The 115,343-nt window shown below is 58.0% G+C and carries 82 protein-coding genes, 1 tRNA gene and 1 pseudogene (2 of these 84 cut by a window edge); 43 read left to right on the top strand and 41 right to left on the bottom strand.

What is annotated here, in order from left to right; all coding sequences use genetic code 11:
* On the bottom strand, positions 1-2,278 hold the 5' portion of the coding sequence (locus XX99_RS07715) for a carboxypeptidase-like regulatory domain-containing protein (protein ID WP_050058796.1). Its footprint begins 1,148 nt before the window's first position; 2,278 of the gene's 3,426 nt are visible here — the first part of the coding sequence; the start codon lies at positions 2,276-2,278; the stop codon falls past the left edge of the window.
* 402 nt (positions 2,279-2,680) lie between these two features.
* Between XX99_RS07715 and XX99_RS07710 the strand changes: the two genes are divergently transcribed.
* Both XX99_RS07710 and XX99_RS07705 read left to right on the top strand, forming a co-directional pair.
* Positions 2,681-5,104 carry a GH116 family glycosyl hydrolase gene (locus XX99_RS07710; RefSeq protein WP_050058795.1) on the top strand — a complete coding sequence of 808 codons (2,424 nt, stop codon included), beginning with the start codon at positions 2,681-2,683 and terminating at the stop codon, positions 5,102-5,104.
* Between the two features lie 86 nt (positions 5,105-5,190).
* Entirely contained in the window at positions 5,191-5,937 is a 747-nt protein-coding gene (locus XX99_RS07705) for a ThuA domain-containing protein (protein ID WP_231581191.1), read from the top strand.
* Positions 5,938-5,972: 35 nt separating this feature from the next.
* On the opposite strand, the gene XX99_RS07700 is transcribed toward XX99_RS07705, so the two are convergent.
* The 4 genes from XX99_RS07700 to XX99_RS07685 form a co-directional block, all read right to left on the bottom strand.
* The gene (locus tag XX99_RS07700) at positions 5,973-7,985 is read right to left on the bottom strand and encodes a beta-N-acetylhexosaminidase (protein WP_050058793.1); all 2,013 of its coding nucleotides are present in this window, start codon (positions 7,983-7,985) and stop codon (positions 5,973-5,975) included.
* A 138-nt stretch (positions 7,986-8,123) separates the two neighbouring features.
* Entirely contained in the window at positions 8,124-9,260 is a 1,137-nt protein-coding gene (locus tag XX99_RS07695) for a redoxin domain-containing protein (RefSeq protein WP_050058792.1), read from the bottom strand.
* A gap of 34 nt (positions 9,261-9,294) precedes the next feature.
* Positions 9,295-10,095: a sugar phosphate isomerase/epimerase family protein gene (locus XX99_RS07690; protein ID WP_050058791.1), complete on the bottom strand. Its 801-nt coding sequence runs from the start codon at positions 10,093-10,095 to the stop codon at positions 9,295-9,297.
* Between the two features lie 165 nt (positions 10,096-10,260).
* Positions 10,261-11,463 (bottom strand): ROK family transcriptional regulator, encoded by a 1,203-nt coding sequence (locus XX99_RS07685; RefSeq protein WP_050058790.1) that lies wholly within the window; start codon positions 11,461-11,463, stop codon positions 10,261-10,263.
* A gap of 329 nt (positions 11,464-11,792) precedes the next feature.
* On the opposite strand from XX99_RS07685, the gene XX99_RS07680 reads away from it, so the two are divergent.
* The 3 genes from XX99_RS07680 to XX99_RS07670 are packed head-to-tail and all read left to right on the top strand — an operon-like array spanning position 11,793 to position 15,396.
* Positions 11,793-12,896 carry an SIS domain-containing protein gene (locus tag XX99_RS07680; protein WP_050058789.1) on the top strand — a complete coding sequence of 368 codons (1,104 nt, stop codon included), beginning with the start codon at positions 11,793-11,795 and terminating at the stop codon, positions 12,894-12,896.
* Positions 12,897-12,927: 31 nt separating this feature from the next.
* Entirely contained in the window at positions 12,928-14,304 is a 1,377-nt protein-coding gene (locus XX99_RS07675) for a sugar porter family MFS transporter (RefSeq protein ID WP_050059328.1), read from the top strand.
* 24 nt (positions 14,305-14,328) lie between these two features.
* Positions 14,329-15,396, top strand: coding sequence for an ROK family protein (locus XX99_RS07670; protein WP_231581190.1), 1,068 nt, complete (start codon positions 14,329-14,331; stop codon positions 15,394-15,396).
* Between the two features lie 116 nt (positions 15,397-15,512).
* On the opposite strand, the gene XX99_RS07665 is transcribed toward XX99_RS07670, so the two are convergent.
* Genes XX99_RS07665 through XX99_RS07655 form a run of 3 tightly spaced genes read right to left on the bottom strand, consistent with a single transcriptional unit; the run spans position 15,513 to position 19,157 of the window.
* Positions 15,513-16,793: a metal-dependent hydrolase family protein gene (locus tag XX99_RS07665; protein WP_050058788.1), complete on the bottom strand. Its 1,281-nt coding sequence runs from the start codon at positions 16,791-16,793 to the stop codon at positions 15,513-15,515.
* A gap of 33 nt (positions 16,794-16,826) precedes the next feature.
* Positions 16,827-18,260, bottom strand: a complete 1,434-nt coding sequence (locus XX99_RS07660; protein WP_050058787.1) for an APC family permease — start codon at positions 18,258-18,260, stop codon at positions 16,827-16,829.
* A gap of 39 nt (positions 18,261-18,299) precedes the next feature.
* Positions 18,300-19,157: a fumarylacetoacetate hydrolase family protein gene (locus tag XX99_RS07655; RefSeq protein WP_050059326.1), complete on the bottom strand. Its 858-nt coding sequence runs from the start codon at positions 19,155-19,157 to the stop codon at positions 18,300-18,302.
* A 183-nt stretch (positions 19,158-19,340) separates the two neighbouring features.
* On the opposite strand from XX99_RS07655, the gene XX99_RS07650 reads away from it, so the two are divergent.
* On the top strand, positions 19,341-20,408 hold the full coding sequence (locus XX99_RS07650) for a glycosyl hydrolase family 18 protein (RefSeq protein WP_050058786.1): 1,068 nt from the start codon (positions 19,341-19,343) through the stop codon (positions 20,406-20,408).
* Positions 20,409-20,534: 126 nt separating this feature from the next.
* Here XX99_RS07650 and XX99_RS07645 read toward each other — a convergent pair whose 3' ends face one another.
* Positions 20,535-21,119, bottom strand: a complete 585-nt coding sequence (locus tag XX99_RS07645; protein ID WP_050058785.1) for a TetR/AcrR family transcriptional regulator — start codon at positions 21,117-21,119, stop codon at positions 20,535-20,537.
* Positions 21,120-21,261: 142 nt separating this feature from the next.
* Here XX99_RS07645 and XX99_RS07640 point away from each other — a divergent pair, with 142 nt between their 5' ends.
* Positions 21,262-22,239, top strand: a complete 978-nt coding sequence (locus tag XX99_RS07640) for an SDR family NAD(P)-dependent oxidoreductase (RefSeq protein ID WP_050058784.1) — start codon at positions 21,262-21,264, stop codon at positions 22,237-22,239.
* 110 nt (positions 22,240-22,349) lie between these two features.
* Here the strand turns inward: XX99_RS07640 and XX99_RS07635 are convergent, their stop codons facing one another.
* Positions 22,350-25,898, bottom strand: coding sequence for a TonB-dependent receptor (locus XX99_RS07635; RefSeq protein ID WP_184084669.1), 3,549 nt, complete (start codon positions 25,896-25,898; stop codon positions 22,350-22,352).
* A gap of 309 nt (positions 25,899-26,207) precedes the next feature.
* Between XX99_RS07635 and XX99_RS07630 the strand changes: the two genes are divergently transcribed.
* Complete coding sequence (locus XX99_RS07630; RefSeq protein WP_231581189.1) at positions 26,208-27,761, top strand: MGH1-like glycoside hydrolase domain-containing protein; 1,554 nt, start codon at positions 26,208-26,210, stop codon at positions 27,759-27,761.
* 55 nt (positions 27,762-27,816) lie between these two features.
* Here the strand turns inward: XX99_RS07630 and XX99_RS07625 are convergent, their stop codons facing one another.
* The 5 genes from XX99_RS07625 to XX99_RS07605 all read right to left on the bottom strand — a co-directional run bounded on the left by XX99_RS07625 (position 27,817) and on the right by XX99_RS07605 (position 36,710).
* Positions 27,817-29,412, bottom strand: coding sequence for a rhamnogalacturonidase (locus XX99_RS07625; protein ID WP_050058781.1), 1,596 nt, complete (start codon positions 29,410-29,412; stop codon positions 27,817-27,819).
* Between the two features lie 39 nt (positions 29,413-29,451).
* Positions 29,452-30,609: an endo-1,4-beta-xylanase gene (locus XX99_RS07620; protein ID WP_050058780.1), complete on the bottom strand. Its 1,158-nt coding sequence runs from the start codon at positions 30,607-30,609 to the stop codon at positions 29,452-29,454.
* Between the two features lie 91 nt (positions 30,610-30,700).
* Positions 30,701-34,093, bottom strand: a complete 3,393-nt coding sequence (locus XX99_RS07615) for a TonB-dependent receptor (RefSeq protein WP_082125351.1) — start codon at positions 34,091-34,093, stop codon at positions 30,701-30,703.
* 333 nt (positions 34,094-34,426) lie between these two features.
* On the bottom strand, positions 34,427-36,019 hold the full coding sequence (locus XX99_RS07610; RefSeq protein WP_082125350.1) for a glycoside hydrolase family 43 protein: 1,593 nt from the start codon (positions 36,017-36,019) through the stop codon (positions 34,427-34,429).
* A gap of 88 nt (positions 36,020-36,107) precedes the next feature.
* Positions 36,108-36,710, bottom strand: a complete 603-nt coding sequence (locus XX99_RS07605; protein WP_050058778.1) for a hypothetical protein — start codon at positions 36,708-36,710, stop codon at positions 36,108-36,110.
* Between the two features lie 118 nt (positions 36,711-36,828).
* Here XX99_RS07605 and XX99_RS07600 point away from each other — a divergent pair, with 118 nt between their 5' ends.
* From XX99_RS07600 to XX99_RS07530, 15 genes are all read left to right on the top strand, one after another.
* Positions 36,829-37,305 (top strand): SEL1-like repeat protein, encoded by a 477-nt coding sequence (locus XX99_RS07600; RefSeq protein WP_050058777.1) that lies wholly within the window; start codon positions 36,829-36,831, stop codon positions 37,303-37,305.
* Positions 37,302-38,576: a J domain-containing protein gene (locus XX99_RS07595; protein WP_050058776.1), complete on the top strand. Its 1,275-nt coding sequence runs from the start codon at positions 37,302-37,304 to the stop codon at positions 38,574-38,576. Before XX99_RS07600 ends, XX99_RS07595 begins: the two co-directional genes overlap by 4 nt.
* 265 nt (positions 38,577-38,841) lie before the next feature.
* Entirely contained in the window at positions 38,842-40,206 is a 1,365-nt protein-coding gene (gene tssK, locus XX99_RS07590; RefSeq protein WP_156185855.1) for a type VI secretion system baseplate subunit TssK, read from the top strand.
* 2 nt (positions 40,207-40,208) lie between these two features.
* Positions 40,209-41,495: a DotU family type IV/VI secretion system protein gene (locus XX99_RS07585; protein WP_050058774.1), complete on the top strand. Its 1,287-nt coding sequence runs from the start codon at positions 40,209-40,211 to the stop codon at positions 41,493-41,495.
* A 46-nt stretch (positions 41,496-41,541) separates the two neighbouring features.
* A complete protein-coding gene (locus XX99_RS07580; RefSeq protein ID WP_050058773.1) occupies positions 41,542-45,609 on the top strand; it encodes a type VI secretion protein IcmF/TssM N-terminal domain-containing protein in 4,068 nt (1,355 codons plus the stop codon).
* A gap of 2 nt (positions 45,610-45,611) precedes the next feature.
* Entirely contained in the window at positions 45,612-46,778 is a 1,167-nt protein-coding gene (gene tssA / locus XX99_RS07575; RefSeq protein WP_050058772.1) for a type VI secretion system protein TssA, read from the top strand.
* 213 nt (positions 46,779-46,991) lie between these two features.
* Positions 46,992-47,630 carry a type VI secretion system contractile sheath small subunit gene (locus XX99_RS07570; RefSeq protein ID WP_050058771.1) on the top strand — a complete coding sequence of 213 codons (639 nt, stop codon included), beginning with the start codon at positions 46,992-46,994 and terminating at the stop codon, positions 47,628-47,630.
* 126 nt (positions 47,631-47,756) lie between these two features.
* Positions 47,757-49,379, top strand: coding sequence for a type VI secretion system contractile sheath large subunit (tssC, locus tag XX99_RS07565; protein ID WP_231581188.1), 1,623 nt, complete (start codon positions 47,757-47,759; stop codon positions 49,377-49,379).
* A gap of 59 nt (positions 49,380-49,438) precedes the next feature.
* Positions 49,439-49,927, top strand: a complete 489-nt coding sequence (locus XX99_RS07560) for an Hcp family type VI secretion system effector (protein ID WP_050058769.1) — start codon at positions 49,439-49,441, stop codon at positions 49,925-49,927.
* Complete coding sequence (gene tssE / locus XX99_RS07555) at positions 49,897-50,427, top strand: type VI secretion system baseplate subunit TssE (protein ID WP_050058768.1); 531 nt, start codon at positions 49,897-49,899, stop codon at positions 50,425-50,427. The genes XX99_RS07560 and tssE overlap by 31 nt, the downstream gene beginning before the upstream one ends.
* Before the next feature lie 57 nt (positions 50,428-50,484).
* Positions 50,485-52,305: a type VI secretion system baseplate subunit TssF gene (tssF, locus tag XX99_RS07550; protein WP_050058767.1), complete on the top strand. Its 1,821-nt coding sequence runs from the start codon at positions 50,485-50,487 to the stop codon at positions 52,303-52,305.
* 13 nt (positions 52,306-52,318) lie between these two features.
* Positions 52,319-53,458: a type VI secretion system baseplate subunit TssG gene (gene tssG / locus XX99_RS07545; protein WP_050058766.1), complete on the top strand. Its 1,140-nt coding sequence runs from the start codon at positions 52,319-52,321 to the stop codon at positions 53,456-53,458.
* Positions 53,459-53,591: 133 nt separating this feature from the next.
* The gene (locus XX99_RS07540; protein WP_050058765.1) at positions 53,592-55,412 is read left to right on the top strand and encodes a type VI secretion system Vgr family protein; all 1,821 of its coding nucleotides are present in this window, start codon (positions 53,592-53,594) and stop codon (positions 55,410-55,412) included.
* A 99-nt stretch (positions 55,413-55,511) separates the two neighbouring features.
* Positions 55,512-55,898 (top strand): DUF4280 domain-containing protein, encoded by a 387-nt coding sequence (locus tag XX99_RS07535; protein WP_050058764.1) that lies wholly within the window; start codon positions 55,512-55,514, stop codon positions 55,896-55,898.
* Entirely contained in the window at positions 55,895-56,608 is a 714-nt protein-coding gene (locus XX99_RS07530; protein ID WP_050058763.1) for an SPOR domain-containing protein, read from the top strand. The genes XX99_RS07535 and XX99_RS07530 overlap by 4 nt, the downstream gene beginning before the upstream one ends.
* A 67-nt stretch (positions 56,609-56,675) precedes the next feature.
* Here XX99_RS07530 and XX99_RS07525 read toward each other — a convergent pair whose 3' ends face one another.
* On the bottom strand, positions 56,676-57,278 hold the full coding sequence (locus XX99_RS07525) for a hypothetical protein (RefSeq protein WP_050058762.1): 603 nt from the start codon (positions 57,276-57,278) through the stop codon (positions 56,676-56,678).
* Positions 57,279-57,390: 112 nt separating this feature from the next.
* Between XX99_RS07525 and XX99_RS07520 the strand changes: the two genes are divergently transcribed.
* Positions 57,391-58,383, top strand: a complete 993-nt coding sequence (locus tag XX99_RS07520; RefSeq protein WP_082125348.1) for a GNAT family N-acetyltransferase — start codon at positions 57,391-57,393, stop codon at positions 58,381-58,383.
* Between the two features lie 190 nt (positions 58,384-58,573).
* Here the strand turns inward: XX99_RS07520 and XX99_RS27130 are convergent, their stop codons facing one another.
* A complete protein-coding gene (locus XX99_RS27130) occupies positions 58,574-59,038 on the bottom strand; it encodes a hypothetical protein (protein ID WP_156185854.1) in 465 nt (154 codons plus the stop codon).
* On the opposite strand from XX99_RS27130, the gene XX99_RS27125 reads away from it, so the two are divergent.
* Positions 59,037-59,372 carry a hypothetical protein gene (locus XX99_RS27125; RefSeq protein WP_156185853.1) on the top strand — a complete coding sequence of 112 codons (336 nt, stop codon included), beginning with the start codon at positions 59,037-59,039 and terminating at the stop codon, positions 59,370-59,372. The two genes, XX99_RS27130 and XX99_RS27125, sit on opposite strands and share 2 nt — an antisense overlap.
* 88 nt (positions 59,373-59,460) lie before the next feature.
* Entirely contained in the window at positions 59,461-59,988 is a 528-nt protein-coding gene (locus XX99_RS07510) for a hypothetical protein (protein ID WP_156185852.1), read from the top strand.
* 111 nt (positions 59,989-60,099) lie between these two features.
* Here the strand turns inward: XX99_RS07510 and XX99_RS07505 are convergent, their stop codons facing one another.
* Positions 60,100-60,729 carry a YbhB/YbcL family Raf kinase inhibitor-like protein gene (locus tag XX99_RS07505; RefSeq protein WP_184084672.1) on the bottom strand — a complete coding sequence of 210 codons (630 nt, stop codon included), beginning with the start codon at positions 60,727-60,729 and terminating at the stop codon, positions 60,100-60,102.
* Between the two features lie 1,109 nt (positions 60,730-61,838).
* Here XX99_RS07505 and dosP point away from each other — a divergent pair.
* Complete coding sequence (dosP, locus tag XX99_RS07495; RefSeq protein WP_050058756.1) at positions 61,839-64,409, top strand: oxygen-sensing cyclic-di-GMP phosphodiesterase DosP; 2,571 nt, start codon at positions 61,839-61,841, stop codon at positions 64,407-64,409.
* A 273-nt stretch (positions 64,410-64,682) separates the two neighbouring features.
* Positions 64,683-66,116 carry an eCIS core domain-containing protein gene (locus XX99_RS07490; RefSeq protein ID WP_050058755.1) on the top strand — a complete coding sequence of 478 codons (1,434 nt, stop codon included), beginning with the start codon at positions 64,683-64,685 and terminating at the stop codon, positions 66,114-66,116.
* Positions 66,117-66,353: 237 nt separating this feature from the next.
* Here the strand turns inward: XX99_RS07490 and XX99_RS07485 are convergent, their stop codons facing one another.
* The 3 genes from XX99_RS07485 to XX99_RS28580 form a co-directional block, all read right to left on the bottom strand.
* A complete protein-coding gene (locus tag XX99_RS07485) occupies positions 66,354-68,363 on the bottom strand; it encodes a S9 family peptidase (RefSeq protein WP_231581187.1) in 2,010 nt (669 codons plus the stop codon).
* Between the two features lie 58 nt (positions 68,364-68,421).
* Complete coding sequence (locus tag XX99_RS07480; RefSeq protein ID WP_050058754.1) at positions 68,422-71,910, bottom strand: outer membrane beta-barrel protein; 3,489 nt, start codon at positions 71,908-71,910, stop codon at positions 68,422-68,424.
* Positions 71,911-72,442: 532 nt separating this feature from the next.
* Entirely contained in the window at positions 72,443-72,922 is a 480-nt protein-coding gene (locus tag XX99_RS28580; RefSeq protein WP_375782544.1) for a pentapeptide repeat-containing protein, read from the bottom strand.
* Between the two features lie 138 nt (positions 72,923-73,060).
* On the opposite strand from XX99_RS28580, the gene XX99_RS07475 reads away from it, so the two are divergent.
* The 3 genes from XX99_RS07475 (at position 73,061) to XX99_RS07465 (ending at position 77,818) form a co-directional block, all read left to right on the top strand.
* Positions 73,061-75,655: a M14 family metallopeptidase gene (locus XX99_RS07475; RefSeq protein ID WP_231581186.1), complete on the top strand. Its 2,595-nt coding sequence runs from the start codon at positions 73,061-73,063 to the stop codon at positions 75,653-75,655.
* Between the two features lie 87 nt (positions 75,656-75,742).
* Positions 75,743-76,957, top strand: coding sequence for a threonine synthase (locus XX99_RS07470; RefSeq protein WP_050058753.1), 1,215 nt, complete (start codon positions 75,743-75,745; stop codon positions 76,955-76,957).
* Between the two features lie 129 nt (positions 76,958-77,086).
* The gene (locus XX99_RS07465) at positions 77,087-77,818 is read left to right on the top strand and encodes a GntR family transcriptional regulator (protein WP_082125345.1); all 732 of its coding nucleotides are present in this window, start codon (positions 77,087-77,089) and stop codon (positions 77,816-77,818) included.
* A 256-nt stretch (positions 77,819-78,074) separates the two neighbouring features.
* On the opposite strand, the gene XX99_RS07460 is transcribed toward XX99_RS07465, so the two are convergent.
* Together XX99_RS07460 and XX99_RS07455 are read right to left on the bottom strand one after the other, a co-directional pair.
* Positions 78,075-78,704 carry an RNA polymerase sigma factor gene (locus XX99_RS07460; protein WP_050058752.1) on the bottom strand — a complete coding sequence of 210 codons (630 nt, stop codon included), beginning with the start codon at positions 78,702-78,704 and terminating at the stop codon, positions 78,075-78,077.
* A gap of 225 nt (positions 78,705-78,929) precedes the next feature.
* Positions 78,930-79,181 (bottom strand): hypothetical protein, encoded by a 252-nt coding sequence (locus XX99_RS07455; RefSeq protein WP_050058751.1) that lies wholly within the window; start codon positions 79,179-79,181, stop codon positions 78,930-78,932.
* Positions 79,182-80,241: 1,060 nt separating this feature from the next.
* On the opposite strand from XX99_RS07455, the gene XX99_RS07445 reads away from it, so the two are divergent.
* The 3 genes from XX99_RS07445 to XX99_RS07435 all read left to right on the top strand — a co-directional run bounded on the left by XX99_RS07445 (position 80,242) and on the right by XX99_RS07435 (position 82,441).
* On the top strand, positions 80,242-80,799 hold the full coding sequence (locus XX99_RS07445; RefSeq protein ID WP_050058749.1) for a hypothetical protein: 558 nt from the start codon (positions 80,242-80,244) through the stop codon (positions 80,797-80,799).
* Between the two features lie 620 nt (positions 80,800-81,419).
* Positions 81,420-81,626 carry a hypothetical protein gene (locus XX99_RS07440; RefSeq protein WP_050058748.1) on the top strand — a complete coding sequence of 69 codons (207 nt, stop codon included), beginning with the start codon at positions 81,420-81,422 and terminating at the stop codon, positions 81,624-81,626.
* Positions 81,627-81,673: 47 nt separating this feature from the next.
* A complete protein-coding gene (locus XX99_RS07435) occupies positions 81,674-82,441 on the top strand; it encodes a hypothetical protein (protein ID WP_050058747.1) in 768 nt (255 codons plus the stop codon).
* Positions 82,442-82,490: 49 nt separating this feature from the next.
* On the opposite strand, the gene XX99_RS07430 is transcribed toward XX99_RS07435, so the two are convergent.
* Positions 82,491-83,231 (bottom strand): helix-turn-helix domain-containing protein, encoded by a 741-nt coding sequence (locus tag XX99_RS07430; protein ID WP_221302396.1) that lies wholly within the window; start codon positions 83,229-83,231, stop codon positions 82,491-82,493.
* Positions 83,232-83,544: 313 nt separating this feature from the next.
* On the opposite strand from XX99_RS07430, the pseudogene XX99_RS28575 reads away from it, so the two are divergent.
* A pseudogene (locus XX99_RS28575) lies at positions 83,545-83,856 on the top strand (Tex-like N-terminal domain-containing protein); the annotation flags it as partial.
* A gap of 130 nt (positions 83,857-83,986) precedes the next feature.
* On the opposite strand, the gene XX99_RS27115 reads toward XX99_RS28575, so the two are convergent.
* Positions 83,987-84,065, bottom strand: a tRNA-OTHER gene (locus tag XX99_RS27115).
* Between XX99_RS27115 and XX99_RS07425 the strand changes: the two genes are divergently transcribed.
* Complete coding sequence (locus XX99_RS07425; RefSeq protein ID WP_446444260.1) at positions 84,052-85,950, top strand: helix-hairpin-helix domain-containing protein; 1,899 nt, start codon at positions 84,052-84,054, stop codon at positions 85,948-85,950. The genes XX99_RS27115 and XX99_RS07425 overlap by 14 nt on opposite strands.
* 148 nt (positions 85,951-86,098) lie before the next feature.
* On the opposite strand, the gene XX99_RS07420 is transcribed toward XX99_RS07425, so the two are convergent.
* On the bottom strand, positions 86,099-88,156 hold the full coding sequence (locus XX99_RS07420; protein ID WP_050058745.1) for an alkaline phosphatase family protein: 2,058 nt from the start codon (positions 88,154-88,156) through the stop codon (positions 86,099-86,101).
* 162 nt (positions 88,157-88,318) lie between these two features.
* The gene (locus XX99_RS07415; protein ID WP_082125344.1) at positions 88,319-90,157 is read right to left on the bottom strand and encodes a multicopper oxidase family protein; all 1,839 of its coding nucleotides are present in this window, start codon (positions 90,155-90,157) and stop codon (positions 88,319-88,321) included.
* A gap of 257 nt (positions 90,158-90,414) precedes the next feature.
* On the opposite strand from XX99_RS07415, the gene XX99_RS07405 reads away from it, so the two are divergent.
* A complete protein-coding gene (locus XX99_RS07405; RefSeq protein WP_050058743.1) occupies positions 90,415-91,044 on the top strand; it encodes a hypothetical protein in 630 nt (209 codons plus the stop codon).
* Positions 91,045-91,124: 80 nt separating this feature from the next.
* Here the strand turns inward: XX99_RS07405 and XX99_RS07400 are convergent, their stop codons facing one another.
* The 4 genes from XX99_RS07400 to XX99_RS07385 form a co-directional block, all read right to left on the bottom strand.
* On the bottom strand, positions 91,125-91,616 hold the full coding sequence (locus XX99_RS07400; RefSeq protein WP_050058742.1) for an RNA polymerase sigma factor: 492 nt from the start codon (positions 91,614-91,616) through the stop codon (positions 91,125-91,127).
* 115 nt (positions 91,617-91,731) lie between these two features.
* Positions 91,732-94,539, bottom strand: a complete 2,808-nt coding sequence (locus XX99_RS07395; protein WP_050058741.1) for an Ig-like domain repeat protein — start codon at positions 94,537-94,539, stop codon at positions 91,732-91,734.
* Positions 94,527-95,588, bottom strand: coding sequence for a S53 family peptidase (locus XX99_RS07390; RefSeq protein WP_082125343.1), 1,062 nt, complete (start codon positions 95,586-95,588; stop codon positions 94,527-94,529). Before XX99_RS07390 ends, XX99_RS07395 begins: the two co-directional genes overlap by 13 nt.
* A gap of 227 nt (positions 95,589-95,815) precedes the next feature.
* Positions 95,816-96,088, bottom strand: a complete 273-nt coding sequence (locus tag XX99_RS07385; protein ID WP_156185848.1) for a hypothetical protein — start codon at positions 96,086-96,088, stop codon at positions 95,816-95,818.
* Between the two features lie 278 nt (positions 96,089-96,366).
* Between XX99_RS07385 and XX99_RS07380 the strand changes: the two genes are divergently transcribed.
* Both XX99_RS07380 and XX99_RS07375 read left to right on the top strand, forming a co-directional pair.
* Positions 96,367-99,405: a sensor histidine kinase gene (locus XX99_RS07380; protein ID WP_184084675.1), complete on the top strand. Its 3,039-nt coding sequence runs from the start codon at positions 96,367-96,369 to the stop codon at positions 99,403-99,405.
* A gap of 5 nt (positions 99,406-99,410) precedes the next feature.
* Entirely contained in the window at positions 99,411-100,034 is a 624-nt protein-coding gene (locus tag XX99_RS07375) for a response regulator (RefSeq protein WP_050058737.1), read from the top strand.
* 202 nt (positions 100,035-100,236) lie between these two features.
* Here XX99_RS07375 and XX99_RS07370 read toward each other — a convergent pair whose 3' ends face one another.
* Both XX99_RS07370 and gmd read right to left on the bottom strand, forming a co-directional pair.
* Positions 100,237-101,205, bottom strand: a complete 969-nt coding sequence (locus tag XX99_RS07370; RefSeq protein WP_050058736.1) for a GDP-L-fucose synthase family protein — start codon at positions 101,203-101,205, stop codon at positions 100,237-100,239.
* 15 nt (positions 101,206-101,220) lie between these two features.
* The gene (gene gmd / locus XX99_RS07365; protein WP_050058735.1) at positions 101,221-102,306 is read right to left on the bottom strand and encodes a GDP-mannose 4,6-dehydratase; all 1,086 of its coding nucleotides are present in this window, start codon (positions 102,304-102,306) and stop codon (positions 101,221-101,223) included.
* Between the two features lie 463 nt (positions 102,307-102,769).
* Between gmd and XX99_RS07360 the strand changes: the two genes are divergently transcribed.
* On the top strand, positions 102,770-103,579 hold the full coding sequence (locus XX99_RS07360) for a hypothetical protein (protein WP_156185847.1): 810 nt from the start codon (positions 102,770-102,772) through the stop codon (positions 103,577-103,579).
* Entirely contained in the window at positions 103,566-104,225 is a 660-nt protein-coding gene (locus XX99_RS07355; RefSeq protein WP_050058733.1) for a class D sortase, read from the top strand. The genes XX99_RS07360 and XX99_RS07355 overlap by 14 nt, the downstream gene beginning before the upstream one ends.
* 33 nt (positions 104,226-104,258) lie before the next feature.
* Here the strand turns inward: XX99_RS07355 and XX99_RS07350 are convergent, their stop codons facing one another.
* A complete protein-coding gene (locus XX99_RS07350; RefSeq protein ID WP_184084678.1) occupies positions 104,259-105,989 on the bottom strand; it encodes a polysaccharide biosynthesis tyrosine autokinase in 1,731 nt (576 codons plus the stop codon).
* 246 nt (positions 105,990-106,235) lie between these two features.
* On the opposite strand from XX99_RS07350, the gene XX99_RS27655 reads away from it, so the two are divergent.
* On the top strand, positions 106,236-106,520 hold the full coding sequence (locus XX99_RS27655; protein WP_184084681.1) for a hypothetical protein: 285 nt from the start codon (positions 106,236-106,238) through the stop codon (positions 106,518-106,520).
* 162 nt (positions 106,521-106,682) lie between these two features.
* Here the strand turns inward: XX99_RS27655 and XX99_RS26605 are convergent, their stop codons facing one another.
* Positions 106,683-107,054 carry a helix-turn-helix domain-containing protein gene (locus tag XX99_RS26605; protein WP_082125341.1) on the bottom strand — a complete coding sequence of 124 codons (372 nt, stop codon included), beginning with the start codon at positions 107,052-107,054 and terminating at the stop codon, positions 106,683-106,685.
* 654 nt (positions 107,055-107,708) lie between these two features.
* Here XX99_RS26605 and XX99_RS07340 point away from each other — a divergent pair.
* Entirely contained in the window at positions 107,709-109,394 is a 1,686-nt protein-coding gene (locus tag XX99_RS07340; protein WP_050058731.1) for a hypothetical protein, read from the top strand.
* A gap of 74 nt (positions 109,395-109,468) precedes the next feature.
* Here XX99_RS07340 and XX99_RS07335 read toward each other — a convergent pair whose 3' ends face one another.
* The 6 genes from XX99_RS07335 to XX99_RS07310 form a co-directional block, all read right to left on the bottom strand.
* Complete coding sequence (locus tag XX99_RS07335; protein ID WP_050058730.1) at positions 109,469-110,170, bottom strand: hypothetical protein; 702 nt, start codon at positions 110,168-110,170, stop codon at positions 109,469-109,471.
* 196 nt (positions 110,171-110,366) lie between these two features.
* Entirely contained in the window at positions 110,367-111,773 is a 1,407-nt protein-coding gene (locus XX99_RS07330; RefSeq protein WP_050058729.1) for an MraY family glycosyltransferase, read from the bottom strand.
* Between the two features lie 31 nt (positions 111,774-111,804).
* Positions 111,805-113,040 (bottom strand): glycosyltransferase family 4 protein, encoded by a 1,236-nt coding sequence (locus tag XX99_RS07325; RefSeq protein ID WP_050058728.1) that lies wholly within the window; start codon positions 113,038-113,040, stop codon positions 111,805-111,807.
* Positions 113,037-113,633 carry a WcaF family extracellular polysaccharide biosynthesis acetyltransferase gene (locus XX99_RS07320; protein ID WP_082125340.1) on the bottom strand — a complete coding sequence of 199 codons (597 nt, stop codon included), beginning with the start codon at positions 113,631-113,633 and terminating at the stop codon, positions 113,037-113,039. The genes XX99_RS07325 and XX99_RS07320 overlap by 4 nt, the downstream gene beginning before the upstream one ends.
* Positions 113,630-114,871, bottom strand: coding sequence for a glycosyltransferase (locus XX99_RS07315; protein ID WP_050058727.1), 1,242 nt, complete (start codon positions 114,869-114,871; stop codon positions 113,630-113,632). The genes XX99_RS07320 and XX99_RS07315 overlap by 4 nt, the downstream gene beginning before the upstream one ends.
* Positions 114,868-115,343 carry the end of a glycosyltransferase gene (locus tag XX99_RS07310; protein ID WP_050058726.1) on the bottom strand. Its footprint extends 706 nt past the window's final position, so only the last 476 of its 1,182 coding nucleotides appear in the window; its start codon lies beyond the right edge, outside the window; the stop codon is at positions 114,868-114,870. The genes XX99_RS07315 and XX99_RS07310 overlap by 4 nt, the downstream gene beginning before the upstream one ends.

Here is a 115,343-nt window from a genome sequence, read left to right as displayed (position 1 = left end):
TGTATCCGACGCCCTTTGCGTTTCCGTATTGGTCGACGCTCCAGGGAGTGGTATACATGCCCCATCCGCCGCGAACCACGGTGTTGGTATGAAGGGTGTAAGCAAAGCCTATACGTGGCAGAAAGCCGGTATAAACATTGGCTTGCGCCTGGGTGCGATGATTCGCAGGAGCAAACCACATCGCGCCGTTGTTGCCGGAGACAGTGTTGAAGATGGTTGGATCGAAGTCACCGATGCGGTTGTGAACTTCGCTCCAGCCCCTCTGGATTTGATAGCGAAGACCAAGGTTGACTGTAAGGTTCGAACGAAGCTTGATGTCGTCCTGAACAAACATCTGCGGGCTCTTCTGGCGTCCGCCGAAGAGAGGCGAATTGGTCGCGCCCCAGCTCTGTACGTTACCGAGCAGGAAATCGGCCCAGCCAGCACCGCTTCCCGATGCAGCCAAGCTCGCCTGCGTGTATTGACCTGAGAAATTAAAGTCTCCAGCGTCGACGTTACCCCAGTTGGTGGAGTTGTCTTCCAACATGATGAGCTCGCCACCGAAGTGCAGAATATGCTTACCGCGAATGAGAGTCACAACATCCGACGGCTGATAGACATTCTGCACATAGATCGTATTGGTGCCGGCATAGGGCGAATCGCAGCAGATGTTTCCGGTAATACTGATGTTGGGAAAGACATCCGCCTTCGCATATTGCAAGCCGATCGCTGCCGGAATACCTAAGTTCAGCGAAAACGGGATCAGGAAGCTGCCCTGACGATTGAAGCTAAAGCGAGCTTCATTCACAAGCGTGGAGCTATAAGACCAAACATCGGAGGTCTGGCTTGAGTAGTCCGAGGTGTCGTCGTGATAGGACGCAACCGGGGTAGACCACTCCGAGTAGACAGGAGAATTTGCGTCTCTGACGGCAATCGATGAAGTCAGGCGATTCTTGCTGTTGAAGTCGTAGTCGATCCTGCCGAAGATGCGGGTGGAGGGGGAAGGAGTTGGAACCACATAGTAGTAGTCGCCGTTGATGCCCTGGCTGGTGTTCTGGTTGGGCTGCTGAAAGTACGGGAGGAGATTTCTGGCGACAGAGTCGACTCTGTTTCCCGGGATCACATTGTCCGTCGCGAACGGATAGCGGCACATCTGGCCGTTGACTGTGGTCTGGGTTTGAGGATCGAAGATCTCTCCTTGATACACAGCCGTGTTCGTGCAGGGATTGATGACGTTGTTGCCGTTGCCGTCGGTTACTGGAATCCTGTTGCCGTTGCCATCCAACGGCATTAGCTGTGTCAGATCGAATTGGCCGTTCGGCGTGTTGACGCCTTTCAACTGATTCGTCGGCATGGAGGTGAAGCCGCTGTAGGAGCTGTTATCGATGGTTTTGTCGTAGTTGAAGAAGAAGAACATCTTGTTCTTCCAGATCGGACCGCCGATGGAGCCACCAAACTGATTGAACTTCAACTCCGGAATATGCTGGTCGGGTGCGTTGAAATAGCTTCTCGCGTCCAGAGCGTCATTCTGGAAGTGCTCGTAGGCAGAACCATGAAAGCGGTTGGTGCCGCCCTTGGTCACCTGGTTAAAGACCACGCCGCCGATGCCGTACTGTGCGGAGAAGTTCGAGTCATCGATCTCCACTTCGGAAACCGTGTCGAAGGTATCGGTCTCAACGTCGGCGCTATGCGGGTTGGTGACCGAGCCGCCGTCCGACAGGAAGTTGCCGCTGTAAGGCATGCTGCCATTGAGCGAAACTGCTGCTCCCGGATTTGTCACGCCATTTGCGGAAGACGCTCCGGCGCTGCCGGGCAGCAGGATGGTGAAGTTCGCCCAGTCCTGACCGACCTGCGGCAATTGCTCCATGGTCTTCTCATCGAGAGTTGTCGACTGCTCGCCGCTTTCTGTGCGGAGTAGCGCAGCAGTGTCAGCAGTAACCACAACCTGCTGCTGTGTACTGCCCACCTTCATATGGCCGTTCAAAGTAATGATGCCGATGTCCAGCGTGATGGGGCCGAGCACAAGGCCTTCAAATCCGGGCGCGGCAATGGTCACCGTGTATTGTCCGTTTGGTGTTGAAATCGTGTCATAGAGACCGCTTTTGTTGGTCGTGAAGACCTTTTTCTCGCCGGTCTCGATGTTCACAACCGTGACCGTGGCGCCGGGGATAACAGCTCCCGAGGAATCGGTTACCGTTCCGCGGATATCACCTGTGGACGTGCTTTGCGCATTCGCAATCGCACTGGCACACAGCAAAAGACAAAGAGTAAATCCCCAGCCATTTCGCTTTCCGAACATATTCAATAGCCTCTCCCGAATAAAAAGCCCTTCTTCAAATCCTTGTTCGTCTTACCGATCGTCTCTTCCTGTTCCGCTAACGTTTCCGGCGAAAATGCCAACCTGTCAGGAGATGTTCTATGGATGACCCGCTTTTTCCGAAACCGTGCCGAAAGCCTGGGGAATCTGGAGGGAGCGAAAGAAGACGTGACATCCTTCGTAACGATTCATTAGTATGTACCGTGAATGACGAAGCCTTGGCAAGCTTTTTCTTGGGCGGACGCAAAAGAATACTTCCCTCCAGAAAACTTGGCCATGTCATCATTGAGCCGTCGGCACGGCATGAACCGAGTGCACCCGCGGTCACAAACAGGCTTCTGCGCATCCTTATACGTGTCAAATCTTAAGTAGATTGAGAGTCCCGTGAAGCTAAAGTTCATCTCTGTCTTTGCATTCCATGTTGTGGCGTTCGCGCTTGGCCTTTCAACCGTTTCCCCTGCCTGGGGCGCGGACGGCATCCCGAAAGCGGCATGGGAGCGCCCGCTGGGACTTCCCCTCGCGAACCCGGGAGTGACGCTCAAATCCGGAGATATCGATGACGGCTACTGGCAGGGAGTTCCGGTAGGCGGCTTCGGCGCCGGAACATTCTCCCGCAGCTATCGCGGCGACTTTGCACGCTGGCACATGAAGGCAGGTGTCCATAAATATGAGCCGGTGTATGCGAACCAGTTCGCCATGTTCCAGCAGTCCGAGGGAGACGCTCACGGTACGGCGCAGGCGCTGATGAACGGTCATCCGACTGGTGGCCAACTATCGAGCTGGCAATGGGACTATCCTGTGGGCGCGGGCAATTACTATGCGCTTTTTCCAAAAGCGTGGTTCGACTATAAGTGGGATAAATTTCCCGCGCACGTCACGCTGGAACAGTACTCGCCGGTACTTCCAGGAAACTATCGCGAATCAAGTTATCCCGTCGCCGTCTACCGCTGGCACGCCGAGAACCCTACCAATAAGACCGTCGTCGTATCGGTGCTTCTCTCATGGACAAATATGTCGGGTTGGTTCCGCACCTTCACGCGCGATTTCGACGGTGCTCCGAGCCAGGGAAACTACAATAATTACGTAAGCGAAAAAGTCGGCGATGCTGGAACCATGAAAGGCATTGTCTTCGACAGAAGCCGTTCCGGTGCCTCACCCAATGAATGGGATGGCCAGTTTGCCATCGCCGCTCTCGAGTCGCCCGGCGTTGAAGTCACCTACCAGACCACCTATCAGGCATCCGGAGATGGCAAGGCTGTGTGGGCGCCGTTCTCCAAGGACGGCAGGCTGACGAACGACACGAAATCCTGGGTCAGCGACAAGGAAAGGCTGGCCGGCGCGATTGCTCTGCGTTTCACGCTCAAGCCGGGAGAGAAAAAGATTGTGCCCATGGTACTTTCATGGGACTTTCCCGTGGTTCAATTCGGCGAAGGAAGAAAGTGGGATCGTAAATATACCGACTTCTATGGCACGTCAGGAAAGAATGCGTGGAAGATCGCGCGCGACGGTCTGACGCAAGCCTCTGCGTGGAGCGATGCCATCGATAAGTGGCAGGCGCCATACGTCAACGACGAAAGCAAGCCGCTCTGGTATCGCGGCATGCTGTTCAACGAGCTCTATGCGCTCACCGATGGCGGAACCTTTTGGGGCCGTCAGGCTGGCGCGGATCTCAAAGGACCCACGTCGTTTGCTCTGCTTGAGTGCTTCGACTACGCCTACTATGGCACGCTCGACGTCCGCTTCTATGCATCGCTCCCTCTCTTGAAATTCTGGCCTGACATCGATAAACAAGTACTGAGGGAGTTCGCCGATACCGTGCCGAAGGAATGGCCCGAACTGGGGCTTTGGGTATGGAAGAGCCAAATCCTCGACGAGCCCGTAACACATAAACGCAAGAAGATTGGCGCGGTGCCGCACGACCTCGGCGTTCCGGAGGGCGATCCGTTCATCGCGGTGAACGAACCAGGATGGCAGGACACCAATAACTGGAAGGATCTCAACTCCAAGTTCGTGCTCATGGTCTATCGAGACTATGTCTTGACTGGCCGTAAGGACACAGCATTTCTTCGCGAGACTTGGCCGGCGGTGAAAGACGCAATCGAATATCTTCGCCAGTTCGATCATGGCGGAGGGGTTCCAGAAAACAGCGACTATCCTGACCAGACTTATGACGATTGGGTCGTCCACGGCGTAAGCGCATATTCGGGAGGCCTGTGGCTGGCTGCCCTGCGCGCCACCGAAGAGACCGCGCGCATCCTCGGCGACAGGAAGGCGGTCGATGAATATCACGCGCTCTTTCTAAAGGGGCAGAAGACCTACATATCCCAACTGTGGAACGGGAAATACTTCCGCTACGACACAAGCACTGATTCGAGAAATGATATCCAGACCGACCAGCTCGCCGGTCAGTGGTACGCGAACCTCACCGGCCTGGGGGATATCGTGCCGCGCGAGATGCAGATCGAGACGGCGAAGACGATCTTCAACTTCAACGTAATGAAGTTTGGCGATGGACAGATGGGTGCGGTCAACGGCATGACCGAAGGCGGAGAAATTCTCACGAATGCCGAAGCGAAAGAGGTGTGGGTAGGTACTACGCTCGGCTATGCGGGGCTTCTGATAAGTGAGGGCATGAAAGACGAAGCCTGGAAGACCACCTGGGGACTCTATCATGTGATTTACGAGACGAAAGGCTACTGGTTCCGCACACCTGAGGCATGGGACATTACGGGGAATTTCAGAGCCGGTATGTACATGCGCCCCACTGCTGTCTGGGCGCTAGAGATGACGCCGCCGCCAACGAAATAAGTCACGAATACGAGGCTCGCGCAACCATGCAACAGAGATCCCACGTACGCTCCATGAAAAATCGAATTCTATGGTCCTTCGCTTTCTTGATCTTCGGCTTGCATGCTGCTCTTGCTGCTCCTGCCGAAGATCAAGCCCCGAAGTTCAGGGTTGTTGCGCTCGCTGAAAAGGGCGGAATCCACCAGCCATTCGTCGATGCCGCCAAGATATGGCTGAACAACCTTGCGGCAGAACAACATTTCTCCATCGATTACATCGAGAACACCGACCCAATCGATGAAGCCTATCTATCCAAGCATCAGCTCTTCATCCAGCTCAATTACCCGCCGTACAACTGGACGCCGGTGGCAAAGGCGGCCTTCGTCAAGTACATCGAAGAAGGCAAAGGTGGGTGGATTGGCTTCCATCACGCCACACTGCTCGGTGAGTTTGATGGTTTTCCGATGTGGCCGTGGTTCTCGAACTTCATGGGTGGAATCCGCTTTACGGGATATATCCCGACCTTCGCCGATGGAACAGTGACGGTCGAAGATGCTTCGCATCCGGCGATGAAAGGCGTTGCCGCTTCTTTTCACGTCAAACAAGAGGAATGGTATACGTGGGACAAGTCGCCGCGCCCAAATGTTCATGTACTGGCCAGCGTGAATGAAGACAGTTATTCGCCTGACACAAAGACGAAGATGGGCGACCATCCGGTGATCTGGACAAACGAACACCTCAAGGCCCGGAATATCTACATCTTTATGGGCCACCATCCGGACCTATTTCAGAATCCCGCTTTTACAACGATCTTTAAGAACTCGATCTTCTGGGCGGCAGGTCAGTCTCAATGAACCGACGACGTACCTGCCGTTCCCACTGAAGATTTTTACTTTGCTCCAAATTCGGCTTGAACAAGCGTGCGTACAGCAGGCGCAATTACGAGGAACATCTCGGCATGGGGCGCCGCATTCTCCTCCACCCTGGCGAGCTGTTCTTTGCGCTCTTCCTGAGTGACGGGCTTGGCTGTTTCAATCGCATCCAGCGCAGCCAGTCCAAGAACACCCAGCGTCGACAGGCTCTTGGATAACGGAACGAGCGGCTCCCGCAGCATCGATGTCGCGAGATAAGGCTCGAGCGGCGCATCGTTGTCGCGCCACTTGATGAAGTAGGTCCGCAGCTCCGCGCGCGCCGGCGCATCATGCGCAGCCAGCTGTGCGAGTGCATTGATATGCCGCGCCTGATCGCTCTCCGGAGAGATGGCATCCACAAGATGATTCAACGGGGCTTCTCCGTCGTATACCTGAGTCTTTTCGCGATCATATTCTTTGACGGGCTCGACCGCCATCGCCAGCGTATTCAGCAATTCCGGCGGCATGTCATCGCCCGCGATGCGGCCGAGCATTCTTTGACTGCTGATGCGATGTTCGAGACCGAGCCACTCGAGGTTTCGGCTCAGAACCGCGAGCCGGCGATACATAGAATCCACGTCGGTCACTGACTGGGGAGACCACAGCCGTTCGGCAACAGCTCCAAGCCGCGGCCATAGCCGGTTGTCGAGATTTTCCGGCGTCACATACTCCGACCACTGCGCGGCTTCTCCGCCGATGATGTTCGACTTCTGTTCCGCTGAAAGCGACGCGCTCTCGCCCGCTGTCGGATCCACAGCGTAATGCTGTGACGCGGGATACATCAGGTCGAGATAATAGCCTGCCGACAACACGGTCTTGTAACCCATCCTGGCGGCATTCGCCAGAGAGTCCGCGCCGCGCCAGGACTGGATGAGCGAGTCCTTCGGCAAGTCTCCGTCGAGAATTTCATCCCACCCTTCCATATCTTTGCCATGCTTGTGGACGATCTCACGTACACGCTTGGTGAAGTATGTCTGCAGAGCGTGATTGTCCTTGATCTGATGTGCGCGCATCCACGCCTGAATGCGCTCATCCTTGTCCCAATACTTGCCGTCTACTTCGTCGCCGCCGATATGAAAATACTGATCGGGAAATAGCTTCTCCATCTCTCCGAAGGCGGTATCGATCAGCTTGTAGGTTGCCTCTTGCGTGGGATCGAGCGGCGGACGAACCTGGTCATGCTCCGATCGGACAAGCCCCTGAGGAGCGGGACCCGATGCCAACTGCGGATAGGCGACAAGCCAACTTACCGCGTGACCGGGGACATCGAACTCCGGGACGACGCGCACGCCGCGATCACGCGCATACGCGAGCAGTTCACGCACCTGGTCTTGTGTATAGAAAAGTCCATCGGAAGCGAGCTGAGTCAGCTTTGGGCAGCGCTTACTTTCTACTCGAAACCCCTCATCGTCCGACAAGTGAACGTGAAGAACGTTTAACTTGACCGCTGCCATGCCATCAATATTTCGCTCGATATTTTCAAGCGGAATAAAGTGACGCGACACATCAATCATGAGCCCGCGCCAGGCGAAACGAGGAGTGTCGTCGATGCGCACATTGGGGATGACCCAGCCACGAGGGCCCGGCTGCACAAGCTGCAACACCGTCTGCAACCCATGCATGATCCCCATAGGGTTCGCCGCAGTCAGCTCGATACCTGTTTGGCTGACGATCAGGTGGTAGCTTTCATCCTCTTCGAGCGCTTGAACGCGGAGACCATGACCGGCGCAGTGGATGATGAACTGCGGGCCATCCGGTTGTCCTGGAAAGTGGCGATCAAAAGGAGCGCCGGTGCGCGAAGAAAGATCGTGCACGAAGCGCGTCAGTGCATGATCGATCCGCTCGTCTTCGCCGACAACGTCAAAATGCGGAGTATGGTCCAGAGCAAGAAAACCGTCCTGCTGCGTTAATTGCGAAGGCCACGGCATGAGGTTCAGCTCTGCAGCGCTGCACGGCAACACGCTGCAAAGCAGAAGAGCAGCAACCTTCAATTGCCTTATTCCCTGGTAAACACTCAAGGCTTCATCCTATGAAATCCGAATTGACAACTTAAAGAAATGGGCTGACCCCAATGCAGAGCCAGCCCATCGATTGAATTTAAACCTAGGTCGACTTATCGGAAGAAATTTCTACTGTCCTGCCCAATACTTGTTGAAGCCGATATAGTCCGATGGCATTGCCGCCAAAAGCGTCCTGCGCAGCTGCAGTACATCCACCGAGCCGAGCGTGCTGTAAAGTACTTTGCCATTTGGTCCGAGCAACACGGAATAGGGCACCGCCGACTGCCACTTCGGATCGAACGCTGCTTGCAGACCCGCCGTGTCTTCTGACGAGAACATCAGATTGGTGCTGGTGGCATGTTTTTTATTCAGTAGCCGGAGCACGCTAGGCTTTTCATCGGGAGTGTTCACCGATACCGTCACCAGTTTGAAGCCGCGATCGCTATACATCCGATACGTGTCCTGCAAGTCTGAGAATTCGGCGATGCAGGAAGTGCACCAGGTAGCCCAAAAGGTCACGAGGGTGTAGTTATCGCCGGTGTTGGCGCGCAGTTTCTTGAGCCCCGCTGCATCTACCGGGTTCACACTGACAGGCTCCCCTTCCAGCTTCTGCTCGGACGCCACGCGCAGCGCCTCTTTCTCTTTCCATTTTGTCGAGCAACCGAAGACCGCCGTATGGGTAACCGGAACCTGCTTATTCGCGAGAAGGGCATCGATCGCATTGCGCGCGTCGCTGGTCGCGACCTTTTCGATGCGATAGCTGTTATCGAAGCGTCCCTGATAACGGAGATGGCGCTCCTTATCAAAGATGAAAACGTGCGGTGTAGCCTGTGGGCCATAGGCCTGCGTCACAGACTGGGTCTCACCGTCATAGAGATAGGGATAATGAATATGCTTGTACTGCACTCGGATCTTCATCTCCGCCAAAGTATCGCCGATATCGGACGAATCGAGCTCATCGATGGTGGTCGCCTTGGGATCGTTGCCCTGAATCGCGATAACCGCCACGCCGCGATCTTTGTAATCCTGATAGAGCTTCTCGATGCGGTTCTCGTACATCTGGGCGATCGGGCAATGATCGCACGTGAAGACGACAGCAAGGACCGGGCTGCTCGTGTAGTCGCTCAACTTGTGGGTCTTTCCATCGACGCCCGGCAGAGAGAAATCCGGAGCCGGAGCACCGACGGCGAGGATGGGATGCGAGGTTTGTCCATGGAGCGCCAGGGACACCAGCGAGATCAGAGCTAACGTAAATATTTTCCGCATTATTCTCTCCAGCAAGGCATTCTAAGGGTCGCAGCTACGCGAGTTTTCTCGCGAAAGCAACCTGCTTGACCATGTCCTCGACGTCATTTTCCTGCTCGTATTCAATCGCAACCAGACCGGCAAAATTTTGGCGATGCAGTTCATCCATCACCGCGGGAATTCGCGCGATCCCTGTTCCCAGAAGAACATTCTCTTCGTCATCTTTCGCTTTGACGTCCTTCAGATGCACCAGTCGCAGGCGAGGCGCAAGCTTGCGAATGGCATCGACGGGATCGTATCCGCAAATTGCAAACTGGCCGGTATCGGCAGTGGCTCCCATTGTCTTTGAGAGGCCCGAAATTGCATTCCAAACCTCGTCGGGACTTTCATAAGCGAACCTGATTTTCGGAAAGAAGTGATTGTGCAGCCCGAAGGTCAACCCTGCCTTCGTCAGCCGCTCGTCGATTTGTTTCAGAACGGGTGCGGGCGCATCGCCGGTGATGTTCGCGCAGCCCAGCAGCTTGGCGAAGTGGATGGCGCGCTCGATATCCTGGCCATCATTCATTGTGGCGGAATAGTAGGACACACACCGTATCCCCGCGCGGTCGAGCTTCTCTCTCGTAGCGCTGAATAATTCGGGCGAGGGATGGTTCATCAGCATGAACTCACCGCGCGACATCTCGATCTCTCGAATGCGCAGAGCATTCAGCTGGACAATCATGTCTTCGACCGAGAGGCCGTGATAACTATAGGTGCCTATTCCTATATTGAGCCGATTGGAGGCAAGAAGCTGAGGGGCAGCGCAGGCCAATCCGCTCGCTGCGGCAATTTTGATGAAATTCCGGCGGCTCGTCATGGGCGTCTCGCTGCAGGTGTGTAACCGTTTATAACGTTCTCTAACAAAGTCGCCATTGCGACTAAGTGGACCACAATAGAAAACACGCTGTCAAGAATGCCCGATGAGGAGAAAAACCGGCGGCCTTTGCTGAGAAGCGCGAAATTCCCGGGCCGCGTCCTAATTTCACAGCGAAGGCTGAGGGAGCAGAACACCGGGCAGCGCTTCCAATGCGAGCGAAATCCCGCCCCATAGCACGGCACGATTTCCCGGCGCACTGGAACTGACTTTCGTCACGGCAAACTCGTCTCCTTCAAGCTGTTTCCGCACGAAGTCGATCAATACAGGATGGCTGCCGACCTCGCCGCCAAGAAGGATCAGGCCGGGATTGAGGATGAGGGATAAATTGACGACGATGTCCGCCACTATCTCCGCCCGATGGCGCACGATCTTTTCCGCACGCGGGTCTCCTGCCTGAGCCAGGTTGAGAATTCCCACAGCATCCATTTCCCTTCCCGCCCGCGCGGCCTTTCCGCATTCCTCGTGCCAGCTTTTGAGAATCCCCGAACTTGTGAGTACAGTTTCAAGCTCGCCAAATTCGTGGATGGTCGGTTGTCTACGCGAGATTGATGGCAGACGAAGATAGGCGATCTCTCCGGCGGACCACTGCGAGCCGTGGTGAATCCTGCCAGCCAAAAAAACCCCCGCGCCCACATTCGTGCCGATGTTAATGAAGACGAAATCCTTTTCGGACTGCGCGGCGCCGCAATATTGTTCGCCCTGTGCGGCCAGGTTCATATCGTTCTCGACAATCACGAGGCAATTGACCATTTTGCTAAGCATGGATCGCAAGGGAACAGAGCGCCACCCCTCCAAAGTACTGATGGCCAGCACATTGCCATCTTCAACATTGGTGATTGCGGGGACGCCCACGACGATCGCCAGCAGTTGCTCGCGCGTCTTCTTCTGCTTCTTCAGCAGAGCCTTCACCTCGTCCACAACATAGGAGCAGATCGCGTCAGGCGTCGTCTTTCGCTTTACCAGCGTGACCTTCTCGGCATCGAGTTCGCTCCCGTTAAGGTCGGTGAGAAGAAACGAGATGCTTTCCGCAGAGATTTCTATCGCCAACAGGCAGCCTCGCTCCGCGTTGAAGCGGATCATATCCGGCGGCCGTCCCCCGCTGGATTCTCCCTCTCCCAGCGGTTCGACCAGCCCCTCGGAGAGGAGGTCTTTGATCACGTTGGTAATTGTCGGCGCGCTCAGGCTCGATGCGCGAACCAGGTCCGCCCTTGAGCACGAACCACATTCGCGCAGAAGCTTGAGGATGTTATGCGCATTCGTGTGGCGCAGAACCGAGGGCCTTCCAATGGAAATCGGCTTTTTCTTCACTTAGTTCCAGACAATGATGGATTTCACGGTTACTATATGCCAACCTTACGGCACAGTCACCTTGAATTATGGCACCATTGGCTCCGGAAGCAGGCTCCTAACGCAAAGATATCCTTGCTTTATCTCTTCACACCGGGGATACTAAAGAATCATTAGGAAGTATGGTCAAGCTGCGTTGGAAACAGCTTGCAGCACCTCCGTCGCTGCCCTCAGTTTTTTGTTGTGCCACTTACCTGTGGCGGGGACGATCGGGCTTTCCCGGCTGTTATCAGCGCGGGAGGCAAAAGAGGCTGATGCAGTCGCACCATATTTTCAGATCGAGGAACGGAATGGGAGAACAGGGTCAAGGAAAGCCGCGCTGGATTGCCGGCGTCGAGCCTTCGAAGGAACTGCTCGCGGCAAACGGCACTCAGATACTGGAGATCGAATGCCGGGAACAGCCGAAGCGTCTTCGTGACCTGATTCTCGCCTACCGTACCGATCCCAGCCTGCGAGCCGAGTTGAAGAAGTTTCGCGAGCTGGCAGCAAAGCCGGACCCAATCCTTTTCATCGGCATGGGAGCGTCCTACTGCTCGTCGTTCGGAGGCTCGATTCTCCTTCAGACTCACGGAAGGCTCGCGTTTTCGGTCGATGCCGGCGAGTGGCTACACTACGGCCGGCCGGTCTGGAGCGATCCGGTGCTATCCGTGCTTCTTACGACCTCAGGCGAGAGCGCTGAACTGGTGGAGCTGTTCAAGTCGGAAAGCGAAAGCAAGCTCGGCCTCATCTGCAACAACCCGGAAAGCACCTGCTGGAAGCTCGCGAAAAATAAGCTGCCCATCCTCGCGGGTCCTGAGTATGGGAACGCGACGAAGACCTATACCAACGCCACGGCGGCTTCCATCATTCTCGCGTCGGAGATGCTCAGCCTTCCCTGGGAAGACGATGCCGAGCGCACTGCCGATGCCTTCGAGGCCAATCTCGATCCGATATTTGCGCAGCGTAGCGAGCTCGAAGCTTTCTGCCGAGGAGCGGCCAATATAGAGATAGTCGGCCGCGGTGCGGCTTATGGCGGAGCCTTCATGAGCGCTCTCTGCATTCGCGAAATGAGCGGCTACCGCGCTGCACCTCATACCGGCGCGGGTTTCAAGCACGGCCCCAACCTTGACGTCGACGCATCGCATGTCGCCATCATCTTCGCGCTGGGACGAGCTGCAGATCTTGGAGTCAAGCTGGCGGCAGAGTGCAACCGTCGCGGCGGCAAGGTAGTGCTAGTGGCAAACGAAGATCATCCGGCGACGGACAAGCTATTTCCAATGCGGATCGACGCTGTCCCCGAGCCATGGGAGGGCATCACTTCTCTGCTGGTTCCTCAGGCGCTCACCCTCGGCATGGTCGAACGAACGGGTTGCAGGCTTCCCCCCAGGTTTCAATACGGTGTGATGGAACAGTAGTATGAGGACGCTTGTTCGTCGAGAGGAAACCTTGTCCGATACAAAAACGGTTCCACAAACACAGGTCCGGCAGAGCTTTATCTGGAAGGTCTCGTTCATTGCCGGGCTGGGAGGCATTCTCTATGGCTTCGACATGGGGGTCATCGCCGCGGCGTTGATTTTCGTTCGCGAATCCTTTGCTCTGTCCACACGCATGGAAGAAGTAGTGGTGAGCGTGGTGCTTGTCGGCGCCATGTCCGGAGCTCTGGCCGGCGGAGCAATCGCAGACCGCATCGGCAGGCGCTCCACACTGCTCTGGGGCGGAGTCATTTTTCTGATCGGCTCGCTGCTTGCACCTGCATCGCCGAACGCGATCACACTCATCCTCGCGCGCGGGCTGCTTGGCATTGCCATCGGCTTCACCTCGGTCACCGCGCCTGTCTACGTTTCTGAGCTTGCTCCGCCGCGATCGCGCGGAACGCTCATCGGCCTGTACCAATTCGCGCTCACGGTGGGCATCGCTCTGGCCGATCTCGTAGGTTATTGGCTGGCTCCGCAGCATGGATGGCGGCTGATGTTCGGCCTTGGAGCCATACCCGCGGCGCTCTTCGTCATCCTGCTGCTCACGCTTCCCGAGAGCCCACGGTGGCTCTTCGCTCAAAACCGAATCTCCGAAGCGCAATCTGTGCTCAAAATCTATACGGATGAAACCGGCGCCCAGTTACTGATCGAAGACATTCGTTCCGCGTTGCAGATCAAGATCGAAAAGCGTTGGAGCGCACTCTGGAGTCCTGCGGTCCGCTATTCCTTGCTGATCGCGGTCGGATTCACGGTTCTGCAGCAAGTCACCGGCATCAACACCATCATCTATTACGGACCACAGATATTTTCGCTCGCGGGCATCACCTCGAATCGGAGTGCCATCTTTGCGACTTTATTAGTGGCCATCACCAACGTATTGGCCACCATCATTGCTTTAGTGCTCGTCGACCGCGTAGGCCGCAAGCCGCTGCTCTATGCGGGTATTAGTGGCATGACCGCTTCGCTGCTTTTGCTGGCATATTCGTTCCACAACCCGGCAGCATTCGGAGCCGCGCCCGGCGTGATTGCGACCGTCTGCCTGATGGTTTACATCACATGCTTCGCCTTTAGCATGGGCCCCATCGCGTGGATACTGGTTTCCGAGGTCTTTCCGCTGCAACTGCGCGGCCGCGGCGTGGCTGCCGCCTCCCTCGGCTCCGGAGCATCTAATTTCCTTGTATCGCTCACGTTTCTTTCACTCATCAAAGCAGCGGGCAATACATTCACGTTCCTTCTTTATGCCGCATTTTGTATTGTGACGCTGCTTTTCGTGCGATTCGTCGTTCCGGAAACCAAAGGCCGCGACCTGGAAAGCATCAGCGCGGAAAACAGGGCAGCTGCGTCATAAGTGAACAGGCGAGAAAAACCTAACATGCAAAACCCACAAGACGAGGCAACTTCAGGAATGACGCAACAGATGCCCCCCAATAACCACGCTGCTCAACGGGATTCGATCGCCACCGCAGATATCGATTATGTCGTGGGAATCGATATCGGAGCCACGAACCTGCGTCTGGCGCTTGCCGACCTCACGGGCGCGATCGCGGCAAAGTGGAGTTCCTCGACTGCGGGAGTTCGCAATGCGGAGGCTGTCGTCGAACTCATCCGCGGCGGCGTCGAAAACCTTCTCCAGCAGGTCTCTGCGCCACCTCATACGCTCAAGGCGGTTGCCGCCGGCGCCCCCGGCATTACCGATGTCGACGCGGGAATCGTAATTGCGACTTCTTACTTGATGGGATGGCGTAACGTTCCTCTGCGCATGCTGCTCGAGCAAGCTCTCAACGCGCCGGCCATCGTGGACAATGATGTGAACCTCGCCGCCGTTGGCGAAAGCTGGGCCGGCGCAGCTCAGGGCGTCAGCGATTTTGTATTCCTCGCGATCGGCACCGGCGTCGGCGCAAGCATCGTGCTGAACGGCTCCCCGTTTCGCGGAACGACCTGGGCGGCGGGAGAGATCGGCTACATGCTGGTTCCCGATACGGCGGATGACGCAGTCGACCACGGCGAACCCGGAGCTCTCGAAAGCCTGATCGGCGGCGAAGGAATCAAAGAGCAGTGGCAAACTCTCTGGAGCGCCAAGAAGACTTCCCTGCCGAAGGATCTTACCGCGACGCAGATCTTCGATCATGCCCATGCAGGCGACGCATTGGCTCAAGCGATTCTTCAGCGGACAGCGCGCATCCTGTCACGCGCCATTTATAACGTGACTCTGGTTCTGAACTGCCCGCTTTTTGTGCTTGGCGGTGGAGTGGGTGTTCATCCAGGCCTTCTCAGAGCCACGCAGGCGATGTTGGAACAATTGAAGATGCGAAGCCAGCCAAAGCTGACGCTCAGCGACTTGGGAACGGATGCACAATTGATGGGCGCGCTTCGTCTCGCGCTCGACCTCGCCGGTTCTCGCTCAGCGACCTTCGTAAATCAAGAGGCAGTCAAGAAATAAGCATTGCTAGCCTGTGCTCGTTCTTCTGAGCAAAACAAAAAAACTCAGCGACGCATTTCGCATCGCTGAGTTTTTTACTTTGGAGCAACGATACTTACAAAAGCTTGGCGATTGCTCTAATCTGCCGCCACTGTGTGTTCGACAACGGCCGAGTTAGACGCATCCTTATAAAGCGATCCCTCTTTCATGATCACGTGCAGATTTCTTTGGTGCACCACGAGATCGATATCCTCCAAAGGATCTCCGTCCACTAATAGAAGATCGGCAATATAGCCTTCCTTAACCTCTCCGAGTTCCTTCCCCAATCCCATGACCTGTCCACCGAAGCGGGTGCCGCATTGCAATGCCTCGTTCGGTGAGAATCCGAGCAGGTCGACGAAGTGCTTTAGGTCCCGCGCATTGTCGCCCTGCGGTGACTGCGCAAACCCATAGTCTCCCCCGATGAGAATCCGTACTCCGCGCTTGCGCAATTCGGTATACACGGCAGCCGTCGAATCGATGGTGCGCTGCATCGCCCGTCCCACTTCGGAGTCGCGGATGAAGCCGAACTTCTCTCCCTCGTAGAGGGTGCTGTAGATGATGCCAATCGCCGGCCCAACGAAGATACGATCCTTCGCGGATTCCAGCATATCGATGGCTTCTTCGTCCGCAGACTCGCAGTGATAGATCACGTCGACACCGCAACGGACGGCCCGCTTTACAGACTCCGCTGCCCGCGCGTGGCAGTTGACCTTCTTGCCGAAATCGCGCGCAACACTCACCGCCATCTGCACCTCTTCTTCGCGCATGACGGTAAGGCCGCCGTGGGCCGCCGGGCTTAGATCATCGCCCGAAATATTGACCTTGATGTTGTCCACGCCTTCGCGACAACACAGACGCACAGCCTTCGCGATTTCTTCCCTGCCGTCGGCGATCATGCCGAAGCTTTCGTAATACATGTGCGCTTTGCGCTCGTCGCCGAGGCCACCGGTGACGGTGATCTCCGGGCTGGCGGCGCGAATACGCGGTCCGGGAATTTCGCCCGCATTCACTGCGTTGCGAATCACCACGTCGAGACGCAGCTTGGAGGTCGCGGCGCTGTAAGCGCTGGTGAATCCATGATCGAGCAGCGTCTTGGCATTTTTCACGGTGAGCAGGACGTGTTCTTCGGGAGGGATGTTGCCCAGATCGGAGTCGTTCACCGCGCCGCCGAACGAGATGTGCGCATGGCCTTCCACAAGGCCCGGCATAAGGGTTCTGCCACGCGCTTCGATGACCTTAGCCCCTTCTGTCGCCAGACGGTTGGGTGCGCGAGCGATGGTCTTGATACGCATGCCTTCGACAAGGACGTCGGCGGGAAAAGCTGGAGCGCCGCTGCCATCCCACACCCTGGCACCGCGGAAAAGAACTCGATTCATGACTGATACCTCCTGCAAATGTAACTGTTGAACTTACTGATCTGCGACATAGCCCCCGATACGCTGCGCAAGGCCGGGCGACAATCGGGCGATAATGACGCCATAAATAATCGATACGGCGAGAATACCCAGAGCTATCCAGGGAAAGATATTCAAAGGCCAGGATTGTCCAGGCTGAATCAGCCCCCAGAGCGGGAATAACATGACCAGCGTGCCGGCAATGGGCAGCAGCACGTGGCGAAGGATGTCGAGTTGGCCGCGGTGATATTTGAACACGTAGACCGGCAGCGCAAGGTTGGTAAGCATGTACGTGAGAATGATCGGAATGGTGCCGAGAGTTCCGGCAAAGCCGAAATAATCCATCGGAGCAACCCGCCCAACCAGGCTGAAGCTAAGAATCAGTAACACCGCGATGAAAAGAAATAGCCACATCGCGCTATGCGGTGTGTGATGGCGGGGATGAATCTTCCCGAGAAACTCAGGGAGCAGACCTTCACGGCCGGAGTTGAAAAGGATTCGTGCCTGAGAATTGACCAGGCCGATCAGCGAACCCAGAATACTGGTCACGCCGGCGATATACGCGACCACCAGCAACCTGGGCGCAGAAGCTTTCAATCCATCAATAAAGGGCAGCCGCGATGCGCCCAGGGCGTGCACGTCCATCTTGAATCCGACCACATTCGCGTAAGCAAGGAAGATATAGAAGATACCGATCGCTAGCGTGCCGGTAATCAATGCGCGTGGGATGTTGCGCCGCGGATTCTCCGTCTCCTCCGCGAGTGTGGCCGAATTTTCCCATCCGATAAAGAGATAGACGGCCAAAGGAAAGCCCGCGCCGAGGCCGGCGAGGCCTCCGGTAAGATTCGAAAATTTGAAGGGCGCAAGAGTCAGGGAGTGGGGATGGGCAACGATCATGAAGATGCTTCCCAAGATCAACAGCCCCGCCTCGAAATAAAAGAAAATGCCTGACCAGAGCGTCGAGATGCCGATGCCATGCATGACCAGCAGGCCAGTGGCCGCGGAGATCAGCACCGTAAGGATGGCCCAGTGAATCGAGATGCCTAAAAACGTCTTCAGCGTCTCGGAGACCCACACTCCGGCGATGGAGACAACAGTCGACGCAGCGACGAGATAGCCGAAGGTGAGAAAAACCGAGACGGCTGCTCCGATGGACGGACCGAAGGCTTTGCCGCAAAAGGTAACGAATGACCCGGCAGATGGCACGAAGCGAGAGAATTCCGCGATGGTGTTCGTGAGAAACAGAATTACGACCATCGCGATAAGGATAGTAATAGGCGCGCCCAATCCAGCGCCCTGAACGATCACTGCGAAGCCGAAGAAGAAGCTCATCGCAGGAGCGATGCTCGCGAGGGTGGATGCCACAGTATGGCTCAGGGACAAGGCATTCCGCTGCAGTCGAGTCTCGCTCTCGATCTGCAGGCTGGATGCTGTTTCACTCACCGACATTCATGTCCTCTGACGAAGTGGCTGGCGTTGCTGCGGCGCTTATTCGTCTTCGATCGTATTGCGCAGCACGCCGATTCCTTCGATCTCAACTTCACACACGTCGCCGTGCTTCATAAACAGCGGCGGCTTTCTCGCCATGCCCACGCCGGCAGGTGTGCCGCTCACGATGATATCGCCGGGCGACAGCGTAATCGCCTCGCTCAGGATCGAGATGAGCTGCGCCACGCTGAATATCATGTCGTTGGTAGAAGCGTCCTGCACCACAGTGCCGTTGAGGCGGGTCTGAATGCGCAAGCCCTTCCCTCCCGGCGGAAGCTCGTCGGCGGTCACCAGGTAAGGCCCGAAGGCGCCGGTGCTGTCGAAGTTTTTCCCGATCGTCCACTGCGGCGATTTCTTCTGATAGTCGCGAACCGATGCGTCATTGAAGATGGAGTAAGCAATCACATGGCCGAGCGCGTCCGCTTCCGCGATGTGCCGCCCCTTCTTTCCGATGACTGCGACCATCTCGCCTTCATAATCCAGCTGGGTCGAGACCTTGGGGCGGATGATGGGCGCTCCGGAGGCAAGCAGGCTGGAGGTAAAACGGGTGAAGATGGTCGGATAGTCGGGCGGAGTGAAGCCGCTTTCGATCGAGTGATCGACGTAGTTCAGGCCCACGCAAATAATCTTTCCAGGAGCGGACAGCGGCGGAAGCAACTCGACCTTGTCGAGATCGATGGCGGCGCCCTTTGCGAGTACGTCCGCGGCTGCTGCCAGCGCGTCGCTTCCCTTCTGAATCAGAACATCAAGCGGGCCAGGATAATTCGCGGACCCGCTCAGCAGGCCGTGAAACTGTCCGTCGCGGCCGGCAACGGCCAGCCCAGCCTGTCCCCCGCTGTTGAAAGCGGCAAATCGCATGCACATCGCCTTTCGAAGTTGGTGGAGAAGATTTGATCCCCGCTCGGGAGGATTAATAATGGTTCATTACAAAGTGACGGATATCGGTATATTTGTCAATGAAGAATATATCCTTCGTTCGTTTCCATCCCCGCGACAAGCCGCCAACCGGCCAAGATTTCTATTCCGTGATGTGGAGAAGCCATGACGTCGATACTACTGCGTACCCGCGAACAACGTAATTCCCGTTTAAGAAACATCGGCGCGGCCGTTTTGCTCGTGGCCTCCGCCGGCCTCGCCGCCCGCGCACAACAGCCCCGCCAGCCGGCTCCTGCTTCAAGCGCTGCCCCGTTGCTCGTTGGCTACTTGCCTGCTTATAAAGGCGCGGGGCTCGCGAATTCCGTGAAGAGCCTGGATCTCACCAGGATGACGCATTTGGATCTCGCCTTCGGGAATCCTCCCAAGTGCAGAGGGGGATGCACTGCTCAAAGCGACATGAACTTTTCTCTCAACGGAGAAAGCGACGCCGATCTCGATGCGCTCGTCGCCACGGCACACGCGGCGGGGGTCAAGGTTGTGCTGTCGATCGGCGGTGGCGGAGGAGATCAGTTGATCATCCAGTTCTACAACGTGGGACTCACCGCACCCCTGGTCGCCTCTCTGGATAAATTTGTTCGCGCCCACCAGCTCGACGGCGTGGATGTCGACATCGAAGACCCCAGCGCGATGGGTGCTCCGTATACGACCCTCGTCTCTGCGCTTACTGCGACATTTCGCCCTGAAAAAAAGCTTGTAACTGCCGCGGTTGCAAAATATCTCCAGGATTCGATGCCCGACGCGGCGCTTCACCAGTTCGACTTCATCACAGTGATGAATTATTCGTCCTACGCATCCGCGCTGACGTCGCTGCAGTTCTACGCGCAGGATAAAAAAGTTCCTAAAAACGAGATCGTTCTGGGCGTACCCTTCTTTGCCTCGAACAACGGAGATTCGAAAGAAGAGGAATACAGCACGATCCTGGCCGCGTACCCCAATGCCTGGCAGGTGGACATGGTCGGCGGCGGGTCCCTTGATGACGGACAGGCGTTTCACTACGTAGGAGAAGCGACGATGGCGAGAGAGACCCAGCTTGCGCGGCAGTATGGCGGCATCATGATATGGGAGATGCTCGGAGACGCGGCTGCTCCCCATTCGCTGCTGAGCGTCATCAAAGCAGGGTTGGATAAACCGCTGCCTCCGAAATCAAACTGCCCCTGCAGCGAGAGCGAGTAACGAAACAAACAGTGTGAGTAGGGCTGCGTGGAGTTGAGGGGGAACGTCAGGTTCCTCCACTCCGCTTCGCTGCGGTCGGAATGACAAGAGCTTCGAAGAGATCGATGAACTTGGAGGTGGACAAACCTACGAAGCCGGTCGCGATCCCAGGATGAGGATCTGCACCAGCCTTCGCGCGCTCTGCGCCCAGTCCGGGCCGGACGCCACATTCGAAACTCCGACCAGAGCCCGCAGCAAGTCGAGCGGATCGAGGTCGGGACGTATCTCGCCGCTTTTGATAGCGCGACTCACCAGCGCGTGAATGGCTCCTTTGATCTGAGCGCCGGAGGATTCGAAGAGCTTCGAAGGCCCTCCCACAAGCGTGTTCAGCGCGGGTGCGATGATCTGCTTCGCGGCGATGTAGTCGACGAAGAGCAGCATCCAGGCGCGCAAAGCCTCGACTGGCGGCATGGTCTCGGCGAACTTTCGCTCCGCTTCGGCGAGCTTCGCCACCTCGGTGCGATAGACGGCTTCCAGGAGAGCGTCGCGCGTCGGAAAGTGGCGATACAGCGTCCCCGCGCCCACGCCGGCCTGCTTGGCGACATCGTCCAGGCTGATGTTCGCGCCTGAGCGCGTGAACGCCTCCTTGGCAATCTCAAGAATGCGTTCGCGGTTGCGCAGCGCATCGGCGCGCGGCTTTCGGCTCGGGGGACGTGTCGATTTCTTCTTCATACTGGTCACAGTTGCAAACGGAGGCTGTCTCCTCTTATTCTATTTTTACGGAGACACTCTCCGTTTTATTTGTCCTTGTGGCTCCGGTCAATAGCTTCCGCGAGTCATATCTCTGGAAACGCGCGGTCAGCGGGAGGAAAGAATGGCAACTGTATTTGGTGCAACCTCGACTACGGAAGATGTGTTGTCCGGTGTCCATCTGCAAGGCAAGAGGATTCTTGTTACCGGCGTATCGGCCGGGATCGGAGTGGAAACGGCACGCGCCCTGGTCGCGCATGGCGCACATGTGGTGGGCGCGGCTCGGGATCTGAGTAAGGCCGAAAAGGCTACTGCCCAGGTACGTGCGGATGCGGCGGCTCACGGCGGAAGCTTCGAGCTGATCGCGCTCGATCTGGCCAGCCTCAAGAGCGCGCGTGCCAGTGCCGATGAGCTCTTGGCGAAAGGTCAACCCTTCGACGTGGTGATCGCGAATGCGGGAGTGATGGCCACTCCGCTCGGCAAGACGGCCGACGGCTTCGAAACACAGTTCGGTACGAATCACCTGGGCCACTTTGTCTTTGTCAACCGGATCGCCTCGCTGCTACGCGCGGGCGGACGGTTGATCAATCTCTCGTCCTCTGGGCATCGCTTCGGCAATGTCAATCTTGATGATCCGAATTTCGAACGGACGCCCTACGAGCCTTTTGTTGCTTATGGCCGCTCGAAGACGGCAAACATTCTCTTTGCTGTGGCATTCGACCAGCGGCATCGGTCGCGTGGCGTGCGTGCGGCGGCGGTACATCCCGGCGGCATCCACACTGAGCTGGCGCGACACCTGGAGCCCGGCGTGCTGGAAAGCCTGATTGCACAGATCAAAGCGCAGGTTGAGGCGGAAGGCCAGACCTTCGAGTTCAAATCGATTCCACAGGGAGCCGCAACCTCCGTGTGGGCCGGTGTCGTGGCTACGGCCGAGGAGATCGGCGGGCAGTACTGCGAGAACTGCCACGTAGGCAAGATCGTAGCCGACGATGTGGCCATCAGCCCAATCAGCGAAGGGGTGCGCGCATATGCGCTCGATCCTAAAAACGCTGAGGCGCTGTGGAAGAAGAGCGAGGAGATGGTCGGCGAGTCTTTCGCATAGCCTCGCTCAAATCCCATCCCTAACATCGCCAACTGAAGGCATGGCCTGCGCATCTCGATTCCATCGAGTCGAGATGCGCAGTGATTTTTCTGCCCTCTTCGAACGCTGCCTTAGAAGGTAAGTTTGAGCGCGAGCTGCACCAGCCGCGGATTGTTCACGGTTGAGTTTACGGCGCCGAAGCCGACCGCGTTAATGTCGTTGATCGGCGAGCCGAACTGCGCGTGGTTGAAGAGGTTGAAGAACTCGGCGCGGAAGTTCAGTCCCATTTCCCTGGGCAGGGCGAACTGCTTGATGACGGAGAAATCGGTATTGACGAAGTCGGGTCCGCTCACCGGGACGCGAACCGCATCTCCCAACTGACCAGCGGGCGGCGCGACAAAACAGGATGCGTTGATCCACTGCAGCTTGCCGTGGTCCGCGTTGGTGGCGCCGCAACCGGCGACCTGGTTGGGCCGGTTCCAGTTATTGTCATTGCCGCCGCTATTGAAGGTCACGCCAGACTGGTTATTGCTGTCGATCAACGGCACAGGGAATCCGGAGGAGATTCTCTCAATGAGAGTCAGCTGAAAACCGCCCAGCAGAGTGTTGGTCACATTATTCCAATTGCTGCCAAAGTCTTTTCCCCGGCCAAAGGGCAGATCGTAGATCACGCTGCCGGTGAAGCTGTTCGCAAGATTGATCTGCGACAGGGACCAGTCGAGGTGACGCCAGTTGGGAAGCGGAAAGAATGGAGCGCTCAGCTCCGATCCCAGGCCGTCGGATAATCCGTTGTCGAAGGTGTGAGACCAGGTATAGGCGAAGAGCGCATAGAGCCCGTGCTTCGGCGTTTTGGTCTCTGCTTTCACCTGCAGGGAGTCATAACTGGTGTCGCCCACGTCGCCAAAGAGCAGAATGGCATTGCCGTTCGGCGGGCTGTAGGGATAAACGTAGGGCGCACCACCGGCGGCGCAGCCGAGCGTGTAGCCGGAAACTGCGCCGCACGCGCTCGGACCATTGACGTTGAGGTCATTGCCGGCCACCAGGATGTGGTTGCCGCGCGATCCGGCATAGCCGGTGGTGAGCACGACGTTCCCGGGCAGTTGCTGTTCGATATTCAAGTTATATTGGCGGACTCTCGCCAGTTTATAGTTGGTCGGCTGGATGTAGTAGGTGCCGGTAAAGGTTGCGACGGTAGGCGGCGCTGGAATGGCCGCGAATCCGTTGGAGAGGCTGACGTTCTCGGGCGTCTGTCCCAGGGTAGTGGCGCAGTATGAAGTGGAGAAAGCGCAGCCGGTGGAGAAGGTGGCGGGGAAGGCGTCCGACTCGCCAAGGAAGGGCGGATTCTGCCAGAGGCCTTGTGCGCCTTGGCTCCAGGCCGAGTCGTGATACATGGCAAAGCCCGCCCGCAACACGGTCTTATCGCTGCCGAAGAACCTCCAGGTCGCGCCGATGCGGGGCTCGAGGGCCGTCCAATCCATCTTGACGCCCGCCGAGGAGCTCACCCCATTTTGACCGGCGACGAGAAGCTGTCCGGTTTGTGGGATGTAGTTTGCCATGCGTCCTTCGGCTTCGGTGATGGGAGTGGTCATATCCCAGGCCAGACCGAGATTGAGGGTAAGCGAACTGGTGACTCTCCAGTCGTCTTCGCCGAAGGGACGGTAGATCTTCCAGCGGCGGCCGGTGACCGGCCCATTGAACGTCTGGTCGTGAATGGCCACGCCGGGCATGCCGAGGAGAAAATCCGCCTCCGTATTGCCTGGAACGTTGGCGCTGCTGAGTCCGGTGAAGTTGCCGAAGGCGCCGATGATCCAGAAACCATCTTGAAATGCCTCGGTGCCGACGTTCATCTGATTCGCCCGGAAGTCAAGCCCGGCATGAATGTCATGTTTGCCGCGGATGATATCGACAGCGTCACGGAACGAGAAAATATTCGTTCCACCTTGAAACGGAGAGTACCCGCGGTCTCCAAGCGACCAGTAGCCCACGCCACCACCCTGAAACTCCGTAGAGACCAGGCCGCAGCTATAGAAGTTCAGGCATTTTGAGGAGCCATCGGGACATCCGAGATTGGCATTGGGAATACCGCCGGGAACGATGGTGGCTGAGGCGCATGTCCCGGTGCCCTGCGAACTGATGTAGTCGAAGATGCGGTTATAGCCGAAGCTAGCCTGGTTGAGCAGCGTGGAGGAGAAGATGTGGGTTTCACCAATGGCCACGTTGCGCGCGTGATTGATGATGCGCTGATTACTGCCGAAGGCGTTGGCCTCGGCGAATCCAGGTGAGCCGCCAGGCACGTAGGAGAAAGCCTGATCGTAGCTGAAACGGCCGAAGGTACTGTCCTTGGTGGAAAGTGTGTAGTCCAGGCGCGTATCGAACTTCGTTTCATCCAGCTCGCGCACTGGCTCATTGACGTAGTTATAGCCGGAGCTGGCGTTGTTGGCGTTGGGCGCCGGATACAGGTTGATCATGGCCTGTCCGATGTTGTTGATCAGCCCGGTTGGAATCTTGTTACATGGAGTGCCTTGGGCCTGGCTTCCATCGGCGTTGGACGGCATAGGATTCCCCGCCCCATTGCACTGAAAATAAACATTGGGATAGGTGGCCGGATTGGTGGATGCGCCAATCATGTTCGGGTTCACGATGGTCAAACCGGAAACGGCGTTTCCAAAAGGGTCAGCGGAAAAATCGCCGGTGCGCATGGGCAGCGAAGGCACCAGTCCTGTGAAGGGAATGGCATGGCGCTGATTTTTCTGCTCGCCATCGACGAAGAAGAAGAGCTTGTTCTTGCGAATGGGGCCGCCCACGGCGCCGCCGAACTGGTTCAGGTTGAACTTCTCTACGGAGGTGGCGAAGTAGCTCTTGGCATCGAGATCGGTGTTGCGCACAAACTCGTAGAGAGTGCCGTGAAAATCGTTGGATCCAGACTTCGTGGTCACCAGCACGGTCGGTCCAGCACGCGTGCCGTATTCGGCGGAGTAGGTGTAGGTGAGCACCTTGAACTCCTGGATATCGTCGATCGAAGAGAAGATGGAGATACCGCCGGCGGTCAGCTCGTTGTTGTCCACGCCATCCAGCAGCCAGTCTGTGCTGTTAGGACGGGAGCCTCCGACCGAGAGCGAGAAGGAACCGCGTGCAGCCACCTCGCTGCTGGCAGCTCCGGTGAAAAAGCTGTTGGGGTTCGTCTCCGCGGTCGCTCCGGCAGTGAGCGTAGCGAGCTGAACGAAATCTCGGCCATTCAAGGGCAGCTGTGATACCTCCTGCGAGGTGATGACCTGGCCAAGAGACGGATTCGCGGTCTCGACGGCTACGGCCTCACCGGAAACCGCTACGGTAGTGACCAGAGTGGCGGGAACGAGCGAAAAATCGACTTCGCGGGTTTCGTCGATCTGAAGACGCAAATCCTTGGATTCGGCGCTTTGAAAGCCCGTCGCGTCGACGCGTACAGTGTAGTTTCCAACCGGTAACAGAGGGATCAGATAGTGGCCGGCGCTGTCCGTCTTCACGTCGCGAGCCAGGCCTGTTTCTTGAGATGTCGCGGTGATGGTTGCGTCAGGAACACCCGACTTGGATTTGTCCAGAATATTCCCGGAGAAACTGCCGGCGCCTTGCCCATACATGCTGGGCGAGAGGATAGTTGCCAGCGCGCAACAAACTACAAGAAGCCATACACTGCGCGACATTTGATTGAACCGGTGTGCCGTTGACTTGCGACACTTCGCGCCCATCATCCTGCGTTTCATAGGGAAGACCCTTTCGACGACATCGGCTAAGGCTGTGTTGGATCGAATTCACGAGATTGTTAACTGTAAGAATTCGTGGGCCAAAGGTCAACGCAAATCTTGGCAGAACGTCGCCATGGGCAAAGCGTTCTTCAGTCTCCTGGACAATCAAGTTCTAACCGCGGAAGCAAAAGCTAGAGCGAAGTTGCATACAACCGCGCCGCTGTTTAACGTGCAGATATGGACAGGCGAAGTTTCCTCAAGCAGAGTTTGGCTTCCGCTGTAGTAACGATGGGTGCAAGGGCCGGAGCAGCTTCCGCACAGAGCGAAAAAAACGAGGCATCAAGCCCGACGTTTGTCACTCGCAACGCTCGCTGGCAATCGACATACGACAAGGCGCTTGAGATCCTGCGCAACAACGTTCAGATGTTGCCGCGTTTCGACAAGCCAGTGCTCATCGAAGGTTCGGAATACGCAGGCATCTGGCAGGAGTGCGGTCCGCTCGAGGCCTTGGTCTACCGCAAGTTTCGCAGCGACGTCGCCCGGAACAGCCACATGGTCTTCTTCGCGCTGCAGCGGCCGGATGGTCAGCTTGCCGCAAACAATACGCGCTCCGGCACCAGCTTCGGACAGATCCAGATGGTGGTGCCGATCGCCGCGACCGCGTGGGAGCTGGCGCAGTCCACGCATGACCAGGAGCTGCTGGAGACGGCGTACGCCTCCTGCTCACGCTGGGACGACTGGCTGGTGCGCTACCGCAACACGCGCGGAACCGGACTGATCGAGGGCTTCTGCACCTATGACACTGGCATGGACAACAGCCCGCGCTGGTCGGGCATTCCGCCGCAGTGCCCCGACAGAGATGCGAAGAAGTTTACGCCTCTGCCCACACTTCCCCGCGTCAGTCCCGACCTGTCGGCAACCGTATATGGAGCGCGCCTCGCTCTCGCAGAGATGGCCAAGGCCTTGGGCAAACAGTCCGACGCCGATCAATGGACGGAAAAGGCAGCGCATCTGCGCGGGCTGATTCTTTCCAAGCTGTACGTCCCCGAAGATGCGGCATTCTATGATCTCGATGCGCAGAATAACTTCGTGAAGGTGCGCACCTGCGTGCTCATGCGCGTCTGCAGCGAGCATGTCGTGGACCAGAAGCTGTTCGACGACCTTTGGACGCGGCAGATTCACAACCCGAAGGCGTTCTGGACGCCGTATCCGCTGCCTTCCGTGGCCTTCGACGACCCCGCATTCGTTCGACCCATTCCTCACAACTCGTGGGGAGGAGCTTCGCAGGCGCTCACCGCATTGCGAGCAGGACGCTGGTTCGATCACTACGGTCGCTCCGCGGAGCTCAGCATCCTGATGGATAAATGGTGCGACGCCATCCAGCGCGATATGAGCTTCAGGCAGCAGCTCGATCCCACAACCGGTGCTTTTACCGAGGGAGACCTGCCGAACTACTCGCCGGCTGCGCTGGTAATGATGGACTATACCTGGAGACTCGCGGGCATTCATGAAGAACCGCAGCAGCTGCACTGGAACGTCAGGCCGGGACACCCCGCATCCGAGAGTGCAAAGTTCAGCATGCGCACGGATACGGGATCCGATGCAGAGATGCGCTACGACGCAAAGGGTGCGACTTGCTACATCGGGGGCACGACGGTTGGGCGCGTCGAGGGCGGCGCGGCTCGTCTGCTGACAGATAAGCAGGGAAAGATTACTGGTCTAACCGGCATCCGCGAAGCAACGCAGCATATCGCATTGCACACACCGGATCGCGGCAAGCGAAACTTTACACTGCACGCCAACGAGCACGTAGCAATTTAGGCTCATACAACAGGGGGCTGAGTTCTTCTCAGCTCCCCTTGTTGTATGAGCTTGCTTACCACTGTTCGCGATCGATCTTCTCCGCGCTTCTGTCCTTCAGGAAGGCGCTCCCGAAGCTGCGGAAATCACGTACATCGCGCAAAGAGAAAGCGGCGCTGCCTTTTGGAATGCGCAGGCGGAAGAGATCTAATCCATCCACGTCGTCGGCCCAGATCGCGGGGCGCGCATCAGTGGCTTCCGCCGCAATCTCAACGTTGCTGAACTCGAGGTTCTTCGCGTGGCGAAGAAAGAAGCCCGTTGCCGGCAGCGTTCCGAACATGCTGGCTTCGGGATAACCTGCCGCCATCTCAGGCGGCTGAAGACCGGCCCATTCGCTGCTGCCGCCGCCAATCTGTTGCAGGAAAACGTCGCTGATCTTGATGTCTTCGATCTTGTTGCCCTCGATACCGGCGATGATCGAGGGATACTCCGCCACCGCACCCGAGCTCGATATGTTGGAGATGAGCACACGGCGAATGGCTCCCGGCGCAACGCCTGCAGGTCCGCGCATACGGGCCTGAAGCCGCAGGAACAGCGGTGAATGCACGAGGTTGTGCATGCTCAGGTTGGTGATCGTGATGTCTTCGATCAGCGCGCCGTCGGCGCTCTCGAGCGCCAGTCCTCGACAGGTGTCGAAGACACAATTGGTAATGGTGATGCGCTTAAAGCCGCCATTCGACTCGGTGCCGCACTTGATGCGGCCCACCGCCTTGCGGGAATCCGAGTACGTATGCCGCTTGTAGGTTCCGTCGAGCATGGTGCCGAACTCATAGCCGCCGGTCACATAACAGTTGGAGATGGTGACATTCTCGGTCGGGCGCGCGTAACCGAGTGCAAAGGAACTCTTCGGGCAGATCGCATCATCCCACGGCGAGTTGACCGCGCAATTCGACACGCGCACATTGCGGCAGCAATCGATGTCGATACCGTCGCGATTCGTATCGATCTTGAGGCCATCGATGATGACATTGTCCACTCCGGTAAGAAGAATGCCGAAGTGACCGCCCATCAAGATGGAAAAATCGTGGAAGCTTACATTGTGGCAGTTCTTCAGCGCGATGGCCTTATTGCCGACGCCCGGGCTTTCAGCGTGAGGAAACTCGCCTTCGCCACGGCTCAATCCCCTGCCCCAGATCAGCCCCGGACCAACGATGGAGATGTCTTCAAGCCCGTCTCCCCAGATGAGACTGTTCGGCCAATGATTGTGACCGAAGTCCTGATACGCCTCCCACGGCTGCGGAGGGCCGGCAGGATCATAGCCGCCGCTCGTAGTTCCCTCGTTCGGTACGCTCGCGGCAAGAATCGTCGCGCCCGCATCCAGGTAGAGCGAGATGTGGCTCTTCAGGCGAATGGTGTAGCAGGCATAAGTTCCGGCAGGAAAGAACACGGTGCCACCGCCGGCAGCGGCTGCGGCTTCGATGGCCTTATTCACTGCGGGCGTATCGATGGTCTTGCCATCGCCCAGCGCTCCGAAGGTTCTTACGTTGAACATCCCTGCGGAATCATGCGCGGAACCGTTTGGTGCGCGGCGCGGCTCTGCGTGCAGATCCGCGGTGAGACCGGCGGCGAGCATTCCATACGAGCTATTGCGAAGAAAATCTCTGCGAAACATATCTTCCCCCTTTTGCTTCGGTTCTTAATACTAGCCGAGTCAGACGCGGCGGTCGTCGAAGGTGTCGCGGATCGCGAAGAATGCATCCTTCGGCTTGAAGTCGCTATCGAAGGGCAGCGAACGTTGCGGCCGGTTGGGCTGCTTTTTGTGGTGCGTAGGACCATCGTTCAACCACGTGAAGCGATCCGATATATTCCAAGTCAGCAGCTCCTTAACTGCGGGATTCGCGAGCGCGACCTGCAGATAGTCGCGATAAATTTTGGCAATCTCTTTATCTCGCCGCTCCACATTGTCGTAGGGCAGATCATCCTCGTTCACATCGAGTTCGGTGAGATAGATCTGTAGTCCCATCTGCCGGATGCTTTCGAGGTAATCCGCAAGCCCTTTTCCGAAGGTATATGGCTGCCCAGCTTTGACGTGGCTTTGAATGCCCACGGCATCGAGCGGAACATTGCGCTGCTTCATGCCGCGAAGCAGCTCCAGAACCAGTTTTCTACGCTCCGCGTCTTCCTCGTCGTCGAACTCCACGCCATAATCGTTGTACGTCAGCAGCGCATGAGGATCGGCGGCGCGGGCGGTGCGAAAGGCCAGATCGATGTAGTCCGGCCCCATCTGATCGAACCAGAATGATTTTCGCAACCCGCCAGGTTGCCCATCCTTAGGAAGGATGGCCTCATTCACCACATCCCACGACTGCAGATGCCCTGCATAATGCCTGCACACCGTGGTGATGTGATCGACAAAGAGCTGTCGCGTGTCGGGACGATTCTGCGCGGTGGTGATCCAATCGGGGACGGAGTTGTGCCAGCACAGCGTGTGCCCGCGCATCTTGATGTGATTGCGCTTCGCGAAGGCGAGCAGATCGTCCGCCAGCGTGAAATCGAAGCGATCCCGCGATGGCCGCAGCGCTACCCACTTCAGCTCGGAGGCGGGAACGACAATCCCGCACTGCTCGCGGATCAAGCGGGCGAAAGCCGGAAGAGTCAGCAGGTCTTTCACGCGGACCGCCGATCCGTACATCAATCCGTGCGCATGAGCATGAGCTTTCAGCGAGTGCTTTCCCTTAAGGGCTTCCGTTTCCGGCGGCAGAACATCGGGAGAGGCTTGTCCGAAGATCGCCGGGACTGCACCTCCCGCTGCGCCAAAGGCCACGGCGGATTTGAGCCCGCCGGCCAGGAGGTCGCGACGTGTCAGCATTCTGGGTTACGTCCTAAGGGATGATGTTGCGGAGAAAAATCGCGCCGTGCGGGCGGACGCCCACGCGGCGCGGTGGCAACGAAGCAGCTTTTTAGAACAGCAGCTTCAGGGAGAGCTGAGCGATACGCGGATCGTTGGTAACGTCAGAATTCTGCGGAGCGGTTCCGGTGATTCTGCCGAAGGAAGAGCTGCTGCCCGAAGTGAAGGTAGTGTTCGGATCACCGAAGTTGGTGTGATTCAGAACGTTGAAATACTCCGCGCGGAACTGCAGGTTGAAACGCTCATAGACCGGGAAGGTGCGGATCAAGCCCACATCCCAATCGCTGTATTGCGGACCGACGAACTCACCCTTCTGCGTATCGCCGAAGGTTCCCGGCGCGTTGATGGTGAACGCCGCAGGATTGAGGAAGCTCTTGCAAGGGGCGCTGTTACTGCATGCATTGCCGCCGTGTGCGGCATTGGCCGAGTTGCCGACAAACACAGCGCGATCACGATTCTGGTAGCTTCCCGAGTTATTGTTCGATCCGGAGAGCACGGTGAGCGGATCGCCGCTGCGGAAGTAGTAGATGCCCTGGGTCTGCCAGTTGTTCACTACATAGCGCAGTGCTGCCGCGCCGGACTGCATCTTGGGAAGATCCCACACATAAGACATGGAAATCACGTTGCGATGATCGAACTCGGTCGGTCCGTAATCCAGCCTCTTGTAGTTCGGGATGTAAGTCGGCAACACGTACGATTGTCCGGTTACCGCAGCCGTGGCGCTGGCGTTGTAAGGCAGATCGCTGAGCGCTTTCGACCATGTGTAATTCGCGAGCAGCGAGAGTCCATGGCTCAGGCGCTTGGTGAGCGACGCCTGCAGCGACTGGTACGATACGTTGCCTCCGGTATTGACGAACGCCATCTGCTGCGTCAAGCCGCTGGCCACACCCGACGGCGTGAACTGATACACGCGCTGTCCCTCTTTCGGGCCAGAGATATACACCGAGTTGACGTCGGTCTCTTCCCACTCATGGCTGCCGTGGCTGCCCACGTACGCAAGACGCATGGAAAGATCGCTCGAGAGCTGTTGTTCCACCGCCAGGTTCCAGTTGTAGTTCACTGGGACATGGAAGCCGTTGGTCGGATCGAACGATACATAGGGCTGCGGCGGGATGGCTGCAGTCGAAGGCGGCGGCTGGGGGGCAGGAAATGGATTGGTAATGCCGGCATAGGGATTGGAGAAGTTGCCCGGCGCGTTATTCGGATAATTGATACCAACCGCTGTTACGAATGGTGAGCTGTTCGAGAAGATGTTGTTGAACACGCCGCTCAGCCGCGTTTCGTAGAACATGCCGAAACCGCCGCGAATGGCTGTCCGGCCGTCGCCGGAAAGATCGTAGGCGAAACCGAGGCGCGGCATCAGGTGCGAGAATTCCGTGTCTACACCTTCCGGGTTGAAGCCCGCGTCACCCGCAAACTGCAAACCGATCGGCGCATTCGGAAAGACGCTGGAGCGCTGCCCGGCCGCGAAGGCCGTAGGGCTGAAACCGCCCATGCGATTCTGAATCTCGTGCCAGGGGAAGAACGGCTCATAGCGAACGCCATAATCCAAGGTGAGCCGCCGCGTCGCCTTCCAGCTATCCTGCGCATAGAAGCCGTAGAAGTGGCCGCGATTGTTGAAGAACTGTCCGGACGCCTGGTTGAAGGTAGTGAGATCGCCGAGCAGGAAGCTGGCGTTGGCGTTGCCGGTGCCGTTCGCAGTAAAGAAAAACTGTCCCGGCTGCTCGTAATCGTTCTCGACATCGATCTTTGCGATTTCCATGTGGAAGCCGAAGCCGATGTTGTGCGCGCCGCGCACGTAATGAACATCGTCATTGACCGAATAGTTCGCGCGGCCGAAGTCGGCCTGCGGATTATCGCCGAGGGTGAAGCCGGCAGGAGCACCGCCATTCACCTGAATTTCGTTGATCTGCTTGATCGCTGGCTGCCAGATGTTAACTCCGAGATCGGCTGCGTCCACGCTGCTGGCGACCGGGCCGCGGGTCGAGGTCTCGAGCTGGTAGTTGGCGGTCAGCTCGTTCAACAGATGATCGTTGAAGGTGTGCCGCTCGGCGACCAGCGCATTGTTGTACTGAATCTGCGCCTGATCCGAATACGTCAGAAGGTTGGTCGTGTCCAGCACGCCCTGCAGCTGGAATTCGTCGTAGTAGTAGCGGGCGGTCACATGGTCTTTGTCGCCGAAGTCCTGGTCGTAACGGCCCACGCCCTCGTTGAAGTTTTCATCGGTCGGCTTGCGATAGGTGAAGCTGCCGTTCGCGGTGGCTGCGGGCAGGAACTTGAGCAGCGCCAGCGACGACGCGTTGTAGTAGGCGGGATTGATGGTTGTCGTGAAATTGCCATTGCCGTCCGGAGTGCAGGGGAAGGCCGGGCCGCCGGGAGCCGGATTAACGACGCAAGTCGACTGAGTAAAGGTTCCGGCCAGCTGCGAGGCCGAAGGTAGAGTGGACGCGGTCGTCGCGCTGGCAACATCGCGATACTTCGTGCCCTGGTAGCCAACGAAGAAGAACGCCTTGTGTGCGGTGAAGAGGTGCGGGATGCTCACCGGACCGCCGAAGGTGCCTCCGAACTGGTTGCGCTTGAGCGGATCGACAATTTTCACGCCGTTGACGTAGCTGAAGTAGTTGGCCGCATTGAAGACCCCATTCCGCAGATACTCGAACAGATCGCCGTGATACTGATCGGTGCCGCTGCGGCTGACGATATTGACCACGCCGCCCGCGTTCTGGCCATACTGAGCGTTGTAATTGCTGGTCTGGACGCTGAACTCCTGCAGCGCGTCGGGGAACGGAAAGGGCGCATTCACGTTGGTGTACTCATCCACGTTGTTCGCGCCGTCGAGAAGATAATCTGTCTGATTGGCAAGCGTGCCATTCGCCGAGATGGTCACGACGACAGGAAAAGTCTTGGTGTTTCCCTGGTCGGCCTGCGCTTCAGGCGCTGCGACCACGCCTGCGACCAGCTCCGTCAGAGACGCCGCGTTGCGGCCATTCAGAGGCAGATCATTGACGCTCTTCTGAGTGACAACCTGTGAGAGAGTGCCGGTCGTCGTGTCCACTTGCGGGGGCGCTGCGGAGACATTCACGGTCTGTGTCGCACTGCCGACCTGCAGGGCGATATTCACGGTCGCCGCCTGATCCGCCTGCAGCACGACTCCCTTCTGTTGATAGCCGGAAAATCCTGCTGCCGACACCGTGATGTCGTACTCCGCAGGAGGCAGCGCCGGAAACACATAGCTGCCATCGTTATTCGTGACCGCGGTCGTCGCTTCGCTGGTGCCGACCCGCGTCGCAACCACGCGAGCATTGGGCACGACGGCACCCGTCGTATCGGCTACGACACCGGTGATGCGGCCGAGCCCCTGAGCAAAGGCGTTCGATCCGGCCAGCGCCATCAAAAGCGCGGGAACGAGCCAAAGAAGAGAGAATTTTCGTAGCGGAACTGACATTATTTTTTACAACCTCTCGCAGCTGATGTGTTTCTGGCGGCCTCGCCGTAATATTCAATCTGGAAACTAATTCGCAGTTGAAACAGAAGCAATCCTAGACACCGGCTTTCAGGGTTGTCAACTCCCGGTCTGACCTCTTGCGGGCTTCGGGCAGATTCCACAGTTTCTTGACGGGCACTCGGCGCTCTTCGACCTGTGTTGAGAGGATTGTGGTGTAGAGTCAGCCGGCCAAACGCAGAAAAATCCGCTCAACGGCGCGCGCGTGCGCCGAACGGAAAAGGCCGCGTACCTTCCCGGAAGGAGTGAGGGAATGCGCGGCCGAGCCGAATTTAACTACTGATGAGCGCTCTGATCGCGCGACAGGTAATGAACCCAATCGAAGTCCGCGTAGCCTCCGTCGGGATCTCCAGTCGAATAGGTGAAGAGAGAGGGCCGCGAGCCTTTCCACCAGCTGAAAGTGATGGGTATCGTCTCACCGAAAGCTTGAAACGATTTGCCCTCGTCGATGCTGTAGGAGTAGCTCACCGTGTCTCGGTCTACCCTTAAGCGCAGTTCGATGGTCTGACCTGTCACTGCCGGTCCTTCCACGACATTGCTCTTGGTGAAGAGCGTCAGCGTCCTCTTTCCGTCAGCCTCAACCACCTGCAGACCGCTCGCAGACTTCTCCAGGATCGCAATGCCGGCATGCATGCCATCGCGCATTCCCTGCAGATCGAGCCGAGCTGTGAACTCCAGCGACTTGTCCTGCATCTGCTGCGTCAGGGTGTTTCGAGCGCTCAGCAGATCACCGGCCTTCATCGGCATAAGCCGTAGAAACCCAGGCCGCGCGGTCAGCGACCAGTGGGCATTGTCGGGATTATGGTTCCACTCCCACTGCGGGCTAAGCTGACTGGCGCTGAACTCGTCGGAAGTCTGCGGATGCTGATGTGACGGCGCTCCGGCGTAATGAGGAAATGGCCACGAAGCCACCGGCTGACCTGCTTCTGCTCCGGGTGCGGCTTCGCCGATCACCGGCCAGTCGTTCTCCCAGCGCATCGGCTCCAGATAGACGATGCGTCCATGCGCGCCACTGGAGTGGAAGTGGATGAACCACGCCTGCCCATCTGGAGTTTCAACATATCCTCCCTGGTGCGGCCCATTGACGTCCGTCGTTCCCTGCGCCAGGACGACGCGGTGCTCATAGGGGCCATCGATGGAGCGCGAGCGCAGCACCACCTGAGATCCCGTGCCGACGCCTCCGAAGGGCGCGAAGATGTAGTAATAGCCGTTGCGCTTGTAAAACTTCGGGCCTTCGAGCGTGGGCAGCGACTCCGGATCGCGCACGATGACCTTGCCCTGATCGAGAACGGATTTGCCGTCGGGCGCCATGCGGTGCAGGATCAGCGGACCCGCTCCGTAGACGGAATGCACTAGGTACGCCTTGCCATCCTCATCCCAGAACGGGCATGGATCTTCGAGACCCGGCCCGGAAATGACCGCGACCGGCGTCGACCACGGACCGGTGATCTTCGCGGCAGTGGTGACGAAGATCCCTTCGTCCGGGGTGGGAAAGTAAATATAGAACAGGCCGTCATGCTGCCGTATCGATGGCGCCCAGACGCCGCGCCCGTAGCGATTTCCTCCGGCCATGTCATAGGCGGGCCCGAAAGGAATGCGCGGCAGTGCGTGTCCGACGATGGTCCAGTGAATCAGGTCGGGCGACTGCAGAATCGGCAGCCCCGGCACAAAGTGGAAGCTGGAAGCGATCAGATAATAGTTGGAGCCGGCACGGATTACATCGGGATCGGAGTAATCCGAATAAAGAAGGGGGTTGCGATAAACACCTTCCGTTTTCGGCTGCTCCGCATTTGCCGGCGCCGTTAATAAGAGGAAAACGAACGCAATCGCGCCAACACGCCAGGAGAACTTTCCAGAGTCACGGCTCATGTTTTTCATTATGCCGCTGAACGCCGCTCGCCCGTGGTGATATGGACTTCCCTGCGCCGTCCTTAATAGAAGACGACCGTCTGCGCGGTTAGTCGTCCGGACAGACCTTCTGTTTTTCAGGAGCGGGCGGATCGGATGTCTTCGGAACGGGCACGGTGGTTGAGGTATGAACACCGTCCTGCCCCATGTCTACGAACTCGCTGCCCGATGACGCCAGGCTGATGCGATGATCGCCGGGCGTGGAGTAATCGGCAAAGCCATAGACCGCCATGGTGTCTGCGTTGACCGGAACTTCGAGATGGAAGCTTTGCCCCGGAACCAATTCCCAGGAGTAAAACTGCACCTTGGCTTTCGGTCCGCCGCGATAGTTACAGCGGCCTTTCACGCTGAACCAGGTGGCGGCGTCGAGTTGCGAGACCTTCTTGAGCAGCTTTTTGTCCCCGATAACCACCACATCGAAGGGCACAACGCTGTCGATATTCGCATCCGAAGCCACGTTCACCTGCAGAGCCAGAGTCGGCGGATGCCCCAACAGCTGATCGAGCGACTTTCCCGGATGTTTCAGCGCGCATCCGGCCAGAAGCGAAGCAGCCGCGAGCAGAGAGAGAGCGAGATGGCGACGTGCGGTCAGGGTCTTCTCTTTCGTAATAACCTTCTCGAAGGTACAACAAGATTCTGCCTTCAGCCGCACGAGCCTGCAATTTCCGAATCCCGGTGGAACCAAACTCAATATTGACCGCGAGCGCCTGCGGCTCCACTCTTATTCTGGAAAGCAGTGTGCGTTGCCGAACTGAAACTGAGGTTGCATCATGCAAGCTGAAACCAATCTGGGCGACCTTGCATTTCAGGCCGAAGGCGGAGATGCGAGCGCGCAGTACCGGCTGGGAGTGCTGTTCCTGCTGGGTGAATCGGTGGAACAGGATCTGCAGGCGGGGCATCGCTGGCTGACCAAAGCCGCGGAGAACCAATACCCCGGTGCGGTCCTGCTGACCAAAAAACTGGCCAACTGCGACCACATTGAATCGGCAAGCGAGGAAAGATCGATCTCTGCTCGAATCACTGCCCGGGAGTGGATGAAATCAAGCTCGTCCGTTGCGTTGGCCTTTTACCGGCGCACCCTCGCGTCCATTGGCAGGTCGGCGCAGCAAATCCTGGACGCCCGCGTCTGGAAGATCCGAGGCTGGAAGACCGAAGCTCGAAATCTGTTAGCCAAGGTCGGATACAGCGACACTGCGGAAATTCCCGTTCGGCGGAGAGAGGGATTTCAGTTCCGGGATTCGCTGTGAGCTCGCAAGCTGCGCAAGTGCCAATGGGGCTGAGGCGATCGAGCATCGTCCGCAATTTCCTCTCGGCTCTCTATGCCCGGCGGCGGGAGATCCTCCGATGGCTGGTGCTGCTCGGCGCATGCCTGATCGTCGCAGCCACGACGCTTCTAATTCTCTTCGCAATCCTTGACGCACCTCTGGCCGCGCTGGCGGCTATCGCAGCGGGAGCCGCAGCTCGTTTGCTGGGACAAGCTCTGAATCTGAGGCAGCTGCGCCTCTCCAACCAGCCTGCCGAGCTGGCCACTTTCGAGTTCGATGGCGAGACGATTCTCTGCAACATCGACAAGAGCAAAATACTTCGCTACGCCAGCGCCTGGAAGTGGCGGATCATCGCCGCACTGACCGCAGCCGGTGCGTGTCTCGCAGTGCAGCATCTGCCTCTTCCAGAATTTCGTCTCCTGCCGACATCTTTCGGGAACTTCCGGTGGCTTGTCTCTCTGATCGGGAGCTGTGCGGCGGCTTTGCCCGTATTCTCCGGCATCTTTTTTCTCCAGGTGAAGGGTCCGGAGCGTCGTTGGGCTGCCGAAACCGCAGCCGTCATCGGCAAGCGAGTGGCCGCTTCGTCGGATCGTCTTCTTCAACCTCGGGAGTTGGCCGGGCTATCGGCCGGCGTTGAAGCCCTAGGGCATGCGCTGGGGATGGAAAGGCGTGAAGAATACCGGGCTGCGGTTGCAAGATACATCGGCAACAACACCACGGCCTCCGCATTGCAGCCGGAGACAGCAGAAAAATTCCTAGACGCGCTGACCGAGCTGGCTCGCCAGGATCTGAAAGATCTAAGCGTCTCCCTGGACGCGTATCGCGGCGTCGAATGCCGCTTTCGAGCTGTCCAGATGCTGGCGGCCACCATCAGACAGCCGGAACAAGAGTTGAAGCTTGATGAATTGGGATCTGAGTTCGACCAGCTCTCGCAGCTTGCCTCCGAGCGCCAGTGGGAAGAGCTGCAGAGGCGCGCGGTGTGGATCGAGAACGAGCTCGATCGGCTCCACGAATCACTCCGCCTGCATTCCTCGTCGGTGCCGCCCGTGGTGCTGGCGCCAGGCAGCGATCCCTACAGCCTGCTCGGAGTCAGCGTCGACACGCCCACCCCGCTGATACGAAAGCTGCGGCTCAGCCTTGCCCAGCTTTACCATCCCGACATAAGCCACAGCACCCGCAATAGCGCCAAGATGGCCGAGCTCAATGCAGCATATGACGCAGTGATGAAAGACCGCGAGCGGGAAGCTCGCTAACCCGCGTCGCGTCGCACCCGGCCTTCTTCCCCCGCCGCTTCCATAGGTCGTCATTCCGAGCGAAGCGAAGAATCTCGGCGATCATAGCGGATGAAACCGCGCTGGGATTTTTCCTCCCTCCGGTCGTTAGAACGACGAGTTTTTGCTTGGCAACGCATGGGCGAAGCATGGAGAAACTGAACCGTTAACCCCGGTGTTAGATTTTTGATTGGCTGCAACAAATTGTTCGTGTCACACTTACAGGGCATTACGCACGGAGATCTGCTTGACCGCGAATATGTTGGACCTGCCCCACCTGATCGAATGGCACGAGGGCATGTTACTCACCCCGCAGCATTTTCAGCAATTCGCTGGACGCAGCGAACTGCTCACGCAGTTCATGTTTGCCTCGGGAGTTCCCTTTCGCTGGGGTGTGATCGACCTCAAGATCGATCAAGCGGCGTTGAGCGGCGGCATTCTGCGCATCCTGAATATTGAAGCTGTAATGCCCGACGGCCTGCTTGCTCTGGGCGGAAGCGAACGTGGCGCCGATCTCGAGTTCGATCTGCAAAAGGCGGAAGGCACTCCCGCGCGGATCTATCTCACCGTGCCCCGCGAGACCGGCCTTTATGAGCGCACCGACTACAGCCGCTACGAAGGCTTTGTGGCAAAGGATGAAGCCGCCTCCGACGAAGTCTCAGGCGCGGAGCAGACTCCGATACCCAGAATTCGCGCCCGCCTGCGATTGACCAGCGGCGAATCCGGCCTGAGCGGAATGACCGCTCTCCCGCTGATCGAGTTTGCTATCGAAGGAACGGTCTGCAAGCAGACTGACTACATCGCGCCCGTGCTGCGCATGAAGCCCGGCTCGGCGCTATCCAACTTATGTGCCCCGGTGCGAAGGACAGTCCGCGAGAAGGCTACGGAGCTGGCCAGCAAGCTGCCTCCCGATGCACGCAACAGCGACTTCGCCGGCATGCAGCAGCTGCAGTGGCTGGTCTCGGCCCTGCCCCAGGTCGAAGTGCTGCTGGAGAGCGATCAGGCTCATCCTCATGCTCTCTATCTCGCGTTCTGCTCGATGGCGGGAAGCGTCGCCTTCCTCAGCAATGCCCGGGTTCCACCGATTTTTCATCCATACGATCACGACGATCTTCGCGGCAGCTTCGATGAGGTTCTTGCCTTTATCCGGCTTGCGCTCTCCGAGGGGCTGATCGACAACTGGATCGGCCAGCCATTCAAGAAGCGCGCCGAAGGCGGCACGCGTCCCGGCGATCAGTATTTCGAAATTCAGCCCACTCTGGAGAAGGCCTTTGGCGCCGAAGCGGATTTCTCCTCGCCGTATCTGGCACTGATGTTGAAGGGCCCCGCCGATGTCATGACGGAATGGGGAGAATCCTGTCTGCTCGCAGGTGAAGACGCCATCTCCGACCTGGAGCTGAGCCGCAGCCGCGGCGCAACCTGCGAGCGGGTGGATTCCCTTGGCGACCTGGTGCCGGCGCCCGGATCGGTTCTCTTCCAGGTGAAGAACGAAGGCAAATGGATCACTCCGCGCAAGAAGCTGGTGCTCAAGCCAGCCAAGCAGGAGGCCCGGATGCCCGATGTCGCCACCCTGTTCATCCGGAAACGTTCGCAGACGAACAAAGGCCGCTAGCCATGCCGGAACGAAGCCAGAATTCCTATCCGCTGCTGCGCGAGTTTCGCGAGTTCTATGCCGAGATCGCTCGACTCCGGCAAATTGCCGAGGGATCGCGTGCGGGCGGTCAAGCGACTCCAGGACTGCGACAGGCATCTGTTGCCGCAGCGACTCCGGAAGCAGATGGCGCCGGTGGAGTCTCGCTGGCGATAGAAACGGATGACGCCGTCGCCAGCCGCGTGTGGTACGAGATGACCCGCTATCTCGATCACAAAATGTATGAGGTCAAGGCCGCGGCCAGCTCCTTCTCGCACGACATCCTCGATCAAATGCTCTACATCATGGCCGCCTATGCAGACGAGACCTTCCTGTGCCTCGTCGAGTGGAGCGGAAAGGATTATTGGAGCGACCGTCTGATGGAGCTGCGGCTCTTCCGCTCGCAGGTGGCAGGCCAGGAGATCTTCCGGCGCATCGACCGCCTTCTGGCGCGCCAGGACTACGGCACCGAAGAGCTGGCTGCGGTGTATCTGATGACGCTAGCGCTGGGCTTCAAAGGCCAATATCTCCGCGAACCGAATTCGATCGAGATTTATCGCAGGAAGCTCTTCGACCGTCTGTTGCTGACCAACCCCGACTTGGGATGGGACGGGCGCAGGATCTTTCCCGAAGCCTATCGCCACACGGTGACCGAGGGCGCTCCGGTCAAGATGCCCGAGCCGAAGAAATGGTGGGGAGTGGTCGCTGCCATCGTGGGAGCGTGGCTGATCGTATCCACCATCGCCTGGCTGGTGGTGGTCGGCCCCACGCGGAAGAACCTCTCCGTCACACGGCATGCCCTGGCAGTCGTAACCAGCCAGCACTCCACAGCGGAGACGACGGCCAAGTGGAGTTCCCTGGTCTTCGAGCAGCAGGGAGACGCTTTCCAGCTCCCGCTGCCGGCAACCCTTTCCGTGAAACGAACCGCAACAGGAAATGTGGTCGCGCCGCTCCTCATCGGGGTTGAGGTATCGGGCGGGAACAGCACCGCATCGCGAATCAAAGAGTGGTTGTCCTCGGGCCTGAGCCGTTTCCCGATTAATCCGTACAGCGCGGCCGCGCAGACCAAATCGGTCGCATCGGTTCAGCAGGTATCGACGCCGGACGGCATCACCGCGGGGGATACGACATCGTTCTTCCTGGTCGATCCCGGCCTCAGCGCTCAGGATCTGGCGCTCCACCCCACGCTGACCTTCCCATCCCGCGAAAGCGCCGGTGCGGCAGCGGTCACGCTTTCGATCCCCGACCGCACTCCGGTGGCAACGCCATGACCTCCTGCCGTTTCGTCACAACTATTCTCGAGCTGCGGAGGGCGGGATGAGAATCTCTTTCTCCGACCCCACGTTTCTGGCGATCCTGCTGGTCGCGGTGATCCTCTTCGCCGTGATTCTGATAGTGGTAGCGATCTTCGTGGTGCTGAAGTCGCGCAAGCAGGAGGGTGAAGCCAAGCCCGAAGAAGAGCAGAAGCCGCAGTGGTGGTTGCCGCTGCGAACGCCGGGCATGAAAGCGAGTTTCCGCGAAGCCATGCGGCGGATCGCGAACCGGCTGCCGGGTTGGGGCTCGCGCTATCGCGTGCCATGGTATGTGTTGATCGGAGAGACGGGATCGGGCAAGACCACCATCGCCGAAACCCTCGGCGGCATTGCGGCGGATATCGTCGAACCCGAGGGCAAGCCCGGCAAGGAAGACTACACGCCCCGCTGGCTGCTGCTCGATCAGGCCGTCTTAATCGACGTGCCGGGTGGGGCCTTTCTAGCCACCGCTACGCCACAGCCTGCCGCTACGGAGAATCTCGCGCCCTTGCGTAGCGGACCGCCTGACCGCACCGCATGGAGAAGCTTCCTGCGCCTTGCCGCGCGCTATCGCCCGCGCCAGCCGCTCAACGGAATCGTGCTGACCATCCCCGCAACGGAGTTGCTGGAAGCGGTTGCCGAGCCTGACCATCCGCAGCGTATTGCCCGCATCACCGAGCTCGCACGGCGACTGGATGACGTGCAGCATCTCACCGGGCTTGTTCTTCCTGTCTATATCCTGGTGACCAAGTGCGACGCGGTCACCGGCTTCTCCAGCTACTCCCGCATCTTCTTCGAGCAGGCGGCGCGCAAACCTGCGGAGCGGAATGGCAATCCGGTGGCCGAGCTCTCCGATGATCTGATTGGATGGTCCAATCCCCACCTGCTGGACACCGCCTTCAGTCCCTCGTGGGTGGACGAGGCCTTCGACTCCACCAACGAAGTTCTGTTGCGCTACCAGCTGGAGATGCTGGCGGAGAGCAAGACGACCGGGCAGGCCGACGGCGTATTCCTCTTCCCTTTCGAGCTGCAGAGCTTGCGCGGCCCATTGCGGACTCTGCTCAACCGCGTCTTTCGCACCACGGCGTACCACGGACCGCACCTGCTGCGCGGCATCTACTTCAGCGGGCGCGAAGGCGACGGCCTAGAGGCCGCCCCGAGCGATCTCACGGCGCAGCGCCTCACACCGCACGCCTTACTGGATCCGCAACCGAGCCGGGTGATCTTTGTCCGGCATCTCTTCGAATTCAAAATTTTCGCGGAACGTTATTTGGCCACTCCTCTGGTGGGCGGCTTCTTCTCCCGCAACCGATCCGTGATCGCCGCGCAGATCATCGCCTGCATTCTGGTCGTATTTTTAGGGGCGGCTACCTTCAGCGCCTGGGGCCGCCTGGGCCGATTACAAAACGATCACATCGATCCCGTGCTGCAATCGCTCGCGACCAACTTGAACACCATCGCCGTCTCCTCGGGTGCGAGCGTCACTCCTGCCGTCGATCTCTTCAATACCCTGGGCGCGTCGCACGAGAACGAGTTTTACTCGCTGGGAATGCCCTACTCCTACATCGATCTCGAAGGCCTCCACCATAATCTGAGCGACACCATCGAGCGCACCTTCGAGGCGGTGGTCCTGAGCTCCTGCAAGGACGCACTCGAGGATCGCATCTCGCTGCTGCTCGCTGCCGCGCCGCCGGTGGTGGCGCCGGCAAATTACACGGCTTCGACTTATCTTCCGGGAAATGCCTGGACCTCCGACCCGGCCTATCGCGAGCTGCAGAGATATCTCTCCGACCTGCAGGCGCTGCACACCAACATCGATCGCTACCGCTTCATCACCGGCGCAGACACCGGCAGCTTCGTGCAGTTGAACCAGCTGCTGCACTATCTCGGCGGATACGATCTGCCCGACACCAGCCGCATCGCGCACGATCCCAACTACCAGCGCCTTCTTCTGAACGCAACCTGGTCGCCGCTCGAAGTTCCACCGGACTACGACGAGCTGACCGCCGCATCCGCGACAAACAGGATCAATAGCTTTTACCAAAGCTGGTTCGACACGAATCCGCTCAAGGCGGAGGTTCAGTGGCTGGCTGGAGCCAACGGGCTTCAGGACCTGACCGCAGGCCGCAATACTTTATCAAACGACCAGCTGCACGCCATCGTGAGCCACGCCCAGGCCATGGACACACAACTCAACGCGGGCGGCTACGACTGGATTGCGGCGAGCTTCAATCGCGAGAGCTATCCGGCACTGGGTCCGGCGCTCGATGCGATGCCGTTTGCCGACAGCCAGTTCACCGATCAGGTCTCGACCATAGGCGCGCAAAAGCTGGACTCCATGAAGGCAGCTCTGCAGACCACACCGGCAGTCCTCACCATCGAAGACGGAAAAGTCCGCCTGGACGGGCAGGTGCGCACACTGGCCTCGGTTCTCGATTCGCTCCTCGACTACGAAGTGATGTCGGACGAAGACGGGAGTTCGGCCACCGCCTGCCGCCCGATTCCATCCGGCGACGTGTGGAATCAGGCCGACCTCGAGCGCGCCCTGAGCCTTGACGCCATGCGCAGCAAAATCGACAAGGAGCTGCTGCCTGAGCTTCCCGGCTCCTACCGCGAGGCCGTGCGCGGAGTGGTCGACGCCCGCGCCAGCACCAACATCTCTGCCGCGTTGCAGGATGCGATCATGCCCAATCCCAACGCCGGCGACGCGCAGGCCGCGCTCGATACCGAGCTGCGTAACCTGAGCCAGTCGCTCGACCAGCTGAAGCAGGTGGGCGACGCGCTCACCGCGCTGCACGCTACCGCGGAGCATGCCTGCCTCAATCGATCGCTTAACCGTCAGGCGTCTGCATTGCTGGTGAAGGTGAACCAGCAGCTGCCCGCGCTCTACAGCCCGAGCACGCCACTTGCTGCCGACGGAAATACTCTGCCCACCTCGCAGTGGATTTATGGCGTGAACTCGTCCGACGATCTGCAGACCTATCTTGCCGGTGAGCAGAAGAAGATCGAAACCGTAACCGCGGACGCCGCGCCGCTGGTGCAGCTGCTGCGCAGCGAAGGCGGACACTCCGCGCTGCTGGCCAAATGGCGGAACATCTCCACCGATGTCGCGGCGTTGCAGGCGAAGACGCCGGGCAATCCCATTCAAACGCTGGAAACCTTCATCTCCACCGACATCGACAAAGTAACGCCGGACTCCGGCTGTAAAACAACCAGCCAGCGGCATTCCTCTGACGTCTTCCTGAACGTACGCGCCGAACTGGCGAAGATCGCGGTCGACCGCTGCCACCAGATCGCCGTCTCGCGCTTCAACGAGATCGCAGCGGACTTCAATAAGAGGCTGGCCGGGCGTTTTCCCTTCTCGCAATATCCGGACACGCGCTCCGGCTCCGAAGCCGGGCTGACCGACATCGCCGCGTTCTACCAGACCTTCGACCGGGAAGCACCCGGCCTCGACAGCCTCCTGCCGGCAATCGTGGATAAGGCTGGCGACATCACCACGTTCATGAAAAACATCGCCGCGGCTCGCCCGCTGGTCTCCGGCACAGCCAAGGATCCCACCCCGGCTCTGGGTGTGAGCATTCACTTCCGCACCAACCGCGACAGCGAGAGCTTCGGCAATCGCATCGCCGAGTGGAAGCTGCAGCTCGGACAACAGCTCCTGAGTTATCCTCCCGGCTCGGGAGATGCAGCAGCCCTGGATTGGCATCTTGACCAGCCTCTAACGCTGACTCTGCGCTATGCCTATGACTCGCCCGAAATTCCTGCAACGCGGCCTCCCTCAACGCAGGTTCAGGTGCAGGGCCTGACCGTGCAGTATCAATACAGCGATTTCTGGTCGTTGTTCGCCATGCTGCGCAATCATCCACCGGGACCGGCCGACCAAAAGAATCAATTTGCATTCACGATTCCCAATACCTATGCTGCGGGAGCCGTTCCCATACCCGGCGCGTCCAAGCCGCCGGACACCGTGGTTTACCTGCAGGTGGATCTGTTGCCCGTCGGCGCAAAGCCGGGTGGCGACACATTGCCGTTCCCTGAATTTCCCTACAAAGCGCCCGTAGCGACGCTGAAGACCACGCACGGAGACTGACCATGAGCCGCGCTCTTGACCCGCTTCTTACCGATCTCGACCGGCTATTGGCTCCCATCTCCGCAGAACACCCCGGCGGCGAGTGGCTGCGCTACCAGGGCGTCTACGAACAGGTGCGCGAGGCGCGCAGAGAGGATGACGCGGGGCTGCCGCAGGGCGTCTGGCAGAGCGACCTCAAGCGCGCCGACTGGGGCGCCGTCGAAACTCTCTGCGCCGAAGCGCTGGTCCACCGCAGCAAGGATCTGCAACTCGCGGCGTGGCTGCTCGAAGCCTGGATTCAGCTCGACAGCTTTGCCGGCGCGGCGCGGGGCATCGAGCTGATGCACCGGCTGTGCGCGGATTTCTGGGAACAGATGTACCCCGCCATCGACGGAGAAGATCTGACCGCCAGGCTGGCGCCCATTCAGTGGGTCAACGAGAAGCTGGCCCGGCGCCTTCGACTGCTGCGCCTGACGAAACCCGGCATGGAAAGCGTTCCGGCCTACTCGCTGGCCGATTGGGACGTAGCGGTGCGCAATCCCGGCGAGGGTGGACCACCCAATGCGGTTACCATGGCGAAGTTTCAGCAAAGCGTCATGCTGACCGGCTACCGGTGGTTACTCGCTCTCCACCAGGATGTCCTCGCCACTCTCGACCATGTGCGGGCCTTCGACGAACTCATGGATGAACGAGCCGGCAAGCTCGCCCCCGGCCTCCTGCAATTTCGCAAAGAGGCTACGTCGGGGGAGCAGCTACTAGAAAGCATGCTCGCCGCTACGCGCGTCAACGAACCGGAGCCGGAGCCAGCTCCGCAGGAAGAAGAAGAGACTGACTCTTCGGAAGATTTCGGCTCTGCGCTCGCGTTGCAGCCCGATGCTGAGGACCGTCCGCTCGCACCGGTCTCTCAATCGCCAGCCCTTCACCAGACCAATCACGCGGTTCAGCCGCATCCAGCAATGCCCGCAGCGGGTATTCAGTCTCGCGCCGATGCCTACCACCTGCTGGAGGAGATCGCGGAGTTTCTCCATCAGACCGACCCGCACAGCCCAACGCCTTACCTCATCTGGCGCGCAGTCGCCTGGGGCAACATGCACTTCAACGAGCTGCTGCCGGAGTTAGTCAAGGATCAGGGGGAACTGAGTGAACTGGTCAGACTCCTTCGCCTCGATCTATCCGACGGGCGTAATTGAAGTCCATCGGTAATGTGCGGTAATTCAAGGGTTGCCCGCATTCCGAAAAAAACTTGTGGAAATAGAAAGACTTTGTGATTAGACTACGAGTCGTTTGCTTGTTACTTGCGGATGTAAATTATCCGTAAAAAAGTAATTCTTTGATCATTGTTGCCTATTACCTGCGTTCTGCCGTTGCGGAGCACAGTTCACCTACCAGAATGAGGAAAGATCATGGCAGAGAGCATTCAGCACAAACTAGACCGGGTGCGCCCCCCGCGCGTCCAGATCACTTATGACGTACAGATTGGCGATGCCTTCGAGGTCAAGGAGCTTCCTCTCGTTGTGGGAGTGCTCGCCGACCTTTCGGGACAGCTCCCCGACGGAACCACCCCTCCGAAACTGCGCGACCGCCAGTTCGTAGAGATCGACCGGGATTCGTTCAAGGAGATCTTCGCCAAGATCAATCCCCGCTCGGCTTTCACCGTCGACAATCTGATGAAGGTCAGGGCCGCCGATGCCACCGAGACGCCGCGGCTGCCCATCGAGATCTCCGCCGAGGCCAATCCCAAGCTGGACAACTCCAAGCCGTTGGACGCCCTGCTCGGCAATGTGCTGGGCGACGACCCGCTCTACATGTTTCATCCCCTCTGGGTCATCCGGCACACTCCGCAGCTGAATACGCTCTACGAGGCGCGCAGCCGCCTGAGCGACCTGCTCAGCAAGCTGGACGGCAACGACAAGCTGGAAGCCGAGTTGAAGGTAGCGGCGACCGATGCCAACAAGCCGAAGGATATGGTGCTGGACGCATCCAGCTATCCCGAGCCCAAGGACACGAAACAGCTTTCGGCTCCCGACGCGCCAGCCAAGTAGCGTACAGCGCCGGTTCGCAGGAAAAATTCCTTTCCATCGGCGCCTTCGCGGTCATGAGTCAACGCTTCATCTCGACGATGTTCAACGGCCAGGAGCGCAAGGCGCTCTGCCCCAAGGAGAAACGCAATGCCGGACGCAACGACAACCCAACCGAATGACGATTACCTCTCGAAAATAGTGATGCAGAGCGGCATGGTACGGACCGACACCAATGGCAAGTCGGGGCCGGAGCTGGCCCGCCTGCAGGTTATCCAGGAAGAGCGGCAGAAAGACGCCGAAAACCTGATCCGCGAGTTTCTGGAACAGGTCTCCTTCGATCCCTATTACAAGGCGACGCTCAAATCCTGGTATGACGACACGGACGGCACCCTGGCCGAGAAATATCCCGACCAGCCCGGCCTGGCCGATCGGATTCGCAAGGTGCTGGAAGGCGATACCACCGATATCGTGGCTGCCATCAAGACCCGCATCGCGCAGATCGATGAGCTGTTACAGCTGCAGCTCGACCAGATTCTGCACAACCCCTCATTCCAGGAGCTCGAAGCGTCCTGGCGCGGTCTGCATTACCTGGTGGATAAAACCGAGACCGGTTCGAGCCTCAAAATCCGCCTGCTGAATGCCAGCAAAGCCGATCTGGTGAAGGACATCGAGAGCGCCGTGGAGTTCGACCAGAGCGCGCTCTTCAAAAAGATCTATGAAGAAGAGTACGGCACCTACGGTGGCAATCCGTTCAGCGTCCTGGTTGGCGACTACGCCTTCGGCCGCGATCCGCAGGATATCTCGACGCTCACCGGCATCTCCGGTGTGGCCGCAGCCGCGCACGCTCCCTTCATCGCCGCCGCCAGCCCCGAGCTTTTCGACTGGTCGAGCTACAACGAGCTCAACCGGCCGCGCGATCTCGCCAAAACCTTCGAAACCGCCGAGCTCATCAAGTGGCGCTCCTTCCGCGACAGCGAAGACTCGCGCTATGTGACTCTGACCCTGCCGCGCATCATGATGCGCTATCCCTATGGCCCCAAGACCAAGCCGGTCGACGGCCTCAACTACACAGAGCAGCTGAGCGGCAGCGAAGCCGACCACGAGAACTATCTCTGGGGCAACCCTGCCTATGCGCTGGGCGCGCGCATCACCGACGCCTTCGCCAAATACCGCTGGTGTGCCGCGATCCGCGGCGCCGAAGGAGGCGGCCTGGTCGCCGATCTGCCCATCTACACCTTCAAGACCGACAACGGCGACATCACCTTCAAGTGCCCCACCGAAACCTCCATCACCGATCGCCGCGAGAAGGAATTGAACGACCTCGGTTTCCTGGCGCTCTGCCACTGCAAGGGAACGGACTACGCGACCTTCTTCGGCGGCCAGACTACCAACAAGCCGAAGAAGTACAACCTCAGCTCGGCCAACCGCAACGCGAACATCTCTTCGATGCTGCCCTACATCCTGGCCTCGTCGCGCTTCGCCCACTACATCAAGGTGATGATGCGCGACAAGATCGGCTCCTTCATGACGCGGGAGAACGTGGCCAGCTATCTGAATCAGTGGATCTCGCAATACGTCCTGCTGACCGACGACGCTCCGCAATCGGTCAAGGCGAGCTTCCCGCTGCGTGAGGCCCGGGTCGACGTCACCGAGTTCGCCGACAAGGTCGGTGCCTACAAGGCGATCGTCTTCCTCAAACCACATTTCCAGCTTGACGAGCTTACCGTTTCGCTCCGCCTGGTTGCGGAACTGCCGCCGCCGGCCAAATAGACGTAACGCCGCCGCGCGCGTTAATGCGCAGTCAAACTTGAGTCTTCAGGAGAAATGCAATGGACGTAATTATTCTCGATCCCGGCTCTACGATCTCCGGGGAATGTGCGCTTACCGGCTACGTAGGCAAAATCGAGCTGCTGTCATACAGTCACGGCATCGCCCAGCAGATCACGGGCGATCAGAGCAATACCAAACGCACCTCGGGCAAACCGAACCACCAGGACTTCACGGTCACCAAGTATCAGGATCTGGCTTCCTGCAATCTGATCAACAACTGCAATACCGCGACACCGCTTCCGTCCGTCATCATCACCGTAGGTCAGAACGACAACGGCCACGTAACGGCGACCTGGGTCTACACACTCACCAACGCTCTCATCTCCTCCGTTTCAGTCGGCGGGGGAGGCGGAGGCAAGCCGCAGGAGACGGTGACCTTCAACTACACCGCCATCTCATGGGTCTACACGCAACAGGCAGGCACGGCAGCCAGCGATCCCGGCAACAATAAGGCGACATGGAACCTCGCAACCAACGCGGTCACCTAGAGCGTCATCCCAGGCTCGTTGCGGGAGTCCCCGTTCCGCTCTTCGATCGTTTCGACGAAGATCTGGACGACTCCCGCATCCTCGAGCCTTATCGCATCCAAAGCCTCGAACTGCTTCTCGAATCTATCCAGAAGGAAGTCGAAAATCTCCTCAACACCCGGTTGCCGCCCCGGCAGCGGCCGGTCACCAGTTGGGAGCCCATATCCGAACCGCAGACGGTTCTGGATTATGGGCTGCCGGCGTTTTCGCCCCTGGGTAGCGGGCGCGCCACGGATTCCCGTCTCTTGAAACAGACGATCCTCAGGAAGATCGCCAGCTTCGAACCGCGTCTGATCGATCCGCAGCTGGAATTACACAGCGACCCCGATGATCCGGCGGGCATGCTGGGAACCCTGCGCGGAAAGGTGCGGCTGGACAACATGAACCAGCCGGTATGTTTTCCGGTGAGCCTGCGCGATCATGGCGAATCGGCGACCATCCTGCCCGCCGAAGCCGACTGACTGCCGACCGCTCGCCCGGTCCACACCGTGCTTTAACAGGAGAAGTGCCCGAACGGAATGCGCGCCGACGAAGATTTCCTGCAGTATTACTTCGATGAGTTGAGCTACCTGCGCGACGCCGGCCGCAGCTTTGCGAGAGAACATCGAAAGGTCGCCGCCAGGCTCGACATGCCGCACGGCGAAACCGCCGATCCTCATGTCGAGCGGCTGATCGAATCCTTTGCCTTCATGACCGCGCGCCTGCAGCGGCAGATGCGCGCGGAATTCCCCGAGATCACCACTGCCCTGCTGGGCGTGCTCTACCCGCAACTGGTCCAGCCGCTGCCGCCCATGGCCATCGCCTGCTTCGATGTCGGCCCGACCATCAAGGGACTGACCGACGGATTTCCCATCCGGCGTAAGACGCCGCTCTTCGCGCAAGACCCCAGCGGATTGACCTGCCGCTTCCGCACCTGCTATGACACCATGCTCTGGCCGGTCACCGTAACTGAAGCCGCGCTGGAGATGGCGGAATACCACGGCCTCAGCTCCGGAAGCACGGTGTTGCGCATCCGCCTCCACGCGCGCGAAGATCTGCTGCGCAATCCCGCCTTTCTTCCCAGCCTGCGCTTCTTCCTCGACGGTCCTCCGGAGCTGACCGGCGCGCTCTATGAAATGCTCTTCGCAAATACCATCGACGTGGTGTTGTTGGATAAAAAGGGTGCAAAGCCGGTCTCACTGGGGCCGGCCGCTCTGCGCAGTGTCGGCTTCGCGCCAGAGGAGGAGGTGCTGCCCTATCCTCCGAATGCGCTGCCCGGATATCGGCTGTTGCAGGAGTATTTCAATTTTCAGCAGAAGTTTCTCTTCTTCGATGTAGAAGGGCTTTCCAAACGGCGCTGCGCCGCCGATGCTGTGGCCGCGGGCACGGATACTCTCGATCTGCTCTTCGTCCTCAAAGAACCACCGCAGCGGGAGCCGGTGATCTCGGCACGCAACTTCCGCCTGGGCTGCACGCCGATCATCAACCTCTTCCACAAGACCAGCGAGCCCATTCGCTTCGATCATCTTCAACTGGAATACCGGCTGGTCGCCGATATCCGCCGCGAGTCGACAACCGAGATCCATTCGATACACAGCGTCTCGGGCTCAGCAAATCCGGCCCAGAGCTCGACAAATTACGAGCCGTTTTATTCGTTCCGCCACTCTGCCGCCGGTCCCGGACCGCAGGCCTTCTGGCTGGGCCGCCGCGTTCCCGCCGATCGCGATGACGTGCGCGGAACCGATATGTATCTGTCGTTCCTCGATCGCTCGTTCCACCCTGCCGCTCCCGCCGACCAGACAGTGTTTGCGCACACGCTCTGCACCAATCGCTGGCTGGCCAGCCAGCTTCCCGACCGCGTCGAGTTGAATATCGAAGAGACCACGCCCGTGCTGCGCATCGCATGTGTGACCAAGCCCACGGTTCCGCTTTATCCGCCGCTGGGAGGACCTTCGCTGTGGCGTCTGGTGTCCAGCCTTTCGCTCAACTCCTCTTCGCTTACCAGCGATCGACAGGGACTGGAAGCGTTGCAGGAGATTTTGCGCCTCTACTCCTTCACCCGGCACAGCTATGCCGATCAGGAGATCGACGGTATCTGCTCCATGCAGAGCCGCAAGGTGCTGCGCCGCTTCGGCGCGGATGCCTGGCGCGGCTACCGGCGTGGCACCGAGATCACCTTCGTCTTCGATCCCATGAAGTACAAGGGCAGCAGCGCTCTGCTGCTGGCTTCGGTGCTGCGGCACTTTCTTGGTCTGTACGGGTCGGTGAACACCTTCACTCAGGTGGTCGCAAAACGCAGCAATATCGACGGTGAATGGAAGCGCTGGGCGCCGCTGAGCAGCGAGCAGGAGATTCTGTGAACGCGGAGATTGTATGAGTCCCGACGAGCTGAGTGCCGGTGAGCTAAATACGGGCGAAACGGCTCTCGCCGAGCAGCCTCTGCCATCGAACGGCGATCTGCGCTGGGGCTCGGGTGCCTCGACACTCGACCGTCTCTTCGCGGATGGCGGACGCTTCAGCTTTTATCAGGCAGTAAGAGCGCTTTCGCTTTTACACAATGGCGCGGCTCCTGCGTCGCACGGCTCTGTGCCCGTGCGCTTCCGCTCGCGCATGAGCTTCGATTTTCCCGGCGACGACATCGAGCGGATTGCGCCTCCCAGCCACGACGAAGCTTTGCCCCAGATGCTGGTCAACTTCCTCGGACTGGCGGGAGCGCACGGACCTCTGCCGGTAGTATTCACCGAGCAGTTGCTGCGACCGCGCAACAGCGCACTGCGCGACTTCCTCGATATCTTCAATCACCGGCTGGTGCTGCTGCTCTATCGGGTGCACGAGATGCACCATCCGGAGCTGACCGCCGGTTCGCCGGACGAAGGCCTCGCCGCTGATCATCTCTACTCGTTCTTCGGCCTCGGCCGCGATCCCGGCTCCGCCGCCCGCTACCGCCTCTGGGTGCCGGATCGCGCTCTGCTCCACTACAGCGGCATCCTGGCGCATCGGCCGCACTCCGCCAGCGGTTTGCAGCGGGTATTGGCGGATTATTTCCATGTCGATGTCGCTATCGAGGAGTTCGTCGGCGCATGGCTCGATCTAAGTGAGGATCAATGGACGCGCATCGGCGCGAGCCAAGGCCGCAATCATGGATTGGGGCAGGAGACGGTTCTCGGCAAGCGGGTCTGGGACCAGCATGCGCGGATTATCATCCAGCTTGGACCACTGGATCTCGACAGCTTCGAGCGGTTTCTTCCCGGCCGCGTTGCCTATAAGCCTCTGCAGAGCCTGACCCGCTTCTATCTCGGCGACGAAGTCGACTTCTCCTTCAGGCTGGTGCTCCGCGCTGACGAGGTGCCGTCGGTCGCGCCTTACGATATCCGCGATGCAGCCTCGCCCGTTCGCCAGATCGAGCTGGGACGGCTCTCCTGGCTGGAGTCAGGCAGGCTCGAATCAGGACGAACGAATGGCGCCCGCACTGCCATGAACAATGGCGTCGTCATGATCGACGGAGATCTTTAGAGTCATGAACATTCATCATATTTCCATCGGGCTGCTACAACGCCAACCGTGAAACTGCAGGTCCCTCCACTTCGCTTCGCTACGGTCGGGATGACAACTTATGCGAGAAATTGAATAACTCGGGAGACTAGAGATGGCTACTTTCGTCCAGACCGCGTTGCCGGTGCAGATCACCACGCCCTTCGGAGCAAACACGCTGCTGGTGCGCAACTTTCAAGGTGGTGAGGCGATCTCGGAGCTTTTCAGCTACGACCTCGAACTTTATTCGGCAAGCTCGTCGCTCGACTTCACGCAAATTATCGGCCAGCCCGTCACCCTGCAGATCCAGCTCTCTAGCGGAAGCTTCCAGTACGTCAACGGCATCGTCGGCCGCTTCACTCAGGCGGGATGCGACGAACGCTTCACCACCTATCTCGCCGAGCTTCATCCCTGGCTTTGGATGCTCACCATGAGCGCCGACTGCCGCATTTTTCAGAACATGAACACACTCGATATCGTGAAGCAGATCTTCTCCGGCCTCGGCTTCAGCGATTTCTCCGACAAGACGACGGGAAGCTACAGCGCCCGCGAGTACTGCGTGCAATATCGCGAGACAGCCTTCGCCTTCGTCAGCCGGCTGCTGGAGGAAGAGGGCATCTCCTACTACTTCACGCATGATGCCTCGAAGCACACCATGGTGCTCGTCGACGACACCAGCTCGTGGGGCACATGCCCGGGGTTGACCTCCGCCCGATACATTGGCAGCCCTGAGCCGCGATACGATTCCGACGACATGGTGCTGGACTGCGTGGTCGATCAGTCGGTGACCGCGGGCCAGTACAAAGCTGACGACTTCAATTTCACCATCCCCGCCACCCAGCTTCTCGCGACCGCCAGCGGCAGCGACACCAGCCGCTCCGTCTATGACTATCCTGGCCTCTACACCGCGCAGAGCGATGGCGAGACCATCACCAGCCGCCGGCTCGCAATGCTGCAGACCGAGGCCAAGACTCTGCGCGGCTCCAGCCTCTGCCGCGCATTTCATGCCGGATGCACCTTCACCCTGGCCAATCATTACCGCTCCGACCTGAACGCGAGCTATGTTATCCGCCGCCTCACCATGCGCGGTAATCAGGATGACTACACGAATTCTTTCGAAGCCTTCCCCGCAGCTACGACCTTTCATCCGCCGCAGATCACGCCGCGGCCAGTGATTGCCGGAACCCAGACCGCGTCCGTCGTGGGCAAGGCGGGAGAAGAGATCTGGACCGACCAATACGGGCGCGTGGTTGTGCAATTTCACTGGGATCAGCTCGGACAAAACAACGAGACCAGCTCGTGCTGGGTGCGCGTGGCCCAGGGATGGGCGGGAAATCTGTGGGGCAGTATCTACATTCCCCGCATCGGGCAGGAGGTGATCGTCAGCTTTCTTGAAGGCAATCCCGACCGCCCGCTCATTACCGGCTGCGTCTACAACGCGCAGCAGCAGGTGCCATACACACTGCCCGACAACCAGACCCGCAGCACGCTGAAGAGCAGCTCGTCCAAGGGAGGATCGGGCTTCAACGAAATATGTTTTGAAGACAAGGCCGGATCGGAAGAGATATTCATCCAGGCGCAGAAGGATATGACGGTCAGCATTCTCAACAATGAGAGCCTTACCGTGGCCGGAACCCGCACCCTGAGCGTAACCGGCAATGAAAGCCACACCAATAAAGGCGATTACACCTCGAATATCTCGGGTAACTTCACCCTGAAGGTCAGCGGCAACCTCAGCATCGAGGCCAGTGGATCTGTAAGTATCAAGTCTGGTACAGACTTCGCGAACACCGCAGGAACTTCACTGACCAATAAGTCCGGCACCGATATGATGAACGATGCAGGAACCAGCCTGACCAATAAAGCTTCTGCGTCCCAGACAGTCGATGGCGGCGGGATGCTTACGGTCAAAGGCGGCATGGTAAAGATCAACTAAGTGAGCCGGGGAAGCTACGGCATTCCAACGCAGCTTTGTCGATGCCATAGGTCATTGAAGGGCGCATGGAGCGGAATCCCGAAGAGGAGGGAGCGAACAATGGCGATGCAGGTATGTATGGGCGCGTCCATCGCGTGTAGCTTCGGCGCAGCTCCTGGCTCACTCATCGTGCTGCCGGAAAACCAGACATTTACCGGCACGCCCGCAGCCACCATCATGGATAACAAGCCGATGGTGAACATCCCCACCTTCGGCATGTGCTCGTCCCCCAGCAATCCTGAAGTGATCACAGCGACGGCGGCAGCTCTCGGAGTGCTGACCCCGATGCCCTGCGTGCCCGCGACGGTTGCGCCGTGGGCTCCCGGCGCACCTACGGTGCTCATCGGCAATATGCCCGCGCTCGACTCCACCTCAAAACTCATGTGCACCTGGGCGGGAATCATCCAGATCTCCGATCCAGGCCAGGCAACGGTGCAGATCCCGTGAGCGCCCTCTACAATTTCTCGCTCGACAAGACGCGCGCCCTGCTGCTCGCCGGCTGCTTCGCCGCGGCTGCGATTCTTTTGTTCTTTGCAGGATCGCTCTCCGGCATCCTCTACTCGGGCCATCTCGGCAGTAACGCAGCAACAACGCGCGTCGTACAAGCTCCGGCATTACCCAAGCCGATGCAGGCTCACGCGACGAGCCAGCCGGCAGCTGCAGCGGCCCCATCTTCCGCCGTGGCCGCTGGCCCTGCCGGGACACCCACTCCGGCTGCGAGCGCAACTGCTGCTTCATCGAACTCCGCTGCACCTGCGACACCCGCGCCGGCGCCGCCGGCTTCCGTGGCGGCGAGCGCACCTTCGGCCGCTGCAGCCACAACGCCGCCGTCTGCCGTTGCCAGTGCGAAGCCGCAGCCTGCGGCTCTCGCCGCAGCACCCAAGCCCGTTGAAGCCTCCTCGTCCTACGCGATTCCACTCGCGGTCCGGGTTGGCTCCTTCTCCGTGAAGGCCAATGCCGAGACGCTGATGCAGTCGCTAAAAGATCTGGGATATCGCCCGTCCCTGAGTCTCTATTCCGATCCCCACGAACGCACCTGGTATGTCGTAAAACTTGGCCCCTACACGCGCTGGAACAAGGCCTCCCAGGTCGCCGCGCGGGTATCGATTGCCGAGAACGTGAAGCCGGTCATCGGACCGATGGGCCCCATCCAGTAGTTCAAATTTCAGACGCGAGGCCTTGAACCCCGGAGTAATTTCGGATCACTGCATTTCGATGTGGATTTTAGACACGGCCTCGAAAGAGTGGCCCAAATACCGGCCGAAATATCGGCATCCCGGCACGGTTTGGAATCTGATTTCCCGTCACCGCAAATTTGGCCTGAACCAGCTTCGCCTGCATTTGGTTCAATGGCCTGTCAGCTGCCGTTGAGACTGCGGCCGAGACATGAGTGATCTTTGAATCGATTCGGGGCGGATTGATTTTCGGCTGCGTATGCGCGCCCTTCAATATCTCGTCATAAGGATAGAAATGATCCACCGGCAATCCGGCCTGGGCGGCGTGGTCGGGGTCGGGACGATAGTTGCCGCTTCCGTTGCTCCACCACTGCAGCCGTCCATTGTTGAAGAAGGCCTCGCCGGCGTAGAGCACGGGCTTGCCCTCGGCCAGCACCGGATGGCGGTAGCGCTGGTGCATCAGCGTCTCGCCGCTGGTCATGGTGACGAAGACGAAGCGGGAGTTGGGCACGTAGTGGCCATGCTCCTTGCCCCGGCTCATGCGGTAATTGTCGGCAAAGCTGCGCAGCCTGAATATCTGCTCCCGGTCAGCGGGCACCGCAGCCGACGGGTTCAGATTGGGGTAAAACTTAGGCTGTCCGAAAAGACTCATCGCGTGCTGCGTTCTCTCACTTTCCCAACTTAGTAACAGTCTAGGCCTTTAGTAATAGGTTATCGGCAAAAAATTGATGCACTACGCATGGCCGCCGCGATAAGATCCACCCATGCCCTCTCCCCCAGCCTTTCGCGCTGTTCCGGGCCCCCTGCTGCGACCGTTGCATGTGTCGCCCACAGGCAGCAGAACCCGCGTGGTTCAGGGGTTCTTCCAGAGCCGCCCATTCTCCTTCGCCGCATCCAGTCCCAACCAGATTCAAGCGAAGATGACCACCCAGCGCCGTCCCGGTGTCGATGCGTTCCAGGTGGACCTGCGTCCCCGCTCGGGAGGATGGCCGCTGCCGCGAGATGTACAGGCAAAGATGGAGGGTGCTTTTGGAACCAGCTTCTCCGACGTCCGCGTCCACGTGGGACCCGAAGCATCGGCGATAGGCGCCATCGCCTTCACGTGGGGATCGGATCTGCACTTCGCCCCAGGCCAATACAATCCGCATACGCCCCACGGACAGTTTCTGCTGGGCCATGAGCTGGCGCATGTCGTTCAGCAGCGCGCCGGCCGCGTCGCCAATCCCTTCGGCAGCGGCGTGGCCGTGGTCCAGGACCAGGCCCTTGAAGCGGAAGCCGATCGTCTCGGCCGCGCGGCCGCGACGAGTCGCGTTCACGATTCGGGTAGCGCCGCTCCGGCGGCGAATGCAGCGATTGGCGCGGGCAGCGGAGTCGTCAACAGAAAGACGGCTCCCGCCGCCCGGTATGCGGTTCGTGCTCCGCAACCTAACGGCTCCGGCTGGGATATCCAGGTTACGGTACAAGGCGCATCGCAGGCTGTCGGTTCCGTGCAACTGACCGCCTCCGAGAACGCGGTCTACATCTCCAACCTCGGAGTAGCTCCGGAGCATCGCCAGCAAGGGATAGCCGGGCAGCTGATGGATGCCGCGCTGCGCACAGCTCGAAGTAACGGGTATCGCGTAGCTCAACTCGAGGCCCGGCCCGATTCCGCCGCCGATCCAGGACCGGCGGCATTGGTCTCCATGTACCGGAAACTGGGATTCCAGACGACTGGGATATCGGAGCGCGGAAATCCCTTGATGGAGCGGAAGAGTTGAGCGGAATAGAGAAAAACAAGCTGCCGATGATTCCACCTGGGGGCAGCAGGAATAGGATGCCGCCTCCGCCCGTTTACCGCCCACAAGCTGCAGCAAGTCAGTTGAAGCAATCGGCTTCGGCGATGTCTCCCCCGCGGGCGGGACAGACAAGGGCCGGGACGATGCAGATGAAATCAGCTGCCCCTGCCGTCTATCGCCCCCAGCCTCCAATAACGCAACTACGACCGGCTGCGCCGCCCGCCTCTAGGTCGCTACCGGTTTCGGGGCAGGCCAAAGCAGCATCGCCGATCGTTTCTTCGCTTCCGAAATCACCCGTCCCCAGACAGTCGCCAAATCTTTCCACATCGACCCTGCAACCAATGTTGAGGAGGACCGTGAGAAGTTTACCTGCGAGCCACACGCCGACTCCCGTGGCAACCGTTCGCTCGCTGACTGCCGTGGCACCCGTTCGCTCGCTGACTGCCGTGGCACCCGTTCGCACGCTGACTGCCGTGGCACCCGTTCGCACGCTGACTCCCGTGGCAACCGTTCGCACGCTGACTCCCGTGGCAACCGTTCGCACGCCGACTCCCGTGGCAACCGTTCCCACGCCGACTCCCGTGGCAGCCGTTCCCACGTCGCCGCCCAGTGGTGATGACGGAACCAAAGGCCGCATGGCTGCGATCCGATATCTGAAGCAATTCCCGAAAGGAACAATGGGACATCTGGTATGCACGGCGATTGAAAACGCTGTTTACGTTCTCGATAGGACAGGGGTCGATCAAGACTTCGCTTCGAGCACAATCGCGGAACATTATGAGGAATATGGCATTGATTTTTGGATGCAGCCAGTCAGCGAGGAACTTATCGCGTCTCTTGCCGACAAGGAAACGGCTTGGTGGCGAAACCAAAGTGGCTTTGCCTGGGTCTTCGGCGGTGGAACTCCAGCTTGTGCGCGCGACTCCTTCCTGCGTCGTACCTGGGCCTGTATACGCCAATCACCTGAGTGATCGTCTTGCAAGACACCTGCCGCAATATACAGGTTCTCCATATCCGAAGTTATCGCCTCACTTACAGGCCGGGCGTATAATTCGTCGCATGTCTAAAACTTCTCTCTCCACCGCTGCGTTGTTAGGCATGGGAATGACCCTTGGTTTGGGCTATCCTTCAGCTTTCTCACAGTCCTCCGCTCCTGCTCAGCCCTCGGCTCCGCTCAAGGAAATTCATGTCGACCGAAGCTGCAAGATTCTGCAGGAGGAAAGCAACGCGCTCTCGGAGATAAGACCGGCCGACTTGGAAAATGACCACGTTATCTGCCACCTGGAGAGCGTACATACCTCGCATCACGTCGAGGCATCTCTTGACGACGGCGTGATGCAAAAGAGCAAAGTCACGGTCGCCGAGCGCGAATACCTTCTCCAGAATGTGACCTCCACGCCGGTGACGTTTGTCGTTGAACACTCTGTGCCCGAAGACTGGAAGGTCGACTCCGATCCCCAGCCGGTAAAGGTCGTCGACAACACGGCGTTTTTCCGGGTGAATGCCGAACCCGGCCAGATCGTGCGGTTGCACGTAGGCGAGCACCACGCCGAGCCGATGACGGACTCCGGCGGAGCCGGCCACTAGAACCTGATTTTCGCTGAGGTACGCCTGGTTCGCCGGCCATCTGGAAAGAGTCAATAGGAAGGCCTCCCGCAACTGCCGGGAGGCCTTCTTGGTTGCAGTGAAATTCCGTGATCAGTCGGTATGACCGGTTCCCGGCGTGGCTGAGTAGAGCGTCGTCAGGCTTGCCTTGCCCAGGATCTGGCCGCGATCCGCCGCCTGGATAAAGGCGTGATATAGAGTTTCGGCGTTCGCAGGAAAGTTCGTCGATCCTGGCAGCGTCAGCGTGGTGCTCAGCGCGTAGACGGTGAAGACATAATGATGAATCTCCGGCGCTGCGCCGGCCGGAGGACAGGGGCCGTCGTACTCCTGGCCGAGATCGAAGTCGTTTTCGATCTGCGAGCCGAACTTGCTGCCCGCCACGCCGGCATTCTCCGGCAGACCATTCGCATGCCCGGAGATGTTGTACATGCCCCAGTGCGTAAACGAGGCCGTGGTGTCGTAGAGGACAACGACAAACGAAGCCGTATTCGGGGGCGCATCGGTCCAATAAAGCTCGGGCGACCGGTCACCGCCCGCCGCGCCGCTGGCCGTGCAGGCGTTCACGCCATTGGTCGGCTCGTTCAGGATCGCTGAAAGCGGCGGCGTACCGTTGCTTTGAAAGGCAGGGCTGTGCAACTGGAAACCATCCTGCGGGTATGCGGTTGTGGCCAGCAGCGCGCTGGCCGCGAAGAACAACACGTTTCGCAATCCGGAAAATTTCATCTCGAACTCCGTTCTCATGATTGAGGGGATTCGTTCTTCCCCCCGCTAGAACGCAACGGGGATCGGAACCCGATGGCGATGATATACCCGCCGCTATCTCCGATAACATGGTTAGTTTTCGCAAGTTAACTAATGCGTCAACAATGTGCGCATATATTCATCGGTCGGTAACTTCTAGCCTGCGGACGATTGGTTAGGCAGCTTATTGCGGACAATACGACCTATGGAGACTAATACGCTATACTTCGCAGCATGTCGATAGATTCGTGCGAGCACACCTTCGAAAAGTTGGCCAGAACAGTCCTGCCGAAGCATATGGCTACGCTTCGCTCTGCCCTTGATGAGCCATCGCCGATGTCTTTGTTTTGCGAGTCTGGGACCGGCGTCGGCGCAATCTTGTCCAATTTGCGCCGCTCCAAGGATTTTTCGGCGTGCTACGTGTTGTTGGAGTTGGAGAGCGGGACGCCCTTTTACGTGGGCATCTCAAGATCTGTGATTCGGCGGCTTCGGCAGCACGTAAAAGGGGAGAACCACTTTAGTGCAAGTCTTGCCTACAGAATGGCTAACAACAAGTTCCCTCACAAAATGACACGGGATCTTGCAATGGCCGATCCCGAGTTTCGTAGCGAGTTCGACATTGCCAGGGCTCTCCTTCAGAGGGCTAGAGTCGCATTCGTCGAAATCGATAACCCTCTGGAACTTTACCTTTTTGAAGCCTACTGTGCGATGGAGTTGAACACTTGTGAATGGAATAGCTTTAGGACTCACTGATCGAGTGTGGGCTCCATTGGGATAAGTACCGACAACGCGCATGCACCGAGAAATGTCTGACGGCGGGCATTCGGAATTTACCTCAACTGAAAAAGCAGAAGAGCGATCGTCATCTTTATAGATAAAACTTCGCTCGCATGATGTGAGTTCTCGGGCAAGCATGACTCGCGACCTTGATGTCTGCCTCAGTCGTCCGCACCCATCGACTCTCCCGCACGCCCACAAACATAATTCAAGACAATTAAAAATACCCCTTTAGGTACTTGCGAAGTGGTTACTATCCGCTTAGCATGAGGGAAGGTTATGGGTACGAGCTTTCACTTCGAAAGACAGCCAGCATGGATCCCCGTCATCATCAGGTTCTCGTTCCCGCGCTCGAGCAAGCCATCGATGCCGTCGTTCTAATCGACGACACCAATCGGGTTACGTTTTTCAATACCGCTGCCGAATGCCTCTGGGGATATGACCGATCCGAGGTGCTCGGACAGCCGGTTACCTTTCTCATTCCGGGCGATCGCCAGCCCTACCGCGACAGTTACGCCGAGGCGAACCAGAATGGCTGTGAAAACAGGACCGTCGGGACCAGCCGCGAAGTTCGCATTGAACGCAAAGACGGGACAGAAATCTGGGGTTCCTTCTCTCTGTCCCGAGTTGATGTCGACGGCAAGATCCACTACATGGGTCTTATCCGGGATGTGACCCAAGAGGTCAAGCGCCGCGATGAGCTACACCTTCTTTCCCTGGCGGTCAACGAAACCGACCGCGCCATGCTGGTGCTCGACCAAGATCGCCGCATTATCTATATCAACCGCGCCTTCAGCGATCTATTCGGCTACAGTCTAGCTGACGTCAAGGGCAAATTGCCGAGCAGCTTTCTCGCCGGAGCAAGCACCGAGCCTGAGACACTCACACGTTTCCGCCGTAAAGGCTGGGAGCTGGAGGGCTTCACCGAAGATCTCCTTGTTTATGCCAGCAGCGGAGATCAGATCTGGGTTTCAGCAGCGGTCAATCCCATTCTCAACGGGAGTGGCAGCGTCACCAACGTGGTCGTCGTTCTAACCGATATCACTCCGCTCAAGCGCATCCAGTCCCTGCAGGATGACATCCTCGAGATACTCGCCGGGGATGTCTCGCTTCCCGAAGTCGCGGACTTCCTGTGCCGGCGCGTGGAAGAGATCGCACCGGATATCATCTCCTCCGTTCTTCTTGTCGACTCGGAGCTCAAGATGCGCCCCCTGGCTGGTCCCAGCCTTCCCCCCGCCTATAGCGATGCCATCGACGGTGTAGCCATCGGAGAGATAGCCGGCTCCTGCGGCACCGCTGTCTGGCGCGGCGAGTCCGTATATGTAACCGATATCGAGACCGACCCGCTCTGGACTCCCTACCGGCACCTTGCACTGCCGTATGGTCTCAAAGCCTGCTGGTCTTCGCCGATTAAATTAAAGGGTGGCCGCATCGCCGGAACTTTTGCGTTTTATTACCGCGAAAAGCGCGGTCCCAGCCAGTTTCACCAACAGATTGTCCAAGCCTGCCTGCACCTGTGCAAGCTCGCCATCGAGCGCGATGAGGCGCGACGCCAGATCGCGCTGCTCTCTCACTTCGATCCCCTGACCGGCCTGCCGAATCGGGCGTGGTTCGTTGCTGAGGTGGAAAGTCTTCTCCAGAAAGCCGGCAACGAGAATCGTCAAGTCGCATTCTTCGCTGTCAACCTCGACCGCTTCAAGGATGTCAACAACAGTCTCGGACATACCCTAGGCGACAAAATGCTGATCGAGGCTGCCCATCGTCTGCAGGCAACTTTCACAACCCTCGCAGCAGTCATCTGCCGCACCGGAGGAGATACCTTTGTCGTGGTCATGCCCGACTGCGATGTGGCCCACGCCTCGATCAGGGCCGATAGGATACTTCACGCTCTTTCGCAACCGACGGATATTCCGGCCTTTGCACTCTCCTTATCCGCCAGCATCGGTATCAGCATTTTCAACGACAATGGCACTGATCCCGAAACCCTTCTCAAGTATGCCGAAACGGCAATGTATCAAGCCAAGGCGGCTGGACGCGCCACCTATCGCTTCTTCAGCCCGGAGATGAATCAGCTTGTCGAAAGCCGGCTGGTGCTCGGTGCCGCGCTGCGAAACGCCCTGGCATCGAACTCACTGAGGCTTCACTATCAGCCGCAGGTCAATCTCAATTCGAAGAAACTTTATGGCGTCGAGGCTCTGGCTCGCTGGCGCCATCCCGAATTCGGCGACATCTCGCCGGTCCGCTTCATCCCGCTCGCCGAAGAGATCGGACTGATCGAGATCATCGGGAAGTGGTCTCTTCGCGAAGCCTGCAGGCAGATGGCGATCTGGCGCAGGAACGGTGTCGCCGTCCCCACCGTCGCGGTAAACCTTTCGCCGCTGCACTTCCGCGACACTACGCTGTCGAAATTCGTCGCGGAGCTGCTGAACGAGTTCGCCCTGCCCGCGGCGTGCCTCACCATCGAGATCACCGAAAGCGTGATGATGAATACCGGGAACGAGACACTCAAGACGCTGGTGGCGCTGCATGAACTCGGCGTCGGCCTGTCCATGGATGACTTCGGAACCGGCTTCTCTTCCCTCTCCAGCCTGACCCAGATGCCAATCAACGAGCTCAAGCTCGACCGCAGCTTCATGCGAAATTTCGAGACCGATCCCAACGCCCAGGCGGTCACCACTGCAGTCGTGCGCATCGGACAGAGTCTCGGCATGACGGTCGTCTCGGAAGGCGTCGAAACCGAAGACCAGGCGCGGATTTTACGCCGCCTCGATTGCGCGGTCGCTCAGGGATATCACTTTGCGAAGGCCATGAGTCCCCGCGATCTCGAACGATGGATCTCGACCACGCAGCCAGCCAACGCCATCCCCGACAGAGTCGGCGTCTGAACCGGGCACTAGAAGAACAGTTATTCTGAATCATCGGAGTCGGCCACCTTGCCCGAAAACCGTTCTATGACCGGTACCGTCCGAACAGGCTACCGAGAGTAGTTTTCCACTCAGAGAAAAGGAGCTTCCGAATTGGACATGTTCTCGCAGACAAGACCTTTGCGCCCATCCTTTCGCGCCAATTGCAGCGGGCCAGCGCAGGCCATTTGCAGTAGCAGGCCGAGTGTGGTGCAAGGTTTTTTTCAGGGACGACCCCGGGCTGGGTTTCCCGTCTTGCAACAAGCGGTCCAGGCGAAGCCGGGAGTCAAGCTGCGCGCCGGAGTCGAAGCATTCCCAGTCTCTCTGTCACCTGGCATCGGAGGCCGTCCCCTGCCGCGCGAAGTACAGACAAAGATGGAGCGTGCCCTGGGCGCCAGCTTCTCCGATGTGCGCATTCACGTCGGATCTGAAGCTCCCGCGATCGGCGCAATTGCATTTACTTGGGGAACAAATATCCATTTCGCACCCGGTCAGTACAATCCGCACACTCCACATGGGCAGATTCTTTTGGGACATGAGCTGGTGCATGTGGTGCAGCAAAGAGCGGGGCGGGTGACAAATCCGTTTGGCAATGGGGTGGCCGTCGTTCAGGATGCCTCTCTCGAAGCCGAAGCGGACCGTCTAGGAAGGTACGCGGCAATGTCGCATTTCAACTCAAGTGCCGAGAGTGTTCCGGGCAGAAAGATCGATACGCGAGCACAGATAAGCGCACAGGGAACCGCTGTGAACTGCAAAACGGGAGGACTCCCACTCGCGCAACTGTCGAGAGGAGTTTTGACGCCTGTTGCGCAAACCGGCATCGCTCTCCGATTGCCTGCCTTGCAGACAAAAGCTGCCTCGCCGATGGGCGGCCCGCGAAACCGCGCGTCTTCTGCGATTCAGTGCTCTCGTATATCCGTGTTTGCGGTCAATCATGGCGTGGAGAATATCGATCCGTACTATGACGATGTCCATATCACGCAGCTTGAACCAAGCGAGATCGATAATCCGTCCAATCACGCACACCTCGCGCGAGCGGGCGAATTGATGCATTTAACCTTCCGCTCGCTTGCCAACAACTCTCATGTCGTTCACTGGTTCTATAACGGAAACACCGGGAATTGGCGCACGCATGCCTACAATACGGGATGCCCTGTCCCTGAAACAGGAGATGCTTCGGCGCTTCGGCGGCGAGCTGTCAACTTCGCATATGGCCCGTCTTTGGCAGACTTCATTGTCACCAGGGCGCCTAAGAAGAAGAAGGGAAAACCCTCCAGCAGCGGATCTCCTTCCTCTTCAGCGCCTACCCATGTGCATCCTTCCGCAACGCCGCTTTTGCCGCCGGCACCCCTTGCCGCTACTGCGGCTCCGCTGTCGAGGCTTGCAATGCCTACCTATCAGAATTTGCCCTGGAGGTGGGACGAAGACTACGGGCTTGGCTCCGCAGCGCCGCAAGTGCCTTTGCCGACTCCTTTATTGCCCGTGGCGCTTACGCCACCGATTGGCCCGGCCGGGCTAAACGCAGCAGCCGACCCAGTGGTACCAGGGTTCAGACGGGGCGGTGGTGGATTTGGACCGATTGGTCCAATTGGTCCAGGCGGGTTGAATGTGGCGGCCGATCCGGTCGTACCCGGCTTTGGGCGTGGTGGAAACCCGGCTGGGCCGATTGGCCCGCCACGCAGATGGTAATTCCCGGAACCATATCCTGCGTTCAAACCGGCGAAAGAGAGCATCATTCGCTGGGGCAATGCTGCCAGGCATCAATAGCCTCTCCAACCTCCGCGCCAAGATGGTCTTCTCGGGAATAGTTGGCGCTGTCGTGGCGGGAGTGCCGACGGCGTTCCGCTTAATTGCCTTGAGCAAGGTTTACCCACATGAAGCTGTGGCCGCGACATGCTTCTTTCTCACAATCGCGGCCACGTAGGTTTATCGAACGTCGGGATGAGCGTTCGCCTGCTTCTCCTTGCTCTCCGGAAACACCACCTCTTCCGTCGATGTGCTGGTCGTCCCGAATTTCGGATTCAGGTAATGCTGCAGGAATGCCAGCTGCTTCTCCCATGCATCGAGGCGATGCGCGGGTTGAGCAAAACCGTGCAGCTCGTTTGGATAAGTGAAGTAGAAGACAGTCTTGTTGTGCTCGCGCAGCGCCTTGACGAAGAAAGCAGAATCAGCAGGCGGCACCTGCGGATCGTCTTCTCCATGCATGACCAGAAGCGGAGTCTGCACCTTGTCCACCTGAAGCAGCACGTTGGCGCGGCGATAGACCTCCGGCTTCTCCGTGGGCGAGCCGCCCATCTTCATCATCCAGCGAATCGACGAGGGCGGATTCGTTCTCTCCACGAAGAGTTCGCGGTCGACGACGCCGTAAAGCTCGATGGCAGCAGCAAAGAGATTGGGATAGTGCACCACCATGTATGCCGTCATGGTGCCGCCATGGCTGCCTCCGCCAATCGCCAGCTTCGCCGGATCGGCGAGGCCGCGGTCGACGAGATACTGCGCGCCGGTGGCAACATCATCCACCTCTGCGCCATTCGAGTCTTCGACATTCAGATTGCGAAAGACCTCGCCGTAACCGCTGCTGCCACGGTAGTTGGGCTCCAATACCACATAGCCTTCCTGCGCAAGATACTGCGCCCATCCGTCGGCGCGAAAGACATCCTGGCCTTCGGGTCCGCCGTGAATCCACAACACCGCGGGCAGACGGGCTCCCGGCTTGGCGGCCTTAGGAGTGAAGAGCAGCCCGGCAATCTCTTTTCCGTCCTTGCTCTTCCATGTCACGCGCTCCGGAACCTGCGCGTCTTCGAAATTCTTCGGCGTGGTGTGGGTGAGATAGCGAGGAGTCGACTCGCCCTTCGCGTCTGCCACCAGAAGATCGGCGGTTTCGGTAGGCGACTGATGATGGAAGTAAATGGATCTGCCATCCGGCGACCACTCGGGCTGTGCGCTGATGCCTGGCGTATCGAACTTGCTGAGAATGCGAGCCTCGCCTCCATGCGCCGGCATCACCCAAACGTTGCGCGCCTCCAGCAAACCGCGGCTGGAAACAAAGGCGAGCGTTTTTCCATCGGGCGAGAAGAGCGGGTCGGCATCTTCGAACGCGCCGTCGGTGATCTGCTTCGGCTCACCACCGCTCGCGGGGATCAGATAGAGATGATCCCAACCGGAGTTCTGCAGAACGGTCACCAGTTCCCTTCCATCCGGCGACCACTCCGCTCCGCGAATCTCCCAACCACCGCCGCGATCCACGGGCGCGGTATACAGAACGCTCGCCTTGCCTTCGGGCTGCCCGGAGCGCGGATCGAAGTGCAGGATCTTCAATCGACCGCTGAAGTATTCGCGCGCGCGTTCCACAAAGACAATCTGCGTGCCGTCAGGCGACCACTTGCCCTGCGCGGCATCGTCGGGTCCGGGTGTGAGAAGGCTGCTGACGCTGCCGTCTTCGCTGACCACCATCTGGCTGTTGTGGCCGCGGCGGCCGGAGGTAAAGAGTATCCAGTGACCCTTCGGGGACCACTGCGGTTCGCGGTCCGTGGCCTGGCGCGGATCGCCGCCGCCGGCAGGAGCATCGGTAAGACGGCGCGGCTGCCCTCCAGTGACGGTGACAGTCCAGATGCCGCCTCGGCTGGCGAAGGCGATCAGCTTGCCATCGGGAGACCAGCTTAATCCTGTCTTGCCGCCGGTGGTGCTGGTGAGCCGGACGGGCCAGCCTCCATCGACAGGCAGCAGAAAGATCTGGCCGTCGCGGGTGATCGCGAAGGTCTTGCCGTCGGGTGAAAGCGCGGTCTCGGTGATCGGTTCTTCGGAAAGAATGTCCTGCAGGCTGATGTGCGATGTCTGCTGTGCGGAGAGCCGCTGCGGCACTCCTGCGAGCAGTGTGGTGGCGGCGAGCGCGGCCATTACGGGAAACTGACGCCGAATAGAAGCGATGAGATGCACTGGAGCCTCCAAAAAAAGAGGGGCAGGCAGCTTAGTCAGGCTGCCCGCCCGTTCGTGGTCAGTACTGCAATTTCAATCCGAATTGAATCTGCCGCGACTCGGTCTGTCCTAGAGAGCGCTGCGAAAGCGCCTGCCCGAAGGTTGAGCTGGCAATGCTCGAGGTGAGAGTGGAGAAGTTCGTGTGATTGAGTACGTTGAAGAAGTCAGCGCTGAAGCGCATGTTGAACTTCTCGTGGATATTGGTTTGCTTCACCAGCTGCATATCCCAGTTGTTGATGCCGGGCTCGCGCAGCAAGCCGCGGGAGATACGCTCGCGAGGATCGACAACGCCGTCACCCGCGCCTAATCCGCAGGCGCTGGTGAGGCAGCTCGAGAAGAAGTGGACGACCGGGGTTGTGCCGCTGAAATTCTTCACCAAGTGTCCACTGTGCGGACCGAGTGGGCCAGTTACAACGGCGCGGTCGTTGGTGTCGCCGTCACGATTGGAATCGGCTCCAGTGGTCGGTAGAAACGGAGTACCGGACTGCGAATCCACGATCGAGCTGATGGCCCATCCTTCAACGAACTTGTTGGCCACCGGATTCAGGTTCTCGAACAGAGCATGTCCGTTGCCGATGGGGAGCTGATAGATCACGCTGCCCGCAAAGCGGTTGCGCACATCGTAAGCCGAATCGCCGAAGTTCCACTTGATGGGCGCGACGCGGGTGTACTGGGAGAGGAACAGAGTGGCAGCCTGCGCCTGGGTGAGATTCGGCTGGCCGCTCGCGCACTGCACAGCCGCAGTAAGTCTTGCCGCGGATGACGCGTTACCCTGCGCGGCCGGGCAGTTGCTGTTGGCAGCCATATAAGGAGCTACCAGATTCTCGATCGTCGCCTGGGGAAAAGAGGAGTCGGTGCTGCCTGCAACATCGTCGGAGAGATCGTCCCGGCTGTGGCTCCACGTATAGGCTCCCTCTACAGTGAGACCGTGCGATAGCCTGCGTCGATAATCGGCCAGCAGCGCATTGTAGCCGGACGACGCAGCCGAATCGTGATGGGTGAAGTCCGCAAACGGCGGACGGATGAGAGTGTTGGCAATGTCCTGCTCCGAACGCGCGGCTGGTCCCGTGTTGGCAGGACGGAACTGGTATGCAAAGCTGGTTCCGAAGTCCGGCCGCTGGGTCGCCAGCAGTCTCTGGCCAAGCGCGCCGACATACGTCAAGGTCAGCACGGAGTCTTTATCGATCTGTTGTCCAACCGCAAGATTAAAGCTTTGCGTGAGCGGATTGCGGAGAGCGGGGTCGACGGTGGTGAGGCTGTATGGCGTCGTTGTATTGACCGTGGAAGGCGCCAGCGCGCCGGTGTAATCGCCAGTGGTGAGAGTGGCGGATACGGTATAGGGCGGGTTGAATCGCGTGTTGCCGTAGACGTTCCCGAAGACGCGGTCGTAGTACACACCGTACCCGGCGCGAACGACGGTCTCGCCATTGCCGCGAACATCCCACGCTACGCCGAGGCGCGGCCCGAAATCGTCGTACTTGGAGCAGTAGTTGCCGATCCCGAACTTCGACGGATTAACGACCGCGACGTTCGAAAGATCGCTGTTGAAAGGAAGCGACTCGCACTTGTTCGGACTACCGTTGGCATTGAGGATATAGGCGTTCGAGAGCAGGTTGTTCACTTCCGTGAACGGCGGGAAAAGCTCATAGCGCAGTCCGGCGTTGATCGTGACCCGGTTGGTTATCCGGTAGGTATCTTCGACGAAGTAGCCCTGCTCCCATAACCTGTAGCCGCGCTCGGAGCTGCCAGAGTTGTAGAAATCCTGCGCCTGCGAGTTGAGTGCCAGTGCGTTGATATTCGCGAAGCTGGTATCGAGCAGAGCGATGGAAGGACGGATGGCGTTGCTGAAGGTCGTGTTGTCGTAAACACGGCTGAGCTGAAAACCGGCTTTGAACAGATGCCGGCCATGTTCCCAGGAAAGTGAATCCTGATATGTCAACACGTTCTCGGCCCGGCCTTGCGGCTGGTTGCTGGCGATACCGATCGTGTTGAAGCGTCCGGAATTGAAGGAGATGGTAGGAAGTCCGTTGGGGCTAGCAACCGACGAAGAAAAATTCTGCCCCGCATTCGGACCACCGGTGCGGAGAGCGCCGGCTTCCAGCGCCCCAGTGGATGGATCTTCTGTGGGGAAGGCCGTTGGTGTGCGTTGATAGCTGATGCGCGCGCTGTTCAGCAAGTTCGCCGTGAAGGTATGAGTATCCTGCAGCACGATGTGATAAACGCGCTGAGTTTCGCCGACTCCGGTGCCGGCGAGGTTGCCGCCGTTGTGGGCCGCCGACGGCACAGCATCGACGATGCTGAAGGTGGCGAACCCCTGATTGCGCGACGAGAAGATCTGGTCGAAGCGCGCGAATCCCGTATCCGCATCGACGTCGTTAGCGATATTGCGATTGACCGTCGTCGCCCAGGTCGATGTATTGGTGGGACTAAAGGCCTGCCCTTGTACGGAGGGATATACCGATTGAAAAATAGAGTGGGCGAGGGGATTGGTCAGAGCTCCAATGAATTGGGCGGTAGGGATCTGTACATTGGTGGGCGATGTGGAGCGCTGGCGAAAGCCTTCGTAGGAGACGGAGTAAAAGGTGCGGTCGGGAATGATCTTTCCACCCGCCCAGAAGCCGAACTGATTCTGCTGGAACGGCGATTTGAATCCGACAGGATTGAAGAAGTTGCGCGTGTTCAGAGCGGAATTGCGCAGATACTCCCACGTGGAGATGTGCAGATCATTCGTTCCTGTTTTTGTAACTACGTTGAGCACAGAACCGGAGCTGCGGCCGAATTCCGCGGTGGGACCGCTGGTGATGATGTTGAACTCGGCGATTGCATCGAGCGGAACGCTGCTGGTCACGTTCCCGATATTGCCAGCTGAGCCCGAGGGAACGCGCGGATCATTCGCATCGCCGCCATCGATGAGGAAGTTGTTATTGGTCGGCCTCGAGCCGCCGGCGGAGATCGTCGAGCCTTGTCCCGTGCCACCCGCACTGCGCGTCGCGCCGGGTGCGAGATAGATGAGGTTCTGGAAGTCGCGTCCATTCAATGGCAGCTCTTTGATGCGCTGCTCGTCGATGAGCGTGCCGACCTCGGTCTGCAGAGTAACGACGCTGGCCTGATCGGAGTGCACCTCGACCTGCTGCGTTACATTGCCCGGAGTGAGGGTTACATTCAACTCACGCACTTCATTCAGGATGAATTCAACCTTCACGAACTCCTGCGATTGAAATCCTGCGGAATCTACGCGCAGCGTATACGTTCCGGGAGGAATGTCGCTGAAGGTGAATTGCCCTGCAGCATTCAGGTTCTGAACATGTTCGCTCGTGGTCGCGGGGTCCACCAGGTGCACGGTGCCGGTCGTGACTACCGCACCGGAGGTGTCTTTCACCGTGCCGCGAAGGCCGCCGCCGGTCTGTGCCTGCGACCATCCCAACTGACACGGCGCGAGGAGAAAAGCAATAAGCAGGAATGAGGGGAAATTAAGCCAAAAAAATAGAGAGCGATTCTTACGAGACATCTTGCCTCCTGAGGAAAAAAAAGAAAAACAGTTGGCCTTAGACAAGGCTTCTTTTGGGATTTCCACGTAGGACAGTGGCCGCGCACACGAAGGCGGAGCCATGTCCGGACTCTAAGCAGACGCGATCGGCGGTATCGCCGGAATTCAGCGGCTACAACAAGAGGAACTAAGAGGGCGACATCGCACAAACTCCCGCGGAGTGGCGCGAAGCGCCAACAGCATCGCGATGGAGAGGCCAGAGATGTCGAATACCTTCATGAATCCTCTACGGAGTTACAAAGCAAGAAGTTCTGAGTGACGAGAAGAGACGAACGCAATCGCTTCCGGAAACGCTAAGAGTCCTAAAGAAAGCTGGAGCGGCAACTAACTCTTGTTACCGCTCATTCAGAACCAACACATGCACTCGTCCGCTTAACAAAAGGACAACCAAAGAAAAGGCAATTGGCGGGTCCGGAATAAGCTTGCGGATCGTTTGATTTCAGTCAAGATATCACATATCAGACACTCGTCCAGTCCTTTTTTAAGGAAACTTTCACGCTTGCCTGACGAATCTTTCATGCGAGTACAAATACCTCGAACTGCCTTTTCTGCTATTGATGACGGGCGGCGATGCGAAGATGCAACGGAATATATCGCCGCGCTCGGCGCGCGTAGAAGCTCGATAAAAATTGCTTATGGAGCGCGCAGCGCATATGCGCGTGAGCTGCTGCTGAAGCCTCTCGCATACAATCGCTGAACTATCGCAACTTCTCACGAACTTCAGCAAACTATCGACCACGCAGACTGGACCGCGACATGATATGTGATATATTTCGCTCACGCATGACGCATCATCGAGTTGCTCTCGCAGGCTCGCGCCGCATATGTCCGGCCCCGATGGGTTCGCTTTCGATAGATTCGATCCGGACATGTCCGCTCCCGGCATGTCCGATCCGGATATGTCGGTTCCGGCGCTGTCCCTAGCCGGCTTCTCTCTCCTTCGAAGCCGGTCTCCCCGGACATCGCCGGTCATCCGCAAAGATGCTGCTCGTGCGCCGGAATCGTCGACGCGCTTTTTATCATCCACGACTACCGGAGCGTTCCGTCGCAGATGGGAAAAGCGCCATCTCTGTGCGGCTTTCGACCGGCCTGATTTCCCGGAGGAAAGACATTGAAGACACCTGGCCTGATCGCGACTCTTGCTCTACTCCTGGCCTCGCCCGCGCTGCATGCAGCCCCCGCAAAGACCGCTCCCTCGCCGGAACAGGTATTTGGATTCAAGCCGGGTACAGATCGCAAGCTTGCGGACTGGAAGCAGCTCACCTCGTATTACCAGACTCTGGCTGCGCAATCGGATCGGGTGAAGTATCAGGAGCTGGGTAAGACGAACGAGGGTCGGCCCTTTGTAGCCCTCACCATCTCCGCACCAGAAAATCTCGCACACCTCGCGGAGTATCAGGAGATCAATCGGCGGCTGTCCGATCCGCGCAGCACCACGCCGGACCAGGCCAAGGCGCTCATCGCCAAAGGCAAGACCATCCTGTTGATCACCTTCAATATTCACTCGACAGAGATCGCGAGCTCGCAGACCGCGGCAGAATTCGCATGGCGCATGGCCACGGAAAACACTCCCGAGACACAGGCCATTCTGAAGAACGTCATCCTGCTGCTCGTTCCCTCGCTCAATCCTGATGGCGAACAGCTGGTGGTCGATTGGTATAAGAAGTATCTCGGCACACCTTACGAAGGCAGCAATCCGCCCGTTCTGTGGGCCCACTACACGGGCCACGATGACAATCGCGACTGGGTGGGATTCACGCAGCCGGAGACGCGCCACACGGTGAAGCTCATCAACGAATGGCATCCTCAGATCCTCTACGATCTTCACCAGATGGGCGCAGATGGCCCGCGCATCTATATGCCGCCGTGGGTCGATCCTATCGATCCCAACGTCGACCCGCTGCTGGTCTCCTCAATGAATGCACTGGGAACGAACATGGCGAAGGATGTTTCATCGGCCGGAAAAACAGGCGTGCTGATTCATGGCGTCTACGACTTCTGGTCGCCGCTGCGCGATTACATCAGCTATCACAACGGCCTGCGCATCCTCACCGAATCGGCCAGCGCCAACATCGCCTCGCCTATCGATGTAACTTTCGATCAACTCGGCCGCGGCATCGGATACGATGCGAAAACGGCGGCGTGGAACTTTCCCAATCCATGGATGGGCGGAACCTGGCGTCTGGGCGACATCGTCGAGTATCAGCTGCTGGCGCTGTCTTCGATTGCGCGGAGAGCCGCGGTCGATCGCGAGCAGTTCCTCACCGACTTCTATACCGTGGGCTCGAATGCCGTGCATCCAACGTCGGGACCGTATGCATATGTCATTCCACCCGACCAGCGCGATCCCGTCGTCACCGCGCGGCTCATCAATCTGCTCCGCACCGCTGCGGTCGAGGTCCAACAGGCGACGAATTCGTTCGATGCGGACGGCGCAACGTATCCGGCCGGCAGTTACATCGTTCGACTCGACCAGCCCTTCCGCAGCTTCGCAAAGACGGTGCTGGAAATACAGCACTATCCCGACCTCCGCGAATATCCAGGCGGACCTCCGCAGCGCCCTTACGACGTAACCGCGCAAACGCTGCCGTTGCTCTTCGGAGTGAAGGTTGCAGAGATCGCACATAAGTTCGACGCATCGACCAAGGCTGTCGAAAGCGATGATCCAGCAGCCGGCCATTTGAGCGCGGAAGCGAACGCCTCCGGATACATCATCGATGATTCCACCAACAGCAGCCTTTACGCGCTCTTTTCTCTGCTGCAGTCGGGCGTGCATGCCTATCGCTTGACCGGCTCAGGCTACACGCCGGGCACGATCTACATCCCGCAGCAAGCCGGCCTGCAACCGAAGCTGGAGCAGGCGGCGAAGCAGTTCTCCATCGACATCAAGACGGCGGCGAATCCAGTCACAGGCAATGCACTCGCGGTCACGCTGCCGCGCATCGGTCTCTACCAGAGCTGGGTGCCTTCGATGGACGAGGGATGGACGCGCTTCCTCTTCGACCAAAACAACATTCCCTACAAGCGGCTCGTCGATGACGAAATCCGCAAAGGCAGTCTGCATGAGCGGTTCGATGTCATCGTGCTACCCGATAACTCCCCATCGGCGATTCTCACCGGAGGATCGGGTCGCGGCGAAGGCGGAGGAAATCACGTTCCTAATCCGCCCCTGCCGCCGGAGTACAAGGGCGGACTCGGTGATAGCGGAGCAGCGGCTCTAAAGGCCTTCGTAGAAGATGGGGGAACCATCGTTACTTTGAACAAGGCCTCGGGAGTCTACGCGCACAAAGACTCACCAGATGTGAGCAATGTTCTCGACGGCGTAGCCAATCGCGAATTCTATGTTCCGGGATCGATCCTCGAAGTCTCCGTCGATACCTCGAACCCGATAGGCTTTGGTTCCACGCCAACGGTCCCGGTCTTCTTCGAGACGAGCCCGTCATTCAAAGTCTCGGGAGACGCGAAATCGGTCGCCTCTTATACCAGCGATAAGCCACTGCTGAGCGGCTGGATACTCGGAGGAAAGTATCTCAACGGTACGTCCGCCATCGCAGAAGAGCCGATGGGCAAGGGCCGCATCATCCTCTTCGGCTTCCGCCCGCAGTATCGCGCGCTTTCCGAGGTCACCTACAAGCTCTTCTTCAATTCCCTTCTCTACGCGAGCTCCACGCCCGCGCCTGTTGAATCAGGAGGGCAATCGCACTGAGATACTCCTTCGATCTCCCCCACATCCACCACTACTCAACCACTGGAGACGCCAAGACCGCTTCCGTCCATTTTTTCTAGGAGAAGTATGCCTGCAATCGCCTTTCTCGAATGTTCCCGCTGCCACGCCCATGTCTCTGCAGAGACGCCGCAGACGCTCTGTCCGGTATGCCCCGATTCGCCGGCCGGAATTCTTTATGTCCGCTATGATTTCTCCGCGCTGGCAGGCACGCGTCCGGACGATGTCATCGCGCGAGACACGGCAGGCGTGCCCTGGTCCGGAATGTGGCGCTATCGATCGGTTCTGCCGGACGTGCCACCGGTAACCCTCGGCGAGGGTTGGACTCCGATGCTGCACAGCAAGCGATACGCGGGCGTGTGGCTGAAAGAAGAGGGCACAAATCCTACCGGCACATTCAAGGCGCGTGGATTGGGACTGGCCGTAACGCTGGCCCATCATTATGGCATCACCAAGATCGCGATCCCCTCGGCGGGCAATGCCGCCGGCGCACTTGCGGCTTACGCTGCGGCAGCGGGCATCGAAGCTCACATCTTCATGCCTGCCGATGTGCCCTTTGCAAACTATGTGGAAGCGATCGCCTACGGCGCCAAGGTAACACTGGTGAACGGGCTCATCTCCGACTGCGCGCGCATCGTGTCCGAGCGCAAAGAGCAGGAGGGATGGTTCGATATCTCGACCCTTAAAGAGCCCTTTCGCGTCGAGGGCAAGAAGACTATGGGCTACGAGCTTGTCGAGCAGCTGGGATGGCAATATCCCGATGCGGTCTTCTATCCCACCGGCGGCGGTGTCGGAATGATCGGGATGTGGAAGGCCTTCGAAGAGCTCGAAGAACTGGGATGGGTAAAGCCCGGCCGCCGTCCCCGCATGATCGCCGTACAGTCCACCGGCTGTGCTCCGGTCGCACGCGCCTTCGAGCAAGGCGCTTCAGTCAGCGAAGCATGGCGCGACGCCGCCACCTTTGCCTCCGGCCTTCGCGTGCCGAAGCCTTATGGCGACGCGATCATTCTCGACATAGTGCGCAAATCCGAAGGAACCGCACTGGCGCTGACCGACGAGCAGATCCTCGCTTCCATCTTGGATTGGGCGAGGAATGAAGGAATCTTCTTGTCACCCGAAGGCGCTGCAGCAACCGCGGCCTACGACCATTTGCTGCAAACCGGCTTCCTGAAGCCCGAGGACAAGGTTGTCCTTTTCAATACCGGCGCAGGATTGAAATACACCGACGTCACTGCAGAGGCAATGAAGCTCTCGCGGCCCACAGCCGAGCCCGCGATGAAATAAAAATGTGCGACCTTACGTTGAGAATGGCTCGCAGAATCTATTGAACCTGCGAGCCATTCTCCTCAAGCGGCGAATTATTGTGTCTGATATCCGATATTCGAAATGTTACAGTGGCTCCGGTGACTATTGATGTCCGCGATTAAAAAGCTAAGCCTTCCCCAGAACCTCACGGCGCTCGCCTATGACAGCATCAAGCGCTACATTATGGAAGGCGATCTGGATGAAGACGCACGGCTGACCGAGGAATTTCTCTCGAACCGGCTGGGAATCAGCAAATCCCCGGTTCGCGAAGCGCTGAACAGCCTGCAGGCCGAGGGACTCATTCGCATCGAGCCCCGGCGCGGTGCGTTTCTCCGCCGCTTTTCAGCCAAGGAGATCAAAGACCTCTATGGTCTCCGCGAAGAGCTGGAGGCGTACGCCGTGGGAGTCGCCGATCTGACTCCACAACTGATCGCCGAGCTCCACACGAGCATTGAGCATACAAGATCACTGGTGAAGGCTAAGAACAGGATCGGCCACATCGAAGAGGACACTCACTTCCACCAGACGATCGCCAAAGCCAGCGGCAACGCCGAGCTCTGCCGCGTGCTCAGCAACATACATAACCAGATATGGCTATGCCGCTGCAAGAGCTACAGCCTCTCTTCTTCGACCGCGGTGCAAGCTCACCTTAAGATTCTGGAAGCCTTTCAAAAAAACGATCGCGCCGCCGCTCAATCCCACATGCGGATGCACATTGCCCTGGTTCGAGAGCGCCTGATCGAGTTCGTTACGCAGAAAGACGAAGCGGTCGACGAAAACGGCGCCAGTCACGGCTCATCCCGTGAGATCGATGGACTGGCATCTACCGCGGCGGATTGAAAGAGACCTTGAATAGGGTCTTCCCTTCTGAGTTTTCTTGCCCGAAAGCCGCTCGCGGAAACGACGCGCACCGCTTGGCATACCTAGCGTCTTGGCGATGAATTCACCCCAAAACACGCACACCACGGAGAGCACAGAGGAGTCAGAGATATTCACCAGATATCTCCCACAGACGCGGAGCTCACTCGCAAAAACTTCCGTGCTCTCCGCGTCCTCCGCGGTGAATGCCTTTCTCTTCCCCAAAGACCCGCCCGTTTCAGCGCCGCTTGATTTTGAAACATCCCCGGATATATTCGAGGGTTCGATGGATCGAGCTCTCGACGCCCTTTGCGCTGAGACGAATCGAAGGGATCTCGGAAATGGCCTGAGCGGTCATCCCGGACTGAAAATACATCCAGAAAATAGCTCGATCGCGATGGACGGTCGCCGAGTTTGGCGGGGCCTGCAGCAAGCGGTCAATCTGATCCAGCTGAATCTCCGCCTCAATTCTGGTCGCCCCATCCTCGACCAAGGCGTTTTCCATCAGGAAATGATCAGGGTCGTCTATCTGCTGGTAATCTCTGCCTCGTTTTTTGGCAGTCTTCGCCCGCAGATAGTCGTGGGTCACGTTTGCTGCGATTACGCGCAGCATAAATTCCACCGAATCGGGTCGTTTCTTCAAGAGTCCGCGAAGAAGGGTGTATTCGTTGGCGCAGAGCAGGAAGTAAGTTTCCTGTAACAGGTCGTCGATGACCGTCGGCGAGTACATTCCCCAGCGCCGCATGACTCGAACGATCATCAAGGCAATCGGCCGCTGAAAGCGCCGTATGAATTCTTCCCAGGCCCGCGAATCATTGTTGCAGCACTGCTCAACCAGTTCAGCCGCAGTGAGTATCTGATAGCTCATTCGTATCCGTTCCCAACAACAGGTGCCCATCGTGACAAAAGAACAATGCTTTCGAACGACGGAGAAATCCAAGACACCAACGCACAATACTGAAGCAAAATCTTCAGATTGGCAAAGGAATTCGCATCGTTCTTACGTATTAACCGGATCGGATCAGGCAGAAGAAATGGCGATTGGTTCGTGGATAACGGCAAGATAGGTAGGCCCGAATAAATACACGCTGTCTCATATGTAATTCATTGCTTCATGCGTCAGCATGAAACCGGCGTCAATGGAGGATATCGCCGGCGAAATCGCTGATACCGTTGCTTTAATAAGGCAGATTCTAACTGCAGATAGCCACAAATAAACAATCATCGACAACCTGTCCAAAAATACATCTCGCCTTAACCCCCGGTCATATCTCAAATCGAGATGCCCGGTCATGGCAGTTTGAAATTTCACATCAACGGCAGCCGCGGTTGCCCTGTCAGGCATTGCGAGTTCCGGCAGAGCGAAATCTTCGAGATGATAGTAGATATATCTCAGCTCCTTTGTCGAGTCGTTCCGACAAAGTCCCTTTTGAAGACAGGCGGCGATCTTAGATTAAAAGATTTTAGGCGCAGTGAGGATTTCGGGTGAGGGGGAAGCCCCGCTTTGGCATCGGGTCGCACAGATCACTTCGAGAGGATTTCCAGCGTATGAAATACACCTCTGCGACGCGGGTAGAAACAATTTCTATCTGGAATCTTTCTTCACCGCCGCCCACCGTCTCCGCTGCGCGTCCGCAATACGTTTGCGCGCGTCCGGGCTCAAGTTCCTCTTCACCCTCGTTGCTGTTAATGTCACAGGCTTCCTTCCTGGCATCCCTGAGCTACCGTTGCTGCCGGCTAAGAGAGCCCGAGCCTTCATCAAGCGCGATATCTCCTCGTCAATTGCTGCAATTAACATTTTCATTTTTTATCTCCTCATAAGCACCGCCAAAGATTACCAAAGGCCATAGGTACTTTTGCAACAAATCAATAGGAACCTAACTAAAGTTTCCTGGACGGTAAGCTGACGAAAGTTGTAGCAGGCTGGAACACGGATACTAAGTCGAAAATCCAGGATTGCCTCGCCACAGATGCGGGAAGTTACCTTCTAGATATCATTTCCCTTTCGGTCGAGTCCGATAGTACCCGCCTCGATAGCGAATGCGCCTGGGACCTAATCGGAAGTAACGGAGCTCAAATAAGTGCAGCTATGTGAAATCTGACGGTGAGCGCCGCCTGGGCCCTCGTTTGCGGTGAACTTGTCGAGTGAGGCCGCTCCCGCCGTGTGATATCAGCCCCATGCGGCGAACTACACGATGACCCCATAGTTGCAGGCCTCGCTTTAGCGGCCATGCACTAATCTGCATGAGTGAAGGCGCGGGAATGATCTCGGCCCTTCAAAGTACGCCAGCTTAGCCGATGGAAGCTTCGTTTTGGATCCTACTTGGGAAGGTTCCGATAATATCTTTTGATTTACGTGGCTTAGTAGTCTAGGATGATAAGCACCTTTGCCGAAAGAGCCTATCATGCCCGCAATGCTATTCCCCATACTCGTACTTCTTTTGTTAGGCGTATTGGTAGGCGTTGCGTTGCGGGCGAGGAAGATCCACGCCCGCCGGGAAGAAGCAAGCTGGGATCAGTTGCTGTCACGCCTTACCCCACTGGGGAAGGTCGGTATCCACGAAGTGGCCTCTGCTTTTCTGACTCCGACCAGCCAGGAATTGGACCCACGGCAAGATAGCGGACGCCTCGAGTCGCGAGATATCTGGGACTTCGTCGGCGGCATCGAAGGTCTCAAGAGGATGAGGCAAAACGCGGACGTTCTCATCGAACTTGCCTACTATGTCCGTCGCTGGAATCCCGAAGCTGCGGCAGTAGCCGAGCAGCTTCGGCTGGACGCGAAGGAAATCAAAACCGCGCTTACCAAACTCGCCCGGGAAGAGCGCCGGGGCAAGCTGGCGACCTGGTTTCCCATCCACGCCACCCGGGCTACTGCTGCGTATTATCTGATGACGCAAAGAGTCTTCGCACTTTACGAAATCAGCAACGCAGGCCTGCTCGTTCAGCTAAAATCCGTCATGTAGCCTCGCCATTCCTCCGGCAAGGTACGCGCTGCTGGCACTCTCACACGATTTCTGTGTGAGAGGTGCGGCTGATCATGATTCGACGCGAGACGACCTCCGCCTCGTACGCCTCCTAGTCGAGAGCTTCTCCTGCCAGTGGTTCGTATCAGGGCAAGACTTCAGTCATGCCATTCCGACGCCGCGAACGACCGGGTTTTAGTCCCGGAATAGAGTCACCGCTGGCAGCCGTGAATCATTGATGAAACGGCTTCGCGGGGCCGGAAATATTTGCCCTTGCGAGAATCAACTTCGCTCCGCACAAAAAAATAAATGGCGGGCCTCGACTTAGGTTTTCGATAAGATCGCCGGCCGGGTTATCGTCTCCGCAGTTATTTTCGCCTCTTTTTAGATATCCGCCATTCTGCGGCAATCGCGTGTCGCATCCGACACTCCCCCTAGAATGGAGTGGCAATAAATCCGAGACGATATCTTTCGCTTTTGCTCCGCGAAATAAGAAAAACACACGGTCTATCTTGTCTTTCTGCCCGGTTACGCCACGACATTGAAGAGATGCACAGAAAATTGATCGATGTTTTGTAGTTTCCTTTTCAGCGCAACTCTGCGCTCAAAGGATAAACTCTATGTCGAAACAAATTGCCCGCAATCTGATGCTTGCTGCAAGCCTTCTATCGTTGTTTTCAACCGCCGCTATGGCATCCTCAAGTCAGTCTCAGGCCACCCCGAGTTCCGGCACCGTCGTGAGCGCCTCGGGACCAACCGGAACGGATCCTGAACCGACCGAGCCGCACGCCGTCGAGATCATTCTCTCCATTTTGCTTATCGCATAGAATGTCCCTATGCGGATCGCCAAGCGGCCGCCTGGCGGAGGGTTTGGATGCACCTGAACGGACTGGACCTTCTGTTCTGGGCGGCTGGTCTTGCGGGCCACATCGCACTTCTCTTTGTCTTGTTACAAAAAAGATATGCCCGGACTTACCCCATATTCACGGCATTAATCGGCGCCAATGTTATCCGCACGATCGCACTGTATGTGATTCTTCATTTCGGAACGAAGAGCCAATATTACTTCGCATATTGGTGGCTCGAAATACTGGACACGGCATTGCAGCTGGGGGTGGTCTATGAGGTGACATCTCATATATTTCGCCCCCGCGGCACGTGGGCTCGCGATGTGCGGGGAAATCTCGGCTGGCTGATCTGCCTGAGTTTGGTGACAGCCGCCGGGCTTACCTGGCTGGCCAGCCCGCCGACGCGATTCTGGATGCAAACGGTGGTGATCAAGGGAGACTTCTTCTCCTCGGTCTGCCTGAGCGAGCTCTTCGTAGGCATGCTGGCTCTTTCCGTGGCAGCGGCCCTTCCCTGGAAGACGCCGGCGGTAAAGATTTCTTTAGGCCTGGGAGTGTATTCGACGGTCGAGGTCATCATCGAGGCCGCACACGGCTATTTTGGAATCGGTCGCGACAATCAGGTTTACGTACATTTATCCCACCTTCGTATGGCGGTTTATCTGTGCTGCGTGTGCTATTGGATCGTGTCCTTGTGGCAAGAGGAGCCCGCTCTGCAACGGGTGACGAGCGATATGCACTCGCAGATGGCGGAATTACAGCAGGAAGCAAGCCGCAGCCTGCAGAAGCTCCGGTAAGAGATACCGCGGGAAGTTCGGCAGATTCGCTGCAGAAAGTCGGCTTCTGTCACTGACCGAGCGGCTCTTCAACCAGGCGCATCGATACAGCGACGACGCGGCCTACGATCTCGACCTCTTTCTTGTATCGCCAGCGTTGACTGGTGGCGTGAGACAGCGGGTGTGGAATCAGTGTGAGCCATACGGAGTCCTTATCGAGCTCCGACCAGCCGCATACGTATCCATCGCGGGTCAGAAGCAGGTAGATAGGGCGATCGAACTCGTGCGTCCAACTCCGGCGTGCGGCGATGGCGCGCTGCTGCGTATGGACCTGCAGAATCGAGCCGGCTCGAATCATGGGATCGAGGGTGCGATCGCGACGCCCCAGGATCGCCCGCCGGTAGGGGCTCTGCGTTGCGCCCACGGGCCGGGGAAGCAGCGTCGTCTCCTCGGGGGTCGGATCGGTGGTAAAGCTGTCCGGCAGCAGATAGCGGGCTGCGTTTTCCAGAGGCCCTTCGCCCAGCAGCTGGGTGGTGTTCGGCCCATTCAGGCGGTTATTCCTTAAGACGGCGCCATTGCGCGGATGGCAAAATTTGAGCAAGGCATCGTGGGGGAGGTTATAGAGCGCGGCCAGCACAAACAGCTTGGACGCCGTGAGTTCATGGTCTTCACGCTCCAGCCGCGCCAGCCAGCTTGCAGAGATCTGGTACGCCTGGTCGCCCCATTCCTGTGCGAGTTGCCCGCTCTGCTCTTCGACCTCCCGAAGGGACAGCCCCCACTCGGTGCGAATCGCGCGAAGTCTTGCTCCCATACGGTCCACGAAATAACCTCCAGGGACGCGAGGCCATCGCGTCTCGCAGAAAATGTTGGGGAAGTGTGTTGGCGACTTAAGACTCAATATCGCATGAGGGGCTGGAATGACAGCGGCATGTTTTGATGGAATATTTCAAAATGGCGCAGGCATCGACAGGATGAGCGGTCGAAATACGTAACCGTGGTCCACGGTTGCGCCTTATCTTCACCCGTCTGCAGGAATTCCGCTGCCACTCATACCCTGCCGTTCACATCCCTGCAGCTCACACCTTGGTTTACTGCATAACCGATCTCTCCGTCAAAGCCTCGCGATGGCCTCATCAACCTGCGGCTATCGCCTTGACCCCGATTTCCTCATCGATCGCAGTTACCATAAACAAAGATCCATGGCCGACTTAAAATCTCTCCCTCCTGAAATTCTTCTTCATATTGCCCAGACTCTTAACCTTCCCATGCGCGGCCTGGTCGCCGTAATCGAGCTGCTCGATGACGGCGGGACTGTCCCGTTCATCGCGCGCTACCGCAAGGAAGTGACCGGCAATCTGGACGAGGTCCAGATTCGCGACATCGAGGAAAAGCTGGGCTACTTCCGCGAGCTGGAAGATCGCCGCGCCACCATCCTGTCCTCGATTACCGAGCAGGGCAAGCTGACCAATGAGCTGAAAGCGCGCATTGAAGCGGCCCTCGACAAGAGTGAGCTGGAAGACCTCTACCTGCCATATCGTCCCAAGCGGCGCACCAAGGCGACCATCGCGCGAGAAAAAGGGCTCGAACCTTTGGCGGATTACCTTTGGTCTCAGCAGACCGCTTCCGAGCCCCTGGAGACTTTCGCTGCCAGCTTCGTGAATGCCGAACTGGGAGTCGCCACCGTGGAAGAGGCGCTCGAAGGCGCGCGGCACATCGTTGCCGAGCGGATCAGCGAAGACGCCGACCTGCGCAAAGCGCTGCGCCAGCTTACGTTCGACGAGGGCGTCGTCATCAGCCGTAAGGTTATGGACGCGGTCGATGAGCAGGAAAAATTCAAGATGTATTACGAGTACCGGGAGCCGGTGAAGTCGATTCCCTCCCATCGCATGCTGGCCATCCGGCGCGGCGAAAGCGAAAACATACTCTACTTCCTCCTCGAGCTAGAAGCCGAGCGGCCTCTTGGCGTGATACGCCGGCATATCCTGCGCGCGCAGGGCGATTGGACACCCCAGCTCGAGCTGGCCATCGCAGATTCCTGGCAGCGCCTGTTGAATTCATCCATTCAAGGCGAGGTTCGCTTCGAACTCAAAAAACGATCGGATACGGAAGCGATCCAGGTCTTTCGCGACAATCTCTATAACCTCCTGCTGGCCGCACCCGCAGGCCCCATCGCGGTCCTGGGCATCGATCCCGGCCTGCGCACCGGATGCAAGATCGCGGTCGTCGATGAAACCGGCAAGCTCCTGGCTCACGACGTGATTTATCTGCACACCTCGAAGCATGGAACCGCTGAAGCGGCGAAAAAGGTTGAAGCTTTACTTCAACAACACAGCATCCGCGCCATTGCCATCGGCAACGGAACCGCATCGCGCGAAACGGATGCCTTCGTTCGCGACTTCCTGCGCGAAAAAAATATTCAGGACATCTTTTCCGTGACCGTCAGCGAATCGGGCGCGAGCGTCTACTCGGCTTCGGATATCGCGCGGCAGGAGTTCCCCGATCTCGACCTCACCGTTCGCGGAGCCATCTCCATCGCTCGCCGTCTGCAGGACCCGCTCTCCGAGCTGGTCAAGGTCGATCCTAAATCCATCGGTGTCGGCCAATACCAGCACGATGTCGATCAGCGTCAACTGCAGGAGTCGCTGGAGAGCGTCATTGAGAGCTGCGTGAACCGCGTCGGCGTGGACCTGAACACCTCGTCCTGGACCCTGATGCGATATATCGCAGGTATAACGGAGCGCACCGCGCTCAACATCGTGAGCTACCGCAACCAGAACGGACGCTTCCGCTCCCGCACACAGGTATTGGAGGTATCCGGCATCGGTCCGAAGATCTTCGAGCAGGCGGCCGGCTTTCTCCGCATTCGCAATGGCGACAACCCGCTCGACATGACCGCCGTCCACCCCGAGTCTTATCTGGTGGTGGAACAGATCGCCGAGTCGCTGCAGGCTCCTGTCGAGGAAATTATCCGCAACCCTTCGCTTCTGGAGAAGCTCGACAAGAAGCAGCTCTCCGCGGGCTCATACACGGTAAACGACATCCTCGAGGAGCTCCGCAAGCCGGGACGCGATCCGCGCGACACCTTCGTCGCGCCCAGCTTTCACGAGCAGGTGCGCGAGCTCTCCGATGTGCAGGCTGGTATGGTGCTCGAAGGCGTGGTCACCAATGTCACGAAGTTCGGCGCGTTCGTCGACGTGGGCGTGCACCAGGATGGCCTGGTCCACATCAGCGAGCTGTCCAATCGCTTCATCAAGGAGCCATCGGAGGCGGTGAAGACCGGCCAGATCGTCAAGGTGAAAGTGCTGAGCGCCGATACCAAGACCAAGCGCATCGCTCTCTCCATCAAAGCGCTGCTCGAACCTTCCCCGCGTCCTGTGAAAGCGAATAGTAAACCCGCTCAGAAACCGGCGGCTGTATCCGCTACAAAACCGGCTCCTGCTGCTGCTCCAAAGCCCGCGCCTGCGCCGAAACCGGCGCAGACGATGAATGACAAGCTTTCCGCGCTATCGATGAAATGGAAGGTTCGATAGCGCCGAACGCGGCCCTTGTCTGCTCGATCAAAAATTCCTGCGGCCACCGTTGCGCTTAGAGTTCTAACTTGGCGCAAACCGACGGCATAAAGAAAAAGGCCAAGGCGTCGATCGCCTTGGCCTTTGCTCTCTGCAGCGAGGCTGCTGTTTAGTAGTTGGAGAAAGTAAACAGGCTGAAGAGATCATCGATGGCAGGGCTGTTGACCGGCACATAAGGATTGCCGGGCGCAGCGATGGGGTTGGGGAAGTTGTCACGGCTGCGGGTTGTGACCGTCTCCAGGCCCCAGTTCCGCTCGATAAACTTCAGGATCGAGACGTGGTCAGCATACTCGTGCGAGATGTGACCGGCCTTGGTGTAGGGAGAAACCACGATCAGCGGAATACGCGTACCGTCGCCGAAGAAATCGAGCGGCTGTACATATCCGGAGTCATAGTAGCCGCCGCCTTCATCCTCGGTGATGAAGATCGCCGTGTCCTTCCACAGCTTGGGATTCTTCTTCACTTCATCCACGATTTTCTTGGTGAAGCCTTCGAAGAGATCCAGCTTGGAAGAGTTCGGGTGGCCATCGACCAGTCCGCTGGGCTTGATGATCGAGACGGCCGGCAGCGTTCCGTTCTTGATGTCTTCGTACAGGTTGGCGGTGTCCTGGATATGCGCAGTGCGGACCGAGGCATTGGCCATGATCGAGGTGTCGTACTGGAAGGGGTTGCAGATGTTGCAGTATTCATCCGTCTTGCTCCCGATCGCGCCATAGTTCAGCTGATACGGATCGGGCACGTAATTGTTCCACTGGTCGCCGTAGTACTTCCAGGAGATGTTCGCCGCGATCAGCGAGTCGCCGATGCTGCGAGTGGACGATGGCGGGATGGTGAAGACGGTGTTGTTGGAGCTGGTATCGGTGAAGGCGTTGTTGCCGTTGCCGAAGTATCCAGGGTTGTAGTTGTTCAGCAGGTAGTAGTGGCCCTTCTCGCAGCGGGGCGAGATCGGCGTGGGCAGGGACTTGAGGTAGTTCACGATCGGCGCAACGCCGGGCTGCTTATCGTCAGAGCAGTCGCTGTAGGAGCCGCCGCCGTAAGCCGGCGATCCGAAGGAACCGCCACCGTAGCCGTCGTCGGTGTACCAGTTATTGGTGTGCGGAGCAGGATTCGGGTTCTCGACTTCATCCAGAACCGTGGCCGAGCTGGTTGCAACATCATGAGGAGGAACTTCGGCATGACCCTTGCCGTCGCTGAACCAGATCGCGTCGCCGTGACCGAACATGATGTGGTTGGCGCCGGTGCCACCGTTCACGGACTGGTGGAAGTTGTCGCTCATCGCGTACTCATCGGCCAGGCTCTTGAAGTAAGGAGCATCGCCGTTCTGGACGTTGTAGAAGCCCAGTGCGCTCGAGCCCTCACCGGTGGTTACAGCGCCAGCCGAGTATTCGGTGCTGAAGGTCGCCGGCTGCTTGATGCCGTTCGCGCCCGCGCCTACCGTTGTTTCCACCCAGGAGAACAGACCCGCATTGCAGCCCGAGGGGTTCTTATTGGTGGCCTTGGCGGCATCGCAATTCAGCTGCTGCCACATCTGGTAGAAGCGATGCACCGGGCTCTGCGCATAGTCGTTATAGGTGAAGGTGTCGCCATTCGTCAGCTGGAACGGACCAGGGCGAAGATCGCTCACGTTCTTGATGCGGGCATCAGGCGTTCCCGAAGTCTGCCCGGTGCCCCCGGTGACCAGATACGCATAGTAATCGGCGGGAAGGCCATTCTCCGACTGCTGGGCGAGGGTCAGGCTGTCGTCCTTAATATAGGAGTCCTGCGGACCACCCACCAGCGGGGCGGGCAGCACGTCTCCGGGGAAAGTGGTCTTGGCGGGGCTGAGCAGGAAAGCATCGGGCGCCTCGTCGTAAGCGGCAGTCTGCTCGGCCTTGTCGAAGTTCTTGCCGGGTGTTCCGTCAGCATTGATGATGCCTTCGGAAAGAAGGTTCCAGACGCTTTCACCTTTCTTCGGGACATAAGTGGCGAAGACGTGATCGAAGCTCCGGTTTTCGCCAATGATGACAATTACGTGCTTGATGGGAGTGGCGGTGTCGTTATCGCGGGATTTGGGCTGAGATTGCGCCTCGAGAAAAGAATTGCCAACTGCGAACTGGAACACGGCGGCCGCTATAAGTCCGGCGCGTACAGTACGCAAAACTGAAGATACGACTTGCGTGGGGGTCATACTTCCTCCTGTGCTGAAGGCGTTTGCCTTCAACGCAGCGAGGATAGAGTTCCAAGAATATTTGTGAGGTGTCTCGCCTGTGAATTAACCATGAATTATTGCAATTTCAGGGAATAGTTCAATTGGTTGTAGGTTTATTCCAAAATGCCTCGAGAATGACGATTACTTCATCGAGCCGTCAGAAGCTCGACGCCCAGCCTTAGTCGATGCGGTCGAAACAGGTTGGCCTGGTGTCCGATTGCCAGGTTCGACGCGGATAGTTCCCATCATTCCCTTGTCTTCATGTTCGAGAAGATGACAATGGTACGGAAACGTGCCGACAGTGTTGGAGTCCCGAAAATCCACGCGGACGCGAATGCTGGGATAGGCGAGGAGCTGGCCCTTGGCGTAAGGCACGTTGACCGTGTCGCGAAGGAAGTTTTCGTTCACGGCCCTGCCCATGTACTCGACCAGCAGGAAATGAAGCTGATGAATGTGAAATGCGTGCAGTTCCTGAGAGCGGTTCTCGATGATCCAATCCTCCACAGTTCCCTGCTGGGCGACGATGTTGGGGACGGTCGAGCTCATGTCGAACATCTTCGGCGTTTGCCCTTCTTCCGTCAGATAGAACTCGACGGCGCTGGTAGGATCGTTGGGATCGACCAGCTTTTCCGAGAAGTACAGCCGGCGGACACGTACCGGCGCTACCTCTCCCAGCCACGTTCGATCAGGCGGAGCAAGCGGAGGGGGTGAAGCGGCCAATGTCGATCGAGGCTCCGGAGCATCCGTTGCGGGAACGATCTTGGCCAGCATCCGATTGGGATCGTTCTCTCCGCCCGGGCCGGTGTCCACAGTGCGAGTCACGAGCAATCCGGTTTCGCCATCGGGAGGTCCTTGCACGATGAATTCCACGCGGGCTCCGGGAGGAACTCCGAGGTGGGTCTGCGAGTTTGCCGCGCCAACCTGACCGCGCAGCCCGTAGCCGATCGGCACGCCATCCATCGCGATGAGTCCCAGCGGCTGCGGCGTATGTCCGATGAGGACTTCAAGATTCAGATAAGTGATCGCCGAGGCGTTCAAAACCCGCCATAACTGCCGCTCTCCCGGCTTCATCCGAATCTCGGCGGGCGGATAGTCGGGATAAGGAACGGGCACATAGTTGATGGAGAGATCCTTGGCCGGCTTGCCGAAGCCTGTGCCGTTATTCGCAGCGTCTCCGTCGCGGTCGATCATGAACTTCGGCACCACCGGCTCGGACTTCGCCGGCGGCGCATTGGGATTGACGAGATCCTGGTCGCGAATGATAAATACCCGCTCCGGCAGTCCGGCTGCTTCCTGCTTGGCGCGCTCGATGCCCTCGACAATCAGCGCTCCGGATGCGCCACCCAGCAGCTGCTGCTTGCTGAATCCGTGAATATGCGGGTGATACCAATAAAGTCCCGGCGGCTCATCGTCGGGAATGCGGAAGCGATACTCGAAGGACGGGTCGCCGGGCTGGAGCGAGGTCTTCAGAACATCGTCCTGATGGCAGGTGGGAGGGATGGTCAATCCGTGAAAGTGCAGGTTGGTGGAAACGAGGCTCATGGTCATTCCACCGGTGCATAATCCAGCGGCCTGAGAAGGCGCGTGCGCATGCGACGCGTCTGCTGAAGCGTGGGAGAGATCGGTCATCGCATCGCGCAGATGGATGACGACCGTATCCCCGGGATGCACGCGCAGGTTGGGAGACTCGCGTCCATCGCCGTCAGTGAAGCAGTAGCGAGTGCTTCCGTCGCTTTGGGCAACATTAAGGGCAGTCAGGCTGATTTCGAGAATCCCATTCTTGCTGCGCAGGTCGGGAGGCTCGCTAACGACGCTGCCGGCTGCGGGGCGAGCGCATGTGTCCGCAGGCGATGCCGCGGACGATGGCGATGCATAGAGCGGCCGATGGCAAAGGGTAAGAGACAACGCGCTGACCGCTGCGAGAAGAAACTGGGAGAGGAGAATTCGTCGAAAGGCCCGTGGATCGATAAAACGCTTCATGGGAAGCTCGCTGACCATAGATCCAATGTATGCGCGGACCACGTTAAAGCAGCGTGAATTGACCCGGAAACTACCAGACGCAGGCCGCCGCAGCCTCAAGCCGTTCACGAGTCTTCCGTGGCTGCAGCGCGTAATTTGGAAAGGATCGGCCGGCGTCCTCGATCGAAATGTCAGCATCGCCAACCATTACTAAGGGATTGTGCTTCACCGCCAGCGGTCATACCATCGTGAGCCAAGAGAATTCCAGGAGAAAAGGTATGCTCAAGGCAGACAAACTACTTTACGTTTTTGTTCTCAGCTTGTTTTTTGCAGCTGCTTCCAGCGCATGGGCTCAGGCTCCGGTTGTGACCATCGATGCGCAACAGCATGGCGACCTAGCTGCAGCGCAGGAACAGATTGTTCAGGCCTATGCACAAATTGTGCAGGCACAGCGGACCAATGCTGCTCATCTCGGCGGACATGCGCAGCGCGCCAAAGAGTTTTTGAGTCAGGCAAATGAAGAGCTGCAGTTCGCAGCTGATCAGGCCGACAAGAACGGAAATGCATCGGAGTTCGCGCCGCCGACTGCGGCAGCTGCACCGGCGCCGGTCGCGGCTCCTCTCGATCTATCAGGAACCTGGACCATCTTTGCATACAACACCCGGGAGCCGGGGTCATCCCTCAAGACAATCGAGATCAGCCAGATCGGAAATATCATCTCTGGCAAATTCCACGGGCCGCATCAGCACGGCAAGCTTCAGGGCTGGGTCAACGGCAATCACATCGAGTTCAGCACCGACACGCGCGAGGTGCTCACCTTCCGCGGCGAGATTACAGCGGAAGGCATGTCGGGCATGTACGGAGTAAACGGTCAGCACGCACCCTGGAAAGCAGAAAGGACGAAATGAATCACCCCGCTCCCCTGCTCCATAACTTCAAGATGACTGCCTTGAAATTGCTGGCGCGTTGAATACCGACCACCGGCTACTTATGCGTCATAACAGCCTGTCGCTGCAAAGATAGGCGGAGCTATGCTGAGCCGATCAACCGCGTGCTTGACGAGTCCTTGCACCTCGAAGGATGAAACGCCGAGAAACTTTGCGACTTCTGCTTCCGATGAACGAATGATCAATCGCAGCATGAATGCCAGGCGGGGACGATCGGGCAAGCTGCCGATAGAACAAGGCTGAAAAGACCCGTTGTCATCGTCCTCTCTGCGCGCATCCGACAACACCGCAATCGCCTCGGTGATGAGGACGTCTCTTGCCTGAGTGTAAGCAAGTGATGGAATCGAAGATTCGAATGCCGTGATATCGAGCTTCGCCATCGTGCGCGCGAATGTATCTTCGACCAGCTTGCCATCGGCCACGAGATACCACGCCAGCGTTGCGAATTCATCCAAATACTCGAGCATCAGAAAGCACCACGATGCGCTTGCCGGTGATGGGATAAAGGATACAGACGCGAAGGAAGTTGCCATGGTGTTTACTCCTGACTTTTTTTATGGAGAGGGCTAATGTCTATCGACTGCTCAGATCCTTCCGCCAAACGGTATGCGGAGCGCAGAATGCTTCTCTGCGCCCCGTACACAGCTCTTAGCGGTAGGCTGGGTCCTGCACAACAAGGGTCATCGTTACATCGTGCGATGCTATGCCCGTGGTTCCGGTGACAACAGCGGTGTAGGTTCCTGGGGGAACCGATTTCCCGTGGCGATCAGGAGTTTCTATACCGGAAGAATTTCGATCAACCAATTCTGTATCGAACCGCACAATGGCAGTGGAGGACCGGACGCTCTGGATGATCGCAACGGGAGGCACGATACAACGGGGCAAGACAACGTTGCCAGTCGGACCGCCGGTCACCTTACAGCTGAGACTGACACCGCCGCTAAACTGGTCCAGTCCCTGCAATTGCAGGAATGCCAATCCTGGATCTCCGGAATGAACGGTCACATTCTGGGTGGTTGCCGCAAGTGTGAAGTCTTTTGTCTGCTCGGTATAACTGACGAGTGGTGCGTAGGACGATTGATAGTTGGAGTCGCCTGCGTAGATCACTCCGAATTGGTTAGTGCCACCATAGAGTTGGGAGCCTCGGAACGTAAGGGTGGCTGTTGATGTTGCTCCACTCGATGACGGGGTCAAGGAAAATAGATACGGGGGGATCAGTGTTCCTTCGTCGAAGATCACGAAGAATCCCGATGGCGGAATGGTAGCTCCTTTGCCGCCAGAGACTGAGACGTTGAGCGTCAGGACGGTTGATGGTTCGATCGGTCCAGAGCCGGAACTGGAGGTTAGTGTGGCCGTGGTGAAGGAAGGAAGCTGCGCTCTGGCGCCCGCAACGGTCACACTTTCTCCGGATAAGACGGAGGGTTCCCAATTTTGATCTCCGGAATAGGAGGTCTCGATGGTGTAACTGCCAGCGGGGAGGTTGGTGAGAAGAACCGATGCGTAAGAAACTCCGCTTCCCGGTTCGAAATCTCCACCGAGTTGCGGCCTCAGGGTCACGACCTGCGGCGGCAGATTACCCAGAGTGAAGGTCACTTCTCCGGAGGGCGGTGCGCCGCCTCCAACTCCACTCACCAATACTTGGTAAAGGAAGGAGGATCCAATATTGGTGGAAACTGGTTGCGTCTCAATTGAAGTGATGACCGTTGACGCCCGGATCACCGTGAAATTGAGTGGACCAGCTGGAGAAGTTTGCGACGTGGGCAGATAGCTGGAATCGCCGCTGTAAGCGTATTGGAGGCTATGCCTGCCCGCGGGGAGCGCGATAGTTTGATAAGAGCTTGAGCCGGTCACGTCGATGGCATTCGTTGAAAGCGGAACTCCGTGGTCAAAAATGGTGGTAGAACCGGTGGCCGGTGTAACGGAGGCACCTGCTGCGGCTTTGCTCCCTGTGATCTGCAGATCGACGACGAAAACGGTGTCGGAAGGATAGGCTGCTCCTTCCGCAATCGGTCCGAGATCCGTTAATACAGGCGTGCTGCCCGGCTTCTCAGGTGTGATCGTGGAGCTCGGGTAAGAGACCGCATAGGCATGCGTGGTGGGGCGAATGACGCTTCGTTCCGGGCTGATAGTAAAGGAAAGGGGCGCCGATTGGCTTCCGCTGTATGTTGTGTTCCCGGCATATTGTGCGGTTAACGAGTAAGTTCCTCCCGGAAGCAGGTTCGTGGTTACAGATCCATCTCCTGCTGCGTTGAGAGTGACAGTGCCGAGGCCCCGGGAAGCATACTGTGGAAGGCTTGTGAGGAGCGCAACATTTCCTGTTGGCGTGCCACCGTTGCGATTCCCCGTGACGTCTGTATACAACGTGACAGGCTGGCCATGAGCGAGCACGGTGGACGAGGCGCCGAGAGCGGTACGAGTATTTTCGAAGGTGAGCCGATCCCAGTCCGCCACTAACTGATTCACGTCCACCGAACCAAGGCCGCTGGCCAGATCATAGCCGGGCGTTGTATCCCAGCCGCCGATCGAGTATGTTCCACCGGAAGCGTCGGGAACGCACTCAATGGAGAACTGAGTTGTGGGGCTGCAAGGTGCGTCGTTGCTACCCACCACCACATCGTGAAAAGCAGCCGGAAACTGCTGCGCCAAAGGATAAAGTACGGTATTCGCCTGTCCCTGCGGTCCGTAGCGCTGGTTTACCAGGGCCATGACACCTGCGAAGACAGGCGCGGCCGCCGAAGTTCCACCGATCTGACTCACTTGTATCTGGGTCCCACTGAGGGTGTCGCTCGTGCAGTCACCCGGTGATTCGCAGACTACATAGGAGCTGCCGTTATCGCCATTGGCTGCGAACATGGAAATATCCGGAAGGTCCCGAACGCCGTCTGCGAGTACACCTGGACCGGATTGCCAGGCGGGTTTGGAGTAACCAGCATACTGTGCGCAATCGAAGACTGCTGTGCTGCCACCGATGGTTGTTGTGATGCCGGTAAGCGGATCGCTGCCAGAGCCGGGGATAGCGCAGGCGCTCTGGCCGCCACCTCCGCCGGCGGCCCCACCTAAGTCGCCAAGGTTTTTCCCATAGATGCTGTTGTTCCACGGCTGCTCGGGAAGTGACTGCAGCAGCGAGCCGTTCTTGCCATCGTTGGTCTGGCTCCAGAAATTGAAGACTGAACTCAGGCCTCCCGGATAGTAGAAGTCAGTGCCACCGACCGCGATATTCCATGGCGTGGAGGCTAATCCATTCACTTGCCGCCCGAATTCAGCGAACGCAATCCCTGCGCTGTCACAACCGGCAGAATCGGAGTCACCGCTGGATACCATAACCGTCTGCCCTTGAGCCGCGGCCTGTTCCCATTCGCTGTTGTAGAAAGCATTGCCGAACGGAGCGTTGAGGGCTTCACAGCTGCCGAAGCTGATGCTGAGCACGCTGGCCGAGTCGTCCTCTACCGCGCGCACGATCGCCAGGCTGAGTCCGTCGCTGTAATCGCTCCCCCCGAAATGTACAAGCGGATGGTGGCCTGCGGCGCGATTGCTCCTGAGATTTCAACATCCAGATAGGCTTCGCCCGAAGCCCCACTCACGCCGGGATCATTCCCATCAACCACCACCTGTGGCAGGTTTGGATTCAATGGATTTGCATCGAGCTCGAAGAGTTTGCGATAGGCCGCTACCAGGTTGAGATCGATGTTGCTCTCGTTGATGATCCCGATGGTCTGCCCGCTACCGGTCACCCCCTGGTTGTAAAGGGGTGTGATGTCGTACTGCGTGGCAAGGTCTTCCGGCGCGAGGCCGAGGTTATAATTGGGCACCGAAAGAGTGAACTGTGGCGTGAGTTGATGGTTTTTCGGATTGAGCTCCGCGGTACCCATCAGGTGGGAAAGCGGTTTGGGGTGGAAATCGTTCAGCGGTCCCACGGCGGCAATAACCGGGCTCAACGCCGCGGGGATCTGCAGTTCCGATGAGTTCGCGTGATGCACCTCTCCGTTGACGGAATAGGCATGGAGCGAGGTGTGGAGGGCTGAACCAACCTGACCAGCCGTGCCTGAGAATTGAATGACATTCTTTCCGGAGGGCATCTTCTCAACCTTCAGACCCTGCGACTCAAGCCATGAGACGACCGCGCTTATATCGGAATCAGCCACGCCGAACTGCTGACCGAACTGTGCCGTTGTCAACCATTTGTGGTAAGTGGGAGAGCCCTTGCGATGCACCTCGCTCAGAAACTGCTGCAGCGCTTGCTCCTGCTCTGGAGGACGCTTCAGCAGCAATGTGATTCGTCCGGTTGGCGTGTCATTCGAGACAGCGCCAAGGTCGATTGCGCCGTGGCGCACCAGCGGATGTACCGAACCCTTCAGAGGCGTGACGAATCTGGTATCTACCTGCTGCGTAACCTGGGTGGCCGCTTGACCATGCGTCAAAGGCGCTGAAAGGGCTGCAAATAGAGCGACGAGCAACATGCGCAGCAACATTTGTTGCAATCGGGGTGCGTAAGACAGGGACATCATTTTTCTCTCCCGGTCGTGCAATGGTGGGATTTAGAAGCGGAATGCCTCATAGTCTCCCCGCTATGCCTGATAAGGCACAAGCCTCATCGGGATTGAATAGAGCCACCTATTTTGCACAGCTATGAGGCACTCCCAATCCAAGGAAGGGCGCGCAGCCGCGCTACTGCATTGACGAGCGCTGGTCTGCGGCCCGTTCCTACTATGTTGGTGGACAAGCCCCGACAGGATTAGCTGCGGGGAGGAATAGAGAGGAGATGTCTGCCGAATATACGAGCATCCACCGAATATGCCCCAGGCCCCAGAAGAGCAACCGCGCCGCCACTCAGAATTGACATGGCTACGTGAAAGCCATTGCTCCCGCCGGTTTTGAGGAGAATCGCAAATTGAAGGATGCAGCAGAGAATCGATCCGTAGGGTGTGAGAAAACCAACAACCAGAGAAGCGGCGGGCAGTAGAAAGACCACCAGCCCGAGCGAAGCTACCGTTACCCAACTTGCCATTCCGTCCACAACCAGGGTGGCAGCTACTGAAATCCGCAAAATCAAGAGAGCGGCGCCTGATGTTCCCGTAGGAAACATGGAGAACAGTCTTTGCACAACTCCGAGATTAGTGTTGCAAAAAAGGTGGAACAACCCCCATAAGAAGGGTTCACGGGCAATCCTTTTGGATCGATGCCTAGGCCCGCACTCTGGCATATGATAGGCGTCACAATATTTTTCTCCGTCCCAACCTCATGCGCCCAGCCCGGAAAGCGGTCATCCCTCAACTCGAGTTGCTTGTGGATCTGCTCACGAACCTGGTTGGGCTTGCGCTTCTTTGCGCTCCTGCGCTCGCGCTGAATCCCGATCGGAACATCTCGCAGTATGCACACTCCGCCTGGCGCATGCAGGATGGATTCTTCAACGGCAGAGTCAACGGAATGGCGCAGACAACCGACGGCTACCTGTGGTTCGGAACCAACACCGGGCTGTTGCGCTTTGATGGGGTTCGCTTTACGCCCTGGGCACCCGCCGATGGGACGAGGCTGCCGCATAGTGATATTCATGCCCTGCTCGGTTCACGCGATGGAAGTCTCTGGATTGGTAACCGGGACGGTTTGTTTCGCTGGAAGGACGAGAAACTGACTCGCGTTTCCCATGTTCCCGGTCCGATCGGAGGCGGGATCGTCGAGGATGGCAAGGGAGTCATCTGGGCTGCACGAAGCGCCGATGATACTGCCGGGCCAATTTGCCGAATAAGCAACGAGCGAGCGCGGTGCCTGACTGGAGCAGATGGTATTCCAGCCGGCATCTCGGTGATCGAATCCTTGATCGAGGACGCAGCGGACAACCTTTGGATGGGCACTAACAACCTGTTGCTCCGCTGGAAAAATGGTTCGCCGGCAATCTATAAGCCGCAGGGGCTTGAATCCAACAGCAGCATCGGAGTCGACGGGCTCGCCGCTTCACCAGATGGGTCCCTGTGGGCCGGAATGGCTGTGCCCGGCCATGGCCTGGGTCTGGAACATTTGATCGATGGAGCCTGGAAGCCGCTTCTCACGCCACAATTGGATGGCAGCACTCTGGATGTCACTGACCTGCTCCTCGATCGCGATGGAGCTCTGTGGATTGGGACCGCGGACCAGGGAATCTACCACTACTATCACGGCAGGGTCGATCGATTTCGCAGAAGCGACGGGCTCTCGAGCGACTTCGTTTCCCGCTTCTTTGAAGATAAAGAAGGCACGGTGTGGGTGATCACCCCTCAAGGTGTCGACAGTTTCCACAATCTGAGCGTTGTGACCTGGTCGGCTCGCGAGGGGCTTACAACGGACAACGTCGTCTCGGTAGCTGCGGCTCACGATGGCACGGTCTGGATTGGCAATGCCGGAGGCCTGGACTCGATCAAAGATGGCAACGTGTCATCGATTCGCGCGGGCAAAGGTCTGCCAGGCAATCAAGTGCGATCGGTGTTTGAAGATCGTGAGAATCGGCTTTGGGTTGGCGTCGATAACGATTTGACCGTGTTGCAGAATGGCCATTTCAGAAAAATAAGCAGGCCGGATGGTTCTTCCATTGGACCGGTCAGAGATATCACCGAAGATCCGCAGAACAATCTATGGATCGAATCGGGATGGGACAAAGAACTTCTACGGATTCGTGATTTCAAGGTAGTGGAACAGTTTCGCCTGCCGGACATCTCTTCGGGGCGCGAGCTGGCAGCCGATGCAGAAGGCAATCTATGGCTGGGCCTCAAGACTGGGGATCTCGCACGCTTCCGGGACGGACACACCGAGGTGATTCACTCTCCACTGGCCGCCGGCACCCGCATACGGCAGGTAGTAGCCAACCCGGACGGATCTGTGCTGGCCGCGACGACGGCTGGAGTGATTGCATGGAGAGATGGACAGCAATCTACTCTTGGAACGCGTAATGGTCTTCCATGCGATGGAATCAACGGCCTGATATGGGATTCACACAGAAATCTTTGGCTGCATACCGCCTGCGGACTGGTTGAGATAGAGCAAGCAGAGCTGCAGCGATGGTGGCGGCATTCGGAAAGCACAGTACAGTTCAAATACATGGATGCGCTTGATGGCGTGCTGCCGGGAAACGCCTACTACCAACCAGCTGCCAGATCGAAAGACGGCCGCTTATGGTTTGCAAATGGCAGCGTCCTGCAGATGATCGACCCAGCCAATCTGATCCGAAACCCAATCCCTCCTCCAGTGCATGTGGAGGAGATAGTTGCGGATCGAAGGAATTATCCCGCAGATGGACTGGCCAGGCTTCCACCGCTCACCAGGAATTTGCAGATCGACTACACGGCGTTGAGCTTCGTCGCCCCGCAAAAAGTTCGCTTCCGCTATCGTCTGGATGGGTACGACAAGGATTGGCAGGATTCGGGGACAAGAAGACAGGCATTTTATACAGACCTGCCTCCTGGCAACTATCAATTCCGAGTGATCGCCTCGAATAACGACGGGGTATGGAACGAGAGCGCCGCAACAACCTCGTTCTACGTCGTACCCGCGTTCTATCAAACCTCGTGGTTCCTCTTTCTTTGTGCGATTGCCGCCGTCAGCGGTTTGTACATGATCTACCTGATCCATCTGAAGCAAGTAACCCGGCGCATACAGGAGCAACTAGCAACCCGTGTAGAAGAACGGGAGCGGATCGCACGCGAACTTCACGATACCCTGCTGCAGGGCTTTCACGGGCTCATGCTGCGGTTCCAATCTGTATTGAAAAACATACCGCCTGAAGCTGCCGCGCGAAGAATGATGGAGACCGCCCTCGATCGCGCGGACGAGGTGTTGCTGGAAGGAAGGCAACGCGTACATAATCTTCGCGAAGAAGGTATGCCGGGCAATGGACCATGGGAAAATCTGGCGCGTTGGGGAAATGAACTTGCCCAGAGCCGTGACACCAGGTTCACCGCGGCAATCGTCGGTACTCCTCAACCTCTTGACCCTGCGGTATCCGATGAGGTCTACCAGATCGGGCGCGAAGCACTAAACAATGCCTTTCTCCATGCCTATGCGAAACAGATCGAGATGGAGATCACTTACGATCGCAAAAGCGTAAGGTTAGTTGTTCGAGATGACGGTGCGGGGATGGACAATGAAATCCTCGAGCGCGGCCGCTCCGGCCATTGGGGCTTATCCGGCATGCGGGAGCGTTCTCAACAAATCGGCGCGCAGTTGAATATCTGGAGCCACGGCGGAGCCGGAACGGAAATAGATCTGTTCATCCCCGCGAAGGTCGCTTACCGGCAACCGCATAAAAAATCGGGCTGGAATGAGTTCAAGCGGCGCGTAGCAAGACAATCGGAGTAGATACTATGACCAAAACGATAAAGGTTTTTGCGGTGGACGATCATCCTCTTCTGCGCGAAGGTATCGCGGCGGTTATTCAGGGAGAACCTGACATGGAGCTGGTAGCCGAGGCAACCAATGGGCAGGAGGCGATCGAAGGCTTCCGCATACACCGTCCGGATGTCACATTGATGGATATTCAGATGCCCGGCATGGATGGCGTCGATACGATGAACGCCATACGCAGCGAATTCCCCGGATCCCGCTTCATCATATTAACCACGTATCAGGGGGACGCTCAGGCACTGCGCGCGATCCGGGCCGGCGCCGCAGGGTATCTCTTGAAGAATATGCTGCGTAAGGACTTGCTGGACACCATCCGAGTCGTTAACAGTGGAAAGCGTGTCATTCCTCCAGTCGTCGCGGCGAAGCTCGCCGAGCACCTGGGCGACGATGTGCTCTCCGATCGTGAGATCGATGTGCTGCGAAGCGTTGCTGCCGGAAATTCAAACAAGCTTATCGCGGAAAAGCTTGCGATTTCCGAAGCTACGGTCAAAGGCCACATGAAGAGCATTCTCTCGAAGCTCGGAGCGAATGATCGCACTCACGCAGTCACAATCGCGCTGAATCGAGGCTTCATCCAAAACTGATTCCCTCTCGACTTTAGAAAAGGCTGTGTTGAGAATTTCGTACGGGCGATATAGACGAGTGTTCGAGCTGAGTCGTGGCGGCATTCAGGGCGCAATACACGGCGGATGCCCTTCGTGCGCCAGCGCCCGGACACAAACAGACCGCCTAGCACGTACAAGATTTCACAATTGCACCGGGCAGAAGCCAGCTTAAATTTCTCTTCTAAGAGACGGGGCGGAATCGATCTTCCAAACCTAGGACAGTGCGGCGAATCCCGTCCTCGAGGTTAGTTTTCGCTTCCCACCCGAGTGAATGAATACGGCTGACATCCAAAAGCTTGCGCGGAGTTCCATCAGGCCGCGTCGTATCGAAAACCAGCTCGCCATCGAAACCTACTATTCTGCAAACCAACTCCGCCAACTCGCGGACTGTCAGATCTGTGCCTGAACCAACATTAACGAGCGGCGGTGCTTCAGAGGTCAAAAGACTGTTGAACTCCGCGTCAGGCAGGTTCATCAGAAAGATGCACGCCTGCGCCAGGTCATCGCTGAAGAGAAATTCCCTGTGTGGTTCACCTGTTCCCCAAACAGTAATACTGGGTTGTCCTGAAGCCTTCGCCTCAATTGTTTTTCTAATCAGGGCCGGCAGCACATGGGAATTCGTAGGGTCAAAGTTGTCATTCGGACCATACAGGTTGGTAGGCATGGCAGCCACAAATTGTGTTTTGTATTGCTGGTTGTATGACCAGCACATTTCGATGCCCGCGATCTTGGCTAGTGCATACGCTTTGTTCGTGGGCTCAAGCGGCCCGGTCAACAAATACTCTTCCTTGATTGGCTGGGGGCAAAGCTTAGGATAGATACAACTCGAGCCGAGAAAAAGCAGACGCTGCACTCCGCAGCGGTAGGCGGCATCGATTACGCTGGTCTGAATTTCAAGATTTTCGCGAATGAAATCCGCGGGATATGCACGGTTGGCAGCGATACCACCAACTTTTGCCGCCGCGAGAAAGACATAATCAGGACGTTCTCGCTCAAAAAAAAGACGGGTTGCAGTCCTGTCCGTCAAGTCTAATTCGAGCCGTGATCGAAGCAGAACGTCGTGATAACCCTGGCGCTCCAGCTCGCGGCAGATGGCGCTGCCTACCAACCCACGGTGCCCCGCTACAAAGATTTTTTCGGAGCTCCGCATCAATAGCTCTGCACCTCAGGACTCATGAAAATTATACGCAGTGAAGCCATGACGCTTCACAAGCGCATCTCGCTTCGCTGACTCGAAATCGGCTGCGACCATCTCTTGAACGAGCTGAAGAAAGCTGGTTTGAGGCTCCCAGCCCAACTCTCGCTTGGCTTTCGATGGATCGCCCAGCAGTGTTTCGACTTCAGTAGGACGAAAATAACGCGGATCTACTGCCACGACCAACCGATTCCGATCATCGTAAGCGCGTTCGTCAACACCGGACCCCTGCCAATGCAACTTGAAATCGAGCATGCCGGCGCTCAGGTTCACGAAGTCCCGCACACTATGTTGCTCGCCCGTCGCAATGACATAATCTTTTGCTTCTTGCTGCTGCAGCATCAACCATTGCATTTCTACGTAGTCGCGTGCGTGACCCCAATCGCGCAGCGCATCAATATTGCCAAGAAACAGCGTTTCCTGCAGGCCGGCTTTAATGCGCGCAAGGGCGCGCGTAATTTTTCGCGTCACGAAAGTTTCCCCGCGCATCGGAGACTCGTGATTGAAGAGAATTCCGTTACAGGCATACATGCCATAAGCTTCGCGATAATTGACCGTGATCCAGAAGGCATACATTTTGGCGACTGCGTAGGGTGACCGCGGATAGAAGGGCGTGCTCTCTTTTTGAGGAACTTCGCGAACGAGACCGTAAAGCTCAGAGGTCGACGCCTGATAAAAGCGGGTCTTCTTCTCCATGCCGAGGATGCGGATAGCTTCAAGGAGACGCAGAGGTCCAAGCGCATCGCAATTGGCGGTGTACTCGGGCTCTTCAAAGGAAACTTTTACGTGACTTTGCGCCCCCAGATTATAGATCTCATCCGGCTGCACTTTTTGCACGATATGAATCAGCGAAGTGGAGTCGGTGAGATCGCCATAGTGGAGGATGAAACGACGCCCTTCAATATGTGGGTCTTCGTAAATGTGATCGATACGATCGGTGTTGAACAGTGAACTCCGGCGCTTAATGCCGTGAACCTCGTAACCCTTTTTGAGCAGGAAATCGGCGAGATATGCGCCATCTTGACCCGTTACTCCGGTGATCAGAGCTTTCTTCAATGATTCGCACCTCTAAAAGTTTTGGAATTAGTGCAATCTATTGGCAGAAACCGGGCCGTCGTTTAAAACCGCAGCAGACCACGCCTTTTGACGCGGCCCATCAAGTGGCTTCTATCGGAACATAACATTGTGCTTGTAACAAGTGGGTAGGCGTAAGCAGAGCGATTTTTGGTACCAAATTCCAGAGAATTACTACTCTATGTCAGGTATATCCTGCACTCTTTGTCCAGCATCTCTAGACTAGCTTACGAAACGCTCCCACCTTCAAGATTATGAACAGACCATCCCGGATTTGTTCGTTCTGCGAGTACAGTTTTTGCTCACGTGAAGAATGTCGGCTATTGCCAACATTCTTCGCCACTTGGAAGGTCAGCGCATCCTAGTAGGCCATGTGCGGTGCTTTCTGCGGTTTCCCCAGCCTGAGTTACAGCCTGCACGAACGCTCTCACTTAAAGGACATGCCATGCGACTTCATCCATCGGTTTGGGGAGTAATAGTTAGCGTAGGTTCAGCCGCATCCTTAATCGCTGCTCCTTTGGCTCCCGCAGATCCAGCCGCCGTTTCCCTCACCTCCACATTTTCCGTCACGTCTCCGACGGAGATTCCTAACGACAAGCTCAAACCCGGAAGCTACTCCATTACTGTTGTCGATCACCTTTCTGATCGCATCGTGCTGCGCGTCGATGACGCCAAGGGAAAATTGCATTCCACCTTCCTCGGAGTGCCGAATTCCGGGCTGAGCAGCGGGGTCGCAGGTCCTATCTCCTGGAATTTGTCCTCCGATCACGAGGGCGCTCTGCGCGGCTTCTCATTCCCTGGGGGTGGCGCGGTCGAATTTGTTTATCCCAAAGACCAGGCTGTGGCGATTGCCAAGAAGAGCGGCGGAACGGTGCCCGCCATCGATCCTGCCTCCGAAGGAATGGTCGTGAAGGACAACACCCTCTCGAAGGAAGACATGGCGATGGTCACACTCTGGACCCTCACGCCGACAACGGTTGGACCGAAGGATGCGACGCAGCCGGCAATCCAGGCGGCACGCTATCAGGCACCGCAGACCGCTCAACCGGCGCCGCCCCAGGAGGTTGCGCAGAACGAGCCCCCTGCAGCTCCGCCTGCACCCGCACCCCAGTCTCTTAGCGTGAGGCGCAAGCCGGTGCTGGCAAAGTTGCCGCACACTGCCAGCAACCTGCCGCTGATTCTGATCGGTGGTCTGTTGTCGCTCTTCGCGGCTGGAGTTTTGAGTTTTAGCCGCCGTGCAGATGATGCTGCCTGAGAACAGGCCTAAACACAGAGGCCGCCAGGTTGCGCGTGCAGCGCAACTGCTGCTGACTTCAGCCGGCCTGCTCGCAATGCTCTATTGCGGGTGGGCCGGCTTGCAGATGCACGCGTCGCAAAAGGCCGCGGCTGCGATCGGGCAGCCTTCACAGTCCTCATCCCCTTCTCGGCCCTCATCTCAAGACGCGCGGGAGGAGATCGTTCCCGCCGCGAGCCTGGGGCCGGAGGGCGATCCTACCGCTGTGATCGGGCGGATGGAGATTGCACAGATTGGTCTCGCTGTACCGATTACGGCGGATATCACGAAAGAAGGATTGCTGCGCGGAGCCGGCCATGTACCCGGAACGGCGTTTCCAGGGGGGCTTGGCACCATGGGCATCGCGGGCCATCGCGACACCTTCTTCCGCCCGTTGCGGCAGATTCGCGCGGGCATGCAGATCAAGGTGACCGGGGCCGGAGGCGCTTACTGGTACCGTGTCGACTCGACAGAGATCGTCGATCCTGATGAGGTCAAAGTGCTGAACATCGCCGCGCAGCCGATGCTGACCCTCATCACCTGCTATCCCTTCAACTACATTGGCGCGGCGCCGCGGCGTTTTATCGTACACGCGCACCTGCTCTCGGCTGCTCCCGATAAAGGCTAGTTTTACTCTGCCGTCGGTCAGCCATGTGGCACGTCAGGAGCCGGCGTTCGGGCTTTCTTTTATCTTGTGCTCGTAGGCGTAGTAGGAGCCGTAGTAGTCGTATCTGCCTTCCTTCGACGGATTGAAGTCGTTGAGGATCGTCCCGATGATAGTTACGTGATGCTGCTCAAGAACTTCGCGCGCACGAACCGCGTCTTCACGAGGGGTAAAGTCGGAGCGAAGTACGAGGATGGCGCCGCTCGTGTTCTGAGCGAGGATGTGGGCGTCATCGCTAGGACCGATGGGTGGCGTATCGACGAGGATTATGTCGTAATCACGCGCGAGGCGCTCCACCAGCGCGCCGAAGAGCATGGTAGGAAACAATTCAGCGATCTGTTCCCTTCCGCTGCCGGCCGGAATTACGCAGAGCTTAGGAAATACAGTAGCCTTGCAGTAGAGCGAGACGGCGCTCTCGAGATTCACCTCGCCTCGCAGGATATTTCTCAGGCCAAGCCCATTGGGCACCCCGAGCGTGCGATGGAGACAGGGTCTGCGCAGGTCGCCATCGATGAGAACCACCCGCAAGCCAGATTTACTGAGGGCTACGCCGAGGTTGGTGGCGATGGTGCTTTTGCCTTCGCCCGTGCCGGGTGAGGAGACGATATAGACTTGCCGTTTCCTTTCAGGCTTGGCGAGCAGGATGGACAACATCGCGTTGCGGTAAGCTTCAGCGGCCAGAGAGAAATCCTGGTCCCAGCGTGCGGTTCTCAGAGCGGCTGATGGAGATCTCGTATGCGAAGGGGCAAGCGGGTGAACAGCCTTCCTGTGCGGCAAGAGCGGCTCTTTCGTTGCCGCAGGAATCACGCCCAGCTCCTCTACGCCAAGCAGCTTCGTGCTTTCGCCGGGCAGGCGCAGCACAGCTCGATTGCGGTCCTTGAAGAAAGCCAATCCTAAACCGACGCATGCACCGAAGGCTGATCCAGCAACAGCAAAGGGCAGGCGATGGGGATAAACCGCAGACCGCGGAGTTGTGGCCCGCTCGACCACGCGCACAAATGACGTTTGAGCCGCAGAGCTGAACCCTGCTTCTCTGGCATGCTCAAGCAATGCCTGATAAAGCTGCCTGCCGTTTGCGACTTCCTGGCGCAGCTGTTCCTCCGGCGTGTTTTGCGAATTGGGCGGCTGCCTCGACTCAAGTGTCCGCAGGGAGAGGGTAAGGAGATCCTCGCGATGCTCTGCTGCCTCGTATTGGGCCTGGAGGCGCTGCATGGCCGCTTCACGCTCCGCGGAGATTTCCGCTTCGACACGTTTGATTTCCGCATTCAGACGAAGACGCTTTGCATCCTGAGTGCGCGTCTTGGACGGCATCTCGTTGAGGGCTATCTGCAGCTTGGTCAGACGAGACTGGGAGGCTGCATAGGCCGTTGGGTCCGCGATCTCGGAGGTATCGCTTGAAGTGGCAGCCTGCATCTGCGCCCGCCGGGCCATGCGCTCGGCCTGCGCTTTGATCAACTCGGCCTGCAAATGCTGGAGGAGATCCTGACCAGCGTTAGCGGCCGTCTGCGGCGAAGTGTAACGATCCCGGCCGGTCTTCTCTTTCTGTCTGCGTTCCGCGTCTTTCAACCTGGCCTGGACGATGGCTGCCTCACGTATGAGCAGGTCGCTGGTCATCGTAGCCATTGCCCCGCGACTCTGAATGTCTTCGCGTTGGACTTCGGCGGTCAGCATGTTGCAGTACTTTGCTGCGAACTCCGGATTCCAGGAACTACAGCTCACCTCGATCATCGGCGTACTCCCCACTCGCCAGCCGCGCATACTTCTTGCTGACTGATCGATGAGGGCTGAAAGCGGAATGGAATCTTTTCCGCCGATTTGAAGCACCCGCTGTAATCGCGAGAGCCAGTCTCTACGCTGAACAGGTACCGCCTGCGGATCTTCGATCAAGCCTTGTTCGACACCTGCTAGAGTTTCATTGCTCCCGACGAGTCTGATGTGAGTTTCCAGACTGACGGTGGATGGAGGAGTGTCCGAATGATTGGCGGCGAAAGCTGGAGACTGGACCTGAAGGAATACGCGGGCTCGGTAGACTGGCTGCAGGGGAAGCTGAATGAGAATTCCAGCGAGCAAGCCTGCGACTGCCCAGAGCAGGACGAGGCGATGATGCCGAAACATAGTAAGACGGCCTTCGGCGACCAGCCTGAGGACCGCCGATTCCTGCACCGGATCTTCTTGCGATTCCTCAGCGCCGTCAACAAGTTCGATATCGAGTTCGCTGGCAAGATGCGGTTGACTGTTTCCCGTATCCCATGCCGATAGTTTCATCGCAGAGCCTCGATATTTCTGCGTCGGAAAGAGACGCGGCTGTTCAGGATCGAGCTGCAATTCTCAACTTGCCACCCGGGAGCCGCCATGGCGGTGGCGTGTCCATGATCGGCTTGAGTCTTGACAACAGGCGCGTTCGGCCGATGTGGTTAGAAGCTAAATATCGCGAAAGAGATCCGAGAGGCTGATCCGCAGTCCCAAAGCAATGACTTCCAGAATAGGAAGAGAGATCGATTTGCGGCCGCGTTCGACATCGCTGATATAGCTCCTGTCGATCCCGAACTTTTTAGCCATACCCGATTGTGTGAGGGAACTATTCCGCCGCAGCTCACGCAGCCGCCTGCCAAAGCGACTGCTGACGTCATTCGCCGGAGCAGGGACGACAAGATCGCGATGAGCAAGTGTCTTGTCTGCGCTGACTCCGGGGTTTGCCTTCGCTTCAGCATAGGGACGAGTCTGGGATGCGTGCGGCCAGCGATCGAAGCTGGATGCGGGCGTAAAACGGTGAAGCTGCGATGGCGAATTCATAAGTCCCCTTTTAAACCGGATGCTTGACGTTCTTTACTGCCGTGCCAAATATCTAGTTGCCGGTAGCCATCGATCGGACCGGGGTGCCTTGCCCGCGCGTCGTGCGCCGCGGGATGTTATCGGTTGCAATCGATTGTATGCACCCACATCAAGAAAGGTTGACTTGAAAGTAATGTCGTTCAAGCTAATCGGACGCGAATTTTGGTGTAAGTAAATCAGCTAACGTAGTAACTAACCATGGTTTTACGGACGGCTTTGAGACGGCTTCCCAGGTAATCGGGCAATATGTAAAAAGTAACCGGATAGTATTTCCGGGTCGGAATTAGCCTCCCTTTTGGCCCGCAGGTGATTGGGTCCGGAGCGGCTTTTCCGAAGAATTTTTACTTCGGCAAGTAGTGTGAAATCCAACAACGAAGCCGATGCGTCCAGAAGAACGTTGTTATGCCATGAAGCTTCTCAAAGGTTCTGGTTTTTTGCATACTCCAGGCGTTTATAGTTCCTGTACAGCTCGATCGAATCGCTCCGGCTTGGACCCTGATAGCTCGGGTCCAGATGATTTCTCAAATCCCGGTTACAGGTTTCTCTATGAAACTCAGATCGCTTCCTCCATTGGCGGTGACGGGTCTTTGCCTAGCCTTCGTAATGGGAAGATGGTTGACTGCCCAATCGGGGCTTTCGATCACATATGGGCCGTCGGGAGTGCAACGGCTCGTTTACAACAGCGTAGTACTTGAAGATCTGGCTCAAAACCCATCCGATGCTTTCCATATATGGCACATGAAGATGACCGACCTCTCAGGCAAAGTCCTTTCGGAGGGACAGTATGGATGGGGCGAGAACAACGACGGCAAGAGTTGGAACTCCAGTACTAATACCTGGACCTACCGTTTTGAGTGGGGCGAGATCCAAGTGAAGTTTGCGCAGAAAGGCGCGAACCTGGATATGACTGTGACGGAGATGAACCGGGCCGGGTCGGGTGTGATTCTCGACGGAGCAGTGATCTATCCCTTCGCGCTTCACCTGCCGAAGTTGCCTGCGAGCTTCGGCAACCCCAGCTACCCCCAGCTTGCTTTCAACACGACAGGGCCGAGCGTTACCGTTGCCGACTACGGATCAGGACAGGTGACGGCCGCCGTTCCGGACGCGACTTCTCCCCTGTACAGCGGATTTTTGCCGGCCGGAAGCGGGATCGCTTACTCTCCGATCATCAGCGGCACGGCGCCTGATGGCCTGGCGGTGTTTCAGCCTCACAACGATCGCACGGTGAAGCCTAACCAGACCATTACATTCACGGTGTCGCTGAGGTTTGCTCCATCCGGAACATCAGCGGTGAAAGTGGCTTCGGATGTGTTCGCGAACTGGGCCAAGGCATGGCCCGCGACACTGCATTGGAATGACAGGCGAGCGATCGGCACGGTCTTTCTAGCCAGCTCCCCAGCGGGAGATCCACAAAAGGCCGGGGGATTTCCTAACAATCCGCGCCGGTATTTCGACGACGATACCGCTTCGGACTTCGATGTGAGAACAGCGGCCGGGATTGCAGCGTTCCAGGCTCGCATCCTGCAACAGGCTTCTGACAACGTCGCGAATCTGCAGAAGATGGATGCTCAGGGCGCCATTACGTGGGACATCGAAGGCGAAGAATATCCGCAAAGTACGAGTTATGTCTGTGAGCCTGACAACATCGCGCAGATCGCTCCGGAGATGGAGACGACGATCACCGATCGCGCCTCGCCTTATAAGGGGATGAAACTCGACGATGCCTACTTCAAGATCATGACGAGCGCCGGCTTTCGTGTAGGCGTCTGCGTGCGGCCCCAGCACTTTACTCCCGGTGCCGGCGGGACGGCGCAGCAGGTCTATCTTCAGGACACCGAGACTTTCAGCGAATTGCTAGGCAAGATGCGCTTTGCCCATGACAGATGGGGAGCGACCCTGTTCTACGTGGACTCGAGCGTGGAGCAGGATGGCGCGATTCTCGACGCGGATATCTTTCAAAAGCTCGCCGCAGCGCTGCCCGATTCACTGATCATGCCCGAAGAGGCCACGCCCAAGCACTATGGATACACGGCTCCATTTCTCAGCTTTATCGATCATGGCGATCTTGGGACCGATCCGATCGTGCGAAGCTATTATCCGGATGCGTTCAGCGTCAACATGGTCAACGATGTCGACGCCGAGAAACTCGCGGCTGCCGAATCCCAGCTTGTGAACTCGGTCAGGACCGGCGATGTGCTGATGGGACACGCGGACTACTGGCAGGCGAACGATCCCACGATCGTCGCAATGTATCGGAGTGCGGGCACGTGGAAGCCCAGCCCGGCGGATTCGTCACACTAGAGGCTCAGGGTGAACTGCCGATCGACGCAAGCCTCCCACGCATGGGATCTGATGCCGCCGACTGTAAACGTCCATCATTGTATGAGAGAGTTGCCGATTCCAATCCACCAGGAGGATTGGTGAACGGACGTATACTCTGCGAAGATTTGCAAAAAGATCATCGCGGGGATCGCGTAGAGATAGACCTTGTGGATACGGCGCTCCACGAGAATGTCTCGAAGCACGCCTAAGAGAATCAAAGCATCCACCCCAGCGGGGGCGAAGAGGTTGGGCAGGCTCGGGATGCGTCCGAAAGCTGCTTCCGTGAGTGCGCATGTGGCGATCAGCATAAGGCGGCGATGAAAATCCGGACGCTTGCGCCAATAAATCGCCAGAGCAAATGGAACCGCAAAGCAGACCAGCTCCATTATTTCAACGAAGAGGAAAGATACGGTGGGGAATGGAAGCCGGAGCTGAACAGCCAATCTCAGCACGGCCGTCGACGTCGTATAGCCGAGGACGACGATGGCGACGGCGAAGGCTGTCCCCACCCAGCCTAGGGTGCGATGCAGGCGCACATTGTGCGAGCGTACAAGGGCAGATTGCAAGATGAAAAAGAGCAGCCACGCAGAAAAGACAAAAGAGTGCAGGTAAACGACCTGCGGAGGCTGAATACGAGGATGGAGCAGATTCTGGTTGATGGTATAGCTAAAGCCATAGACAACAACGACCGTAATCAACAACGACATGAAGAGATAGAAATAGCGTTCCAGGACGCTCTTTCGCTTTGTTGTCATACGCTCCTACAGCGCCTGGCTGGTCACTTGCCGTCAGTTGTGGATACAAAACGATAGGCAGCTGTCCGCTCGAAACCATGATGCATGGTCCCTATATTAAGACACAGTGGGCTGTTATTTATTCCCGATGCTCCAATGGGGCAGTAGACCATCTTCGAGGCGCAGACGAATCTTTCGATACAGCCTGGAGCGCAGCTTACTCCCGCTCGGCAGGCGCGGCGAGGGCGTTCTGCAATCGATCCAGAACCGGGATCATAAGCTTGGGTGGCTTACCATCTCCGAAGCGACTGAGGGTCAGGTGGCCGTCCTCTCCGAGGGAGACGGTGATCTTCCATTGCTGAGGACCGCCGCGAGAATCGATTACAGTCTCGAAGTTGGTATTCCTGATCTGCATCTGCACGGTCGCGATCTGCATCTCTTTGCATGCCTTGCAGACCACCACCCAGGAGTTCTCGATCGTTCGCGCCTGGGCGAGGGAGCGGTCCAGATCTTTCAGGTAGATTTCCTCCTGCAGGGTACCGAGGATGTGCTGCTTCGAGAAGACTCGACGCGCAGCGCCGAATTCGATGTAGTTCAGGGAGCGGACGCCGATCCAAGTTAAAAAGACAAATAAGATGATGACGGGGATGTGAAGATAAAGACCGCTGAAGCTCTGCATGAGGGCCAGCGAAGCGGCGATGGCGCAGACGCCGTAGAGAATCAGCGCAGTATCTTTGGTGCGGAATCCGCGCGCCAGCATGATGTGATGGATGTGGCCGCGATCCCCAGCGAAGATGGGTACGCGGCGCAAATAACGGCGGCAGATAGCTAAGCCCACATCGATGAGCGGAAGGGCGAGCGCCATCATAGGAGCGGCCATCCCGAGAAGCGTGCCGCTGCGTTGACCCCATACCAAGCCAAAGCAGCCGAGCAGGAAGCCGATGGTTAGGCTGCCGCAATCTCCGAGATAGATGGAAGCGGGATGAAAGTTATAGCGCAGGAAGCCGAGCAGGCAGCCTGCGAGCGGAATGGTGGCCAGCACCAGTCCAACATTGCCACTAAGGATTCCGGCCACAAGGGTGGTGAGCGTGGCGAGGAGACCAATTCCGGAGGCGAGACCATCGAGGCCATCGATCAGATTCACCGCGTTCGAGCAGCCGAGCAACCACACCACGCTCAGAGGAAGATTGAGCCAAGGCGAGGCCAGAATCGACTGGTGCGCGGCGAGGGATAGCTCGTGCGGCGAGGTGCGCGATCCCAATCCAACGGCGACAACGGCGCCGAGGGCCTGGCCGGCGAGCTTTTGCCAGGGCTTGAGATCGATGAGGTCGTCGAGCAGCCCAGTTAAAAAGATGATGGCCGTGGCCGGCGCGAGCGCAAGGAACAATTCGTGATGACGGATGTAGATCCTCTGGCTGGGCGGCGTCAACAGATATACGGAGACCAGGGCGATGGAATAAGCGAGCATGATGGCGACGCCCCCAATCCGCGGGATCGGCGTCTCATGCAGCTTGCGCTTACTGTCCGGCCGGTCGACGATGTCGAATCGCAGAGCAAGATCGCGGCACAGCGGAGTAAGAATGAGGCATAGAACAAATGCTGTGATGCCAAGGATGGTGTACATAGCACTTCTCCGGGTAAAAGCCTTCCGGGTTCTACGGACGTGCTTGCGAACGTAACGCCGCAGTGTCGAGCGCCACGGGCATTATCCGTGGAACCGGTGACTGCGACTTTGCGCCAACGATGCCGGCGATACGTGCTACGCCGAGAGGGCGATCGAAATGAAGGAGCAGCGCCTCTCGTGCGCGCTGCCCCGCGGTATGAACCTCATCTGGATGATCTGCGAGATGGCGCAGCAGATCGGTCAACACTCCGGCCTGGCCGCAAGGAATGTGCCATCCACAACCGAACTGCCTCACGATCCGCGCAGGTGTTGCTTCGGACGGGCCGATGTAAAGAACGGGACGGCCCGCGGCAAGCAAACCGTAAACCTTACTTGGAACCACAGCCCCACAGCAAACGTCGCTTTGAGTGACCAGACCAATATCCGCCGCTGCCAGTGAATCGCCGAGCAGTTCGCGCGGCACATACGATCGCAACTCAACCGACTGCAGATGCTCCTCCGACACATGCCTGGCGAGATCCTTGTGGCGCGCGCCCCCTCCAACGAAACGAAATCGGAAGCGCGCATCCCGATCAAGATTGCGGATAGCGCTAAGAATTGTCTCCATGTCATGCGCGAGGCCGAAGTTACCGGAATAGAGCACGACGATGTTTGATGACTGCCTAAGCCGCGGCTGCACCGCGATGGCTTCGCTATCTGCCCAGTTCTCCGCGACGGCTATGCGCTCTGGAGGGATACCGCGAGCGACGAGTCTCTGCTTCATGCACTCGCCGAGCGCGATAATTCCATCTGCGCGGCGCCGTGACCAATCGGCGAGAATGCCGGTGAAACGAGCGACGATTCCTCCTCTGCGAAAATAGCCAAGCTCGACGGCGACATCGGGATAGATATCCATCTCCCAGATGAAGTGGCGACTGCCACGCAGAATCTTGAGGAGATTGCCTAACAGCGAAAGCAGCGGAGGCGTGGTGAGCGTGATGACCAGCTCTGGCTTATCGAGAGCCATGCTGCGCCAGATCGCGGCAACATAGAACGACGCGTAGGACAATACCCTTCCCACGCTGCCGCGCACGAAAGGCAGAGCTTTGACGCGAATGACTTTTACAGCGGGCGGTTCTCCCTGATCGGCAACCGCATAGTTGCCATCGGCGCATATAACGGATACCTCGTGCCCCTCGCGCACGAACTCCTTCGCCACGTCGGTGAGGAGTTGGCTGGTCGGTGACGAATCGGGCCAGAAGAACTGGTTGAGCAGCAGAATTCTCATGACGCGACCATCCTCGCTTCCCGATCGGCGTGAGTCACATCGTGGACGTGACGTCGGCGCACGAAGGCGGCGGGATTCCCGCTGAAGATTTCCCACGCGGGCACCTCTCCTGCGATCACGCTGCCTGCGGCTGCGATTGCGCCCTCATGCAAAATCGCACCAGGCAAGAGTCTGCACATTGCGGCGGCCCATGCTCCGTCGTGCAAGAAAATGGGAGCGATCTTGAGTCCGAAGGCGGGGTCGCTCCAGTCGTGGTTTCCGGTGCAGAGGTATACGCCTTGCGAGATACATACATTGTTGCCGAGGCATACGGCGGTGAGATTGTCGATCCACGCGCGTTCCCCGATCCAGCAGTCATCGCCAATCGTCAGGTGCCAAGGATATTTGACCGTGACTTCGGAATGGATTACGACGCGGGCACCGATGCGCGCGCCGAAGAGGCGCAGCAGGCCAACTCGCAGCGATGAGAAAGGCAGAAGAGAGCAACGAAAAAAAGGGAGGCCCGCAAAAATCCACGCGATACGCCATGCCTTGGAACGCCCTGACAAATACCAGGAATTGTCATAGTTGCGAAGCTGGATGGGAGAGTTCATCTTCGCCCCTTCAGTAATTCAAAGGTGTGCGGCTCGTTTCCTCCGGCGATCCAGAGATAGAGTTCGGCCATCTGACGAGAAACGGCCTTCCAGTTGTAGCGTTCGTGGATCAGACGCCGCCCGCGATTGCCAATCTCGCCGTTCACTGCCGGAGAGTTACTCAACATGTTGTCCAATGCGGTCTCGAGCGAAGACGCGTCGGTCTGAACGATCCAGCCTGTATCTCGATCCTTCACCTCGGGCAGATGACATTGCTCAGAGATGATCACGGGAAGCCCCATGCCCATTGCTTCGAGAGTGGCAACGCTCAGGCCTTCGGAATAAGAGGGCAGGACGAAGGCATGGGCAGAGGCCAAAGCACTCCACTTCATCTCGTTGACCAGCATGCCGGTAAACACGACGCGATTCGTGATGTGCTTCCCTGCGATCAACTCCTGCAAAGCGGACAGTGAGTTCTCGCAATCGGGGCCGGCGAGGACTAGCGTCGCATCGGGAAACCGGGTGGCAACTTTCGCCCAGGATTCGATCAGAATCCGGAGGCCCTTCTTAAGATGAATGCGCCCCAGAAAAAGAACGATACGCTGGCCGCGGAGGTTGGGAAAACGATGGTAAAAGATGGAACCATCGATAGTGTGAGGCAGGCGTACTCCATTCGGAATGATGGCGATCGATCGCCTGCTTCCGAACGTGCGGTAATTTTGCGCCTCTGCGCGAGTCAGAGCGTGCAGGCACGCGGCGCCATTCACATTTTCCCGCTCGATCAGGTTTGCATAGATTCGCTTCTTAAATCCCTTATTAGCGAGAGCCCAGGGTTCGAGCATGCCATGCGCAGAGACGACATATGGGATTCGCAACGAACGCGCCGTGTGCGCGCTCACGTTGGTGCTTGCTTCCCATAGCCCGTGAATATGCACGCCCGCAGCTCCGCGCATCTGGTCGCGAAACCGCCGGGATGCTGTCGCCCCCGGGAACCATCGTTTTCTATCGGCAGACCATGTCGAGACAGGCACCTCGGGATGTTGCGGCAGTGTTGCGTCTTCCTCGGGATCGGTGAAGGCAGCGATGTCGATGGAGAATCCATGCGCGAGAGCGAGGCTGGACGCAAGCTGCGGAACGGCGGCGCTCAGGCCACCATATTTCGGATCGAGATGGGTCAGAGCATGCACCCATCTTCCCCGCGACTCAGGCAGCGCCGATAGCTGCGGCTGCTCCGCCAGCGATTCGACAGGATTTATCATGCGACGCGCTCCGGCGAGGCTGTCTTTCGCACCGGCCGTACATCCCGGTGCTCGAGTCGATTGGCGATATTGACGATCTCGTTCCCGAAATTCTCAGGCGAAAAACGGGCGATGATTTCCAGGGACCGTTCTCCCATGCGAGTGAGTTCGGGGGGCGAAGTCTCTTCTATTTCATGGAGACAAGCTGCCAACTGCTCGTTATCTTCAGGATCAAACAGCAGACCGTTTCTTCCCTTTTCAACGAGATCTTCAGCGCACCCGCACCGGTTTGACACGATGAGCGGCAGTCCTACCGCCATAGCTTCATTGACTACGAGGCCCCAGGGTTCACGGACGCTGGGCAGCACGAAGCACTTGGCAAAGCTGAAGAAGGGCGACAGGGCGGACTGATTTCTATGACCGGCGAAGATGACGTCGGCAGCGAAACACGATTGGGATGCCAGACTCTTCAGGGACGAAGCTTCCGGCCCAT

The organism is Silvibacterium bohemicum (genome assembly GCF_001006305.1).
Classification (GTDB): Bacteria; Acidobacteriota; Terriglobia; order Terriglobales; family Acidobacteriaceae; genus Silvibacterium; species Silvibacterium bohemicum.
This window is presented reverse-complemented; position numbering and strand designations above follow the sequence as displayed.

Excerpts from the sequence above, each read along its gene's own strand:
- XX99_RS07315 (WP_050058727.1), bottom strand. The coding sequence starts at position 114,871 with ATGATAAATCCTGTCGAATCGCTGGCGGAGCAGCCGCAGCTATCGGCG.
- XX99_RS07695 (WP_050058792.1), bottom strand. The coding sequence starts at position 9,260 with ATGCGGAAAATATTTACGTTAGCTCTGATCTCGCTGGTGTCCCTGGCG.
- XX99_RS07610 (WP_082125350.1), bottom strand. The coding sequence starts at position 36,019 with ATGAGCCGTGACTCTGGAAAGTTCTCCTGGCGTGTTGGCGCGATTGCG.
- XX99_RS28580 (WP_375782544.1), bottom strand. The coding sequence starts at position 72,922 with ATGACCGGCGATGTCCGGGGAGACCGGCTTCGAAGGAGAGAGAAGCCG.
- XX99_RS07445 (WP_050058749.1), top strand. The coding sequence starts at position 80,242 with ATGCCCGCAATGCTATTCCCCATACTCGTACTTCTTTTGTTAGGCGTA.
- XX99_RS07360 (WP_156185847.1), top strand. The coding sequence starts at position 102,770 with ATGCGACTTCATCCATCGGTTTGGGGAGTAATAGTTAGCGTAGGTTCA.
- XX99_RS27130 (WP_156185854.1), bottom strand. The coding sequence starts at position 59,038 with ATGCGGCCTTTGGTTCCGTCATCACCACTGGGCGGCGACGTGGGAACG.
- XX99_RS07525 (WP_050058762.1), bottom strand. The coding sequence starts at position 57,278 with ATGAGTCTTTTCGGACAGCCTAAGTTTTACCCCAATCTGAACCCGTCG.
- XX99_RS07580 (WP_050058773.1), top strand. The coding sequence starts at position 41,542 with ATGAGAATCTCTTTCTCCGACCCCACGTTTCTGGCGATCCTGCTGGTC.
- XX99_RS07385 (WP_156185848.1), bottom strand. The coding sequence starts at position 96,088 with ATGGCAAGTTGGGTAACGGTAGCTTCGCTCGGGCTGGTGGTCTTTCTA.
- XX99_RS07460 (WP_050058752.1), bottom strand. The coding sequence starts at position 78,704 with ATGAGCTATCAGATACTCACTGCGGCTGAACTGGTTGAGCAGTGCTGC.
- XX99_RS27125 (WP_156185853.1), top strand. The coding sequence starts at position 59,037 with ATGGCTGCGATCCGATATCTGAAGCAATTCCCGAAAGGAACAATGGGA.
- tssE (WP_050058768.1), top strand. The coding sequence starts at position 49,897 with ATGGAACCTCGCAACCAACGCGGTCACCTAGAGCGTCATCCCAGGCTC.
- XX99_RS07690 (WP_050058791.1), bottom strand. The coding sequence starts at position 10,095 with ATGACGAGCCGCCGGAATTTCATCAAAATTGCCGCAGCGAGCGGATTG.
- XX99_RS07585 (WP_050058774.1), top strand. The coding sequence starts at position 40,209 with ATGCCGGAACGAAGCCAGAATTCCTATCCGCTGCTGCGCGAGTTTCGC.
- XX99_RS07405 (WP_050058743.1), top strand. The coding sequence starts at position 90,415 with ATGCTCAAGGCAGACAAACTACTTTACGTTTTTGTTCTCAGCTTGTTT.
- tssG (WP_050058766.1), top strand. The coding sequence starts at position 52,319 with ATGAGTCCCGACGAGCTGAGTGCCGGTGAGCTAAATACGGGCGAAACG.
- XX99_RS07650 (WP_050058786.1), top strand. The coding sequence starts at position 19,341 with ATGACGTCGATACTACTGCGTACCCGCGAACAACGTAATTCCCGTTTA.
- XX99_RS07325 (WP_050058728.1), bottom strand. The coding sequence starts at position 113,040 with ATGAGAATTCTGCTGCTCAACCAGTTCTTCTGGCCCGATTCGTCACCG.
- XX99_RS07615 (WP_082125351.1), bottom strand. The coding sequence starts at position 34,093 with ATGTCAGTTCCGCTACGAAAATTCTCTCTTCTTTGGCTCGTTCCCGCG.
- XX99_RS07330 (WP_050058729.1), bottom strand. The coding sequence starts at position 111,773 with ATGTACACCATCCTTGGCATCACAGCATTTGTTCTATGCCTCATTCTT.
- XX99_RS07370 (WP_050058736.1), bottom strand. The coding sequence starts at position 101,205 with ATGCGGAGCTCCGAAAAAATCTTTGTAGCGGGGCACCGTGGGTTGGTA.
- XX99_RS07440 (WP_050058748.1), top strand. The coding sequence starts at position 81,420 with ATGTCGAAACAAATTGCCCGCAATCTGATGCTTGCTGCAAGCCTTCTA.
- XX99_RS07320 (WP_082125340.1), bottom strand. The coding sequence starts at position 113,633 with ATGAACTCTCCCATCCAGCTTCGCAACTATGACAATTCCTGGTATTTG.
- XX99_RS07415 (WP_082125344.1), bottom strand. The coding sequence starts at position 90,157 with ATGAAGCGTTTTATCGATCCACGGGCCTTTCGACGAATTCTCCTCTCC.
- XX99_RS07510 (WP_156185852.1), top strand. The coding sequence starts at position 59,461 with ATGTCTAAAACTTCTCTCTCCACCGCTGCGTTGTTAGGCATGGGAATG.
- dosP (WP_050058756.1), top strand. The coding sequence starts at position 61,839 with ATGGATCCCCGTCATCATCAGGTTCTCGTTCCCGCGCTCGAGCAAGCC.
- XX99_RS07570 (WP_050058771.1), top strand. The coding sequence starts at position 46,992 with ATGGCAGAGAGCATTCAGCACAAACTAGACCGGGTGCGCCCCCCGCGC.
- XX99_RS07350 (WP_184084678.1), bottom strand. The coding sequence starts at position 105,989 with ATGATCGAGGTGAGCTGTAGTTCCTGGAATCCGGAGTTCGCAGCAAAG.
- XX99_RS07560 (WP_050058769.1), top strand. The coding sequence starts at position 49,439 with ATGGACGTAATTATTCTCGATCCCGGCTCTACGATCTCCGGGGAATGT.
- XX99_RS07635 (WP_184084669.1), bottom strand. The coding sequence starts at position 25,898 with ATGTCGCGCAGTGTATGGCTTCTTGTAGTTTGTTGCGCGCTGGCAACT.
- XX99_RS07455 (WP_050058751.1), bottom strand. The coding sequence starts at position 79,181 with ATGCCTGACAGGGCAACCGCGGCTGCCGTTGATGTGAAATTTCAAACT.
- XX99_RS07465 (WP_082125345.1), top strand. The coding sequence starts at position 77,087 with ATGTCCGCGATTAAAAAGCTAAGCCTTCCCCAGAACCTCACGGCGCTC.
- XX99_RS07520 (WP_082125348.1), top strand. The coding sequence starts at position 57,391 with ATGCCCTCTCCCCCAGCCTTTCGCGCTGTTCCGGGCCCCCTGCTGCGA.
- XX99_RS07600 (WP_050058777.1), top strand. The coding sequence starts at position 36,829 with ATGCAAGCTGAAACCAATCTGGGCGACCTTGCATTTCAGGCCGAAGGC.
- XX99_RS07335 (WP_050058730.1), bottom strand. The coding sequence starts at position 110,170 with ATGACAACAAAGCGAAAGAGCGTCCTGGAACGCTATTTCTATCTCTTC.
- XX99_RS07665 (WP_050058788.1), bottom strand. The coding sequence starts at position 16,793 with ATGAATCGAGTTCTTTTCCGCGGTGCCAGGGTGTGGGATGGCAGCGGC.
- XX99_RS07430 (WP_221302396.1), bottom strand. The coding sequence starts at position 83,231 with ATGGGAGCAAGACTTCGCGCGATTCGCACCGAGTGGGGGCTGTCCCTT.
- tssA (WP_050058772.1), top strand. The coding sequence starts at position 45,612 with ATGAGCCGCGCTCTTGACCCGCTTCTTACCGATCTCGACCGGCTATTG.
- XX99_RS07535 (WP_050058764.1), top strand. The coding sequence starts at position 55,512 with ATGGCGATGCAGGTATGTATGGGCGCGTCCATCGCGTGTAGCTTCGGC.
- XX99_RS07670 (WP_231581190.1), top strand. The coding sequence starts at position 14,329 with ATGCAAAACCCACAAGACGAGGCAACTTCAGGAATGACGCAACAGATG.
- XX99_RS07655 (WP_050059326.1), bottom strand. The coding sequence starts at position 19,157 with ATGCGATTTGCCGCTTTCAACAGCGGGGGACAGGCTGGGCTGGCCGTT.
- XX99_RS07660 (WP_050058787.1), bottom strand. The coding sequence starts at position 18,260 with ATGTCGGTGAGTGAAACAGCATCCAGCCTGCAGATCGAGAGCGAGACT.
- XX99_RS07620 (WP_050058780.1), bottom strand. The coding sequence starts at position 30,609 with ATGCTGACACGTCGCGACCTCCTGGCCGGCGGGCTCAAATCCGCCGTG.
- XX99_RS07420 (WP_050058745.1), bottom strand. The coding sequence starts at position 88,156 with ATGACCCCCACGCAAGTCGTATCTTCAGTTTTGCGTACTGTACGCGCC.
- XX99_RS07680 (WP_050058789.1), top strand. The coding sequence starts at position 11,793 with ATGGGAGAACAGGGTCAAGGAAAGCCGCGCTGGATTGCCGGCGTCGAG.
- XX99_RS07645 (WP_050058785.1), bottom strand. The coding sequence starts at position 21,119 with ATGAAGAAGAAATCGACACGTCCCCCGAGCCGAAAGCCGCGCGCCGAT.
- tssF (WP_050058767.1), top strand. The coding sequence starts at position 50,485 with ATGCGCGCCGACGAAGATTTCCTGCAGTATTACTTCGATGAGTTGAGC.
- XX99_RS07540 (WP_050058765.1), top strand. The coding sequence starts at position 53,592 with ATGGCTACTTTCGTCCAGACCGCGTTGCCGGTGCAGATCACCACGCCC.
- XX99_RS07505 (WP_184084672.1), bottom strand. The coding sequence starts at position 60,729 with ATGAAATTTTCCGGATTGCGAAACGTGTTGTTCTTCGCGGCCAGCGCG.
- XX99_RS27655 (WP_184084681.1), top strand. The coding sequence starts at position 106,236 with ATGATTGGCGGCGAAAGCTGGAGACTGGACCTGAAGGAATACGCGGGC.
- XX99_RS07435 (WP_050058747.1), top strand. The coding sequence starts at position 81,674 with ATGCACCTGAACGGACTGGACCTTCTGTTCTGGGCGGCTGGTCTTGCG.
- XX99_RS26605 (WP_082125341.1), bottom strand. The coding sequence starts at position 107,054 with ATGAATTCGCCATCGCAGCTTCACCGTTTTACGCCCGCATCCAGCTTC.
- XX99_RS07625 (WP_050058781.1), bottom strand. The coding sequence starts at position 29,412 with ATGTTTCGCAGAGATTTTCTTCGCAATAGCTCGTATGGAATGCTCGCC.
- XX99_RS07470 (WP_050058753.1), top strand. The coding sequence starts at position 75,743 with ATGCCTGCAATCGCCTTTCTCGAATGTTCCCGCTGCCACGCCCATGTC.
- XX99_RS07480 (WP_050058754.1), bottom strand. The coding sequence starts at position 71,910 with ATGTCTCGTAAGAATCGCTCTCTATTTTTTTGGCTTAATTTCCCCTCA.
- XX99_RS07640 (WP_050058784.1), top strand. The coding sequence starts at position 21,262 with ATGGCAACTGTATTTGGTGCAACCTCGACTACGGAAGATGTGTTGTCC.
- XX99_RS07375 (WP_050058737.1), top strand. The coding sequence starts at position 99,411 with ATGACCAAAACGATAAAGGTTTTTGCGGTGGACGATCATCCTCTTCTG.
- XX99_RS07355 (WP_050058733.1), top strand. The coding sequence starts at position 103,566 with ATGATGCTGCCTGAGAACAGGCCTAAACACAGAGGCCGCCAGGTTGCG.
- tssC (WP_231581188.1), top strand. The coding sequence starts at position 47,757 with ATGCCGGACGCAACGACAACCCAACCGAATGACGATTACCTCTCGAAA.
- XX99_RS07400 (WP_050058742.1), bottom strand. The coding sequence starts at position 91,616 with ATGGCAACTTCCTTCGCGTCTGTATCCTTTATCCCATCACCGGCAAGC.
- XX99_RS07390 (WP_082125343.1), bottom strand. The coding sequence starts at position 95,588 with ATGATGTCCCTGTCTTACGCACCCCGATTGCAACAAATGTTGCTGCGC.